The 95,046-nt window shown below is 32.7% G+C and carries 83 protein-coding genes, 1 tRNA gene, 2 other RNA genes, 1 pseudogene, 1 riboswitch and 1 other annotated feature; of the genes and pseudogenes, 14 read left to right on the forward strand and 73 right to left on the reverse strand.

Annotation, left to right across the window (positions count from 1 at the left end; translation table 11 throughout):
- From RWO76_RS01775 to mnmA, 23 genes are all read right to left on the reverse strand, one after another.
- A partial coding sequence (locus RWO76_RS01775) for a DeoR family transcriptional regulator (RefSeq protein WP_314353909.1) occupies positions 1–257 on the reverse strand: 257 nt, incomplete at its 3' end.
- A 76-nt stretch (positions 258–333) separates the two neighbouring features.
- Positions 334–2,091: an aspartate--tRNA ligase gene (gene aspS / locus RWO76_RS01780; RefSeq protein ID WP_314353911.1), complete on the reverse strand. Its 1,758-nt coding sequence runs from the start codon at positions 2,089–2,091 to the stop codon at positions 334–336.
- Positions 2,092–2,106: 15 nt separating this feature from the next.
- A complete protein-coding gene (gene hisS, locus RWO76_RS01785) occupies positions 2,107–3,423 on the reverse strand; it encodes a histidine--tRNA ligase (RefSeq protein WP_314353912.1) in 1,317 nt (438 codons plus the stop codon).
- A 59-nt stretch (positions 3,424–3,482) separates the two neighbouring features.
- Positions 3,483–3,690: a binding site (T-box leader), on the reverse strand.
- A gap of 83 nt (positions 3,691–3,773) precedes the next feature.
- Positions 3,774–4,766: a glycosyltransferase family 2 protein gene (locus RWO76_RS01790; protein ID WP_314353913.1), complete on the reverse strand. Its 993-nt coding sequence runs from the start codon at positions 4,764–4,766 to the stop codon at positions 3,774–3,776.
- Between the two features lie 9 nt (positions 4,767–4,775).
- Positions 4,776–6,215: a hypothetical protein gene (locus RWO76_RS01795; RefSeq protein WP_314353914.1), complete on the reverse strand. Its 1,440-nt coding sequence runs from the start codon at positions 6,213–6,215 to the stop codon at positions 4,776–4,778.
- 138 nt (positions 6,216–6,353) lie between these two features.
- Positions 6,354–7,772: an ATP-binding cassette domain-containing protein gene (locus RWO76_RS01800; protein ID WP_314353916.1), complete on the reverse strand. Its 1,419-nt coding sequence runs from the start codon at positions 7,770–7,772 to the stop codon at positions 6,354–6,356.
- Positions 7,772–9,286: an ABC transporter substrate-binding protein gene (locus RWO76_RS01805; RefSeq protein ID WP_314353918.1), complete on the reverse strand. Its 1,515-nt coding sequence runs from the start codon at positions 9,284–9,286 to the stop codon at positions 7,772–7,774. The genes RWO76_RS01800 and RWO76_RS01805 overlap by 1 nt, the downstream gene beginning before the upstream one ends.
- A complete protein-coding gene (locus RWO76_RS01810) occupies positions 9,283–10,071 on the reverse strand; it encodes an ABC transporter permease (protein WP_314353919.1) in 789 nt (262 codons plus the stop codon). Before RWO76_RS01810 ends, RWO76_RS01805 begins: the two co-directional genes overlap by 4 nt.
- Entirely contained in the window at positions 10,068–11,003 is a 936-nt protein-coding gene (locus RWO76_RS01815; protein WP_314353920.1) for an ABC transporter permease, read from the reverse strand. The genes RWO76_RS01810 and RWO76_RS01815 overlap by 4 nt, the downstream gene beginning before the upstream one ends.
- Before the next feature lie 13 nt (positions 11,004–11,016).
- Positions 11,017–11,748 (reverse strand): class I SAM-dependent methyltransferase, encoded by a 732-nt coding sequence (locus RWO76_RS01820; protein WP_314353922.1) that lies wholly within the window; start codon positions 11,746–11,748, stop codon positions 11,017–11,019.
- Positions 11,748–12,524, reverse strand: coding sequence for a class I SAM-dependent methyltransferase (locus RWO76_RS01825; protein ID WP_314353923.1), 777 nt, complete (start codon positions 12,522–12,524; stop codon positions 11,748–11,750). The genes RWO76_RS01820 and RWO76_RS01825 overlap by 1 nt, the downstream gene beginning before the upstream one ends.
- Positions 12,525–12,681: 157 nt before the next feature.
- Positions 12,682–13,809, reverse strand: a complete 1,128-nt coding sequence (locus RWO76_RS01830) for a 3D domain-containing protein (protein WP_314353925.1) — start codon at positions 13,807–13,809, stop codon at positions 12,682–12,684.
- Between the two features lie 75 nt (positions 13,810–13,884).
- The gene (locus RWO76_RS01835; protein WP_006702719.1) at positions 13,885–14,367 is read right to left on the reverse strand and encodes a nucleoside 2-deoxyribosyltransferase; all 483 of its coding nucleotides are present in this window, start codon (positions 14,365–14,367) and stop codon (positions 13,885–13,887) included.
- Between the two features lie 34 nt (positions 14,368–14,401).
- Positions 14,402–16,027, reverse strand: coding sequence for an ATP-binding cassette domain-containing protein (locus RWO76_RS01840; RefSeq protein ID WP_314353927.1), 1,626 nt, complete (start codon positions 16,025–16,027; stop codon positions 14,402–14,404).
- A 113-nt stretch (positions 16,028–16,140) separates the two neighbouring features.
- Positions 16,141–17,784 (reverse strand): Na/Pi cotransporter family protein, encoded by a 1,644-nt coding sequence (locus RWO76_RS01845; RefSeq protein WP_314353928.1) that lies wholly within the window; start codon positions 17,782–17,784, stop codon positions 16,141–16,143.
- A 319-nt stretch (positions 17,785–18,103) separates the two neighbouring features.
- Positions 18,104–19,321 carry a DUF438 domain-containing protein gene (locus RWO76_RS01850; protein ID WP_314353930.1) on the reverse strand — a complete coding sequence of 406 codons (1,218 nt, stop codon included), beginning with the start codon at positions 19,319–19,321 and terminating at the stop codon, positions 18,104–18,106.
- A complete protein-coding gene (locus RWO76_RS01855; RefSeq protein ID WP_006702729.1) occupies positions 19,314–19,556 on the reverse strand; it encodes a DUF1858 domain-containing protein in 243 nt (80 codons plus the stop codon). The genes RWO76_RS01850 and RWO76_RS01855 overlap by 8 nt, the downstream gene beginning before the upstream one ends.
- A 15-nt stretch (positions 19,557–19,571) precedes the next feature.
- Positions 19,572–20,573: a CPBP family intramembrane glutamic endopeptidase gene (locus tag RWO76_RS01860; protein ID WP_314353931.1), complete on the reverse strand. Its 1,002-nt coding sequence runs from the start codon at positions 20,571–20,573 to the stop codon at positions 19,572–19,574.
- Complete coding sequence (locus tag RWO76_RS01865) at positions 20,563–21,927, reverse strand: MATE family efflux transporter (protein ID WP_314353933.1); 1,365 nt, start codon at positions 21,925–21,927, stop codon at positions 20,563–20,565. The genes RWO76_RS01860 and RWO76_RS01865 overlap by 11 nt, the downstream gene beginning before the upstream one ends.
- Before the next feature lie 2 nt (positions 21,928–21,929).
- A complete protein-coding gene (locus RWO76_RS01870) occupies positions 21,930–22,667 on the reverse strand; it encodes an HAD family hydrolase (protein WP_314353935.1) in 738 nt (245 codons plus the stop codon).
- Between the two features lie 8 nt (positions 22,668–22,675).
- Positions 22,676–23,116 carry an ACT domain-containing protein gene (locus RWO76_RS01875; RefSeq protein WP_314353937.1) on the reverse strand — a complete coding sequence of 147 codons (441 nt, stop codon included), beginning with the start codon at positions 23,114–23,116 and terminating at the stop codon, positions 22,676–22,678.
- 185 nt (positions 23,117–23,301) lie between these two features.
- Complete coding sequence (locus RWO76_RS01880; protein WP_314353938.1) at positions 23,302–25,839, reverse strand: ATP-dependent RecD-like DNA helicase; 2,538 nt, start codon at positions 25,837–25,839, stop codon at positions 23,302–23,304.
- Positions 25,840–25,863: 24 nt separating this feature from the next.
- A complete protein-coding gene (gene mnmA, locus RWO76_RS01885) occupies positions 25,864–26,988 on the reverse strand; it encodes a tRNA 2-thiouridine(34) synthase MnmA (RefSeq protein ID WP_314353939.1) in 1,125 nt (374 codons plus the stop codon).
- Positions 26,989–27,196: 208 nt separating this feature from the next.
- On the opposite strand from mnmA, the gene RWO76_RS01890 reads away from it, so the two are divergent.
- The gene (locus tag RWO76_RS01890; protein ID WP_314111000.1) at positions 27,197–27,442 is read left to right on the forward strand and encodes a helix-turn-helix transcriptional regulator; all 246 of its coding nucleotides are present in this window, start codon (positions 27,197–27,199) and stop codon (positions 27,440–27,442) included.
- 63 nt (positions 27,443–27,505) lie between these two features.
- On the opposite strand, the gene RWO76_RS01895 is transcribed toward RWO76_RS01890, so the two are convergent.
- Complete coding sequence (locus tag RWO76_RS01895) at positions 27,506–27,847, reverse strand: cysteine desulfurase (RefSeq protein ID WP_314353941.1); 342 nt, start codon at positions 27,845–27,847, stop codon at positions 27,506–27,508.
- Positions 27,848–27,887: 40 nt separating this feature from the next.
- Positions 27,888–29,015, reverse strand: coding sequence for a cysteine desulfurase family protein (locus RWO76_RS01900; protein WP_314353942.1), 1,128 nt, complete (start codon positions 29,013–29,015; stop codon positions 27,888–27,890).
- 151 nt (positions 29,016–29,166) lie between these two features.
- Between RWO76_RS01900 and RWO76_RS01905 the strand changes: the two genes are divergently transcribed.
- Entirely contained in the window at positions 29,167–30,429 is a 1,263-nt protein-coding gene (locus RWO76_RS01905) for a replication-associated recombination protein A (protein WP_314353944.1), read from the forward strand.
- Between the two features lie 311 nt (positions 30,430–30,740).
- Here RWO76_RS01905 and RWO76_RS01910 read toward each other — a convergent pair whose 3' ends face one another.
- The 9 genes from RWO76_RS01910 to RWO76_RS01950 form a co-directional block, all read right to left on the reverse strand.
- On the reverse strand, positions 30,741–31,505 hold the full coding sequence (locus RWO76_RS01910; RefSeq protein WP_314353946.1) for a class I SAM-dependent methyltransferase: 765 nt from the start codon (positions 31,503–31,505) through the stop codon (positions 30,741–30,743).
- 647 nt (positions 31,506–32,152) lie between these two features.
- Entirely contained in the window at positions 32,153–32,977 is an 825-nt protein-coding gene (gene thiD / locus RWO76_RS01915; RefSeq protein WP_314353947.1) for a bifunctional hydroxymethylpyrimidine kinase/phosphomethylpyrimidine kinase, read from the reverse strand.
- On the reverse strand, positions 32,970–33,623 hold the full coding sequence (gene thiE / locus RWO76_RS01920) for a thiamine phosphate synthase (protein ID WP_314353948.1): 654 nt from the start codon (positions 33,621–33,623) through the stop codon (positions 32,970–32,972). The genes thiD and thiE overlap by 8 nt, the downstream gene beginning before the upstream one ends.
- A complete protein-coding gene (locus tag RWO76_RS01925; protein WP_314353949.1) occupies positions 33,607–34,434 on the reverse strand; it encodes a hydroxyethylthiazole kinase in 828 nt (275 codons plus the stop codon). The genes thiE and RWO76_RS01925 overlap by 17 nt, the downstream gene beginning before the upstream one ends.
- Positions 34,419–34,949 (reverse strand): energy coupling factor transporter S component ThiW, encoded by a 531-nt coding sequence (gene thiW, locus RWO76_RS01930; RefSeq protein ID WP_314353951.1) that lies wholly within the window; start codon positions 34,947–34,949, stop codon positions 34,419–34,421. Before thiW ends, RWO76_RS01925 begins: the two co-directional genes overlap by 16 nt.
- A gap of 13 nt (positions 34,950–34,962) precedes the next feature.
- On the reverse strand, positions 34,963–35,631 hold the full coding sequence (tenA, locus tag RWO76_RS01935; RefSeq protein ID WP_314353953.1) for a thiaminase II: 669 nt from the start codon (positions 35,629–35,631) through the stop codon (positions 34,963–34,965).
- A 4-nt stretch (positions 35,632–35,635) separates the two neighbouring features.
- The gene (locus tag RWO76_RS01940; RefSeq protein ID WP_314353954.1) at positions 35,636–36,289 is read right to left on the reverse strand and encodes an energy-coupling factor transporter transmembrane component T; all 654 of its coding nucleotides are present in this window, start codon (positions 36,287–36,289) and stop codon (positions 35,636–35,638) included.
- Positions 36,273–37,628, reverse strand: coding sequence for an ABC transporter ATP-binding protein (locus RWO76_RS01945; protein ID WP_314353956.1), 1,356 nt, complete (start codon positions 37,626–37,628; stop codon positions 36,273–36,275). The genes RWO76_RS01940 and RWO76_RS01945 overlap by 17 nt, the downstream gene beginning before the upstream one ends.
- Positions 37,629–37,631: 3 nt before the next feature.
- The gene (locus RWO76_RS01950; protein WP_314353957.1) at positions 37,632–38,189 is read right to left on the reverse strand and encodes an ECF transporter S component; all 558 of its coding nucleotides are present in this window, start codon (positions 38,187–38,189) and stop codon (positions 37,632–37,634) included.
- 155 nt (positions 38,190–38,344) lie between these two features.
- Positions 38,345–38,434, reverse strand: a riboswitch (TPP riboswitch).
- 143 nt (positions 38,435–38,577) lie between these two features.
- On the opposite strand from RWO76_RS01950, the gene ssrS reads away from it, so the two are divergent.
- Together ssrS and RWO76_RS01960 are read left to right on the forward strand one after the other, a co-directional pair.
- A non-coding RNA gene (ssrS, locus tag RWO76_RS01955) (6S RNA) lies at positions 38,578–38,768 on the forward strand.
- Between the two features lie 134 nt (positions 38,769–38,902).
- A complete protein-coding gene (locus tag RWO76_RS01960) occupies positions 38,903–39,361 on the forward strand; it encodes a universal stress protein (protein ID WP_314353959.1) in 459 nt (152 codons plus the stop codon).
- A gap of 353 nt (positions 39,362–39,714) precedes the next feature.
- On the opposite strand, the gene dtd is transcribed toward RWO76_RS01960, so the two are convergent.
- From dtd to prmA, 4 genes are all read right to left on the reverse strand, one after another.
- Positions 39,715–40,161 carry a D-aminoacyl-tRNA deacylase gene (gene dtd / locus RWO76_RS01965; RefSeq protein ID WP_314353960.1) on the reverse strand — a complete coding sequence of 149 codons (447 nt, stop codon included), beginning with the start codon at positions 40,159–40,161 and terminating at the stop codon, positions 39,715–39,717.
- A 25-nt stretch (positions 40,162–40,186) separates the two neighbouring features.
- Positions 40,187–42,403, reverse strand: coding sequence for a bifunctional (p)ppGpp synthetase/guanosine-3',5'-bis(diphosphate) 3'-pyrophosphohydrolase (locus tag RWO76_RS01970; protein ID WP_314353962.1), 2,217 nt, complete (start codon positions 42,401–42,403; stop codon positions 40,187–40,189).
- A gap of 116 nt (positions 42,404–42,519) precedes the next feature.
- The gene (locus RWO76_RS01975; RefSeq protein ID WP_314353963.1) at positions 42,520–43,272 is read right to left on the reverse strand and encodes a 16S rRNA (uracil(1498)-N(3))-methyltransferase; all 753 of its coding nucleotides are present in this window, start codon (positions 43,270–43,272) and stop codon (positions 42,520–42,522) included.
- 10 nt (positions 43,273–43,282) lie between these two features.
- Positions 43,283–44,227, reverse strand: coding sequence for a 50S ribosomal protein L11 methyltransferase (prmA, locus tag RWO76_RS01980; protein WP_314353964.1), 945 nt, complete (start codon positions 44,225–44,227; stop codon positions 43,283–43,285).
- A 235-nt stretch (positions 44,228–44,462) separates the two neighbouring features.
- On the opposite strand from prmA, the gene gpsB reads away from it, so the two are divergent.
- The 3 genes from gpsB to RWO76_RS01995 all read left to right on the forward strand — a co-directional run bounded on the left by gpsB (position 44,463) and on the right by RWO76_RS01995 (position 46,427).
- Positions 44,463–44,831, forward strand: coding sequence for a cell division regulator GpsB (gene gpsB / locus RWO76_RS01985; RefSeq protein WP_314353966.1), 369 nt, complete (start codon positions 44,463–44,465; stop codon positions 44,829–44,831).
- Between the two features lie 11 nt (positions 44,832–44,842).
- Positions 44,843–45,204: RNase P RNA component class B (gene rnpB / locus RWO76_RS01990), an RNA gene on the forward strand.
- 77 nt (positions 45,205–45,281) lie between these two features.
- Entirely contained in the window at positions 45,282–46,427 is a 1,146-nt protein-coding gene (locus RWO76_RS01995; protein WP_314353967.1) for a class I SAM-dependent RNA methyltransferase, read from the forward strand.
- Between the two features lie 180 nt (positions 46,428–46,607).
- Here the strand turns inward: RWO76_RS01995 and clpB are convergent, their stop codons facing one another.
- The gene (clpB, locus tag RWO76_RS02000) at positions 46,608–49,205 is read right to left on the reverse strand and encodes an ATP-dependent chaperone ClpB (RefSeq protein WP_314353968.1); all 2,598 of its coding nucleotides are present in this window, start codon (positions 49,203–49,205) and stop codon (positions 46,608–46,610) included.
- A gap of 270 nt (positions 49,206–49,475) precedes the next feature.
- Complete coding sequence (locus RWO76_RS02005) at positions 49,476–50,585, reverse strand: hypothetical protein (RefSeq protein ID WP_314353969.1); 1,110 nt, start codon at positions 50,583–50,585, stop codon at positions 49,476–49,478.
- 100 nt (positions 50,586–50,685) lie between these two features.
- Here RWO76_RS02005 and RWO76_RS02010 point away from each other — a divergent pair, with 100 nt between their 5' ends.
- Positions 50,686–51,618 carry a diacylglycerol kinase family protein gene (locus tag RWO76_RS02010; RefSeq protein ID WP_314353970.1) on the forward strand — a complete coding sequence of 311 codons (933 nt, stop codon included), beginning with the start codon at positions 50,686–50,688 and terminating at the stop codon, positions 51,616–51,618.
- A gap of 31 nt (positions 51,619–51,649) precedes the next feature.
- On the opposite strand, the gene RWO76_RS02015 is transcribed toward RWO76_RS02010, so the two are convergent.
- The 8 genes from RWO76_RS02015 to RWO76_RS02050 form a co-directional block, all read right to left on the reverse strand.
- On the reverse strand, positions 51,650–52,393 hold the full coding sequence (locus RWO76_RS02015; protein WP_314353971.1) for a MerR family transcriptional regulator: 744 nt from the start codon (positions 52,391–52,393) through the stop codon (positions 51,650–51,652).
- A 99-nt stretch (positions 52,394–52,492) separates the two neighbouring features.
- On the reverse strand, positions 52,493–53,350 hold the full coding sequence (locus tag RWO76_RS02020; protein ID WP_314353972.1) for a YitT family protein: 858 nt from the start codon (positions 53,348–53,350) through the stop codon (positions 52,493–52,495).
- A gap of 18 nt (positions 53,351–53,368) precedes the next feature.
- A complete protein-coding gene (locus tag RWO76_RS02025; protein ID WP_314353973.1) occupies positions 53,369–54,259 on the reverse strand; it encodes a YitT family protein in 891 nt (296 codons plus the stop codon).
- Complete coding sequence (locus RWO76_RS02030; protein ID WP_314353974.1) at positions 54,256–55,146, reverse strand: VOC family protein; 891 nt, start codon at positions 55,144–55,146, stop codon at positions 54,256–54,258. Before RWO76_RS02030 ends, RWO76_RS02025 begins: the two co-directional genes overlap by 4 nt.
- 99 nt (positions 55,147–55,245) lie before the next feature.
- Positions 55,246–56,175 carry a manganese-dependent inorganic pyrophosphatase gene (locus tag RWO76_RS02035; RefSeq protein WP_314353976.1) on the reverse strand — a complete coding sequence of 310 codons (930 nt, stop codon included), beginning with the start codon at positions 56,173–56,175 and terminating at the stop codon, positions 55,246–55,248.
- Between the two features lie 65 nt (positions 56,176–56,240).
- On the reverse strand, positions 56,241–57,002 hold the full coding sequence (gene pflA, locus RWO76_RS02040) for a pyruvate formate-lyase-activating protein (protein WP_314353977.1): 762 nt from the start codon (positions 57,000–57,002) through the stop codon (positions 56,241–56,243).
- A 147-nt stretch (positions 57,003–57,149) separates the two neighbouring features.
- Positions 57,150–57,223 (reverse strand) — tRNA-Arg (locus RWO76_RS02045).
- A 93-nt stretch (positions 57,224–57,316) separates the two neighbouring features.
- The gene (locus tag RWO76_RS02050) at positions 57,317–57,661 is read right to left on the reverse strand and encodes a hypothetical protein (RefSeq protein WP_314353978.1); all 345 of its coding nucleotides are present in this window, start codon (positions 57,659–57,661) and stop codon (positions 57,317–57,319) included.
- Between the two features lie 102 nt (positions 57,662–57,763).
- On the opposite strand from RWO76_RS02050, the gene RWO76_RS02055 reads away from it, so the two are divergent.
- Entirely contained in the window at positions 57,764–58,504 is a 741-nt protein-coding gene (locus RWO76_RS02055) for an N-formylglutamate amidohydrolase (protein WP_314353979.1), read from the forward strand.
- Positions 58,505–58,546: 42 nt separating this feature from the next.
- Here the strand turns inward: RWO76_RS02055 and RWO76_RS02060 are convergent, their stop codons facing one another.
- From RWO76_RS02060 to RWO76_RS02075, 4 genes are all read right to left on the reverse strand, one after another.
- Positions 58,547–62,872: a PolC-type DNA polymerase III gene (locus RWO76_RS02060; protein ID WP_314353982.1), complete on the reverse strand. Its 4,326-nt coding sequence runs from the start codon at positions 62,870–62,872 to the stop codon at positions 58,547–58,549.
- 88 nt (positions 62,873–62,960) lie between these two features.
- Entirely contained in the window at positions 62,961–64,223 is a 1,263-nt protein-coding gene (gene rseP / locus RWO76_RS02065) for an RIP metalloprotease RseP (RefSeq protein ID WP_314353983.1), read from the reverse strand.
- Positions 64,224–64,232: 9 nt separating this feature from the next.
- Entirely contained in the window at positions 64,233–65,033 is an 801-nt protein-coding gene (locus tag RWO76_RS02070; RefSeq protein WP_314353984.1) for a phosphatidate cytidylyltransferase, read from the reverse strand.
- Positions 65,030–65,797 carry an isoprenyl transferase gene (locus tag RWO76_RS02075; RefSeq protein ID WP_314353986.1) on the reverse strand — a complete coding sequence of 256 codons (768 nt, stop codon included), beginning with the start codon at positions 65,795–65,797 and terminating at the stop codon, positions 65,030–65,032. Before RWO76_RS02075 ends, RWO76_RS02070 begins: the two co-directional genes overlap by 4 nt.
- 197 nt (positions 65,798–65,994) lie before the next feature.
- On the opposite strand from RWO76_RS02075, the gene def reads away from it, so the two are divergent.
- The 4 genes from def to rnjA all read left to right on the forward strand — a co-directional run bounded on the left by def (position 65,995) and on the right by rnjA (position 69,227).
- On the forward strand, positions 65,995–66,552 hold the full coding sequence (def, locus tag RWO76_RS02080; protein WP_314353987.1) for a peptide deformylase: 558 nt from the start codon (positions 65,995–65,997) through the stop codon (positions 66,550–66,552).
- Positions 66,545–67,243: an HAD family hydrolase gene (locus RWO76_RS02085; RefSeq protein WP_314353988.1), complete on the forward strand. Its 699-nt coding sequence runs from the start codon at positions 66,545–66,547 to the stop codon at positions 67,241–67,243. Before def ends, RWO76_RS02085 begins: the two co-directional genes overlap by 8 nt.
- 71 nt (positions 67,244–67,314) lie before the next feature.
- Entirely contained in the window at positions 67,315–67,530 is a 216-nt protein-coding gene (locus RWO76_RS02090) for a DNA-directed RNA polymerase subunit epsilon (RefSeq protein ID WP_006702773.1), read from the forward strand.
- Positions 67,530–69,227, forward strand: coding sequence for a ribonuclease J1 (gene rnjA / locus RWO76_RS02095; RefSeq protein ID WP_314353989.1), 1,698 nt, complete (start codon positions 67,530–67,532; stop codon positions 69,225–69,227). The genes RWO76_RS02090 and rnjA overlap by 1 nt, the downstream gene beginning before the upstream one ends.
- A 26-nt stretch (positions 69,228–69,253) precedes the next feature.
- Here the strand turns inward: rnjA and abc-f are convergent, their stop codons facing one another.
- From abc-f to RWO76_RS02155, 12 genes are all read right to left on the reverse strand, one after another.
- Entirely contained in the window at positions 69,254–70,732 is a 1,479-nt protein-coding gene (abc-f, locus tag RWO76_RS02100; RefSeq protein ID WP_314353990.1) for a ribosomal protection-like ABC-F family protein, read from the reverse strand.
- A gap of 112 nt (positions 70,733–70,844) precedes the next feature.
- Positions 70,845–71,798 (reverse strand): ABC transporter substrate-binding protein, encoded by a 954-nt coding sequence (locus tag RWO76_RS02105; RefSeq protein WP_314353991.1) that lies wholly within the window; start codon positions 71,796–71,798, stop codon positions 70,845–70,847.
- A 9-nt stretch (positions 71,799–71,807) separates the two neighbouring features.
- The gene (locus tag RWO76_RS02110; RefSeq protein WP_314353992.1) at positions 71,808–72,557 is read right to left on the reverse strand and encodes an ATP-binding cassette domain-containing protein; all 750 of its coding nucleotides are present in this window, start codon (positions 72,555–72,557) and stop codon (positions 71,808–71,810) included.
- Entirely contained in the window at positions 72,535–73,524 is a 990-nt protein-coding gene (locus tag RWO76_RS02115; protein WP_314353994.1) for an iron chelate uptake ABC transporter family permease subunit, read from the reverse strand. Before RWO76_RS02115 ends, RWO76_RS02110 begins: the two co-directional genes overlap by 23 nt.
- On the reverse strand, positions 73,521–74,486 hold the full coding sequence (locus RWO76_RS02120; protein WP_314353996.1) for an iron chelate uptake ABC transporter family permease subunit: 966 nt from the start codon (positions 74,484–74,486) through the stop codon (positions 73,521–73,523). The genes RWO76_RS02115 and RWO76_RS02120 overlap by 4 nt, the downstream gene beginning before the upstream one ends.
- 817 nt (positions 74,487–75,303) lie before the next feature.
- Positions 75,304–75,825: a phosphatase PAP2 family protein gene (locus RWO76_RS02125; protein ID WP_314353998.1), complete on the reverse strand. Its 522-nt coding sequence runs from the start codon at positions 75,823–75,825 to the stop codon at positions 75,304–75,306.
- Complete coding sequence (locus tag RWO76_RS02130) at positions 75,826–76,698, reverse strand: DUF368 domain-containing protein (RefSeq protein WP_314353999.1); 873 nt, start codon at positions 76,696–76,698, stop codon at positions 75,826–75,828.
- Positions 76,699–76,757: 59 nt separating this feature from the next.
- Positions 76,758–77,882 (reverse strand): RNA polymerase sigma factor RpoD, encoded by a 1,125-nt coding sequence (gene rpoD / locus RWO76_RS02135; protein WP_314354000.1) that lies wholly within the window; start codon positions 77,880–77,882, stop codon positions 76,758–76,760.
- A gap of 15 nt (positions 77,883–77,897) precedes the next feature.
- A complete protein-coding gene (dnaG, locus tag RWO76_RS02140; RefSeq protein ID WP_314354001.1) occupies positions 77,898–79,727 on the reverse strand; it encodes a DNA primase in 1,830 nt (609 codons plus the stop codon).
- Positions 79,728–79,950: 223 nt separating this feature from the next.
- The gene (rpsD, locus tag RWO76_RS02145) at positions 79,951–80,562 is read right to left on the reverse strand and encodes a 30S ribosomal protein S4 (protein WP_006702788.1); all 612 of its coding nucleotides are present in this window, start codon (positions 80,560–80,562) and stop codon (positions 79,951–79,953) included.
- Between the two features lie 210 nt (positions 80,563–80,772).
- Entirely contained in the window at positions 80,773–81,534 is a 762-nt protein-coding gene (locus tag RWO76_RS02150) for an acyl-ACP thioesterase domain-containing protein (protein ID WP_314354003.1), read from the reverse strand.
- 12 nt (positions 81,535–81,546) lie between these two features.
- Positions 81,547–82,137, reverse strand: a complete 591-nt coding sequence (locus RWO76_RS02155) for a hypothetical protein (RefSeq protein ID WP_314354004.1) — start codon at positions 82,135–82,137, stop codon at positions 81,547–81,549.
- Positions 82,138–82,243: 106 nt separating this feature from the next.
- Here RWO76_RS02155 and RWO76_RS02160 point away from each other — a divergent pair, with 106 nt between their 5' ends.
- On the forward strand, positions 82,244–83,521 hold the full coding sequence (locus tag RWO76_RS02160; protein WP_314354005.1) for a hydroxymethylglutaryl-CoA reductase, degradative: 1,278 nt from the start codon (positions 82,244–82,246) through the stop codon (positions 83,519–83,521).
- A gap of 71 nt (positions 83,522–83,592) precedes the next feature.
- On the opposite strand, the gene RWO76_RS02165 is transcribed toward RWO76_RS02160, so the two are convergent.
- The 9 genes and pseudogenes from RWO76_RS02165 to RWO76_RS02205 all read right to left on the reverse strand — a co-directional run.
- Positions 83,593–84,120, reverse strand: a complete 528-nt coding sequence (locus RWO76_RS02165) for an adenine phosphoribosyltransferase (RefSeq protein ID WP_314354006.1) — start codon at positions 84,118–84,120, stop codon at positions 83,593–83,595.
- A gap of 2 nt (positions 84,121–84,122) precedes the next feature.
- A complete protein-coding gene (gene recJ, locus RWO76_RS02170) occupies positions 84,123–86,438 on the reverse strand; it encodes a single-stranded-DNA-specific exonuclease RecJ (protein ID WP_314354007.1) in 2,316 nt (771 codons plus the stop codon).
- A gap of 17 nt (positions 86,439–86,455) precedes the next feature.
- Positions 86,456–87,256 (reverse strand): SDR family oxidoreductase, encoded by an 801-nt coding sequence (locus RWO76_RS02175; protein WP_314354008.1) that lies wholly within the window; start codon positions 87,254–87,256, stop codon positions 86,456–86,458.
- A gap of 1 nt (position 87,257) precedes the next feature.
- On the reverse strand, positions 87,258–88,184 hold the full coding sequence (rnz, locus tag RWO76_RS02180) for a ribonuclease Z (RefSeq protein ID WP_314256327.1): 927 nt from the start codon (positions 88,182–88,184) through the stop codon (positions 87,258–87,260).
- A gap of 8 nt (positions 88,185–88,192) precedes the next feature.
- Positions 88,193–90,013 carry an acyltransferase family protein gene (locus RWO76_RS02185; protein WP_314354009.1) on the reverse strand — a complete coding sequence of 607 codons (1,821 nt, stop codon included), beginning with the start codon at positions 90,011–90,013 and terminating at the stop codon, positions 88,193–88,195.
- An 8-nt stretch (positions 90,014–90,021) separates the two neighbouring features.
- Positions 90,022–91,332, reverse strand: coding sequence for a GTPase ObgE (gene obgE, locus RWO76_RS02190; RefSeq protein WP_006702797.1), 1,311 nt, complete (start codon positions 91,330–91,332; stop codon positions 90,022–90,024).
- A gap of 29 nt (positions 91,333–91,361) precedes the next feature.
- Positions 91,362–93,437: a glycine--tRNA ligase subunit beta gene (gene glyS / locus RWO76_RS02195; RefSeq protein WP_314354010.1), complete on the reverse strand. Its 2,076-nt coding sequence runs from the start codon at positions 93,435–93,437 to the stop codon at positions 91,362–91,364.
- 32 nt (positions 93,438–93,469) lie between these two features.
- Positions 93,470–94,351, reverse strand: coding sequence for a glycine--tRNA ligase subunit alpha (gene glyQ, locus RWO76_RS02200; protein WP_040507500.1), 882 nt, complete (start codon positions 94,349–94,351; stop codon positions 93,470–93,472).
- A gap of 383 nt (positions 94,352–94,734) precedes the next feature.
- Positions 94,735–95,046, reverse strand: a pseudogene (locus tag RWO76_RS02205) (N-acetylmuramoyl-L-alanine amidase family protein); the annotation flags it as partial.

A 95,046-nucleotide genomic window follows, 5' to 3' on the forward strand; every position in this document is an offset into this window, starting at 1 on the left:
GCAATATTTTTTTTAGTGGAATTGTATTGTTTTTGTTCAATATTTTCTTTTTCAATTTTACCTGAAATATATTTTGCTCCACCATAAAAACGTTCAATCAGTCCTTGATCTTCAAAACGTTGTAAATCTCTACGGATTGTAATTTCAGAAACTTCTAATCTGGCAGATAATTCTTCCACAGATAATTGCCTATGTTCCTGTAATAATTTCAAAATTTCTTGTTGTCTTTTAAACACAACACCTTTGCTATTTTTCATTAGTATTCGTTCCTTTTTTCTCTATGAAGAACAGAGGAGAAGCCTTCATTGACGACTTCTCCATTGTTCATTGATTTTAGCGAATTTTTAATGATAATTCTTGTAATTGTTGTTCAGATACTGGACTTGGTGCTTGTGTCATAGTATCCATTGCTGAACCGTTTTTAGGGAATGCAATCACTTCACGGATGTTGTCTTCTCCAGCTAATAACATAACTAAACGGTCTAATCCTAATGCAATTCCTCCATGTGGTGGGAATCCATAATCTAATGCATCCATTAAGAATCCAAATTGTTCTTGTGCAGATTCTTTTGTGAATCCTAATACATTAAACATTGCTTCTTGCATATCTCTTCTATAAATTCTTAATGAACCTCCGCCTAATTCATATCCATTTAATACAATATCATAGGCTTGAGCTTTAGCTGCTGCTGGATCTTCTAATAACGCATTAAAATCTTCATTCACTGGACGAGTAAATGGATGGTGCATTGCTACATAACGATTTGCATCTTCATCATATTCTAATAATGGCCAATCAACAACCCATAAGAAGTTGAATTTAGATTGATCAATTAATTCATGTTTTCTACCAAAATGTAAACGTAATTCAGATAATGATTGAGCAACAACACTTGGTTTATCCGCACAGAAGAAAATAATATCTCCAACTTCTGCATCTAAACGTTCTCTTAATGCTGTTTCTTGGTTTACTAAGAATTTAGCAATTGGTCCTTTTAGACCATCTTCTTCCACTTTCAACCAAGCTAATCCTTTTGCACCATATTTAGCAACAAATTGCGCTAAGCTATCTGCATCTTTACGTGAATATTCATCTGCTAATCCTTTTAAGTTTAAGGCTTTTACATGTCCACCGTTTTCAACAACTGTACTGAACACTTTTAAATCAGAATCTTTCACAATATCTGCCACATCGATTAATTCTAATGCAAAACGAGTATCTGGTTTATCATTACCATAACGGCTCATTGCTTCAGCAAATGATAAACGAGGGAATGGAGTTGTTACCTCTACTCCTAATGTATCTTTCATGACTTTTTTCAATAAGCCTTCCATCATTTCTTGAATTTCTTCAGCTGATAAGAAGCTTGTTTCAATATCGACTTGTGTAAATTCAGGTTGACGGTCTCCACGTAAATCTTCGTCACGGAAACAACGAACGATTTGGTAGTAACGATCTAAGCCCCCACCCATTAATAATTGTTTAAATGTTTGAGGTGATTGTGGTAATGCGTAGAAACTTCCTTCATGTACACGAGAAGGTACTAAGTAGTCACGAGCTCCTTCTGGTGTTGATTTTGCTAAGTATGGTGTTTCTACATCAATAAATCCTTCAGTATCTAAATATTCACGAATCGCACGAGTTGTTTTATGACGTAAACGTAAGTTTTCTAATACAGGTTTACGACGCATATCTAAATAACGATATTTCATACGTAATTCGTCTGAAGCTACTTTATCATCTTCAATGTAAATTGGTGGAGTTTTAGCTTTTGCTAATAATTCAACATGGTGAACTTCTAATTCCATTGAACCTGTTTTTAAGTTTGGATTTGTTAATCCTTCACCACGTAAAGCAACAGTACCTGTTACTTCAATAACGTATTCAGGACGTAATGTGTCTGCAATTTCAAAAGCTGCTTGGTTATGTTGTGGGTTAAATACAACTTGCATCACACCTTCACGGTCACGTAAGTCGATAAAAATAACCCCACCATGGTCACGACGTTTTTGTACCCAACCATGTAATGTAATTTCTTTTCCTACTAATTCTTCTGTAACTAATCCACAGTAAATTGATCTCTTTTTCATACAAATCCCTACTTTCTATTTTCCAAAATATTCATCGATTGCTGTTGTATCCATTGTTGCTTGGCGGAATAGACTATCAAAATCTTCATATACATCTGCTAAGTCAACTTTTACTTCTTTACCAGTGCTCATTACTTTTAGTGGAACTTGACGACTTGCCAATTCTTCTTCTCCTAAAGTAATCACAACTTTTGCTCCATATTTTTGAGCATTTTTAAATTGAGGTTTTGCTTTTCTACCGAAGAAATCACGGTCCACAGAATAACCTTGTTGCCGTAGTGAGATAGAAAGTTTTAATACTTCTTCTTCTGTTTCTTCTCCTAAACCAACAATATATGCATCTAATTCTTGTAGGTCAGGAATTTCTACTTGTTCATCTTTCATTAATAACACAAGTCTTTCCATTCCTAATCCAAATCCAAACCCTGGTGTTTCTGGACCATCTAATTCTTGAACAAGACCATCATAACGTCCACCACCACAAATCGTTGTTTTAGCACCAAATGATTTTGAATCTGTCATAATTTCAAAAATCGTATCTTGATAATAATCTAATCCACGAACCATTGTTTCATCAATTTCAAATGGAATTTCTAAGGCAGTTAGATATTGTTGCACTTTTTCAAAGTGAGTACGTGCTTCATCTGATAAAAATTCTAAAATACGTGGTGCATTTTTTACGATTTCAATATCACGTTTATCTTTACTATCTAATACACGTAATGGATTTTTATGAAGACGATTTTTAGAATCTTCACTTAATTCTTCAGTAAATGGTTCTAAATAATTAATTAAAGCTTGACGATATGCGATACGGTCTGCAGTTTTTCCAAGTGAATTAATCACTAAACGCATATTAGATAAGCCAAGTTCTTTTAATAAATCCCATGCCATTGCAATTGTCTCAACATCTGTTGCTGGATTTGTTGAACCAAATACTTCCACACCTAATTGGTGGAATTGTCTTAAACGTCCTGATTGTGGACGTTCATAACGGAACATTGGAGCCATGTAATAAACTTTATAAGGTTTCTTATGTTCTGGTCCAAATAATTTATTTTCTACATACGCACGAACGATGGCTGCAGTTCCTTCTGGACGTAATGTAATATGACGGTCTCCCTTGTCATAAAAATCATACATTTCTTTAGAAACGATATCCGAAGTATCACCCACACCTCTACTAAATAATTCATAGCTTTCAAACATTGGTGTACGCATTTCTTCAAATTGATAATCGCCTAAAATAATGCGAGCTGTTTCTTCAATGTAATGCCAAATTTTTATTTCCTCTGGTAATAAATCGGCTGTTCCTTTTGGTTTTTGAATCATTTTATCCCTACTTTCTATGTATAAAAAATATGTAAAAAAAATCCTGACTCAAATGAATGAGTCAGGACGATTAATTTCGTGGTACCACCTAAATTTGAATAGAGTCACCCTCTATTCCTCTACTAAATAACGGCTCTTTTGCCGGAATAACTTTGCATTATTCTCCTCCAGAGTGTCTTTCGATTCTTTCAGTCTTATGAGAAACTTTCAGCCACGATTTCTCTCTCTAATTGCTGTGAATCTACTTGGCTCCTTCATTGGATTTCCTATGAAATTGATACTAATTTACTAAAAAGTTGACTTTTTGTCAAGTAATGTGAATAGAAATGTTAAATTTTGATGATAAAACTTTATTCAATCAATAAACCATGATCGTCTTCACTATTAGTATTTTCTTCATATGTTCTTTTAGAAATAATATATCTTGGTCTATTTTTAGTTTCTAAATAAATTTTTCCTATATATTCTCCAATAACTCCTAAACTAATAAGTTGAACTCCACCTAATAAGCTAACAATAGCATACGTACTAGCCCATCCTGCAACACTTTCTCCTGTAAATTTAGTCCATAAAACCCAAACAATTAGTAGAAAACTAAAGAATGATGTACAAACTCCTAAAATAGTAATCATACGTATAGGTTTTACAGATAAACTTGTAATACCATCAACTGCTAATTTAACCATTTTGTTAAGTGGATAATGACTCTCACCGGCAATTCGCTCTTCTCTTTTATAAGTTACAATCGAATATTGAAAACCAACCAGAGGAACAATTCCTCTTAAAAATAAGTTTACTTCTTTATATTTCCCTAATTCTTCAATAAATCGTTTACTCATCAAACGATAATCTGCATGATTAAATATAATTTCTGCGCCAAAAAAATTCATTAAACGATAAAAACTTTCCGCTGTAAATCTTTTAAAAAAAGTATCTGTTTCTCTATTTTCTCTTACACCATATACAATATCAGAACCTTTTTCATAAGCTTCTAGCATTTTATTTATACAATGAATATCATCCTGTCCATCTGCATCAATGGTAATAACTACATCTGCATATTTTTTTGCCTCGAAAATCCCTGCTAGAATACTACTTTGGTGTCCACGATTTCTACTTTGGCTAATTCCAACAACAAATTCATTTTTTGAATATTCTTCTATTAAACTCCAGGTATCATCAGTACTTCCATCATTCACAAACATCACTCTTGATTGTTGCGAAATAATTTCTTTTTCTACCAATTCTTGAATTTTATCTTTAAAAATTACATTAGTAAAAGGTAAAACTTTTTCTTCATTAAAACATGGAATAACTATATATAAGATTGGCTTTTTCTTCATTGAAACTCCTTAATTATTCTTTAATTTATAAATACTCATACTTTCAACTTCTTTTTCAAAATCATAGAATTCTTTTATATATTCTTTAATAAATTCATCTGTTAATCTATGATAGTCCCATCTCGAATCAAAAACAATATATTTCGGTGGATTGTTTAGAATAGAATTTTTAAAATCATCCATTAAAGGTGTTTCATCCTTTAGCGAGGGAATAAAGAAGAATTTAGTACTAGATAATCGATCGCTTTCTAAATAAATAATCCCATTCATTCTATGAGAATATATTCTATCATCCTTATTTGTATGAGTACGAATATAGTTAGCTACTTCTCTTTCATTAACAGACAAATCTTCATAATGATGGGATATATTATCTTTTATTTCCATTAAAGGATGATAATAAATGATACTCATTCCAATTAGTAAAATTACAAGTCCATATTTTGATAAATAACTGTTGAAATGATCCATAAAAATACTGATAAAAGGTACATATAATGGAATAAGTACCAATAAATAATGGAAATATGTTCTCTTAGAGACTAATGCAACCACAATACAAAAAATCACTAATATATTATAAGCAATGACTTTCCAATGATATTTTTTTAATGCTAGTAAACTAGATAACACTATTAATAGGTTAATTTGTAATTGATTTGTTTGTAATAAATACCATTCAATTACTTCCTTTAGTGAATACTCACTCGGCTGTTTCGAATAAATCATATTTACAATAAAGGATTGATAAAACATATCAGTCAATGCACCATTCATCATTAAATATAGGAATAATGGTACAAGAATTAGAAGAATGCCACTTAAAAATAATCCTATTAATTGAAATAGTTCTTTCACCTTTTTCTGATAGAGTAAACATAAAGTAATATATAAACTGAAAAATAACCACATTCCTACCATATTAGCTTTCGTAAAAAATACGATAGAAAAAAATACACCATTTAGAATGACTTCAATCGGTTTAATTTTACTAGTTAATGCATAGTTTAAAAAGACAAATAAAGAATAGCTAATACAAGGTAAAACATACCCTTCTAATCCCCAACCACCTTCAAAAAAATTCTCAAAAATAATGAACACGATAGCATTAACCAATATAGAGATTGTTTTACTCGAAAATAATCGTGAAATATGATAAGTCCAATAAAAAAATAAATAAATACTAAGTAAATATAAAGCTTTTATCCCCAAAGGACCGGCAATAAAGTATCCTAAAGCATTAAAAATAAAAATAAACGGTCCTTTATGATCAAATAAATTAGTATACATCATTTGACCATGATTCATAGCATAACCAAAATATTCAAAAATACTAGCATCATAAAGTGCTAAGCCTTTTCGAACACTTGTTGTCATTGATAACCAAACTAAAATCGTAAAAACAAAGGAAACAAAATGACTAATAATAAAATCCTTTTTTAATTTCACAAACATCCTCCTAAAGATATAAAACTATATCCATATTATATCATAATCTCATAAAAATCGTTTAATATCTTTTATACTTAGGAAAGCTAAAAATCCCCTACTATCTTATTAGTAAGGGATTCTCAAATTGTATTGTTCTTAGTCTTCTGTAATAACATTCTCCATCAATTGACCCTCATTTAAAACAATAATATTTGAACAAATCGCTTCAATCAACGACTGATTATGGCTAATCAATACTATGGTCATATTAGTTTCTTCTTGAACTTTTTGTAACACTTTTATAACTTTTTCCTGATTCGCATCATCTAGTGAACTTGTTATTTCATCACAAATTAAGCATTCTGGTTGTGCTAAAATAGCCCTTGCAATCGCACAGCGTTGACATTGTCCTCCAGATAATTGATGAGGATATTTTTCTAACCAATCGAATTCTAACTCTAGTTTTATAAATAAATCCTGTATCATTTGAATCCGTTCTGGACGTTTTTTTATTTTTCGCATAAATTTTAACGGTTCTTCTAAGCTTTTCACTATCGTTTGATTCGGATTAAAAGCTAATAAACTATTTTGGAATAAATATTGAACTCTTCGGTAATAGCTTTGTTTTTCATGAGTCAATACTTCTCTTAATTCTTTTTCTTCAATTTTGATATTACCTTCATATGGAATAAAGCCAGATAAAATCTTTGCAAGAGTTGTCTTCCCTGCTCCTGAATGTCCGATGATTCCTGTTACTTCATATTTTGGAATATCAAGTGTAAGATTTTGAAGAATTACATCCTCAACTGTATAATTATTTGTTACATTTTTCAATTGGAAGAATATTTCTTTTTTCTTATTAGATAAATGATTAAAATTGAAATTCTTAAGAGATTTATTCTTTTGTACTACTAATTCGCCCTCTTCTAAAGTTAACACTTTTGTACAAAATTGATATGCTAACTCTCGTTGATGCGTCACCATAATCGTTGCGGTGTGATATTCCTTTGCAAGATTAAGAATTAATTGCATCATCTCCATTTGCAATGGAACATCTAAAGCACTAAAAGGTTCATCAGCAATGATTAATTTCGGCTGATTGATAAACGCCATTGCAATCATCACTCTTTGTAACATTCCTCCAGATAATTCATGAGGATATAATTGTAATACTTTTTCTTCTAATTGAACCATTTTCAGAATTCCCACAATTTTTTGTGGATTTTCTTGTAATATTAATTCTTCCAACTGTTGTCCAATTGTAAATAAAGGATCTAAACTGTGTTGTCCATTTTGAAAAATGATGCCAATATCCTGCCTTAAATATTCTCTTCTCTGTTTACTAGATAATGTCAGCCAGTTTTCTTCTAAAAACTTCATTTCACTTGCATTCATCATTACCTTTTGATGAACATTTCCAAGTAAACATTCTAAAAAAGTCGATTTTCCAATCCCAGACTCACCAATAATCCCGATGACTTCCCCTTCTTTAATTGAAAAGTCTAAATTTTTAAGGACTACTTCCTGTCCATATGAAGCATTTAATTGTTTGACTTTAAAAATTGTCTGTTTCATTAATCTTTTACCAATTTATTCGTAATATGATAGAAATCAGATGGAGAAAGTTCAAAATTGTGAATATAATTGTTCATCGCCCCATGTAAGTTGACAAATCCAATGTAATCTACAACTGCTTCTTCTCTTGCATAGTCTTGAATTTCTGCCACTTCACTACGTGTTTTATCAGCATCTACTTCATGACCTAAGGTAGAAATTTTTTCATCTAACCATTGGTCTGAATTTTTTACATAATTCAAGGCTCCTTCACTAGATAAAGTTGCATTTAGGAAGTAATGAGGATCTCCCGTTGGTAATGTTAATGCTGAAGCTAATGCGATGTCATAATCTAATTGATTTAATCCATCGACTTTTTCTTGAATATCAATTTTTAAATCAATTCCCACTTGTTTCAATTGTTGTTGTAGTGCCGTAGCAATTTTTTCATTAGCTAATCTCTTATATGTTTTTAGAACAATTTGTAACGGTTCATTTTGTGCATTCAGCAAAATACCATCTGCATTTTTAGCTTTATAGCCGGCTTCTTCTAATAATTTTGTCGTCATTTCTGGTTGGTATTGTTTATTAGCAAATGTACCACTTGAATAAATACTTGAATCTAAAAAGGCTCCATCTGCAGGTGTTACATGACCTTTTAAGAAATCTTGTGTTAATTCTTGTTTATTAATCGCATGTAAAATCGCTTGACGAACTTTTTTATCTTGTAATCTTGCTTTATTCAATTCTAAATGGTACGTTCTCGTACTTGGTTGATTATACACTTGAACTGAAGAATCTTTCATTAATGAATCTGCCACATCATTATTTAAATCTAATCCACCATCAACTTCTTTTGATTTAATCGCTAATTCCAATGTTTTTTGATCTGGAATTAATTGATAATGAACTTCTTTAATCGATGCATTACCATCCCAATAATGAGTGGAAGCCATTAATGAAATAGAATCATTTGGTTTAAATTCAGTCACTTCATAAGGACCTGTTCCTATAATTTTATCAGTACTTGTTACATCTATAATAGCTGTTTTAGCATCCACTAATTCATGAATAAATTGAGGACTTGGTTTTTCAGTATGAACTGTAAAAGTGAGAGAATCATTAGCTGTATAAGTAGCTGTTTTAAAAATTTTTCCTGATTTATGATTTTCTCCTACTCTTTGAAGGCTAGCAATAACTGCATCACTATTAACAGGATTTCCATTAGAAAAAGTGATATTTTCCTTTAAATGAATTTCCCATGTTTGATCATCAATCTTCTTATAAGAGGATGCTAACCATGGTTCTACATCAAAGTCCTTTGTTAAACGGAATAATGTTTCACCAATTCCAAAACGAATCGTATACCAGCCTTCCCAATCTTTTGCTGGGTCAATTCCTGCTGTAAATTGAGAATACCCAATTTTAAACGTTGAATTTTGGTTACTTTCTTGTTGTTGTGATGTTGGTTGTACAGGTGCACATCCAACTAATACTGCTGTTGCGACTGTTAAAAATAAATTTCTTAATTTCATAAATTTCTCCCTTTCTTCTGTAGAATCCAATAATGAATTCTGTTAAAAATAATAATCGTTATCGTAATCGCAAGTCCTGGTGCAATCATTAACCATGGCGCTTGTTCAAATGATAATCTTCCCTCATTTAACATTGCTCCCCATTCTGGTTGAGGAACTTTTACACCGATCCCTAAAAAAGATAATGTTGCTAAACTTAAAATAGTACTTGAAATATTGACGAGCATATACGTCACTAATGGTCGTTGAATATTTTTAAAAATCGTCATCATCCGATACCATAATGGAGCTCCTTGCATATACATTACGGTCACATATTCTCGAACTTTGATTTTACGAATTTCTCCTCTTGTTAATTTGGCATAATACGGTAAATAACTAATAACAAGAGCAATAACTCCATTTCTTAACCCTCCACCTAATACTCCAGCTACCGTAATAGCTATTAGTAAACTAGGAATGGCTAATAAAATATCTACCATACTCGTTACTATTCTGTCGATCCAACCACCAAAAATCCCTGCTAATCCTCCTAATAGCATGCCTCCTAAATATGATAATGCTACAATTAATAGAGAAGCTCCAATAGAATATCTAGCTCCTACTATCACTCGAATAAAAACATCTCGACCAAAATCATCCGTACCAAACCAATGGTTAGAATTTGGTGGACTTAACAATTCATTGGCATTCATTGTTTCGTAGTTTAAAAATAATGTACTCCACAATAGTAATGCAACTACTAAAACAATCGTTCCAATTCTCCATTTTCTTATATCTATCATGACAACTCACCGCCTTTTATACGGGTATCTGTCCTATTTTGTAATCCATCGGAAATTTGAGTGAGCACTAAATATAAAAAGCTAATACAAACTACAATCATTTGTACGAGTGGATAATCTCTTGAACTAATACTATCCATTAATAACTTCCCAATTCCTGGCCAATAAAAAATAGTTTCTACTACAACGACACCAGCCATTAAGGAACCAAACGATAATAAAATAATGGTTATCATCGTAGGAAAGATATTTTTCAATAAATGCCGTTGAAAGATTTTTGATTCTTCCATTCCACGGTAATAAAGCACTTTAACATATTCCTGTTGTAATTCATGTTCTAACAACGCTGAAAATTGTTGAATAAATTTTGCACTCATGGGAATAACAATCGTAATAATCGGTAATATTAATCCACTACCACCTTGTTTAGCTAGTAATGGAACCCATTTTAATTGAACACTAAATACATACATTAAGAAATAACCAATCACGAAAGACGGTAATGACATTTTGAAAAATAAAATCAATTGAAAGATTGATTTTAAAATCCGGTTTTGACATCGTACAAAAAATATAGACAAGGGAATCGAGATTCCTAATGAAATCACTAATGTTATGACTGCCAATTGAATCGTATTTATAGCTGCTGGAATCAATAATTTCTCAGTTGGAATATCTGACATTAAACTCTTTCCAAAATCTCCTTGAAGAAATCTAAAGAGCCAATTTCCATATTGTACAAGTAAAGGTTGATTCAATCCCATTTCCTCACGCATGAGCGCAAGTGCCTCAGTTGAAACTCTCCCTGTTCCTGCTGACATTTTGACAGAAGCTGGATCACTAGGTGCTATATGAATGAGTAAAAATACAAAAAATGAAATGCCAATAAAAAGTATAAATACGCTTAAAAGTCTCTTCATTACTTTAAACATTTACTTCCACTCCTTACTTTTTAGCACATAGTAAGAATAAAGGTGTTGGATTATAAAATTCATCTTTTTCCAAATAAATCCTTTGGCTAATCGATCGATCAATTTGCAGAGAGTCCACTTCTTGATTTAATAAATATTGCACATCCCATTGAGGTCGTACTTCACTAGAAATAGATAAGCTTCTTTGAATCATTTCGCATTCTGTTAAAGTATCTTGACTTAAATGATGATGTGCATGATGCTGTGGTAAATGACTCGTATCCGTCATACTCGTAGCACCGTAATTTCCATCAATATTAATAAGGTTTCCACCTTTTTTCAACACTCGAAGCCATTCACGATAAGCTCTCGGAACATCTGGTAATGTCCAAGTAACATTTCTTGCAATGACAATATCAAAACTTTCATCAGCAAATGCTAGATTCTGAGCATCCATGACTAAAAATTGCGCATCAAACTTTTCCTGTTTAGCAAAAACAGTCGCTAAATGAATCATTTCCTTTGTTAAGTCAATTCCAATAACTTCATGTCCCATTTGACTTAAAATTCCTGTAAAAAATCCTGTTCCACAACCAATATCTAAAATTTTTAATGATTTTTCTTGTGGTAAATATTTTTTAAATTCTGTAATCCATCTATTCTTTAATGGACTATGAAATTCTCTTGTTCGTTGTTCTAAAAAAGAAGAACTTCGATTTGTCCAATAATTTTCAACTCGTTCATGTATAGTTTGTTCCACTGTCATCATACATCTCCCTTTACGACTTTGATACAAAACATTGGTGTTGCACCATAATTTAATTGTTCTTCATAATCCCACACTAAATCTCCAAAGTTTTCTTCTGTTTCTACTGAAATACCTTCCAGTGAGGAAAAATACTCCATATCCCATTGAGGTCTTTGTTGATAAGTTAAAGGCAATTGTTGAACAATCCAATCCATTTTTTTCTCATCAACACCTTCGCCTTGCCAATAATCTTCTAACTTTTCTTCTATAGCTTTTTTCCGTTTTGCTTCAAATTCTTTTTCTAATGTTTCATTCTGAAGAAATGCATACCAATTCGCATCAAAAATAAATAAAGCTCCATTGGGTTTCAAAACTCTTAACCATTCTGAATAAGCTTGTTGAGGTTTTTCTAAATTCCAAGTTAAATTTCGACTAACAATGATATCAAAACTTTCTGAGTCAAACTCTAACTTTTGAGCATCCATTTGAATGAGTTGTATACTTGAATGTTCTTTGCCATATTGTTGAATATTCTCTTTGGCAACTTCTAGCATTTTATTGGAAACATCAATAGCTGTTATAGTTGTATAACCTAATTCTTCTAAAATAATAGAAAAAAATCCAGGCCCTGTTCCTATATCTAATACTCTAAGATCTTGATTAGCTGGTAACAATCGTTTCAATTGTTCTTTCCATCTTTCTCTTTGAATTCCTTCTAATTCTTTTTGATTTACTTTGGAATATCCTGTATAACGATGATTCCAATAGTTTTGTATTTCTTCTAATAGGTTCACATTTGTTACTCCCTTTTCACCTTATTTTTGTAAATTCTGTTACAAGTTTATCAAAGAGTTTTTAAATTAATGTTAACAAATCATCACATCAAAATTATATTTTTTAATAAAACGTATGTTAACAAAAAAGAATTCCAGATTAAATCTGAAATTCTTCTTAATTCATCACTTTTATCGTAATTTTTCTTCTTCCAAAATCCATTGCTTGTTGTACTTCAGGATAATGTACATCAATTCGATTTCCTTTAATATCTCCACCTGTATCACCAGCAATCGCAATTCCATACCCTGGAACTTCTACTAAAGTTCCTAAAGGAATTTGAGTAGGATCTACTGCAATCACATTAGGATTCGATCTTAAATCAATTCCCATCGCAGTATAATAACTTAGGCCTGCTTCTTTATAAGAATAGGCAGTTGCTTCTGCTGCAAATTCTTTGCCGCTCGATGTAGATTTTACTTCATTTGAAACTGTCTGAGCCTTAGTAGAAGTCTCAGCACTTCCTTTAGATTCAATATTTTTTTCAACAGTTGAAGCTTTGACTTCAGTTGCATGAACTTGTTTTGTTTCCTGAACTACTGCATCTGTTTTCTTTTCCTCAGAAGCATGGTGCGTCGTTGGTTCAGTATTTTCACTTAATTGTTGAACTTTACTTTCCTGTTCATGTATCGCAAACAATGCTTCTTTATTTTTCGCAAGATTTTGTTTTAACACTTGAATGCTATTCGCATAAAGTGTAGATTCTGTTTGTAAATCATCTTGTTTTTTTAATAAAGTATCTTCAGTATCTTTTAATTCCTTTTGCGAATTTACTAATGTTTGAACATCTTTATGATAATTTTGAATCGTTAAAATATCCGATTTGAATAACTCTTGAATAACAATTAATCGATGAAAGAAATCAGAAATACTTGTTGCTTGCAACAGTTGAACAACTCGTTGATAAATCACACCACTTGATTGTAAAGCTACCATTCTTTCTTTTACGACCGTTTCTTTTTCTTCTAATTTATCTTGTTGTTCATTTATTTGTAGTTCTAATTCTTTCTGATTAGATTTCAATTCATCTAAGTCCTGTTTCAATCTTTCAACTTGTCGGTATTTCTCATTAACATCATTTAATTTTTGAGAAATTTCTTGTTCTAATTGTTGAATCGATTCTTGAGAAATTTCCTGCGCATGAATGGACATTGGATAACTAGTCATTAATAGACATACTAATCCACTAAAAATGAAACTTTTTCTTAATCGTTTATCCAGTACAATACACCACACTTTCTCCATCGTATTCTTCATTATACAATTTACATATAAAAAAAACGTAACAACCTTATTACATTGTTGTTACGTTTTTAGAATTTAAGCCATAATATAAGCAGGTAAAGCTTCTAATAATTCTTGCGTGCTTGAGAATACTTCCCCTCTTAATTTAATGAGACCTACTGTATATAAATTTGCATATGGGAATTGAGATTCAGCAACTTCTTGTAAGGCTACTAATTTTTCTGCATTTTCAGCCCCATATTGACGACTATCACTATATAAAGCCAAAATTGGAATACCAGCTTGATACGCAATTCCAATCTCACTAGCAACACCTGCATCAATAATCGCACCATCTAAAATGGCAATCACTAAGTCAGCATCTAGCAAAGCATCTGTATCATATCTAGCAATCATCGTTGAATCTGCAAAAGAATTTTTATCATTAATCGCCATTTGTTCTTGAGGAAGGTAAACTTCCAATTGCGGATATTCTTCTCGAATTCGTTTAACAAAACTTTCGTTAAAAGCTAATTCCATTTCTGAAAATAATGGACTGGCAAAATAAATTTTTTTCATAGCACTTCTCTCCTATAGCAAATTAAAGTCAATCTTATTGATATAAAGCATCTACACGTGCTTGAACTTCGTCATTTTCTAAGAATTCATCATATGTTGATTCTAGACGATCCACTACACCTTTTGGTCCAATTTCAATAATACGGTTTGCTGTTGTTTGAATAAACTCATGGTCATGACTTGAGAATAACAATGAACCTTTGAAGGCAATTAAACCATCATTTAATGCTGTAATAGATTCTAAGTCTAAATGGTTTGTTGGGTCATCTAATAATAAGACATTCGCTTTTGATAACATTAATTTAGATAACATACAACGTACTTTTTCTCCCCCTGAAAGAACTGTTACTTGTTTCATTACATCGTCTCCAGAGAATAACATACGACCTAAGAAGCTACGTAAGAATGTATTATCTTGTTCTTCAACCGGTGCATATTGACGTAACCATTCTAAAATATTTAATTGTGGATTTGAGAATTCTTCCGTCATATCTTTTGGTAAGTAAGCTTGACTAGTTGTTACTCCCCATTTGAATGTACCGCTATCTGCTTCCATTTCCCCTGTTAAAATTTTGAATAATGTTGTAATCGCAATATCTGAACGACTTAAGAAAGCAACTTTATCATCTTTTTTCAATTGGAAGCTTACATTTTCAAAAATAACTTCGCCATCAATAGTTTTTGATAATCCTTCAACCATTAATAAATCATTTCCGATTTCTCTTGCAGGAGTAAATCCAACGAATGGATATTTACGGCTTGATGGTTGAATATCGTCTAATGTAATTTTATCTAACATTTTCTTACGAGATGTCGCTTGTTTTGATTTAGAAGCGTTCGCAGAGAAACGAGCAATAAATTCTTGTAATTCTTTAATTTTTTCTTCTTTTTTAGCATTTTGGTCTGCCATTAATTTAGCAGCTAATTGACTTGAATGTAACCAGAAATCATAGTTCCCTACGAATAATTTAATTTTACCAAAGTCAACGTCAGCCATATGTGTACATACTTTATTTAAGAAGTGACGGTCATGGGAAACAACGATAACCGTATTTTCAAAAGTAATTAAAAATTCTTCTAACCATGCGATTGATTTAGCATCTAAACCGTTTGTCGGCTCGTCTAGTAATAGTACATCTGGTTTACCAAATAAGGCCTGAGCTAATAATACTTTTACTTTTTCAGCTTCCACTAATTCACTCATTAATTTATAGTGTAAGTCTTCTGTAATTCCTAAACCTTGTAATAATTGTGAAGCATCACTTTCCGCTTCCCAACCATTTAATTCTGCAAACTCCCCTTCAAGTTCTGCAGCGCGAATACCATCTTCTTCTGTAAATTCTTCTTTCATATAGATGGCATCTTTTTCTTTCATAATATCAAATAATTGTTTATGCCCCATAATAACAGTATCAATAACACGTTCATCTTCAAAAGCAAAGTGATCTTGTTTTAAGACAGTTAAACGTTCATGGGGATCTAAAATAACTTCCCCTGTTGTTGGTTGTAATTCACCAGACAAGATTTTTAAAAATGTAGATTTACCCGCACCATTTGCACCAATAACTCCGTAACAGTTACCAGGTGTGAATGTAATATTTACTTCATCAAATAATTTACGATCTGAAAATAATAAACTTACGTTTGAAACTTTTAACATGAAATTCTCCTTTTATAACATTTTTATCCTTACTGATTGTACTATAATTGTCTATAAATAACAAATAATCACTAAAAAAGATGACACCAAAATGGCATCATCTTCTCATCAGTTTATTCTGTTACGACTACTGGACGTCCTAATCTTTGAACAGTCTCACCAATATTTCTAAAGTGGTCACTAATACGTTCTAAGTTACTCAATAAATCCATGACGAAAATACCTGAATCGGCACTCGCAATACCCTTGTTCATACGTTTCATATATTTATCACGAATTTCAATTTTCAATCGGTCAATTTCTCGCTCAATAGTAATGACTTCTTTAACTTTTTCAATATTACCAGTCGATAAAGTATCAATCGACATTGCAAATCCTTTTTGAACTAAACCAAATACATGTTCTAATTCTGATAATGTCTTTTCATCCAATACAATATCACGTTCCAATACAGCTTTTGCAAAATCCGCAATATTTTCTGCATGGTCACTTATACGTTCCACATCATTTACAGTACTAAATAATTCATCAATCGTTTCTTGGTCATTGATTGAAACATTTTGTTGAGAAATTTCTACTAAATACTCAATAATTGCTTTTTGGAACTGATTCACTTTTTGTTCTGAGGCAAATGCTTTTTCGATTTTTTCTTGGCTACGCAAGCGAATGGCATCAATCGCATACGTTAAAGTTTTGTCTGCAGCATGAGACATCGCTGCAAATTCATACATTGTATTTTGTAACGCAATCGATGGTGTTACTAAAATACGTTTATCTAAATAAGATACTAGTTTTTCTTCATCATCCATTGTTTCAGCTTGTGGTTCTGGAATAATGAAGTCCGCTAATTTCACTAATAGATTTGCAAATGGGAATAATACAATTACGTTCACAATATTAAAAATAGTATGAGCATTTGCAATTTGTCTTGCTATATCAGTAGCATTCATAGAAGTAACAATATTTGTTAAAATTCCTGTTAAAAACAACATGAAATAGATAGTACCAATAATATTAATACTTAAATGAATTACTGCGACTTGTTTTCCACGTCTTGAAGTGCCTAAACTACTAATTAACGCTGTTGTACATGTACCGATATTGTCTCCAAAGATAATATAAAGAGCTGTAGCAAATGGTAAAACGCCTTGTGAAGCTAAGGCAATTAATACCCCAATCGTTGCGGATGAACTTTGTAGAGCTAATGTCATAATAAATCCAAGAGCTACTCCAAATAGTGGATTATGTCCATAATTAACAATCCATTCTGTAAAGGCTGGTAAATCTTTTAGTGGCGCTAAAGCGTCTTTTAAATAGTTCATACCGATGAACAAAATTCCGAACCCTATTAAGATTTCAGCTAATTCTTTCATCTTAGGATTCTTCACAATTGCTCCCATTAAAATTCCTGTACCAATTGCAATAGGTGCCCATTGGGAAAGATTAAAAGAAACCAATTGGCCTGTAATTGTTGTACCAATATTGGCTCCAAAAATTACTCCCACTGCTTGTTCAATCGTCATAATACTTGCATTCACAAATCCGACTACCATTACTGATGTAGCACTTGAACTTTGAATCACCATTGTGACGAACATCCCAACTAAAACAGCCATCAAACGATTTTTTGTTAGCGTACGAACGATACTTTTTAGCTTATCTCCTGCAAACTTTTGCAATCCATCTGCCATTAATTTCATTCCGTACAAGAACAAACTTAAACCTGCAACTGCACCTAAAAACATCTCTAAATACATGGTGTTTTTAACTCCTTTGTTGTCTATTAAATTTTAAACAGTTTATGTTCTATAAACAACACGATTGTAACATAGCCACTATCACTTGAAAAGAGAATTTTATGCAAAACATACAAATAACTCTCTTATAAAACTATACATTTATTCTCATATATCTATAAATGAATTTCTAAACACTTAATGTTTTTCATCTCAATAACTATAAGAGGTTAATGTATAAAATAAAAAGCCTTCCGAATCATTCGGAAGGTTCTGTTCAGCGTTTCTAGTTGCAGAAAAGTTTGTTTTTCAATAACTAATTCTAAAAGTTAGTTTAACCTTAAGACAACTCTCGCTTAAGAGGTTGACTTTCAAAATTCTTCACGTATGGTGCAATATTTTGAACATATTCTAACACGCCCATATACTCTCCTTGAGCATTTCGTACGGCATGATACGTGACATGAATCATTTTATCTTCTTTTTTAAACCACATTTCTTCTTTTTCTTTTTGACCAGATCGTAATTGTTCAAATAATTGTGTCACAATGGCATGGCTTTTTGGTGGATGACAATTAATGACATCTCGACCAATCGCACTCTTTGTGCGTTGGAAGATTTTTTCTTCTCCGTTGCCTTCGTTGTAATATTTGACAATATTATCCTTATCCACAAATGACAGTTCCATTGGAAGTAGATTTAATAATAAGTCTAATTGTTCTAAGGATAAGGAACCAGTCGATAATGGGATATCTCCTGTTTCTTGAATTTCTTCTTTAGACTGAATGGTAGATGGTTTCTTTTCTACTTTCCATTCTGCTTCAGGAGTGACAATGCAATAGCCGTATTGTGGGGTATCTTGTGCCATTTTCTCCCAATCATCCACATGAAAAGCTTGCGCAACCATTGGAATCAAAATATTTTCCTCTTTAAAAATCATTTCTAGCAATTCTTCTTTAGCTACTAGAAACTGTTCCATGACATCATCTGCTTGTTCATCAAAAGCTTGTTTGAAATTTTTATAAATTTCTCTAATTTCATCATGAACTCCCCACATCACTTTCGGCGGAGCTGTAATTCCTTTTGATTCCATAATCGGAAATAGGGCATATTCTTTTCTTAAATAATGATTTTCAAACTGATCGAGTAAACCAATTTGACGTTTTAGTCCTTTTAATAGTTCTTCATCTTTTGAAGATACATAAGCCTGTAACAAACGTTCAATTCGGTCAAGCGCTCCTCTGAGAGCTAAATTTTCCTTTTTTAGAACCATTACTGGATGTCCTTCTTTTTCAAAATCAGGCATTCCTTCTCCAGCTTCTACTTTTGCACTCATTAATGAAGCATGAATTTTACAAAGACGCATAATTTCTTCATAAGTAATTCCCTCTTGCATCAAGTTTCGTTCCATTACTTGAATTTCATAAGGGGAAACGGAATCAAAATGTTTGTTAAATTCTTCCTGAATAACTTCTTCTTTTTCCCCTTGATGTAATCGGAGCATTAACTCTTTTAATTTTTCTTGACGTTCTAATGGTGACATCGCATCATTACTCATTGCTCTCCCTACTTTCTTTTACAATATATCCATTCAATTCTAATTGACGAATAATTGTATCCAGTGGGATTTTAGCAATTTTTGAACCTTTTTTTAAGCTTGTAATTCTTCCTACTGTTTGAACCATTTGTGGTTGAGATAAAGGCGTGAATCCTAATTCAATAAGTAGCTCTTTTACCTCAGGATGATTTTGTAGAGTTGTATATACTGAATCTTCTAAATAAATCGTATTCATCGAATCTCTCCCATCTTATAATCGTTGTAAGCCTAATAAACCAACTAATAAACAAATCACAACATAAATCCAAAATCTCAATGTTGTAAAGACAACAGGATAAGTACCTTTTGGAGTTCTGTTTGCTCTAATATATGAAATGATTTCTTTACGATAAAGGATTAAGAAAATCACTGATGCACTACCAGTAATCACTAAAAGCATAGTTGTAACAGTATCTGCTAATTCCGGTCCTAAAAGTAAAGGTAATCCACTTTCTACTAAAAAACTAAATCCAAAATTATTTAAAATATGGAAAAATACTGCCCATAAAAAACTATATTCAAGCGCAATATAGGCAAATAGTATTCCGACAAAGAAAGCAAAAAATCCTTGAATTAAGTTCATATGAAATAATCCGAAGATTACTGCTGATAATAATATACTGAAAATTTTTCCATAATGTTTTAAGCGATAAACAACACCGCCTCGAACTAATAATTCTTCTACAAATGGCCCAACAAACGCTGCATAAATGACTAACATAAAGGAATCATCTCCACTTGTGGCAGCTTCAATTGCACCTTTAGTACTTAAACCAATTTGATTTAAGAAAAATTCAAATAAATTAGCACTTTGCGTAAAAATAAACTGACATCCAAATAGTATGATTGCAAACACTGCAAAATATTCTAATGTCATCTTCTTTTGACGATAAAATACGGTCTCGAAAAAATTAATTTTTTGAGTTTTATAAAAAATCGTAATACCAATAATGACCGCAACAATATAACCAGAATCTGTAAAATTTTGAAGTTGTTCAACCGTTAAACCTGGCATAAAACTTGGACTAAGATGTTTAATCATTTTTACAATTTCACTAGCTACTACAAAGACTAAGATAATTCCTATAAAAACACCGAGATAAATTAACAAATGTTTAAATATATCTTTTATGGACTGTTTTAAAGGTGACTCCGGTTTATTCAAACTCATTACTTCAGGTACATCCATTATTTCAATAGTTTCATTTTCCATGTACTAATCCCCTTTTATCATATTTTTTTTGGACAGTTCTTAATCGCAACATTAATAAGAAACAGTTTGACATTAATCCTGCAATTAATGCGATCCAATAAGCATACGGTCCTAAATCTGTCATCCAATCTAACATAATCCCTACTGGAAGACCAATGACCCAAAATCCTAATAAACATAAAATAAACGGCATTTTTGCATCTTTATACCCACGCAATATTCCTTGAATCGGTGCTGCAATAGCATCAAACATTTGGAATAATAAGCTATAGGATAAGAACACCATTGTTAATTGAATAAAACTTTCTGAAGTTCCATATAGTCCAGCAATCATTGGACGATTGAAATATAACCACACTAATGTTAAAAAGGCAATGATGACAGATGTAGATATCCCTAAACGAATATATTCTTTTGCAGACTTTTGATTTTTCTGTCCAATCTCATACGATACAATAATCGTCAATGCGTTAGAAATGCTCATTGGAAAAGCATATGCTAAATAAGAAAAATTCATAGCAGCTTGGTGCGATGCAATAACTTGTGAACCAAATTTTGCCATTAATAAACCAACCAGTGCAAAAATCGCTACTTCCCCAAAAACATTAAATCCAATTGGCAAACCTAATGCAAAAGGCTCTTTCCACAATAGTAAATGAGGTTTTTCAAAACTTAATACATTAAAAGCTTTTAATTTTGGATGTTTTTTAAGAACAACAATCGCCACGATTAATAACACCCAATAAGCCATTGCTGTCCCAAGACCTGCCCCTGGACCTCCTAATTCAGGAAGTCCAAATTTTCCATAAATTAATGAATAATTGAAGAATATATTTAATGGAACTAATAAAATCATTAAAAACATAGAGACTCTTGTTAATCCTAATGCATCAATGAAAGAGCGAATCACACTAAATAGTAAAAATGGAATAAATCCAATCGATAAGAGTAATAAATATTCTCTTGCAATCCTAGATACTTCAGTTTCTAAATGCATTTGATTTAATGCTGGATTCAATCCAATTAAGCCAATACAAAATAAAATAATCGCTAATAAAATTCCAATATACATAAATTGGAATACAATTTTTTGAATTCCTTCTTTATCTTTCTTTCCAAGTAATTGCCCTACAATTGGAATAAGTGCTGCTACAATCCCATTTAACAATGTAAAAAATGGATTATATAAACTTCCTGCTATGGAAACACCTGCTAAGTGCATTTCATGATATTGTCCCGTCATAACCGTATCAATGAATTGAGCCGAAAAGTTCGCTAATTGATAAATTAAGACTGGAATTAAAATTTTAAATAATAATTTCAAACGTTCACTTGTATGATTTGTTTCGTACATATTCACTCTCCTATTAGAAAATCTAGTAATTGTTCTACAGAATCTAACACTAACACAGATTGTTCTTTCATGATTTGAACATCACTCCCGCTTGATAAAACAGCAATTCCTCCACCACAATGTTTGGCATAATCCATATCTAAATAAGAATCTCCAACATAAAAAATTTCATTCAATGGTACTCCTAATTGCTGACTCGCACCAATGAGGGAATCTGCAACCGGTTTAGCTGCATAATCATCTGGAGTAGCTACATAATCAAATAAATGCCAAACCTTTAAGATTTCAAAAATTGTTTTTGTAAGAATATAACTATCATTTGTGACAACTCCAACTTGGATTCCTTTATTTTTTAATTCAGAAATTAAAAAAGCTACATCACCAATTGGAACAATCATATCTGGATGTGCTAATAAATACTTTCTGAAATCCTGTAATACTTCATCATATAAAGCTATTTTATCAATTGGGAAATATTTTCCAATCTCGTCTAACATATCTTCAACTGTACCTGAAGCAATGACACTATTTGGAACAATCTCTCCTCGAACAATCCCTAATAACTCTATCATTTGCTCAATCGTTATCGGTGAGTCTTCTTTGATATGTTGCTTTAAAATTTTACGGATGACCATTTCTGTTGGCTCGATCCACAAATTATCTATATTAGTTAAAGTGCCATCCTTATCAAAAAGAATGGCCTTTACTTCGAGATTTCCTTTATTCGTTTGTAATTTCATTTTATTTCCTATTCTACATTTTGTAATTCAACACCAATAATATTATCCATTTTTTCTAATTGTTTTAAAATCACAGATAAATCAGTTGTTGATTCAGAAATGTCTAACATTAATTGAACGATTGCTACACTATGGATTGCTAATCCTTGGAATATTGTTAATACATTCATATTATAACTAGCAAACAAATCTAATGTTTTGGATAATGTTCCTTTTTCATTTTTCATATGAATATTTAACGAAGCTTTCCGTCCATAAGTCACTGACGAGAATCCTTGAACTTTTCTATAATATTTATAATACACACTGCGTGAAATTCCTACTAATTTCACTGCTTCTGTAACGTCCTTTGCTTGGTTAGTTGCTAATAATTCTTTTGCTTTTAGTACTTTAGAAAACACAGGAGGTACAGCATCTGCTGATACTAAAAAATGTTTTTGGTTTTCCATATTTTTCACCTCGAAACTATTGTATACAATATAAAGACAAAATACTAGGTTATCGCTTCATTTTTTATAAAAATTGTTATAAAAAACACTTATTTCAGTTACACATAACCAATAGTTATTACGTGAAATAAGTGTTTGTTATATTAGTCTATAATCTTTTTACAAAGTTAAGTTTTAACGCCTTATTATTTTGACATAAAGTCATATGGAGTCACATCTTCCATCCCAATCATTGGGTCGATACGGTAAGAATGAATGGCATCCATTGTTAAAATAAACGGTTTATTCTCTCTTAAAGTTTCGATTTCAGAATGTACAGAAAATACTTCAACAGTTTCTTCTACTTTTAATTCTCGTTGGTTCTCTTCAGAGTACTCTCTTTTATTGATAGTTGTATGAGAAACTTTTTCTGTAGTATCTTGAATCTTGTCGTCAGTCTTCTGTTTCGATTCAAGTCTCGTTTGATGTTCTTCTTCAATGGATAAGCTATCAAAGCTATTTCCTTGTAATAAATCTTTTAAGCAGGTTTGACGTCTTGAACTTTGACGGTTCGCTGCTTCTTGAAACGCTTCATATTGTCCACACATAATTAGGAATTTTTTACTTCTTGTTACAGCTGTATACAATAAGTTACGTTCTAACATTCGCTGATATTGACCTACCATTGGTAAAATAACCATTTGGAATTCACTACCTTGAGATTTATGAATCGAACAACAATAAGCATGCGTCAATTGAATAAAGTCATTTCGTTTATATTCCACTTCTACGTTATCAAATGAAACATACAATTTATCAACTTGATCTTCATTTTCTTTTGCAAATATAATCGCAGTAACTTCTCCAATGTCTCCATTATAAATATTTTCCTCTGCTACATTCACTAACTGCAAAACTTTATCGCCTACACGGAATACACGGTCAAATGACTCAATTTCTCGAACAGAATTTCCGATTTTTGGATTTAAAATATTTTGCATCATTTTATTAATTTCATGAATACCAGCTTCTCCTTTATACATTGGAGCAAGTACTTGAATATCTTTCTTCTGATATCCTTTTTTAATAGCTTTCACCACAATTTGTTCAATCACATCTAAAATTTGAGTTGAACGGCATGGAATAAAGGTACGATCTGGTTGATTTTGAGTAAAATCCATCGGTAAATGCCCATCTTTAATGGAGTGCGCTAATGTGACAATACTTGAAGAATCTTTTTGTCGATGAATTTGAGTTAATTCAATCGAAGGAATTTTATTTGATAATAGAAAATCCGTTAATACTTGACCTGGTCCAACAGATGGTAATTGATTTTTATCCCCTACAAATAAAATCTTTGTTTTCCCGGGAGTTGCACGAAGCAGACGATTCATGAGCCAAGTATCGACCATCGACATCTCATCAATAATTAAAAAGTCACAATATAATGAACGACTTTCATCATAATCATCCTGTTCTAATTCAGAATTTTCTTCTGCAGAAATTCCTAACATTCGATGAATCGTAGAAGCAGATATTCCTGTTAATTCATTCATCCGTTTCGCAGCTCTTCCTGTTGGAGCTGCTAATTGAATGGCATCAGAATCTAAATCAATCTCTTCTAAATAACGATACATTTCTACAACACCATTAATAATCGTTGTTTTCCCTGTTCCAGGTCCCCCTGTTAAAATAAACAAAGATTCTTGCATAATTTTAATAAGTGCTTGTTTTTGAGAATCATCATAAATAATGCCAAATTTCTTTTGAACATGCTGGATGGCTTCTTCAATTTCTTCATCTGAATACAGAGATTTCTTAGAAACTTCCAAACGATGATGAATCGCATTGACAATTCCAATTTCCGCATAATATAAAGAAGCTAATGATAAATGATTTTCTTCAGAAATAATGATTCCTTCTCGGATTAATTCATTTAAGGCATTCACGATTTGATCCGGTTCAATTAAAAATGAGCGAGTTTGCTCCAATAATTTTTGAGCTGCAAGAACAACTTCTTTATCGATTAAATACGTATGCCCTTCTTGATAAGATAAATCTCTTACTACTACATAAACAGCACCTTTAATACGGTATAAATTATCTGGTGCTATTTCTAATTTTTGAGCGATCGCATCAATTCTTCTAAAACCAAGTCCTTCAATAGATTGCAATAAGACATATGGATCTTCTTTAACGATTTCCATTGTTTTCTCTTTATAGAGAACCATAATTTTTTGAGCCATTAATGGAGTAAAGCCCATATTGGTTAACTCAAATAAAATACGTTCTGTTCCTTGATTTTCGATAATAATGCTACGAATACTCTCGCATTTCTTTGTCGATAATCCTGGTACATTTTTTAAACAATCCTCGTCTTGAATAATTTGCTCAATCGCATTTTCACCTAAGCAATCCACAATTTTTTCAGCGGTTTTTTCTCCAATTCCTGGAAACCGTCCACTAGAAAAATAAGCAATGAGACCTTTTTTCCCAGTAGGTTGATGTTGTTGATAACTTAAGACGGAAAACTGTTGCCCATATTTTGGATGAGAAACGATTTTCCCATTAAAACGATAGGGGGAATTATCATGAATGGTGCCAATAATTCCCGTCACAACAATCTCATCTGAGTCTAGTTGAACACTACTTTCTTGCACTCGAATTAATAATACTTTGTAAAAATTTTGCGGATTTTCAAAAAATGTCGCTAAAACTTCTCCTACAATGTATTCTTCACTCATGACTTCCCTCTTTTCTATCTATTTTTAAACGTATTGACGTTCATTTCCTTCCATATAAGCTTTATCAATAATGCCTCCACCTAAGCAGATGTCTCCATCATAAAATACAACTGCTTGTCCAGGTGTAATCGCACGTACTGGCTCTTCAAAGTATACCATAGCTTTTGTCTTGTCATCTTCTTGGAATACAACACGCACTTTAGTATCTTGTTGACGATATCTGAATTTGGCAGTACATTCAAATTCATTTGGCTTTTCTTCATCTGTATTAAATTGCAAATCTGTCGCAAATAATGAATCAGAATAAAGGTTAGGATGATGGAATCCTTGTCCAACATAAAGTGTATTGGTGCTTAAATCTTTTCCTATAACAAACCATGGATCATTGGTTTTACCTCCGCCACCGATTCCTAGTCCTTGACGTTGACCAATTGTGTAATACATTAAACCAGCATGGTCTCCTTTAACCTCGCCATCTAATGTTACCATTTTACCAGGTTTAGCTGGTAAATAATGAGACAAGAATTCATTGAAGTTTCTCTCTCCAATAAAACATACACCAGTTGAATCTTTTTTCTTAGCGGTTGCTAAGTCAAATTCTTCTGCAATTTTACGAACTTCTTTTTTCTCTAAATGTCCAATTGGAAACATTGCTTTTGATAATTGTTGTTGATTTAATTGACTTAAGAAATACGTTTGATCTTTATTATTATCCACTCCACGTAATAAACGAACTACTCCATTCTCGTCTTTTTCCACACGAGCATAATGCCCCATTGCTACATAGTCTGCTCCTAATTGTAGCGCATATTCTAAGAACGCTTGGAATTTTACTTCCTTATTACACATGACATCTGGATTAGGAGTTCTACCTAATCGATATTCTTTTAAGAAATATTCAAATACACGATCCCAGTATTCTTTTTCAAAATTAACAGAATAATACGGAATCCCAATTTGTTCAGCTACTGCCGCCACATCTTTATAATCTTCTGTTGCTGTACATACACCATTTTCATCTGTATCATCCCAGTTTTTCATGAAGATACCAATTACATCGTATCCAGCTTGTTTTAATAAAAGAGCTGTTACTGAAGAATCAACTCCACCGCTCATTCCGACGATTACTCGGATATTTTCCTTATTCATTCATTCACCATCATTTCTAATTTTTTTCTGTTTTAACGATTTGAAGGTCGCTGTATCAATTTTATATCACTTTCTAAAAATTTTTTCAAAAAATTTTTCTCAAAATCTTCTTAAATACGATAACGATAGGAATTATAGCCCTATGCGCATTTGACAAATAATTTTATTTTCACTACAATTAATATTGGTAAAAGGGGGGCATAAGTGTATGATAATATCTTTACGAGCAGCACGGGTTAATCGTAATTTGACACTCTTAGAAGCCGCCAAATACCTAAAAATTAATAAAGATACTTTAACGAAGTATGAAAAAGATTCTACGAATCTTCCATACTCTTTAAGTAAACGCATGCAGGAACTCTATGAGATTCCAGGCGAAAATCTTTATTTTGGCGATACTTTAAGCTTCGTGGCGCAGTTTAAGCCACTCCCTCACGAAGAAGATCAACAATAGTGATCGGAATACCTTCCCGTGCTATGTATAGAAACGAGACAGAGTAAACTCTGTCTCGTTTTTTTATACTTCTTCTAATACGCCACGTTCTACTAATCCTTCTAGAATAAATTCTAGTTTTTCAATCGCATATCCGTTTTTTTCATTTCCATATAATTGAACAGTTTGAAGTCCATCTTTTGTTGTTGTTGAAATTTTTAATAATTTCATTGCTTTATCTACAGAAACTTTTAATTTTAATCCACGATGTCCAACTACTAAATCATCTAAACTGCGAATTAATTGAAAATTCCCTGATTTTGTTTCAACAAATCCATTATCTCTTAATGTATATCCTTTTACGGTTGGAGATACACGATACACATGATTTGAATTTTTTAATGTTGCTGTTTGAGTAAATGCCATATGAACACTTCCTTTCATCACTTTCTTCTAGTTTAGCATACTATGGTCGTTTAATCGAGGATATTGAGGAAATAAATGCATCAATATCTTCCGTAGTCGTGTCACCGCCAAATGATAAACGAACGGATTCTACTACTCTACTTTTATTCTGAGGATACATAAGTGATAATACAGGACTAGGTTCTAAACTTCCTGCAGAACAAGCAGAACCCGCTGAAACAGCTACTTGATGTAAATCACACATAATTAATGTTTGACTAGCAGGAATCCCTTTTAACCACACATTACAAATATGAGGACTCTTTCTCAATTCATCCCCATTTATTTCAAAAGGAATTTGACGAGCCGTTAATTGGTCTTGTAAATACTTTGATACTTCAAGGTATCTGTTCTTCTTCTCATTTCTAGTTTGAATGGCTAATGCAAGAGCTTTTTGGAGACCAACAATGTATGGAACATTTTCAGTACCTGCTCTCCACCCTTGTTCTTGTCCACCACCTTTAATCAGTGCATGAATCGGAGCAGATTTTTTCTTATATAAAAATCCAATTCCTTTTGGGGCATGAATTTTATGCCCTGAAGCAGATAAGTAATCAATATGAGAAGCCGTTACATCAATTTCTTCTTGAGCGAATGCCTGCACAGCATCTGTATGGAAATAGGCAGGATGGTCGACTAATAACTCGCCGATTTCATGAATCGGTTGATATGCTCCAGTTTCATTATTAATCGTCATAATCGATACTAAACGTGTCTTTTCCGTTAAAGCTTCTTCCACTTGTTTAACACAAATAGAACCTGATTCATCAGGAACTAACGCAATAATCGTGAATCCTAATTGCTCAGCATAAGCTGCTGATTTTTTAACCGATGGATGCTCGATTCCAGAAATAATGATTTCTCCTTTTTCTTCTGCAAATTGCTGACAAATCGATTCAAACACTAAATTATTCGCTTCTGAACCTGAACCTGTAAAAATAATGGAATCATTCATAGCAGCATGTAATTCTTGTAATATATCTTTTTTAGCAGCCTGAATCTTTTGTTTTTGACTACGACCAATTTGGTAAACACTAGAAGGATTACCAAAATAAGCCAGTTCTTCAAAAATTGCTTTCTTTACTTCCTCTACAACCGGTGTAGTGGCAGCATAATCTAAATAATGCAAAGATATCGTCCTTTCTATTAGATAAAAATTTACATCTATCATTTTCTACTCTTACTAGTATAGTATATTTTTCAAAATAAGGTAAATATTTTTGACTCACGTCAGTATTTAAACTATGCTAGAATAGAATTGACAGAAAGTGAGGAGAATTATGAAAAATCAACCATTAGCATACCGAATGAGACCCACTTGCTTAGAAGAAGTTGTCGGACAACAACATTTAGTAGCACCTGGAAAAATTATTGCTCGAATGATTGCTGCCAAGCAACTCTCTTCGATGATTTTATATGGCCCTCCTGGAATTGGAAAAACAAGTATTGCCAGTGCCATTGCAGGAACAACAAAGTATGCCTTTCGAACATTAAATGCCGCCACTGATACAAAAAAAGAATTACAAATTGTCATTGAAGAAGCAAAGATGAGCGGAACAGTCATTTTATTACTAGATGAAATTCACCGCTTGGATAAACCAAAACAAGATTTCCTGCTTCCACACTTAGAAAATGGACGTGTTATTTTAATAGGAGCCACTACTGAAAATCCATACATTGCCATTAATCCAGCCATTCGCAGTCGAACACAAATTTTCGAACTCATCCCACTGACACCAGAAGAAATTCATCAAGCACTCAAACGTGCATTAACTGATGAAACAAAGGGACTTGGACATTATAATGTAGAAGTCGAAGACGGAGCGATGCATACATTGACGCATTTTTCAAATGGAGATGTTAGAAGTTCACTAAACGCTTTAGAATTAGCTGTGAAATCTACCCCAGAAAATGAAGACGGAAAAATTATCATCACAGAAGAAATCGCAGGAAACTGTCTACAAAGAAAAGTGTTCGCACACGATAAAAACGGAGATCAACATTATGATGTCATCTCCGCTTTCCAAAAATCGATTCGAGGAAGTGACGTAGATGCAGCACTTCACTATATGGCAAGACTTATTGAAGCAGGCGAACTCATTACATTAATTAGACGATTATTAGTCATCGCTTATGAAGATATCGGATTAGCAAACCCAGCAGGAGCCAGTCGAGCCGTATTAGCTGTACAAGCTGCCGAAAAACTAGGTTTACCCGAAGCAAGAATTCCACTTGCCAATGCAGTCATTGAATTAGCCCTCTCCCCTAAATCTAATACAGCAATTTCCTCCATTGATGCAGCACTCTCAGATGTTAGACAAGGGAAATCAGGAAAAATCCCTTCCCACTTACAAGATGCACACTATCAAGGAGCCCAAAAACTAGGACGAGGAATGAATTATCAATACCCACATAATTATCCAAATCACTGGGTAAAACAACAATACTTACCAGATACACTGAAACATACACAATACTTCCACCCAGACCCAACTTCGAAATTCGAAGAAGCGTTGAAGGAACAGTATAAAAAGTTTCAATAAATGGAAATATCCCCCGACAAGAAATTCTTGCGGGGGATTTTGTGAAGAATGATATACAATTAATAAAGATTACTACTCAATTTTGGTTTACATATCTTATCATTTTAAACTGGTCATTCATATGAGGGTTAGAATCCCTCCTAGAACGTCATTTATTCTTAAAATAAATCTTATACTTAACTATAATTCAAATCATTAATCATAGTCCATTTCTTTTTAAAACTATCAAACTTTCTTTTTACAGTTTCATCAGTAAGATATTCTTTTGCACAAAGTAAGATAAGTTATCTCCTGAAATATGTTCTATACTACTATAGTTTAACACAAAGTGTAGCAATATAATCATTTCCATAACGTGATAATCTATTTCTTTTATCACATGATTCATAAAAATCGATCATGGCAAGACCATTTTTAAGTTGTCCTCTAATCTGAGTTTCTAAGGTATGGCTAAATTCATATCCATATTCTGGATTTATGGTTATCTTGCCTTCCTCTTCAAGCTCTTTTGAATTAAAAGGTATTGAAAACTTTAAAAGTAATTCCTCATCGGGTTTGTCCCATACAATATCAGCATCATACATGTATATCCAAGGATTCATAAATCCGACCATTAACAGTCCCCCCTTTTTCAATACTCGTGAAGCTTCTTTATACATGTTTTCTAGGTCTTCTATATATACATTAGAAACCGGATTGAAAATAATATCAAAAGTCTCATCATCAAATGGAAATTGTTTTGTCATATCTCCTTGAACAGTTTTGATTTTTAACCCTTCTCTTTTAGCAACCCTTTCATCTCTTTCTAATTGTGATGTAGAGAAATCCATTATGGTTACATCATAACCTTTTAACGCAAAAACTGGACCCTGCTGTCCACCACCACAAGCTAATCCTAATATCTTTTTTCCATTGGCTTTTTCAAACCATTCTTCCGGAACTTTTTTCCCAATCGTTAATGCAACAGAAATAGGCTTATTTTTAAGTTCTTCTAATTGTTCATGTGTTAATGGCTCAGTATAGTCATTATTTACATTATTCCATCTATCTTCATTAAATTTTATATAATTACTCATCTGATAATCTCCTCGTTATTTTACATCATTTTAATTGATGTTAGATGTGTTGTCATTACATTTTTCTCATCTCTACAAATGATGAGTAGATTTTAATTAATTTCCGTATTTTAATAATGGTCTCTTTCAAAGTTTATCCTTTCGAAATACAAGCGTAAAGTATCTCCTATTATGTTTTAGTATCTTGTTATTATTTTTCTCGACTTAAATACCAAAACGAAACATACACTATGATTGCAATGAGAATATTATGGAGCAGACCTAATTGCATTTGATTGAAAACAAAATGATATATCATAAAAACTAACGCAATCACAATATTACTTTTAATAATTTTTTTCAGACCAAACTGTTCTTTTCCAATCAATATAATGAATATATGACCTAACAGTATTATTATAATTGACAGTATTAAAGAAAATTCTGTTGACCTTAACAAAAGTGTGTTCCCTAAAAAGAGTAAAATAAATCCGTAAAACCATTTTTTATTGTGTACCATACTACTCACTCCTTTACATTTTATATTGTAAGTCTAGAAGTCTGGTATGTCACCTGTTTTCACTAAAAAAAGAATACAACTCTCCACTAGTAAATTCAGACAACATATTGTCATCCTCTCCTACATCGAAAAGTCATATTCCTATTTCTTACGCTTCAATTACTCGAATACTCTCATCTAACTTCGCCCAGTGGTTTGTTGGGCCGTGTCCATTTCCTACATAGATTGGTTGAGCAATCGCTCCTTGAATAAATTTGCGAGCTGTAATAATACTTTCTTTCAAAGGTTGTCCTTTTGCTAATTCAGCGGTAATACAAGCGGAGAAAGTGTCTCCTGTTCCATGGGTAGAAGCTGTCTGAATTCGTTTGGCTTCTGTCCAAAATGCTGTTCCATCTTCTAGTAAGATAAAGTCTTTTACAATATCCAGTGTTCCATGTCCGCCTTTAATAATGACATTTTTTACTCCAATATTTTGTAAAATAGCTGCAGCTTCTATCATATCTTTTTCTGTTATGATTTTCTTGCCAATTAATTCTTCCGCTTCTGGTAAATTTGGTGTACACACTGTGGCAATTGGTAATAATTCTTTTTTAATCGTTTCAATCGCTTCTGGTTGTAATAATGGGTGTCCGCCTTTAGCAATCATAACAGGATCTACAATTAATGGTCCAAAATTTACTTTTTTATAATTTTCTACTACGGTGCGAACAACTCGACTATCTGCTAACATTCCTGTTTTTGCAGCACGAATATGAAAATCACTCGCTAATGATTGAAATTGCGCATCAATAAATGCACTAGGTACTTCATGAACTGCTTGTACTCCTAAAGTATTTTGTGCTGTTAAAGCTACAAAAATACTCATTCCGAAAACTTGCCGAGCTTGAAATGTTTTTAAATCGGCTTGAGCCCCTGCTCCTCCTCCTGAATCAGATCCAGCAATGGTCACTACTTGAATCGTTTCATTACTCATTGACTTCCCCTCCTAAAATTTCCGCTACTTTTTTTCTTAAACAGTAACATTTTTCTTGAATATTTTCAGCTTTCATAATCTCACTAACTATGGCTACTCCTGCAATACCCGTTCCTTTTAAAGGTTCCATATTATCTTCTTTAATACCACCAATGGCTACGATAGGAATCGATACGGTTGTCGCAATTTCCTTAAGAGTTTCAATAGAGGTTGGTTGAGTAATTACTTTTGTCGTAGTTGGATAAATAGCTCCTACGCCTAAATAATCTGCTCCATTGTGTTCTGCTTCTAATGCACGTTCAACTGTTTTAGCTGTAACTCCTAATATTTTATCTTTTCCAATCAGTTTTCGAACTACTTCAACAGGTAATTCATCCGCTCCAATATGCACTCCACTAGCATCAACTGCTAAACAAATATCTACTCGATCGTCAATAATAAGAGGAATTTGGTACTGGTCAGTTATAGTCTTCACCTTTTTTGCTAATTCATAATATTCTATTGTAGTGCATTCTTTTTCTCTTAATTGTACAAGAGTCACACCAGACCTACAAGCTTCTTCTACTTTTTTCAAAAAATTTTCCTCTTTCCAATCATAACGTGCCGTTACTAAATAAAGGGCTAATGTTTTATCTAAGTTCTTCATTTGTCCAGTCCTCCATTTTTAGCATTTCTTGCCAATTTTCTTCGTATAGTTTGGATAATTGATTACATGTTTCGATTCGAAAACTTTCCATTCCTTGCTGGAGTACCTTGCTTGCTTTTTCTCCACATATATTAAAATAACTAATTGCTCCAATCGTCGCTTCTAGTGGTTCAATTCCACTTCCTAGAACACCCGCAATGAGAGCTCCTACTACATCTCCAGTACCTGTAAATAATTCTAAAGAATCTACCCCATTTTTTAGGCAAAAAGTGTTTGAAGCAGTAACGACTAAGTCTTGTTCTCCCGTTGCTAGAAAAACTGTTTGAGGATAAGTTTTAGCCAACTTTCTTAATGCATGAGCTAATTCCTTTAATTCCATCATACTTTGGTCTTCCTTAGCACTATCGACTCCTTTGGCACTACTAGTTAGTCCAGCTAATCGTCTCATTTCGGAGATATTTCCCTTAACAACGGTAACGCCCATGTCTAATAAACTTTGTACTAAAGCAAGGCGATTAGATAGCCCCACTATTCCAACAGCATCTACAACAAGTGGTTTTTGATAAGTATTTGCTAGTTTCGCTGCTTTGATGATGCAAGCTTCTTTTTGATCTGTTAAGTGTCCAATATTCAGTAATACGGCAGATGAAACTTGAATAACTGATTCAATTTCTCGTTCATCTTCAGCCATAATTGGTTTTGCCCCAACATATAATAATGCATTTGCCACTAGTTCCTTTGTAATCCCATTGGTAATGCAATGAATCAGAGGTCGTTGTAATGGAAATACTTTTTCTAAAACATTTTGCATAATGGACATTCCTTAGATGGTGCAAATAATTTTTGAATCCGTTGAATAGTTGATACATTTTTTAATTTTACCCAAACTAACCAAGCAATCGTTGAACCGATAATTGCTCCTCCACAAAAACGTGGTGTGTAAACAAACCAGAATAGCCCAGTTGTAGTTCCAGTAAACCAAACCATTACAGGATAAGATAATAAGGAACCAATTAATCCTGTTCCAATAAATTCACCAATCATCGCTCCATAGATGTTTTTAGTCATTCTTGCTCCAATCCCTGCTAATAACGCTCCAAATACTGCACCTGTTAACGCTAAAGGGGGAATCGCTAATAAAGTCATACGAAGAATCGCTGTTAAAAATGCCATGGCAACTCCATATACTGGTCCCATTAACATTGCTGCAATGACATTAATCGTACTAGACATTGGTGCCATTCCTTCAATTCGCATTAATGGGGATAATACCACATCTAACGCTACCATCATTGCTAAAAACATAATTTTTTTATTTCTACTCATTTTTCTACCCTTCTTAACCTTCTAATTTCCATGTTTCTTGTGTAGTTGCCATTTCCCAAAATAGATACTCAAATTGGCAACTACGATAAAATGCTTCTATCATATCTTCTTTTGTTTCATCCGTTGCTTCTTCATATAAGCGTTCGATAACACCACATTCATACTGAACCGCTTCTTTGCTGTCTTCTCCCGCATACGTCATAATCCATCGTTGATACATTTCATGAGGAGAACCTTGTTTGATTAATTGTTCCCCAATAGCTTGATATAACCACGGACAAGGTAACATTCCTGCACAAGCTACAACTACATTTTTTTCTGCTAGTTGTCGATATAAATGTGATACATAATTATAAGCAGTTGGAGCAATCGGTGTATTTTTGATTTCTTCTTCATCAATGCCTAATTCTTGAAAAAATTCTTCTCGAATTAATTGTTCACCTTGTGCTAAATGTTCCGAATTTCTACGCATTAATTCTTTCACTTCTGGATCATCAGATGCATCAGAAATAATTTGATATAATTTACTAAAATGTTCTAAATAATAACGATCTTGTAATAAATAATAACGAAATATCGGTTCACTCAATGTCCCATCTTGTAAGCCTGTTACAAATGGATGTTCAAAACTTCCTTGCCAATAACGTTTAGAAACTTCCATTGCTTTTTCTGTAAATGTCATTTTCCTACCTCCATAACCATCCAATAGTATTTCCTACTACAAATATTACAATCATCCATCCTAAAGCTTTATAATCATTTTTCCAAATAATCGATGGTGTTCGTTTTCCTTTTTCATCAAATCCATGGCTAATCATTGCTTGTTCATATTGCTCTTGTAAGTGATAAGCTGTAAAAATGACTTTGATATAATATAAGCTTGACCAAAAATGTAAGGGACGACCTCTTAATTGACTCGCTTCCTTCATTTGAACAACTTCTCTTCGAATATATGGAAAAGCATGAATAATGACTAATAAGCCATAGACAAAATGAGGCGGCAGTCCTTTTTGTTCCAAGACTAATAATAATTCTTCCAAATCCACACTAAATGCCAATAAAAATCCTAATAAAGCAAATGCAAATGTTCTAGTAAACATCACTGTAGCTAGCTCTAAATGAATTCCTTGAACACGAATCGACCAATAACTACCAATCGCTGGAAATAATGGAACAATAATTGAAGCACCAATGACACCCCACTGATTCTTCCAAAGTAGATACAAGAATCCAACCACTAATACAAAAATATTCAAGACATTTGAAGGAACAAACGATAATTCAATCGTCACTAGTATTAGAAAAAGAGAAAAAGCTAAGCTTTTAGACTGTTTTTCCATATTGAATTCCCCCTTTTTGTAATGTCTGCTCACTGATTTGAATATGATGTTGACTCACACCTTCTAATGGGGCTAATCGATGTGAAACGACTAATAATTGTTGATCATGTGTTTGTTGATTCCACTTCATCCATTCTCCCATTAATTGGCAACTTTTTTTATCTAATCCAGTAAAAGGTTCATCCAATAATAATAATGGAATATCCAAACTTAACATACAGATTAGCTGAATCAGCTTTTGTTCTCCTCCACTTAAATACATTAGACTTGTATCTAGTTTAGAACCTAATGGTGTTTCGGTGAGTATTCGTTCTTGCCATTCTTGAGCATGAGCAAATCTCTTCATACCAAAATTCAATTCATCCCTTGGCATTAAAGTAACAAATTGATGCATCGCTTCTTGAACAGTCAATGTTAACAATTTGGAGCGATTTCTCTTAGTAATTTTTTGCCCCTCATATATAAAATTGCCTTTTACTTTTGACAATTGAACCATTGCTCTTAGTAAAGTTGATTTTCCAACACCATTATCTCCTGTTAAAGTCGTAATCCCTTTTTCTAAAGAAAACTCTGGAATCGACCATAAACCTTCTTTTATAACATTTTGAAACGTGAAAAACTTATCTTTAGAAGCTCCTTCTTGTTCTAATGGAATAACTGAATGATTCGATAAAGTGCTAATCGGAACTGTCTGCAAGCAACCTTGCTGAATATGTAATACACGACTAACATATTCACTGTAACCATTCGTATCATGATCACTAACAATAACTAATTTTCCTTTTTTTGAAAGCTCAAATAATAATTTCATTAAGGAACGTCTACTTTTTTCGTCAACACTAGCAAATGGCTCATCTAATAATAAAATCGGAACATCCATTGCTAATAAGACGGCAATAGCAGAACGTTGTTGCTCCCCACCAGACAATTGAACAAAAGGACGATCTAATAAATGTTGCGTTACTGTATCAACCGTAACATGATGAATTCGTTCTTGAATTTTTTCAAAATCATACCCTAAATTTTCAAGAGTAAACGTTAATTCACTCCGTAAATTTTTCATCGTAAATTGACGATAAGCTTTTTGAAATACAGTTCCCGTAATTGTTGCTCTTTGTACTGGTGTCATGGAAGAAATATCTTTTCCTAACAAGTAACACTGACCTTCAAAAGTCATCGGTTTAATTCCTGATAAAAATTGAAATAGAGTTGACTTCCCACTCCCCGTATCTCCAGTTAGTAAAATGAATTCGCCCATTTCTAATTGGCAATGAAGATGATGAAGAATTTTAGTGTTCCCTTGCCAAACACTGACACCTTCTAAAGTGATTCCATTCATTGATTAATTTCCTCTTGTAGCTTTTACTTTTTCTAATAAGTTCATCACTATTTTTACAAATACAACACCAAAAACAAAAACAGAAATAAAACGTACAACGATTAATGCAACTAAAAATCCTAAAGAATAAGCGCCATATCCTAATTTGAAATACTCATAAATAAAGCTAAAAACAACTGTACCAATTGCAGCTAATGTAAGAGAAAAAGTGTCATATCTCTTATAACCTGTTGCAAAAAATCCTGCTTCAGTTCCTAATCCTTGAACAAAACCAGAAACTAAAACTCCAACTCCGAAATGAGAACCCATTAACATTTCTGCTAAAGCAGCTAACATTTCTCCAAGAGTCGAACTTCCCTTCTTCTTCAACAGTACCCCAATCATTGGAGCAGCCATCGTCCATAGTCCAAATAAAATTTCATTCGCAAAAGGTTTATACCCTCCAGGTGTTAATGCCACTTCTAATGCGACATACAAAAATCCTGCTCCCATAAATACGCCCCCAAAAAGAAACGCTAATAATGCCATTAAAATGACATCCTTCAAACTCCATTTTTCCATAAAAAAAACTCCCTTCGTTTTCAAAACAAAAGGAGGCCCATTCACTAACATTATGTACATAAGCAATGAAAACTAATTTTTGATTTCTGATATAAATCCATCATAAAATAATATCTTTTTATATCAAGCAAACAAATCATTAGAAAACATTACTATCGTAACATTCCACATTTCCCTTCGCTGGTACTATCCAGATCAGGTTCAATGGGTATAATCTCAGCCAATTGGCACCCCAAATGTTTTGTAATTATTAAATTTTCTTTTATCATATCATATTTGAAATCATTTTCAACTTATCTGCTTAAAAAATATTTGTGCTTCAGTTATAAGTAAACGCTATCAATTCAAGTGTTGATTTTTTATAGCAGGAGTGATACTATAGTGACATAGAAATCTGAGATGTGCGCGGTATTTACTAAGTGTTGACCGAACAATTAATGACTTTTTAGGGATTCAGATTGTTGTTATGGATAACAAGCCATTGCACTTGGAAGTTAAGAAGTAACTCATAGAAGCCCACCTGCTTAGAATGCGGGTTCAAAACTATCAAATACATCAAACGGCATCACCGGAAATCTATCAATAAAGTTTTTACTTTGGACCACTCTTTGAGTGGTTTTTTCTTTTATAAATGGATTTTATCTTTATGAAACCCCTTTTAAAACTATTTCATAGTGGTATAATAAGGGTATAAAGATGAAGGAGTGATTGTTATGTTCCATGAATATTCAAAAATTTTAGTTCCGGTAGATGGGTCTAATGAAGCTAGATTAGCTTTTGAAAAAGCAATTGAGGTTGCTAAAAGAAATCGTGCTCAAGTTTTAATTGCTCACATTATTGATACACGAGTACTCCAAACTCCTACTGGTTTTGAAGGAAATTTTAATGAAGAAATTCAAAGACAATCAGAAAATTTATTCCAAGAATATCGACAATATGCCCAAGAACATGATTTTAATGACATCGATTTTGTTTTAGAATACGGTTCACCAAAAGTTTATATTTCTAAGAATATTCCAAAAGATTATCAAATTGATTTAATTATGATGGGCGCCACAGGACTAAACGCAGTAGAACGTTTATTTATCGGTTCTGTATCAGAATACGTCATCAGAAATGCAAGCTGCGACGTCTTAGTAGTCCGCACAGACCTAGAAAACCAACGCCAATAAAAGTCTTCAACGTATATGTTAGTGACACTAAAAAAGTATAGAAAAAGAGAAGTGGAAAGACTTCCCGTAGTAGCAAAGGTAAACATGAAATTCGCTCTGCTAAGCTCATGCAGTCCAAACAATAAGTTTTAAACGCACCTTACATGACTGACACTTACTAAGTATAGAAAAAGAGAACAAAAAAAAGACTTTCCGTAGTAGCTCACGTAATAGAAGCCAGAGTGGCTTCTATTACTGGAAAAATCGAGACCTAGGCTCGATTTTTAGCCATGAGATTCGCAACGCGAAGCTGCTGGCGTCCAAGCTACTACTAATATAAGTCTTTTTTTGTTCTCTTTTTCTATTACGCCCCATTAACGGTTCTTTGAATCCAACAGGATTGTCACTGGTCCGTCATTTAGTAACTCTACTTTCATATCCGCACCAAACTGACCCGTCTCAACAGAAATCCCCGTCTCTCTTAACAAACCATTAAACTGATCAAACATCTCAATCGCAACATCCCCAGGAGCAGCCTTTGAAAACGAAGGACGATTCCCCTTCTTCGTATCCGCATATAAAGTAAACTGCGAAACCGATAAAATCTCACCGCCAATATCTTGAATACTACGATTCAACTTCCCCTCTTCATCTTCAAAAATTCTCATCTGAACAATCTTACGAACAAGATATTCCATATCTTCCATTGCATCATCATGCGTTACACCCACTAATAAAAGAAAACCACGTTGAATCTTTCCAATGACTTTCTCCTCAACAGTAACACTCGCATGAGAAACACGCTGTAAAACAATTCTCATAACTCTTCCTCTTTCTCGTATTCGATTAAGAAATTACACGACGAACACTATAAACATCAGGAATTTGATTAATTTTCTTCACAATAAATTCTAATTGTTCCGTATTATGAATTCCAATATTGACCGTAATTGTAGCCATCTTATTAGAATCCACTTTACCATTTACAGAATTTAAAGACTTCGTAATACTATTGATGACATTTAATACCTCATTCAATAAACCATTACGATTATATCCTTCAACAACTAATTCCGTATCATATTGTTGCTTAGAATTACCTGTATCTTCCCAATCCACATCAATTAGACGAGTTTGTTGATCTTGTTGAACTTTAACATTCGGACAGTCATTACGATGGACAGAAATGCCACGCCCCTTTGTAATATAGCCAACAATTTCATCACCCGGTACTGGATTACAACAACGACTTAAGCGAATTAATAAGTTATTAACCCCTTCAATAATGACGCCATTTTCATGCTTAATACTCATCTTTTGAGTATCTTTTCGTTGAATTTTTTCAGTCGTTTGTTCAAAAGCTTCTTCTTGCATTTTTTGCTTTTCAATTTCTCGACGAGCTTTGTCTGTTAAACGATTGGCAACTGTTTGAACAGAAACTTCTCCAAAACCAATCGCTGCAAACAAATCATCCTCATTTGCAAAATTAAATCGCCCAGCAATTTCTTTTAATTGTGTTTTTGATAAAAAGTCTTTTGGAGAAAATTCTAAATCAACAATTTGTTTTTCTAATAATTCACGTCCACGAAGAATACTTTCTTCACGATTTTGTAATTTAAAGAATCGACGAATTTTATTTTTCGCACGAGTCGTAAAGACTAAATTAATCCAGTCTCTTGATGGACCAAATGAATTAGCAGAAGTTAATACTTCTACAATATCTCCTGTTTTTAACTGATAATTTAATGGTACAATTTTATTATTAACTTTTGCACCAACTGTTTTATTTCCAACTTCCGTATGAATATTGTAGGCAAAATCTAACGGCCCTGAACCTAATGGTAATTCAGAAACATCTCCTTTTGGAGTAAAGACATACACTTTATCCCCAAAAATATCTTCCTTCACACTATTCATAAAGTCATTCGCATCTTTTGAATCATCTTGTAATTCAATTAAATCTTTAAACCAATCTAATTGTTTTTGAAGTGGATCAGCCGATACTTTTTGAGTATTTCCTTCTTTATACGCCCAGTGAGCAGCAACCCCGTATTCTGCAACAGCATGCATTTCAAATGTACGAATTTGAATTTCTACCGGTTTACCACCTGGTCCAATAACTGTCGTATGAATGGATTGATACATATTTGCCTTCGGCATTGCAATATAATCTTTGAAACGACGAGGCATTGGTTTCCATTTTGTATGGATTGCCCCAACAACTGCGTAACAATCACGAATACTATTCACTAAAACACGAATCGCTAGTAAATCATAGATTTCATTAAAATCTTTCTTTTTATCTTTCATTTTTCGATAAATTGAATAAATATGTTTTGGTCTACCATATATTTCAGCTTCGATTTCTAATTCTTTTGTAGCTTCTTCGATATTCACCACTGTTTCATGGATATATGCTTCACGTTCATCACGTTTTGAATCCATTAATTGAACAATACGATAATATTGTTGTGGGTTTAGATATCTTAATGATGTATCTTCTAATTCCCACTTAATTTTATTCATCCCTAGTCGATGTGCTAAAGGTGCATAAATCTCTAATGTTTCATTCGCAATCATGCGTTGTTTTTCTGGTTTATGGAATTTTAGAGTTCTTAAATTATGTAAACGGTCAGCTAGTTTTACCATAATAACTCTTAAATCATTCGCCATTGCTAATAACATTTTACGATGATTTTCTGCTTGCTGTTCTTCATGAGATTTATATTTAATTTTTCCTAGTTTTGTAACACCATCTACTAAAAATGCAACATCTTTGCCAAATACATATTCGATATCCTCAATCGTAAATCCTGTATCTTCAACAACATCGTGCAAAAATCCAGTTGCAATTGTATCTGGATCTAATCGCAATTCTGCTAAAATTCCAGCTACTTGAATTGGGTGAACAATATATGCTTCTCCAGATTTTCTTACTTGATCTTTATGAGCGAACGTCGCATATTCAAGGGCTTTTTCAATGAACTGAATACTCTTTTCATTCATATATTCACGACAGAGTGAAATCACATCTTCAGCCGTATAATTTTTATTTTTTGACATATACGTTTTTCCCCTTAATTCATTACAGTAACCGTATTAAACTATTATTTGTTACTGCTTTCTTAACTTTAGATAATACTTATCCTATCTCTTTCTTAGCCTTCCGTCAACTATTTCTAACCTTTTAAAAGCTCGAAATGATAGGACACTGCAGTAAGTGCATACATGGGTGCTGTTTCAGCTCTTAAAATTCTTGGACCTAAGGCACAAGAATGTACTTCCTGGCTATTTAAATACTCAATTTCTTGTAGATCGAATCCACCTTCTGGACCAAAATAAAAGGCAATCGAATCTCCTTTTTGTAACGAAGTCAAAGTTTGAACAAATACTGCCGCTTCTCCTTCTTTAGCAACTTCTTCAAATGCAACTAATGCTTTTGTCGATTGCTTAGCTAAGACAACACTTTCTTTTAATGACATTAAGTCTAATACTTTTGGAACATGTAGTCGATGAGATTGTTCTGCAGCTTCTTGAGCAATTTTTTGTAGTCTTTCGATTTTCTTTTGTGATTTATCTTTTGTCCATTTCACCATATTCCGCTTCATTTCTACTGGAACAATTGTATGAACGCCTAATTCTGTTGCTTTTTGGACAATGGTTTCTAATTTATCTCCTTTAGAAAGTCCTACAAAAATCGTAACATTAATCGGTAATTCCACCTGTTGTTCTTTATGTTCTTCGATTGTTAACTCGAAAGGAGATAGTTGAGTAATTTTTGCGATATACAATTGTTCTTTTTCATCTACGACTTCACAACATTCCTCGATATTCATACGCATCACTTTTACCATATGATGTTCTTGATCTTTTAGAACAGAAATCTGTTCTCCGACTGATTGAATGACTTGATTAATAAAATAACGTTGCATCCTCTTTCACCTAGTCTTTCACTTTTGTCATGACAAATGTATTCCATTCACCCATTGTGAGTTGTTGTTTTAAAGTAAATCCTGCATTTTCATAAGCAGAACGTACTTCCTCTGCTTTTGATTGAATAATTCCTGATAAAATTAAAATACCATTTTCTTTTAAATTATGATAAGCGTCCACTGGCATCATTAATAAAATTTCAGCTAAAATATTTGCTACAATTAAATCAGAAGGTTGATGAATTCCTTGTAATAAATTATTTTCATAAACAGCAATTTCTCCAACTTCTGGATTTAAAGAAATATTTTCTTTAGAAACTCTTGTTGCCATCTCATCAATATCAAAAGCTGTGACATCACTTGTACCTAATAGTTTAGCTGCAATACTTAATACACCAGATCCTGTCCCAACATCTAGTACACTCTCTCCACCACGAACATATTGTTCCAAAGCTGCTAGTGATAATTGAGTCGTTGGATGTGTTCCTGTTCCGAATGCTAAACCTGGATCTAATCGAATTAAGAGTTCATCTTCTTGTTGTTTTTGATATTCTAACCAACTAGGAACAACTGTTAAATATCTTGTTACACGAACTGGGAAGTAATATTTTTTCCAGGCTTCAGCCCAATCTGCTTCTCCTACTGTTTGTAAAGTAACAATCCCTTTTCCAATTGTTAATCCAAAAGATTTTAGTTCTTGAACTCTATTCGTAACTATTTCAGTCATTTCATCATTCCATTGATTTGGTTGGAAATAAGCTTTGACAAAAACTTCATCTGTTTCATATAAAGACTTTCTTTCTACTGAAAGCCATTCTAATTGTTCTTGATTTAATTGATCATAATCGAGAGGATCTTCAATCGAAACTCCTTTTGCTCCAATTTCCATAAAAATTTCACTGACTGCCTCTACACTTTCTGTATGAGTTACTACTGTAACTTCTAACCAATCCATTTATTGACTCTCCTTTAACGTTTATCATTGTTCAAAAGATATTATAACAAAGAAAATAAAAATTACCTAAAAATATAATGTAACATATTTGTAATTTTTCCGATTTTTTAGTATGATATTGAAGATAGAAAAACAATAGATTTTTCACTGCTTGCAAAAGACATTTTGCATCGAGTAGCAAGCAACCTAACCAACAAAAGATAATTGATTATAGATATTAAGGAGTAATGAAACCATGGCAAGACATTTATCAACAAAAGATATTTTAAATAAACAATTTAAACGCTCATTTAGAGGATTTGACATTGAAGAAGTAGATGCATTTTTAGATTTAATTATTCGTGATTATGATACATTCCAAAAAGAAATTAGCTTTTTACAAAGTGAAAATGAACGTTTATTAAATAAAGTGGATGAATTATCTAAACAAGCAACTGTCACAAAAGGAACTCGCTCAGCTAGCATTCCTTCTGCTGGAGTTACAAACTTTGATATTTTAAAACGTTTAGCCAATTTAGAGAAACATGTATTTGATGAAAAATTAGAAGAAGATGACGAAGACGATTTAGACAAAACTCGTGTCATTACCCCAATCAAAGATTAATTATACTTGTAAACTTTGAGTAATCGCGGTAGTGTATTCACTGCTGAGGAAAGTCCATGCTCGCACAGTCTGAGATGTCTGTAGTGTTCGTGCTTAGCGAAACCATAAGCTAAGGCAACGATTAGTTGACGGCAGAAAAAATGGCTAAGGAATTTCTATGCCAAAGTATTCTTGAAAGTGCCACAGTGACGAAGCATTTCTGGAAACGGAAATGGTGGAACGCGGTAAACCCCTCGAGCGAGCAACCCAAACTTATGGTAGGGGCACTCTTTATTAGGAAATGAACGAAAAAAGAGGCACATTTGTGTAGACAGATGATTACTGAAATCAATTAGAACCTGCTAATTGATGGAACAGAACATGGCTTATAGAAGTTTGCATTCAGGTTATTTACCGGGGTCTCCCGGTATTTTTTTTGAAAAACTATCATTTTATAGAAAGGAAATTATTATGACAACTTATAAATTAGTCGCCACTGCTGCGGCTGGCATTGAAGCTCTTGTTGGAAAAGAATTAAGAACTCTTGGGTATGATTGCCAAGTAGAAAATGGAAAAGCTTATTTTACTGGAAATGATTATGATATTGCGAAAACAAACATTTATTTACGCACCGCAGATCGGATTAAAATAGTTTTTGGTCAATTTACAGCTAAAACATTTGATTCATTATTTGAACAAACAAAGGCACTCCCTTGGGAACAAATTTTACCAGTTGATGCAGAATTCCCCGTATCAGGAAAATCTGTTAAATCAACTTTACATAGTGTACCAAACTGCCAATCTATCGTAAAAAAAGCAATTGTTAATCGTCTAAGTGCAGCTTACGCTCGTAGAACCCATTTACCAGAAACAGGAGCACTCTATCCTATCGAAGTTTCTATCCTAAAAGATGTGGTAACATTAACCATTGATACAAGTGGAACAAGCTTATTTAAACGTGGCTACCGTACAGAAAAAGGTGGCGCACCATTAAAAGAAAATATGGCTGCTGCTCTTGTTATGTTAACGAATTGGTTCCCAGATAAACCATTTTACGATCCATGTTGTGGTTCAGGTACCATTCCAATCGAAGCTGCTTTAATTGGATTAAATATCGCTCCAGGATTAAACCGTTCATTTGCAGCTGAAAAATGGACATTCTTTGATCCAAAAGCATTTGACACTGTTCGTCAAGAAGCAAGAAAAGAAATTCGTACAGATGTAACATTAGACATTCTTGGAGCTGATATTGATGGTTCTATGATTGAGATTGCAAAACAAAATGCAATTAAAGCGGGCGTTAGCAAGCATATTGAATTTAAACAAATGCAATTAAAAGATTTCCGTACGAAGAAAGAAAATGGTGTATTAGTAGCTAATCCACCATATGGTGATCGTTTATTATCTGAAGAACAAGCTCAAAATATTTACCGTCAAATGGGACAAACGTATGAACCATTAGAAACTTGGAGTAAGTATATTTTAACGAGTGATTTAAGTTTTGAGGAACATTACGGAAAACAAGCCACTAAGAAACGTAAACTATATAATGGTGCCATTCGTACCGACTACTTCCAATTCTGGGGTGTACGTAAACGTAAACCTACATCTGAATAAATAAAAAAAGAAAAACTTTTCTATGTAGTAAGGACGCCAGCAGCTTCGCAAAGCGAATCTCATGGCTAAAATTTGAGCCTAGGTCTCAAATTTTCCTGTACTATAAGCCACAAATATGTGGCTTATAGTACTACTACTTAGAAAAGTTTTCTTTTTGTATTTATTTGTTAAATTTCCATATTATTCTTCAACTACATGAAATGTAACATGGTCTGCTACTACATCACATTGTACGGTATTTCCTGGTAAAATACTTGAACGAATTAATTCTTTTGCTAATGGTGTTTCAATTTCACGTTGAATATAACGAGCAATTGGACGAGCACCATAAACAGGATTATAAGCATTTTCAGAAATCCAATCTTTCAATTCATCCGTAAACACTAATTGAATCTCTTGCTCTTGTAAACGAAGATTTAAATCTTTCAACATCTTATCAATGATGCCATAAATATGATCTTTTGATAATGGTGTGAAGAAGATTGTTTCATCAATACGGTTTAAAAATTCAGGTTTAAATGTACCCTTCAAGACGCCTTCCACTGCTTGTCTCGTTTCAGCATCAATTGTTTCCCCTTGAATTTCTAATAAGAATTGAGAACCAATATTACTTGTCATAATAAAGACTGTATTTTTAAAGTCAACGACTCTACCTTTTGAATCTGTTAGACGACCATCATCTAATACTTGTAATAGGATATTGAAGACATCTGGATGTGCTTTTTCAATTTCATCTAATAATACAATCGTATATGGATTACGACGAACAGCTTCTGTTAATTGACCGCCTTCTTCATAACCAACATATCCTGGAGGTGCTCCGACTAAACGACTCACAGAGAATTTCTCCATATATTCACTCATATCAATTCTGACCATATGGTCTTGACTATCAAATAAGTTTTCTGCCAATGTTTTCGCTAATTCTGTTTTACCAACACCAGTTGGTCCTAAGAATAAGAAGCTACCAATTGGTCTATTTGGATTTTGTAATCCTGCGCGAGAACGTAAGACTGCATCTGCCACTTTTTGAACAGCTTCATCTTGTCCAATCACACGTTCATGTAAAGTATCTTCTAATTGAAGAAGTTTTTCTCTTTCTCCTTCTACTAATTTAGTTACTGGAATACCTGTTAATCGTCCTACAACACGAGCGATTTCTTCATCTGTTACAGCTTCTTGCACTAATCGATTATCTTCTTGAGCATGAAGTTTTGCTTGAGCTTCTAATTCTTGAATTTCTTTTTCTAATTTAGGAATACGACCATGACGAAGTTCAGCAGCTTTTTCTAAATTATATTCAGCTTCAGCTTCTTCTAATTCATGTTTTAAGCGATCAATTTCTTCACGTTTATCACGAATTTTATTCACTTCTTCTTTTTCGATTTCCCATTTCATTTTTAAGCTATTGGCTTCTTCACGTAATGTCGCTAATTCTTCTTGAAGAATTGATAAGCGTTTTTTACTTGCTTCATCTTTTTCCATTTTTAATGCTTGTTCTTCAATTTCTAATTGCATTAAACGACGAGTGACTGTATCCAATTGTGTTGGCATTGAATTCATTTCTACACGTATCGTTGCACATGCCTCATCGACTAAATCAATCGCTTTATCTGGTAAATATCGATCTGTAATATAACGATTTGATAAAGTTGCCGCTGCTACTAAAGCATTATCATGAATATTAACACTATGGTGAATTTCAAAACGTTCTTTTAATCCACGTAAAATAGAAATTGTATCTTCTACAGTTGGTTCATGAACTAATACTTTTTGGAAACGTCTTTCTAAAGCTTTATCTTTCTCCATATTTTCACGATATTCATCTAATGTTGTTGCTCCAATACAGTGTAATTCTCCACGAGCTAACATTGGTTTTAATAAATTACCGGCATCCATTGAACCTTCTGTTTTACCAGCTCCAACAATTGTATGAATCTCATCAATAAATAAAATGATTTGCCCTTCTGATTTTGTCACTTCTGATAAAACTGCTTTTAGACGTTCTTCAAATTCCCCACGGAATTTTGCACCAGCGATTAAAGCTCCCATATCTAATGAGTAAATGACTTTATCTTTTAAATTTTCAGGAACATCTTTACGCACAATTCTTTGTGCAAGACCTTCTACGATAGCTGTTTTACCTACACCAGGTTCTCCAATTAATACAGGATTATTTTTTGTTTTTCTAGATAAAATACGAATAACATCACGAATTTCTTCATCACGACCGATAACTGGATCTTGTTTACCAGATTTTACGGCTTCATTTAAATTTTGTGCATATTGTTTTAATGCTTCATATTGATTTTCTTGATTTTGACTAGTCACACGACTTCCTCCTCTCAATTTTTCAATTCTTTCTTGTAATATTTGTTTGGTTACTTGATGTTTCACTAAAAATTCTTTAATCGGATGATTCGTTTCCATTAAAGCTAGTACAATCACTTCAGTAGCTAAATATTCATCTTGAAATTGTTGTCTAATTTCATCTGCTTTCGTTAGTAATTGATAGAAAGATTGACTTAAGCTTTGACCATATTGGACTTGGCTTCCTTCTACGACTGGTAATTGATCAATCTTTTCATCCACAAATTTTTCTAATTCTGAAATTGGAACATGGACATCTTCATATAGATTTCTCACAAAATGATTTGGCGTTAAAAATACTTTCCACAAATGTGAGACATCGATTTCTTGATGTTTTCTATTTTGTGCAATTTCTTGTGCCTGAGCAAGTGATTGTTGCATCATCGTTGTCATTTTTTCAATATTCATCTTGCTTCCCCCATTCTTTTACTTCCATTTCTAGTATCAAATTCCTTTGATGTTTATAGTATACATCATTAGTCAATAAAGGTCAAACATTTTCTTTGACTTTTTTTGACTTTTTGACAAAAAAGAATAGAAATTCCATAGTAGCTAAAATAACATAAGCCAAAAATGGCTTATGTTATAGGAAAATTCGAGACCAAGGCTCGAATTTTAGCAATGAAACCGTCAGGTTTGCTTGCGTCCTAGCTACTATAAAATTTCTATTCAAAAAATCTATCCATTTGAATCGATACGAATTACTCTTCTTACACAATAATATCCTGGGGTTAACTCTTTCTCCTTATCCTCAATCCCCTCTCCACGATAATACGAAGATAAAGGCAATAAATTAATAATCGGTGCTTTATGAGTCTCCTCTAACCAGCCACCTTTCGTATAATGCTCATCATCAATAATTTCTGGACCAAATTCTGCATTTGCAATCATCAATCCGAACATATTCTCTTTCCATAAAGGAGAAATATTTTTATGGAATAATTGACGTTTCAACTGAGTTCCCCATTTAAACAATCGACGACAACTTGCACCACAACAATATTCCCATTCATCTTCCGTTAACAATCCAAAACCATGACGCTCTATATCTCTTTTCAACTCTACGAAAGACACAGCATCATCTATATAACAATCAAACAAATCAGAATTCAGTTGATTTTGTTGAATAAACAAAGGTGATTTTCTTCCTACAGTAGGATACTCTCTTAAAAAATGATTCCCTTGTCCTTCTGGCAGTAATAATTCTTGAATATTTTGAATGATTTCCTCTGTTTGATTTGCTGCTATTGATAATTGTCCTGAAATGACATTATAATGCCCAATAAATTTTAAACCTACAAACGTTGGCTTTTTCTCAACTAATAAAGCAGGAATATCAACTTCTCTTAAAGGTGAAGTCGAAGCATTAATTTTTTCATCGATATATTCAGTAGTTAAGTGAATATGAGAAAAATCTTGATCCAAAAATCCTTCTTCCATTAAAAGTGAACTTATCAATTGTTGATTGCAATATCTTTTTAACTCATATCTTAATTCTTGTCTTTCTTCACTGCAGTCAAGACCTGATAAACCTGATAAACCACTGTCCCATCCTAAAATACATTTCTTTTGACCTGGTATGAAGACATACTCTACACCATCAATAACTATTTCAAATGTATCAGTTTTAATACCTCCAAATTGATAACTGACAGGAGTAATTTTCATAACCTCTAATATAGGATCAACAAAATGTCTGAGAATATTTTGTATGACGACTACTTTCATTTCATTCGTTAATGTTTTCCATGTTGGATTAGAAACTGCATCCAAAAAATTATTAGACATCTATATCACCTCAATCTTATTCTAAAACAATCTTAACACTTCACCATTTAAAAAATCAACTTGATTTGTTATAATACATTGTACATTAAAGGAGAACGCTATGCATTTAATTATTATCGCAAATCCATATTCCGGTGGAGGAAATGGAAAAAAACAATTCGACTGCTTAGTCAATTATTGTTTAAAAAATAATATTACATTTTCAACTTATTTAACACAATATGCTGGAGAAATGATTGAAATTATTCCACGTATCATTCAAAACTTAACATCAGAACATAAAATCATCATAATTGGTGGAGATGGTACGTTGAATGAAGCTATTTCTGCATTGATTCAATTCAATCAAGATATTCCAGTAGCTTACTTACCAGCAGGAACAGGAAATGATTTCGCAAGAGAAATGACATTAACATATGATATTCCAACTTTTATCAAACATCTTTATAATGAAACCATTAAGAATCTTGAAATCATTTCATATCATGAAAAATTGAGTCATAAAAAAGGAATTGCAATTAATTCACTAGGATTCGGAATTGACGCTGCGATTTGTCAACTGAATACTATCCAAGTAAAATCGCAAAAAAAACGATTTGGTTTAAATAAATTATCTTATTTAACTCCTATAATTGATGCCTTTAAAAAACACCAAGAATTTCAAGCCGCTATTCAAGTGGATGATGAACCTATTCAAATTGCAGATAAAAATTTATTAGTAGGGCTTTTTAATCATTCTTATTTTGGTGGTGGTATTCAATTTGTACCCACTGCAAAACAAAATTCGCATCATTTTGAAGTAGTTGTTGCTAGAGATGTGACTACTAAAGTCATTCTTAAAGCATTTCCGTTTATTTTATGGAATAAACAACATTTTGAACGATTTCCAAATCACTTAATGAAACAGACTGCTACTAAAGCTTGTGTCAAAATACAACAACCCATTCTCATGCAAACGGATGGTGAAGTCACTTCATTTGAAGCAGTTGATTTAGAAGCTGAATTAATGACCTATCCAATCTATTTAACCTAAAAAAACTGGAGCCAATAACGACTCCAGTTTTCTAATATCCTCTCACTTGTGCTACATATTGTTGAATGGCGTCACAGGCATACTGTCCAACACCTTTTCCATAGTTATCTAAATTAGTTCTAAATTCTTCATTATGTGCATACCCAAGCCCAATACTTGAAAATACATCAATCGAACAATCAAATGCATATTGACACATATGCTGATGTAATTCTTTAGCAAGAGTTACGTTTACTTCATCAGTTGCTGGAATTCCTTTTTGAATATTATCTGCATAAGCAAAGAAAATACGATTGAATCCTTCAGCTACAATGTCCTCTTTCCCTTTTTGCTTTTCTTCAGCTTCGTTAATCACTTCTTCACCATATTCTTTTATGGCTTCATTTTTATATTTTTTATTATCTGAAACACTAAATCCTTTAAATTTTTCTTCTGATGACATCCTAATTTTCCTTTCTGTAGACAGAATTGTCTTTTCTAATGTATCAATTAATGTTAGAAGTTTTTCCTTTTCATTTTGCATTAACATTAATTGTTTTTGTAAGTGTGGTAATAAGTCCTCTTCCTTCTGTTGCAAAAGTGACTGAATTTCTTTTAGAGAAAATCCTAAATATTTATAATAAAGAATCGTTTGTAGATAAGATAAGTCTCCCTCACTATAATATCGATAACCATTTTCATCTTTTTGTGGCGAAAGTAAACCTATATTGTCATAATGATGTAAAGTGCGCACCGAAACACCACTAAGTTCACTTACTTGTTTAATGAAATACATCTTTATTCCTCCTAACAATTACAGTATAAGGTATAACGTTAGGTTATAGTCAAGATTTTTTTCAAAAAAATACACCTCCAAAATGGAAGTGTATCTAATTTATGATTTTGGTTGATAGGTAAATCCTTCACCAATAACATGTGTTACTTCTGTAATAATTGTAAATGCTTCTGGGTCCACATCATGAATAATTCTTTGTAATGTCATCACTTGTAGACGGTTCACTGCAACAAATAATACTTTTCGCTCTTCACGAGAATAAAAGCCATGTCCATCTAGAATTGTTGTCCCACGACCAATTTTTTCTTGAATTTGAGCACCAATCTCTTCATATTTTTTAGAAATAATCATAAATGATTTTTTAGAGTTAAATCCTTCTAATACAAGGTTAATCATTCTACTTGCTGTAAACAAATAAATTAACGTAATGACTACCTTTTCTAAATCAGAAATAATGGATAATGGACTTACAACCAAAATATCTAATAGTAATAATGAAACTGATACATTCCATCCTAAATATTTTTTTAACATCATCGCAATAATATCGGTACCAGCAGTCGTTCCATTTCCTAGCATCACAACACCTAATGCTGCACCACCAACAACTCCGCCACCAATAGCCGCTAATAATGAATTTTGTGGAACAAATTGATATGATCCTCTAGTAATATCTAAAAATACGGACATCAAAATAACCGCATAAATAGTATAAAACATCGTTCTTCTCTCTAAAAATTGATAGCCTATTAATAGTAAAACAATATTAATGACTAAGTTAGAAGTCCCTGGATTAATACCAAATATATAATATAGTAACAAAGTAATCCCCGTTACCCCACCACTCCCGAACTGATTCGGAATTACAACTGCATTAATCGTAAACGAAAAAATAAACGAACCAATGGTTACCATTAGTATTGACGTGAGCGTTTCTTGATTAATATATTTTTTCATAAAGACTTCTCCTTTCTCTTACTCTGGATCTCGGTGGAATCTTCCATAGAAGTTTTCTGTTGCAAATTGATTAATGATAACTCGAGGATCTGCCTCTTTTAAAACAGAAATTGCATCAATCAATTCATAAGAAGACAAGACGGTATGTAATAAATACATCTTTTCATGACTAAATCCCCCAATGGCTTCTACACAAGAAATACCATGGCGAATATTTTTTAAATAAGCTTGCATCACTTCCTCACCGTATCGTGTTGTAATTTGTAATGTTACACGATGATAACGTTGATGGAAAGTACTAATAACTTTTGTAGAAATAAATTGGAAAATAATTGAATAACCAGCATATTTCCAGCCAAAAATAGCGCCGAATATTAATAATAATAATGTATTAAAGAAAAACACTTCTTGCCAAATAGTTTTTCCGTTTCTATTTGAGAAGTACAATGCAACAAAGTCAGTTCCTCCTGTTGAAGCATTTCCTTTTAATGCAATCGAAATATAAATTCCATTTAATACTCCACCAAAAATTACATTTAATAAAACATCATCAAAGATCGGTTCGAAATTTAATACTCGAATAAAGAAACTACCAAAAAATACTTGTAAAATTGAATAAAATGTAAATCTTGGACTAATTCCTCGATAGCAAATAATAGCTACAGGAATATTTAATGCTAACATCATTAAAGAAATTGAAATATCCAACCCAAATAATTCAGCAATTTGATGAATTAAAATAGATACCCCTAAAAATCCACTAGAAAGTAAATTTGAAGGTTGAATAAATACTTTTAGAGTAAATGCTTGTAAAAAACCAGACAAAATAATAGTTAATAAACTTACTAAATGACGAACTTTAGGATCTTTACGATATTTACGATACATTGCGGGATTTAATAAACTCATAATCGTTCCCCCACTTTAAAATGATAACGAATATGATCAGGCGTTAATACTTTTAATTCAGATTCTTGATATAAATATGGCCATTCAATCTCTTCTAAACGTTCTACAATCGCTTCTATTACTTTGATTTCTGGGACAAAAAACATAATTTCTCTTACTCCATACATTGTATGACTAGCATCAATTGCCTGCCACTCATTAACTGCAATAGAATAATAATGTTCATTTATTTGAAAATTAATACGCTCTGCAACATAATCATAAGTTGTTTTAAATTGAAAATTCTTTGTTAAAAAATCCGATGTTTTTTGAATATCATCTACAATATAATGTACTTGATTTAATCGTGTTTTTGCTGGTAAGCCATGGACTCCCGTATCTCCTAATTGAATAAAATCTTGGATAGGAATCGTCACTTCGTTACCTTCTAAATATTGCATTTCATGATTTACATCTTCTAATAATAAATCTTTTTTCACACAGTAAAATTTCAAGCGATTCTGCTCGGGATCCATAATATAAAATCCTTCACTATAACCATCATCACAAGTTGCCATTATCATTTGTTCTTCTAATAAAAAATGATTACTCAAATCTCCCAATAATTGTTTTTTTGGAATTTCAAATCCTAAATAATATGTCAAATTAGTCTTGCGTGTACCAGTATTTTCAGCAGTCATCAGACGAATCATTGGAATACTTCCTTGAGGTAATCCTAACAAAACTTCCGTTTCAAAGTCTTGTAAAATGGTTAAACCAAGAACTTGTGTATAAAACCTTTTCATGCTATGAATATTTTCTACAAATAATGTTACTTGGGCTATATCCCATTCTTTTTTTGAACCAGAAGGCAATAAATTTTTTAAATACTCAAATAAATTTTTCACTGCACTTCATCCTTTATTGTTTCTATTTAAAAATAAAATAATCCGAACATGATATCAGATTTGTAGTCATCAATAGTTCGGATTCAACATTCATTCATTCTAGTTTTCGAATGCAACTGTTAAAGGTGGTACCACTTGTTTTTTACGAGATACGACACCTGGTAAAATCAATAGGCCATTTTCATATTCTGTATTAAATGCTTTTGCAACAGTATCTAATGCTTCTCCGACAACTAATCCAGTAGAAACACTTGTTAAAATATTTGTTACAACTAATAAGAATGTATCATAGCCATGAGTTGCGTTTGCTTCTTTCATACTAAATTCTAATGCTTCTCTACGAGCTAATAATTCTTGTTCATCTACAACATTCACTTGGGCAATACGCATATTGTATGAACCCATTGGGAATGATTTTGCATCTAAATCAATTAACTCAGCTTCAGATTTAGTAGATAAATTTGTACCTGCTTTTAACATTTCTAATCCATAAGAATTTACATCAATTTCAGCAATACGAGCTAATTCAGTTGCTGCTTCGATATCTTGTTGTGTACATGTTGGTGATTTAAATAATAATGTATCAGAAACAATTGCTGAAACCATTAATCCTGCAATTTCTTTTGGAATTTCGATTCCATATTCTTTATACATTTTAAATAAAATCGTATTTGTACATCCTACTGGTTCACAACGATAGAATAGAGGATTTGCAGTTTGAAAATTCGCAATTCGGTGGTGATCAACAACATATTGTACTTCAACTTTTTCAACATCAGAAGCACTTTGTTGAACTTCATTATGGTCTACTAATGCTACACGATCTGTATCTTCACTAACTGAAGATACAACACGTGGAGCTGTTCGATTAAAATAATTTAATGCATATTGAGTTTCTTCATTAGGTTCTCCTAATGCAACTGCTTCTGCCTCTTCACCTAATTGTTTTAATAAATAAGCATACGAAATTGCTGATGTAATAGCATCTGTATCTGGATTTTGGTGTCCAAAGACTAATAATTTACTCATCTTTAATCCTCACTTTTATAAATTTTATAATGACTATTTTACCACACAATGTTTAGAAAACCAAACTAAACTTCTAAATACCCTTTGTATTCTTGTGTTCTTAAAATACGGTTTGCATTTGCAACACGTTCTTTTGTTGGTGGTTCAATATGTTCTAATTTGTATGGAATCCCTAAATTTTTCCATTTATAAACACCTAAACGATGATATGGTAAAACTTCGAATTTTAATACATTTTTCAACCCTGCTACAAAATCACTTAATCTTTGTAAATATTCATCATAATCTGAACGTTCAGGAACTAGTACGTGACGAATCCAAACCGGTTGACCTTTTTCTGATAAATATTCTGCTAATTGTAAAATATTTTTATTAGTCCAAGCTGTTAATTTTTTATGTTGTTCATCATCAATATGTTTAATATCTAATAAAATTAAATCTGTATATTCTAATAATTCCTCAAATTTACTAAAGAATGGTTCATCATATGTAAATGGCATTCCACAACTATCTAATGTAGTATGAATTCCCATTGCTTTACAACGTTTGAAGAAATCAATTAAAAAATCAACTTGTAGTAAAGGTTCCCCCCCACTTACTGTTACGCCACCTTTTTTACCCCAAAAAGCACGATAACGCAAAGCTTCTTCTAATAATTCTTGACTTGTAATCTTTTGTCCTCCACCAATATTCCAAGTATCCGGATTATGGCAAAATTCACATCTCATACGACATCCTTGCATGAATGTCACGAATCGAACTCCTGGTCCATCAACAGAACCAAAACTTTCTGTAGAATGAATATATCCAACAACTGGCTCACTCATTCATTATCCCTCCATTTTGTCAAAATAATTGACACTATTTGTTACTATTATAACACATTTTTATAGAAAACGGTTGAAGCATTCTTCAAACTCTTCTAATTTTATAGAAAAAAAAGAACGTTGATTAAACAACGTTCTCATTCTTAGCGTTCTAGGAGGGATTCGAACCCCCGACCGTTCGCTTAGAAGGCGAATGCTCTATCCTGCTGAGCTACTAGAACAGTACAAAAGTTATTATAACAATATGTATAATAACTGTCAATACTTGAAAAATAAATTCTACTTTTATAAAATGTACTTTTTATAGACAATAATTATAAAATAAATGAACTTGTTTTAACTTGCTTTTGATAATATTTTTTTCGAAATTCTAATAATTGACTCAATACGATATCAACCATTTCACCATAAGTCATTGAAATTTCCGTTGTTTTGTATTCTAATTCATCTTCAGAAATAACATTACCATTATCGTCTACATATTCTACTGTATCATTTTCATTACGATACGATAATAAAAATTTTTGTTGAAATTCTGGATAATACGTATATGAGGCGTATATTTTATTCTTTTCTCTGAAATCTGATGCACAAGCTAATACTTCTGAAGTAAATTCCTTTAAATAATTATGCATTTCATCAATTTCACGTTGATTCATCTCATTCACTCCTTTACAACATTATACTAAATACACTATCTATTTCAACAGAAACTTTCATTATGGCAAAAACTATACTACAATAAAAAAAGGAGGTATTTTATGAACGTTTATTTATCAATTTCTCATGCTACAACTTGTTCTCCCCTTCTAATTTCAATTCCACATTCAGGTGTTGAAATTCCTAAATCGATTCAAAATAGAATCAATCAACAAGCAAAAAGAATTCATACCGATTGGCAATTAGATTTATTAGTAAGAGATTTTCCATTTACAATAATTGATTCAAAATTGTCTAGATATGTTGTAGATGTTAATCGTTCAAAATATAGTTCCAAAAGTTCTACACTCCCAATCATTCCAAGATACGATGAGTCTGGAAGTCCATTATTTAAACAATATCCTTCTAAATCTTTACAACAACAATGGATTAAGGATTATTATACTCCTTATTACAATACGATATTGGAACAAATAACATTAAAGAAACAAAATAATTCAAAGATTTGTTTACTTGATTTACATAGTTATGATGATCAATACTTTAATACAGATAAAATTATTATTAGCACTAGAGAACGTACAACAATATCCAAAGAGTCCTTAAATTATATTTTAAATTGTTTTAAAAAAGTAGCTTTAACTACTCAACTAGATAAGCCTTTTAAAGGTGGAAATATTATTCATGAAGTATCCAAACAATCGAATGTAGAAGCAATTCAAATTGAAATTCCATATTCACTCTATCTTCATAACAATACATTAGATTCTCAAAAAGCTAAAAGTTTACAAGAAAAATTACAACAAATTTTCTTACAAATTGAAAAATATTATAAAAAATAGACGACCAAAGTCGTCTATTTTACTTTTATGAATTTTTACTTATTAAAAATCAAATAAGGATAATTGGTTCTCATCTGGTAAGTCATCTAATACTTTATTTTCAGTCAAATAATCAATTAACGTTTTAGAAACTTTCCCACGTGTTGCTAAGTCTTTTTTAGAAATAAATGGTTGTTCTTGTCTTGCTTCAACAATTTTATTCGCTACGTTTAATCCTAATCCTGGAATTGATCTAAATGGAGCAATTAAACTATCTCCTTCAATCACAAAATTCACAGAATCGGACTTTTCAATATCAACCATTTTAAAGCTAAATCCACGTTCACACATTTCATTTGCTAATTCAAGTACGGTTAATAAGTTTGCTTCTTTTGTACTTGCATCATTTCCTTTATCTCGAATTTCCTTCATTCTTTGTTTAATCATTTCTTTTCCTTGTGACATTGCCACAATATCAAAGTCTTGAGCACGAACTGAGAAATAAGCACAATAATATAATAAAGGTTTATGAACTTTGAACCACGCTACACGTAAAGCCATTAATACATAGGCTGCAGCATGGGCTTTCGGGAACATGTACTTAATCTTCAAGCACGAATCGATATACCATTCTGGAACATTATTTTCTCGCATCATTGCTTGATAATCTTCTGGTATTCCCTTTCCTTTACGTACGCCTTCCATGATTTTAAAAGCAGCACCATTTTCAACACCTTTATGAATTAAGTACACCATAATGTCATCACGACATCCAATAACTTCAGAAAGTGGGATACCATGTAGTCGAATTAATTCTTCTGCATTTCCAAGATATACGTCTGTACCATGAGATAATCCAGAGATTTGTAGTAACTCTGTAAATGTAGTTGGTTTTGTTTGTTCTAACATTCCACGTACAAATTTTGTACCAAACTCAGGAATTCCTAGTGTCCCCGTATTCGAATCAATTTGTTCAGGCGTAACGCCTAATACTTCTGTTCCACCGAAAATTTTCATCACTTCTGGATCATCAGGTGGAATATCCTTTGGTTCAATTCCTGATAAATCTTGTAGCATACGGATCACTGTAGGATCATCGTGTCCAAGTATGTCGAGTTTTAACACATTATCATGGATAGAGTGGAAATCAAAGTGAGTTGTTTTCCACTCTGCATTTTGATCATCAGCTGGGAATTGGATTGGAGTAAAGTCATAGACATCCATATAATCTGGAATTACAATAATCCCCCCTGGGTGTTGTCCGGTACTTCTTTTTACTCCTGTACACCCTTTTGCTAAACGATCAATTTCTGCTTGCCTAAATTCTAATCCTAAATCTCGTTCATATCCTTTTACATACCCAAAGGCCGTTTTGTCTGCAACCGTACCAATGGTTCCTGCACGATACACATAATCTTCTCCGAATAACACTTTCGTATAGTTATGCGCTTGTGGCTGATATTCCCCTGAGAAGTTTAAATCGATATCGGGTACTTTATCCCCATAAAAACCTAAGAACGTTTCAAATGGAATATCATGTCCATCTTTTGCAAGGCGTGTTCCACATTTAGGACAATCTTTTTCTGGTAAATCAAATCCTGAACCGACAGAACCATCATCAAAAAATTCTGAATAACAACAGTTTGGACAGCGATAATGTGGCGCTAATGGATTTACTTCGGTAATACCTGTTAATGTCGCTACTAATGAGGAACCAACGGATCCACGAGAGCCTACTAAATAGCCATCTTCATTACTTTTATGCACTAATTTTTGAGAGATTAAGTAAATAACTGAGAATCCATTCCCAATAATACTCTTTAATTCTTTATCAATACGTTTCTCAACAATTTCTGGTAATTCTTCTCCATACCATTCATGAGCTTTGTCATAACTTAATTTTGTGATTTCATCTTCTGCCCCTTCAATTTTAGGCGTATATAAATCATCTTTAATTGGAATAATCACTTCTAACTGATCATTAACCCAATGAGTATTTGTCACAACGACTTCAAAAGCTTTTTCCTCTCCTAAAAAGGCAAATTCATCAAGCATTTCATTTGTCGTTCTAAAATGAACATCTGGATAGTTTAATTTTTGCCCATTATTCACAGATGTTAGTAAGATTTCTCGATAAATTTTATCTTCCGGATTTAAGTAATGAACATTTCCTGTTGCAACAACTGGAATATCTAGTTCTTCACCTAATTTCACGAGATTTTTAATAATTTCTTCTAGATGATGTTCATTTCGAATTAATTCTTTATCAATTAATGGGCGATAAACCGCTTTTGGCATAATTTCAATATAATCATAAAACTTAGCCTTTTCTTTAGCTTCTTCATAGCCTTTTTGCATCATTGCTTCAAAGACTTCCCCTTCACTACATCCAGACCCAATTAAAAATAAATCTCTATTTTCAATTAACATACTACGTAAAATTCGAGGAACTCTGTAAAAATATTGTACATTTGAAGCTGAGACTACTTTAAAGAGTTCTTTTAATCCTGCTTGATGTTTCGCAAAAATCGTTGCATGGAATGGACGACCATTTTTGAATACTTCTTCTGGGTGTAAGTTCGTATTCAATTGGTCATGATAAATCAATCCATGATCATTCGCTGCTTCTTTTAAGAAAATATGACATAAATGTCCGGTTGTTTCTGAGTCAAATACTGCACGGTGATGTTGTTCTAAGGCAACATTATAACGTTTCGCTAATGTATTTAAACGGTGAGATTTTAATTGTGGATGTAATAATCTGGATAATTCTAATGTATCAATAACTGGTTGAGTTGTTTTCTCTAATCCTTCTTTTTCATATCCAGTATTTAAGAATCCCATATCAAAACTAGCATTGTGCGCTACTAAAATGGTATCTTTTGTAAATGCTGCAAATTCTTTCAATACTTGAGCTTGTGATTTAGAACCACGAACCATATCATCTGTAATACCTGTTAATTGAATCGTTGTCGCAGATAAAGGATGTCCTGGGTCAATAAATTCTTCAAACTTATCGATGACATTTCCTTTATGCATTTTAACAGCAGCTAATTCAATAATGGAATCATAAATAGCTGATAAACCAGTTGTTTCCACGTCGAACACGACATAAGTCGCATCTTCTAATAAAATATGTTGTGGATTATAGGCAACATTCACTTGGTCATCGACAATATTTCCTTCTAATCCGTAAAGGATTTTAATATTATTTCCTTTTCCTGCACCATGAGCTTCTGGATACGATTGCAAGTTTGCATGGTCTGTAATGGCTACAGCAGGATGTCCCCATTTAGCTGCTTGTTTCACTAAATCACTAGCAGAATTCGTTGCATCCATGACCGACATATTTGTATGCAAATGCAATTCAATTCGTTTTTGGTCTTCTGGGGCACGATCGATTCGCCCAATATGATCCACTTTATTCATATCTCGAACAATCATGTTTAATTCTTGAGAAAATTTATTAATCTCAATATTTCCGTACGCTTTGACCCATGTTCCTTTTTTTAAGGCTGCTAAACGTTCTTCATCTTCAGCGGTTGAAGGGAATAAAGTTGCCCCAATCGATGAAGTATAGTCCGTCATCTTAATATTCGCAAAAGATTTTCCACTTGCTTTTCTAGTGCGAATTTCAATATCAAAAATTTGCGCTTCGACTAATACATTTCGCTCTTCTTCGTAAATATCTGCAATATCTTTTGTTTCTAAATTACTACGAATCACTTTCCCATATAAAATGGATGAATCTGTATTAACTGCAGCAGGTTTAGACGCTGCTGTTTCTTGAACTTCTTTTTGTTGAACAGCTTTTTCTTGATATTCTTGTTCAATCGTTTCGTGTTTAATCCGTAACTCTTCTTCTAATTGACTCCCTAGTTCGTCATTGACAATAATCTCCACACCTATTTTTGGGAATCCAAAATTCTCAAAGTATTGTTGAATTTTTTTGATGTAATTTTCGTTGACATGAGATTTGGTAATTTCATTTGGACAATGAAATTGTATTTTTTTCTGATTCCAAGTAGGGATTTGTCCTGATAGCAACTGAACTACAAGAGGAGATTCTTGTTGTAATTGGAAGAGAACCATTTCCCAATACGCTTGAATTTGTTCTTGAGTAATTGGAGATTCTTCTCTTGTATTCACTATTAATCTCACTTGAGCAATTTTTTCATAAGTTTGTTTTAATTTTTCATAGAAACGTTTGAATTTTTCATACTGAATCACTTGATTCGTCTCAATATTAAAACACCATTCTGGTATACTTTTTGTGATATCAATTTTTGTTAATAAGGCTTGATCAAAATCTGGTTGTAAAAACTCTTCATTGTCTAGCTGTAATTGATTCATTAACGTTAAAAATAATTGTTGTTGATGTTCTGACACTTAATCACTCCTCTCTAAAACTGAAAAAATAAGTGTGGTTTTCTATTCTGTTACTATCAGAAAACCATCACTTACCTCCTGTTACTTGTTAAAATAATTTACTAATATCATTCCATGTCACTAAAATCATTAAAATGATTAAAAATACTGCCCCGGCAATTGTAATATAAGATTCATATTCCGGTTTTAGAGGTTTCTTACGAATCCCTTCGATAATATTTAATACTAATTTACCTCCATCTAAAGCTGGAATTGGTAATAAATTCATAATCCCTATATTCGCACTAATTAATCCTAAAAAATTCAAAACTGAAATAACACCGCTTTGAGCAACTTGAGAAGTTAGTGAGAACATGGCTACTGGTCCCCCTAAATGATTAATAGAAAATCCTTTTGTAAAGAAGGATGCAATCGTTAAGAAGACTGAGCTAATGACAAACCAAGTTTGAGTAAAACCATAGAGTACTTTAGACAACACATCTGTTTTCTTCGCAGATTCAATTCCTAAAACACCGACTTTAGATCCATCTGATAAATCATACGCTTTAGGAGTCACCACAACTGTTTGTTGAGTTCCATTTCGTTCAATGACAAGTTTTGTTTCAAGGCCAGCACGTGGAGAAATTTGTTTACTAATATCTCCCCATTTTTGTACTGCTTGTCCTTCAATTTCAATAATTTTATCGCCAACTTGTAATCCGGCTGTTTGAGCAGCAGATTCACTTGAAAAGTTTCCGACAACTGCTTCCTGAGAAGGAACTCCACCTGCTAGAAATGCCACTATTATAAACGTAATAATCGATAAAATAAAATTATTCATCGGACCCGCAAAATTAGTTAACATACGGTCTTTTAAGCTAGCAGAATTAAACTGACGTTCAATTGGAGCAACGACCACTTCAGTTCCATCGGATTCAATAATGGTTGCTGTTTTTGAAACCTTTAATTTTTCTAATTTTTCTTTTTGAGGTTTATATCCTTTGATTACCATCTTTTCTTCTAAATCACAAGATTCAATTTGGAAAGGAATACCTTGTTCTAATTCAGTTGATGGATCAAATGAAATTTGCTGAACTACTCCATCTTCTAATCGAAGTGTCACCATCATCCCAGGTTTAATCTCTTGCTCACTTTCCTCATGACCTGCCATACGAACATATCCACCAACGGGTAATAATCGTAACGTATAAACTGTTTCACCCTTACGCACTTGGAATACTTTTGGTCCCATGCCAATGGCAAATTCTTTTACTAAAATACCTGCACGTTTTGCAAAATAAAAGTGTCCAAATTCATGAATAATCACAATGACACCAAATACAAATAAAAATGCAATAATTGTTTTAATCATATGTCCTCCTTAATGAGTACCAATAAATTTCAAGACAATTTGAAACATAAACATTGCAAAAAATGTTGAATCAAATCGGTCTAATACTCCTCCATGACCTGGAAAAATTTTCCCAGAATCTTTTACATTAAATCTACGTTTATAAGCAGATTCTACTAGATCTCCTAATTGTCCAAATACGGATAAAGCAATCATTAAAATGGTCATTTCAATAAAATGAAATCCTAGAGGGTTAAATAATTTTAAAGCAATCGTCCCTAAACCAATCGCTCCAATCACTCCACCAATGGACCCTTCAATTGTTTTGTTCGGGCTAATAGCAGGTGCTAATTTATGTTTTCCAAAAGCTCTTCCTGTAAAATAAGCAAAGGTATCTGTTCCCCAAATAATACAAAAAACAAAAACGACCATTCCAAAACCATATTCACGTACAAATAAAATTCCGGAAAATCCTCCGCCAACATATAAAGCTATAAGAGATAAGAAACTCACATCTTCAATGGACAGAGTCTCACTTTTATAAACGGTTAACGACATTAATAACATCACACATAGGAAGAAAATATAAAAGAAATCCACACCTACGGGTAATTCAATAATTGGCGCTCTTGCAAAAATAATCGATAGTGTAGCAATAAGCGTTAAGATTCCTTCAACCGAAACAATCGATAATTTCTTCATCTGAAAAAATTCAAAAATAGCTACAAATGATAAAAATGCAATAACTACTTTTAACAAATGTCCACCAATAACTAACGCTGGAATAAACAACATCAAGGAAACAATGGCAGTGATGATACGTGTCTTCATGAAATTAATCCTCCATATCGTCTCTGACGTTTCTGATACGTTAAAATTGCTTCTTCTAAATCTTCTTTGCTAAAATCCGGCCAAAAAATATCTGTAAAATAATATTCGCTATATGCTAATTGCCATAAAAGAAAATTACTTAAACGTTGTTCTCCGCTTGTACGAATCATTAAATCTGGTTCTGATAAATCCCCTAAAAAATTCGTTTGTAAATGATTGGCAAATACGTCTTCATTGATTGAATCGGCATCATACTCACCATTTGAAACATCTACTGCAATTTCTTTTACTGCTTGAAGAATTTCTGCCCTAGAACCATAATTTAAAGCAAAACATAATGTCATTCCTGTATTGTTTTTTGTATCTTCTACAGCTTTTTCAACAACTCTTCGCGTTGCTTCTGGTAATTGATCGGTAAAGCCAATTAAACGAATACGCATATTTCGCTCTTGCAATTCAGGCATGAATGAACTGAAAAAATCTCCAGGAAGTTTCATTAAAAAACTTACTTCTTCTGTCGGTCTCTTCCAATTTTCAGTACTAAAAGCATACATCGTCATCACTTTTACTCCTAATTCATCAGCAGCAATCGCAATTCTTTTAACTGTACTCATTCCCTCTTTATGACCAGCAATTCGAGGTAATTTTCTACTTTTCGCCCAACGACCATTACCATCCATAATGACAGCAATATGCTGAGGAATATTTGTTTTATCTAATTCAATAATTTTTGTTTCTTTTTTCTTTTTCCAAAAAAGCATCATTTCAAATCCTTTACTTATGAAATACTCTTTCATTGTATCAGAAAAAAACCTTATTGGGTAGTTATCCCCACTTCTTTTAACCCATTCTTAGACTTTGCTAGGCAAAGTCGTTAATGAAGGTTTCTACCATGGTGTTCTTAGGAAAAAAATGATATAATGCTAAAGGATAAAAGCATATTAGGAGGTAGAAAAACAAAATGATTACAATGAAAGATATTGTATTAGAAGGTCACCCTGCTTTAAGAAAACGTGCAGAAAAAATCAGTTTTCCATTGTCAGATGACTTGCAACATTTAGCAAAAGAAATGTTAGAATTCTTACATAATAGTCAAGACGAAGAAATTGCTGCAAAATATGAATTACGTGCTGGAGTTGGTTTAGCAGCTCCACAATTAGGAAAAGAAATTCAAATGATTGCTCTATTAATTCCGGGATATGAAGATGAACCCGCTCTACTTGATGAAGTATGGATTAATCCTCGCATTTTAAGAGAATCTGTTAAAAAAACTTGTTTAAAAGAAGGAGAAGGATGTTTATCCGTTAATCGAGAAGTTCCTGGTGTCGTATTAAGACCTCAAAGAATTACTGTAAAATATTTCACACCAGATGGTGAAGAAAAAGTTAAAACTTTGACTGATTATGAAGCGATCGTTGTTCAGCACGAAATCGATCACTTAAACGGAGTTATGTTCTATGATCATATTAACCAAGCTCAACCACAATATATTCCTGAAGGAGCTGTCGTAATTGGATAAAAAAATTGCAGTGGTATTTGATTTAGATGATACCCTTTATTCTAAGAGTGAAGTATTTTTTAATGCGTTTTGTCAATTTGCAGCACCTACTATTGATGCTAAAAGTCTCTATTTAACTTATCAAAAAAGAAGTGATGAGGCTTTTGAAAAATTTTCTTCAGGAAAAATAACACTTTCTCAATCGTATCAGGAACGAGTTGCCAATACTTTTAAAGATGTAGGAATTGAATTATCCTCTGAAAAAATTCTAGCATTTATAAAAGCTTACCAAGACACTTTAAATGCCATTACCCTTTCTGAAGAATGGATTAAGGTATTTCAACAATGTAATAAAGAATCTTATCAAATCGCTATTTTAACGAATGGTCCAACAAACCATCAGAAAAATAAACTGTATCAATTAAATTTATTCAATTGGATTCCTGAAGATTTTTGGTTTATTTCAGAATCTATTCAAGCGAAAAAACCAAATATTCAAGCTTTTCATCATGTTGAATCAAAAATTTCTGCTGATGAATATTTTATGATTGGAGACGATGTCCAAACAGATATTACTGGAGCTCTTCAAGCGAACTGGCACCCGATTCAATTTACAAAATATCATCAAATGAATGCAGAAAATCTATCGTGTTACGAAGCTAAAGAACCAAAGGAAATCTTTCCTTTAATCCAACAAATACTACACAGATAATTGTACTTAAAGTGCACTTTTGTGTTAAAATAATTTTTGAAAACTATATTGAACAAATAAGGAGTTATAAAATGATTTTTAAAATTACTTACCAACCATCAAAAACTGAAGCACCTCGTCGTGAAAATACTTTATCACTATACGTAGAAGCTCAAGATAAAGTTGAAGCTCGTCGTTTAGTGGACGAAAACACTGAATACAATGTGGAGTTCATTCAAGAACTAGATGAAAAACATCTAGCTTATGAACAAAAAAATCCTGATTTCAAAGTTACGGTGTTTAACTAATGAAACCAACAATCAAAAATAATGAAACGGGCGTATTCGCTTTTGGTGGTTTAGGTGAAATCGGAAAGAATACCTATGGCGTCCAATTCCAGGATGAATTAATTATTCTAGATGCTGGAATTAAGTTCCCTGAAGATGATTTATTAGGAATTGACTATGTTATTCCTGACTATAGCTATATTATTCAAAACCAAAGTAAAGTCAAAGGTCTCTTCATCTCTCATGGGCACGAAGACCATATTGGAGGTATTCCTTTCTTAATTAAACAAGTCAATATTCCAATTTATGCAACTAAATTGGCAATGTCTCTTATTCGAAACAAACTCGAAGAACATGGCTTACTTCGTGATGCTATCTTACATGAAATAGATGAAGATTCAGTTATTAAATTTAGAAAAACTCAAGTAAGTTTTTACCGCACTACTCACTCTATTCCAGATGCATTCGGTATTGTTATTAAAACTCCTCCTGGAAATATTGTTTTTACAGGAGACTATAAATTCGACTTTACACCAGTAGGACAACCGGCTAATTTACACAAAATGGCTCAAATTGGTGAAGAAGGTGTTCTAGTTCTTTTAGGGGATAGTACTAACTCAGAAGTTCCAGGATTCACAAAATCAGAACAAGTCGTTGGACAATCCATTAAAGAAATTATTCAACGTGTCGAAGGTCGTATTATTTTTGCTACATTTGCATCCAATGTTTCTCGTTTAAAACAAGTAACAGATGTTGCGGTAGCAACTGGACGTAAAATTGCTGTATTTGGACGCAGTATGGAAGCTAGCTTTGCTACTTCTCGTGAATTAGGATATATTTCTGCGCCAGATGATACATTTATCGATGGTCGTGATATTAACCAATATCCTGCTGAAGAAGTAATTATTTTATGTACAGGATCTCAAGGTGAACCAATGGCTGCCTTAAGTCGTATTGCCAATGGAAATCACCGTCAAATTTCTGTACAACCTGGAGATACGGTCATCTTCTCAAGCTCTCCTATTCCAGGAAATACAGCTGCAGTAAATCGTGTGATTAACTTACTATCTGAAGCTGGAGCTGAAGTTATTCATGGTAAATTAAATAATATTCACACTTCAGGACATGGTTCTCAAGAAGAACAAAAACTAATGTTACGATTAATGAAACCGAAGTATTTCATGCCAGTTCATGGTGAATATAGAATGCAAAAAATCCAAGCTAACTTAGCAAGTCAAGTTGGAATTCCAAAAGAAAATTCATTCATTTTAAGTAATGGAGATATTTTAGCAGTAACAAGTGACTCTGCTCGTCGTGCTGGACATTTCTATGCTGGAGATGTTTATGTAGACGGAAATGGTATTGGAGATATCGGAAATATCGTTTTACGAGACCGTAAAACTTTATCTCAAGACGGTTTAGTCATTGTCGTTGCAACGGTTGATTATGATGAACGCGAATTAGTAACAGGACCTGAGATTTTATCTCGTGGATTCATTTATATGCGTGAGTCCGGTGAATTATTAAACCAAGCTCAACAAATGTTAAAAGAAGAAATTTTAGCATTCTTAAGTGAAGCTGATGAACCTTTAAATGAGCGATCACTACGTAATCTCATTATTGATACGTTAAATCCATATTTATATAAACAAACTGCTCGCCGCCCAATGATTTTACCAGTCTTAATGGGTGTTAGCGCAGAAGATGTTGAAGACTAAAAAAAGACGACGCAAGTCGTCTTTTTTTATAACTGTATCATTTTATTTGCAATATGATTTACAAACCGCTGATCGTGTTCAATTAAAATCAACGTTGGTTTCACTTCTTTTATGAGTTCTTCAATTTGTATTCTTGAAATGACATCAATATAATTTAGAGGTTCGTCCCAAATATATAAATGTGCAGGTTTAGAAAGACTAATAGAAATTAGCACTTTCTTTTTTTGACCATCACTATAGTTTTTCATATTTGTATCAAATAATTCTTTTGGAAAATCTAATTTACTTAAAATGGTTCGACAAGTCGTTTCATCTACTCCTTGACTATGAATATAATTTATTAAATTTCCTTCTAAAAATGACGTATCTTGTTTAATATATGAAATATCTAAATGATTCGCCATTTTTAACTCACCAGTATAGTCAATATATTGCCCTAATAAGATTTTAACAAGTGTTGATTTCCCACTACCATTTGCTCCATTGATAGCAATTACATCGCCTTGATGAATTTCAAAATTGATATCAGAAAATAGTTTTCTTTCTCCAAACTGATAGCTCAACTGACTAGCAGATACGAGCAAAGATTTATAATGTTGTAACGGACGAAGGAATAAACTATCTTTTTTTTCAATATCTTTTAATAAATTTTCTTTTTCTTCTATTGCTTTTTGCTGACGCTTTTCCAAGTTCTTTGTCTTTTGCATCATTTTTGCTGACAACCGTCCAATATGTCCTTTATCTGGCTTTATACCAGAAATTTTCACACCATTCTTCGTATTTTCAACTTTATTCGACCAAACTTTTGTCTGCCTTGCTGCCTTGTTTAATCGCTCTATGTCCTGTTTAATCTTTTCATTTTGATTGAACTCATACTGATCTTTCAATAATTTGTTTTCATACCATGACGTAAAATTACCCGATTGTACATCAATTGAGTTTCGATTAAAAGAAATGACATGATTAATACATCCATCTAAAAAATCTCTATCATGAGAAATCAATAAAAATCCTTTTTTACTCTTCAAATAATCACTTACAATTTTTCTTCCATTCACATCCAGATGATTTGTTGGTTCATCAATCAATAAAAATCCATTATCTTTCGTAAATAAGATCGCCAATAGTATTTTAGTTTGTTCCCCATTAGAAAGAGTTTCAAATTTTCTATCCATCAGACTTTCATCTAATTTCAACTGATGAAGCTCACGATACACTTTCCACTCATCTTCCTGCGGTGTCCACTCTTCCAGTAATTCTAGCCCAGTCTTTGAAACATCCAGATGAACTGGTGGAAATTGAACAAACTCAACACTTTTATGAATCTTTCCTTGATAAGATTCTTGATCTAATAATAGTTTAAACAAAGTTGATTTTCCGATTCCATTTCTACCAATTAAACCTGTTTTCCAATTGGTATCTAAAGAAAAACTCACGTTATCAAACACAGGTTTTGTAGATGAAAAATACGAAAACGTTAAATTTTCAATTTTAATCAATGACATAGTATCACCCAGCTTTCAACTAATCTTTACTATTAGTATAACAAAATTGTATTACATTAAAAATGTTTAAATTTAAAATAAGCAAAAAAGACGACCGAAGTCGTCTCATTCATTATTGAAATACATGTTGTAAGTCTTGTAACATTAATTTAGTAGATTCTAATCCTCCGCCACTTAAATACCATAAGTCAGAAGTTAAGTTTACTACTTTATTATTTTTTACCGCATTTGTAGCCTGAATTAATTCATTTTTCATTAAAGCATCTGCTTTAGAATTATCTCCACCAATGGCTAATGTACGATTTAATACAAATAAAACATCAGGGTTTAATTCACTAACACCTTCAAAACTAATTTCTTGTCCGTGTCTGCTTTCTTCAATTTTAGCATCTGTTGGACGGAATTTTAAATCTTGATATAAGAATCCAAAACGTGATTGTGCGCCAAATGCAGACATTTTACCTTCATTTAACATAATCGCTAAACTCTTTTCGCTATGTTTTTCATTTTGAGATGCAATTGTATCAATCACTGATTGTAATTCTTTTACTTGAGCACTTGCTTTTTGTTGAGTTTCTTCGTTAAATAAGCTCGCTAAGCTTTTTACATTTTTTTGGACTGATCCCCAATAATCTTTGCTATCAACATTAAAAATTACTGTTGGAGCAATTTCTTTTAATTGAGGGATAAAATCTTTTGTACGTGCAGAAGCAATAATTAAGTCAGGTTGCATTGCTGCAATGGCTTCAATATCCGGTTCTTTCATGCTACCTACATTTTGAACTTTTTCTCCTAAATCTTTAATATACGTTGGTAATGGTTTTGTTGGCATTCCAACGATTGTTTCACCTTGTCCAATTGCACGTAATGTATCTGCTGAACCTAAGTCAAATGTCACAATTTTCTTTGGATTTGACTTCACTTCAACAGTTTCTGATCCATCTGTTAATTGTACTTGTTTCACTGAATTTTCTTGAGTAGTTGGTGTCACACTTGTTGTTTTTGTACCACAAGAAGCTAATAAAAATGTTGCTCCCATAACTACGGTTGTTAATAATTTTTTCATATGTTTCTCCTACTTTACTGTAATATATTTTTTTCCTGAAACTTCTATCACTTCGATATCAATTTCATATAATTCTGATAAGGTTTGATTCGTAACCACATCCATGGTTTTTCCACGAAACTCACATTTTCCTTCTTTAAAGGCTACTAAATAATCAGAAAAGTTAATCGCCATATTTAAATCATGCATAACAATGACGACTGTTTTATCCAGATTTTCTACCATATAACGTAGTAATTTCATAATTTCTACCGCTTGTTTTAAATCTAAATGATTTAAGGGTTCATCTAATAAAACTATCTCAGTATCTTGAGCTAATACCATTGCAATAAACACTCTTTGCATTTGCCCACCTGATAAAGTTTGTATCGAACGCTCTCTTAACTCTAATAAATTCGTATGTTTTAACGCTTGATCAATCATTTGATAATCAAGTGTCGATAATTTTCCCTTTGAATAAGGATAGCGCCCAAAGCTGACTAACTCTTCTACTGTTAAAGATACTTGAAAAGATTGATTTTGTTTTAATACAGATAATTCTTTTGCGAGTTCTTTGGAATTCCAAGCTTCAATTTCTTTACCTTTAATCCATAATTGACCAGAATCTTTCTGTAATAATCGACTCATAATGGAAACTAAAGTCGATTTTCCTGCTCCATTTGGTCCGATAAAAGATGTTAACTGATTTTTTGGAATCGTTAATGAAACGGAATCGACAACTACCGTATCATATGCTTTATGAATATTTTTTAATTCCACTACGGTACCTTCCTTTCAATAACAATACAAAGTATAATAATCCTCCAAACCATTCAATAACGACACTAATTGGAATATTTAAATGGAAGAGCTTCTCGATAACAAGTTGTCCTCCTAGTAATAAAATACTTCCTAATAAAAATGCGATAGTCCACATCTGTAAGTGACGGTAATCTTTAATCCATTGATAGGTGACATTGGCAATCATAAATCCTAAAAATTGCATTGGACCTACTAAAACTGTGGACAGACTAGTTAGTAAAACAATTACTAATAAAATCCACTTTTCTTCTTTTACTACATCTACACCTAATATTTGTGCTTGAACTTTTCCAAGGTGAAATACATTTAACACCATATGTTTTCTAATTAAATAGATTACTGAGATAGCTGTTAGGATAACGACTACAATAACTAATTCACTTTGATGATGCATTCTTTGGAAAGAAGGAAATAATTTTCCTTGCAATTTATCAAATTCATTTGGATCCATTAATACTTGAACAAATGTACTTAAACTTCTAAACAATGTTCCAAAGGCTAAACAAATAAATAATAGCATTGAAAACGGAATCGATAATAAATCATTAAATGCTCGATAAATGAAGAAGAAAAAGATCATCTGCAACACAATCGTGAACATTGAAATCCATAAATTTGGCGCAGTTTCCATTCCTAGACTTAATTGGCCCCAATAAACCAACGTTTGAAACAATACAAAGACACTCTCAATTCCAAGAACACCCGGCGTTAAAAATCGATTTTGTACAATCGTTTGGAAACTAATGGTCGATATTGAAACACATAAACTAACAAGTAAAATAACTACCCATTTTAAAACTCTCTTTTTAAATAAGAGAACAGAGAATTTTCCCATATTTCCAATTGGAAAAAATAAGAAAATAGCACTAATAATGAGTAATAAAGTTACTAATGTAATTGTTAATAGAAGGGTTCTTTTCTTCATCGAATACTCCCCCTTCTTTGAGAGCTAATTCTTAAGATTTGACTAATTAAAAGTCCTGCACCGACAATACCTAAAATCAGACTAACCGATACTTCATAAGGCGGAATAACTAATCGAGCAACAATATCACATGCTAGGACTAGTACTGCACCTAATAGAGCTGTTTGTGGAATAGTCTTTTTTAAATCATCTCCCGATAAATAGCGTACTAAGTTTGGAATAATAATTCCTATGAAAGGAAGTGCGCCTACCGTTATCATCGTAACACTCGTTGTAAGTGACACTAATAATAAGGTTAACCATTCTAACTTCTTATACGAAATCCCCAGATTCAAACTGATTGACTCTCCTAAATTAGCAATCGTATAAACATGAGCTAATCTGCTAGAAATAACAATAATGATTAAACCAAAGAATAACCATTCGTATTGGTGAGTTTGAATCATGGAGAAGGATCCTTGTGTCCATGATGTTAAACTTTGTACGAGATGAAATTGATACGATATCATATTGGTAAAGGCTGAAATCATTCCACTAAAAATTAATCCTACTAAAGGAATCATCCACTTCTCTTTCAATTGTAAGGTTTGCTGAATCATAATAAAAACAATTGTAAGTGCAAATGAACAAATAAAGGCACATAGCATTTTCTGAAATAAGCTAGGTCCATTAAAAAAGAATAAACTTAATAATAGTCCTAATTTTGCTGCTTCAGTAGTACCAATTGTACTAGGTGCTGCAAATTCATTTTGCGTCATTGTCTGCATTAATAATCCTGCAATACTCATGGAACTTCCTGCTAAGATTACACTCAACAGTCTTGGAACTCGAGATAACCAAAATACTTGTTGCATTTTTACATCTTGTTGGATTAATAATTCCCAAGAAAATGTTTGTGCTCCAACTGATAAAGAAATTAACGATAAGATGAGCAAAAGGATACATAAATTTTTAAATTTCATAATCTCTCCTTTTCTAATTGATAATCATTCTCAATTACATAATTATTAGTTTACCAAAAATTTCTGTGATTGCAATGGGTTTGGGGAAGATTGGACTTATTCTAAAATAGTACATCTTATTTATAGACTTCTTGGGTACAGTAGTATTTGGACGCCAGTAGCCACCTTTGGTGTCTCTTGGCTAAAATTTGAGCCTTGGTCTCAAATTTTCCAGTAATAGAATCTGCTTCTGCAGATTCTATTGCTCATACTACTGTAAGAAGTCTATTGGGAAGGTATTCTTAGTTGTATTTCGTTTTGATTTATTTTCGTTTCTTAACTTCTATTCTTATAGTATGAACGAAAGCCGAGGACGCAATTGGTAAAGCTACTGTAAAATGTCTATGGTGAGGGTATTCTTTTATCTTTTTCTCAATTCATTTTTTCATATCTACTTTATTATTAAAAATAAATAAGCTATAATATTCACAAGAAAACGTTATCAAATTATAGGTAGTATTTTGGTTCATTTATTGGAGGTATAGTTATGAAATATATAAATCCCCAAAGGTATAAAAATGGAGATTCTTTTTATCATTTTAAGATGGAATTCTATTATATAAACTATTTAAACTCATAATAGTAATAGTTCACTTTCTATAAAGGAGGAATTTATATGAACGGTGTTTTAATTTTTACAGTTGTATTTGCGTTAATTGTTATTGGATTGATTATGAATTTCAAAAAGATAGTTAGATGGATTAAAAATATTTAATATTTAGTTTCAAAGTAAAAAGGTATAAAAGCTTTGCTGTTGCTCTGCTTTTATACCTTCTTCTTATACAAATCTTCTATGTTTTGATTGGCTCCATTTTACGGTGATCCAGCCGCTGAATGTTCCTACGATTGCTCCTGCTAGTACATCTGTTGGGTAATGAACGTATAAGTACATTCTTGAAAAAGCAATAAGGATTGCTAAAGCGAAAGCCATAATCCAGTGCTTTTTCATACGAAGGAAATACAATACACTAACTACTGTAAATGAAATAGCTGTATGCCCTGATGGGAATGAATAATCTAATGGTTTTGAAATTAATAAAGAAACCGCTGAATTAACCTCATATGGACGTGCTCTAGCTATAATTGGTTTAATAAGACCATTACATAAAATCGTATTAACTACTACCGCAATAGCTAACAGAATCCCTAAAGTTCTTGTTTTCTTATTCATTAACAAAACTGCAATTATCGCTAGCCAAATGAAACCAACATTTCCTAATGAAGTAATAAAAATCATGATAGAATCTAATATTGGATTGTGTAATTTTTGAAATCCATCAAGAATTTGTAATTCTGTCATCTATTTAGAATCCTTTTCTTTTAATTTTTGTAATCCTAATACTAATAACAGACCTACTAAAGCTGCAATTGGTGAAAATGTTGAAAAATTCATTGCTTCTTGAGGAATTTTTAATGTCGTTGGGCCCATTACAATCGCATAAAATGAACCAATCATCATTCCAATGATGCCATAAATCATTTGACTACGATAATGTTCTAAACAATATTTAATGGCTTTAACTACAAATAAAGCTCCAGCTAACACTCCTAAACCAAAAATAGCTAAACTTGGAACATATGCTAATTGGAAAGTTAATACTGCTTTTACAGCAAAAACGACTGGAATATAAGCTCCAAAAATTAATAATAAAGTTGAACCAGAGATTCCTGGTAAAAACATTGCTGAAATAGCAATCATTCCAATAAAGAATAATTTAATGGAAGCTACAAGAGAAAACTGGCTTAAATCAAAACTACCTTTACCTGTACGAGAATTCATCCAAGTAATTCCTGCAACAATAGCCACCCCTACTAAAATATAAAAAATTCCCATTAATGGTTTTTTCAAAGATTCTTTTTCTTCCATCATCATTAAAGGAATGGCTCCTGCAATAAATCCAATAAACAAAGAACTTACTCCATAAATATGTGATTCAAATAATGAAGATAATACTAAAATGGCACTGACCATTCCAATAACCCAACCAATTCCTAATTTTACTAAATAAGTAAAAGCTTCTTTCTTCTCCTTTTTACTTCCAAATGCCATATCATGAATGGAACCAATAAATTGGTCATAAAACCCCATAATAAAAGCTACTGTTCCTCCAGAAACTCCAGGAACACTATCGGCTAATGCCATACAAAAACCATTTAAAATTTGACGAAACATAAGTTTCTCCTTTCATTTATAAATAAAGAGACTAGGCTACTGCCCAGTCTCCATCAATATTAGTCTAAGAAATCTTTCAATTGTTTTGAACGACTTGGATGACGTAATTTGCGAAGTGCTTTCGCTTCAATTTGACGGATTCTTTCACGAGTAACTCCAAATACTTGGCCTACTTGTTCTAATGTACGGATTTCTCCATTTTTGTCTAGACCAAAACGTAAACGTAATACATTTTCTTCACGATCCGTTAATTGTTCTAATACTTCATCTAATTGTTCTTTTAATAATGCATAAGCTGTATGTTCAGCTGGACTTGTTGCATTATCATCTTCAATAAAGTCTCCTAAATGTGAATCATCTTCTTCCCCAATTGGAGTTTCTAACGACACTGGTTCTTGAGCAATTTTTAGAATTTCTCTTACTTTTTCAGTTGGTAAATCCATTTCTGCTCCAATTTCTTCAGGAGTAGGTTCGCGTCCTAAATCTTGTAATAGTTGTCTTTGGATACGAACTAATTTATTGATTGTTTCTACCATATGAACTGGAATACGAATAGTACGTGCTTGGTCAGCAATCGCACGAGTAATTGCTTGACGAATCCACCATGTAGCATAAGTTGAAAACTTAAATCCTTTTGTATGGTCAAATTTTTCAACAGCTTTCATTAAGCCCATATTTCCTTCTTGAATTAAATCTAAAAATTGCATTCCACGTCCTACATAACGTTTTGCAATCGAAACTACTAAACGTAAGTTAGCTTCTGCTAATTCTTGTTTCGCTTCTTGATCTCCTTGTTGAATACGTAAAGCAAGGTTTACTTCTTCATCCGCACTTAATAATGGAACACGTCCAATTTCTTTTAAATACATACGAACAGAGTCATTAATTTTTACATTTGACGATAAAGCTGTTTCGTCTTCTGTCATTTCTACTTCAGGTTCTTTTGAAGATTCTGAAGATAATTGACGACTAGTTGGTCCACCATCTGCATCTACTACACTCACACCAGCATCTTCGAATTGTTGGATTAACTTATCCATTCCTTCTGCATCTAATTCATATGGAATCGCAATTTGCGCTGATAAATCATCATATAAAATTTGCCCAAACAATTTTCGTTCTGCTAGCAATTTACTTGTAGCTTCTTTTAGCGTTTGACCATTCTTATTGTTTTCAACTGTCATCCACTATTCCTCCATTCATGATTTTTTTAATTGTTTCTGAATATTAACTAACTCCATCATCAATTGATTTGCTCTAGTAGCATCATTTGATAATTGAGCTTCTTTCATTTCTTGCATACATCTTTGATATTGTTGTTTTAAATCTTCTTTTTTTGATAAAAAGTACATTAAGTCATGAATTTCTTTTTCCGTACATTCTTCAGGCATTTCTAGCCATTCAATCATCGATAATAAATTACGATTCACTGCATCGGATTCATCTAAAAAATTCATAAATTCTTGTACAAGTAATTCTTCAAGATGCTGCTCACGATAACTTCTCAACAAAATATAAAATTGTTGATAATCTACATATGGAAATTCAAACTCTTCATTTTCTCTTGATAAATAACTCCACGCCTCCGGAGAATGTAATAGACGATACAGAAGTTGCTTTTGAGAAACTTCCATTGGACTATCCTGTGAAATTTTCATAGGACTTGCCGTCCACTCCCCTGTTGAGTGAGAAGATTGTTGCTTGAATTTTCTCTGAACAAAATTGACTTGACTAGAAAGTAATTCTCCCGAAATTCCGAACTCATCTGCTAATGATTTAATCGCAAATTCACGTTCAATAGGTTTAGAAATTTTTACTAATTCAATCGTCATTTGTTCTAAAAATTGTACTTTTTCTCGTTCAATTTCTAACCGATATTGTTTTGAAAAATATCTCTTTTTAAACTGGAAAACAGATTCTGTATGATGAGCTAATTGTTCAAGATAAGCTTCTGCACCTCTTTGTTGAATAAATTCATCTGGGTCCTTTCCAGCATCTAAAGATAAGATTGAAATCGTTAAAGCTGAATTTTCCTGTAATAATTCAATTGCCCGATTCGTTGCATCTAATCCTGCCCTATCACTGTCGTAAGCAATAATGATTTCATTTGCTACACGTGATAATATTTGGATTTGTTCTTTTGTTAAAGAAGTCCCCATCGATGCTACACCGTTTTTAGCACCAGCTTGCCAAGAAGCAATGACATCCATATATCCTTCATATAAGACAACTTGTCCGGATTTACGAATCGCTGATTTTGCTAAATCATAATTAAATAAGAACTGTCGCTTATTAAAAATAGGTGTTTCAGAACTATTTAAATATTTCGCTTCTTGTTCATCGACCATTTCCTCATCATTAGGTAAAATCCGACCAGAAAAAGCAATCACTTTTCCTTGCTCATTACGAAGCGGGATCATAATTCTATGATAAAAACGATCGATAAAATCATCATTTCTTGCAATGAATAGTCCTGATTCTTCCATTTGTTGAGGTGTTAATGGGATTTGTTTAATCAAATTCGTCACATAAGTGCGATCTTTTAATGCTAGTCCCATTTTAAAGGTTTGAATCGTCTCTAGTGTATATCCTCTATGTTGAAGATACTCTAAAGCTTTTTCACCGCCACGTGTTTGTAATAACACATGTTGATAAAACTCAGCAGCTTTTTCATGAGCTGTTATTAGCGGTTGATGAGTATCTTGAACCGATGGTCGAGAACTCAAATATTTATTTTCAAATGGGATTTGAGCTAATTCTGCAACTTTTGCTACGGATTCAACAAAAGAAAGTCCTTCAATTTCCGAAATAAATGAAAAAACAGTTCCTCCTCTACCACAACTAAAGCAATGATAGATTTGTTTTTCCTCAGTTACTGAAAATGAAGGTGTCCGTTCATCATGAAAAGGACAATGGCCAAAATAGTTCTTCCCTCGTTTTTTCAAAGAAACATACTGACTTACAATATCGACAATATTTACTTGCGATTGAATCTGATTCAGCGTTTCTTCAGGAATGACTTGACTCATAAACTGCCTCCTTTTCCCGAAATATTAAGGAACTTTTCCTTTTACACCTAATATCCCTAATGATACAGGATATATATTATCATCAATTGAAAATTGTTTCAACTAATTTAGCTTTTCTATTATAAAAAATTTCATTCTATTTTAACTGAAATTTAAAATATAAAAAACTCAAGAATCGCTACTATTTTAACGATTCTTGAGTTCGATAAATCTAGGAATAATCCTAGCCTAATTTGTTATAATATTCAACGATTAATGATTCGTCAACATCAGATGTTAACTCATCACGTAATGGTAGACGGTTTAATGAACCTTCTAATTTTTCTTCATCAAATGTAACAAATTCTGGACGTCCATATAAAGATTCTAAAGATTCTTTAATGATTGTTAAGTTACGTGATTTTTCACGAACACCAACAACATCTCCAACTTGTACTTGGAATGAAGGGATATCTACACGTTTACCATTTACAGTAACGTGACCGTGGTTTACTAATTGACGAGCTTGACGACGAGTTGAAGCTAATCCTAAACGGTAAACTACGTTATCTAAACGTTGTTCTAGAAGGATCATGAAGTTTTCACCATGTTTACCTTCTTTAATTTTGCCAGCTTTTTTGAATAAAGTAGCAAATTGACGTTCGTTCATACCATACATATGACGTAATTTTTGTTTTTCTTGTAATTGTTGACCATACTCAGATAATTTACTACGGTTATTTGGTCCGTGTTGACCTGGTGCGTATGGACGACGAGCGATTTCTTTTCCTGTTCCTGAAAGTGAAATGCCTAAACGACGAGATAACTTCCAGCTTGGTCCAGTGTAACGTGACATTGAACATTCCTCCAATAATAAAAAATTTTTTTTGGAGTAAAATAATTGCGAAACAGTAGATTCGTGCAGTCTCTACTAGGGTTCACCTTTGCAGCCGTGGTTACTACCTTCCTCTTAATGGATAGGACTGTTGACGAGCTTCTCTTATTTCTGCTGCATATTTTACACAAAAATTATTGTATCAGATGTTTGAATAAAATGCAAACTATTTTATACGATTTCTTCCCATTTCATTTGAATATTCGCACATCGATTTCCATCCTGCGAAATTAAATGATACGTTTGTCTTCTCTCTTGACTTTCTAATGTATTTTCTTCCCATAAAGTCGAACATGAAATCGTTGATTCTGGTAATACTTCTTTTTCATATTTAATCACAACTTGTTTCAACTGATGATCCTCTAAAAACTCCATTCCTAATTCACTAAAAGCAAAATCAAAGTAACGAGCATTATTGACGTGGAGATTAGCATCAATATCATTAATTCGTATTTTGTATTCTCCCGTTGTAGCATCTGAAAAATCTTTTTTAGGAATTCGAGTTGCTTTTCTCATTTCTTTTCCAATAGATAGTGGATATTCCAACACAATTTCTTCATCTATTGAAACAATTTTGCGTGCCTTCATATCAAGCATTGCAAATGTCGTGATACATTTAAACAACTCTTCTCTTTCTTTTGAAAGAATACGATATTCACGGTAAGTAAAAAATTTATTATAGCTAATCGCTTGTGTTTCAATGATAACTTCTTCATCTACTTTTGGCATACGCTGAATCTCAATTTCGTGTTGAATCACGATCCATGTATAGCCTTTTTCATAAATTAAGTTTGGATTTTGTAATTGTTGTTGTTGCTTTCTAGAAGCTAACATCATCATTCCTAGAGCTTGGCTTAATAACAAATTTCCTTTCCAATCACATTCATAAGGAAGAATTGTACGCTCTATTTGGCAAATTACGTCAACCGTCATAGCAGCCTCCTATTAATTCCAAATATCTTCACTATTTTCATTTAATACCGATACAATTTCTCCTTTATGGAAAATCACAATTGTATCTGTTGGTAAATGCATCATATCATAAAAACTAGGATAATCCGGGAAAATTTCATAAGCTTTTGCTCCTGATAATGGTTGAGATTCAATTTCTTGATCCACAGGTGCTACATACCATGTTTCATCATCAAAACGATGCGCATAAAAATCTTCCACTTCAAATGTATGATTTGCAATAATAACAGGACTATCAAAACGGAATGGAACTAACTTTCCTAATGTTTTCGTACGTTTCCCTGCTTTAAATGTTTTTTGAACAATTTCTAAGAAATAACTACAATCTGTAATCCATTCCTCTAATTGTTTTTGTTCATAATTTGGAACGCAAACATGATACTCATTTTTAATGGACACCACTTTAATATTTCCATAATGAATTGGAATCAATTGATTTAATTCTTCTAAATTTTCTTCAAAATACTCTTCTACAATCGTTAATAAATCTTCTGCTTCTTTTTGGTAAGCCTCTTTGGCTTCTACAATAAATAAACGTTCTTGAATTGTTCTTGTAAATTTCATTTCATCACTCCTTGTATTCTAGTATACAGTATTTGAAACATTTTTTCTTGTATCTTCCCCTCATACTAATAAATTTGTTATACTAGAGTCACTAAGGGGGCTTATTATGAACGAGCATTTATTTTATAAATTTTATCAAAAAACACCGCTAGAAAGAAAAAATATTTTAACAAACGTATCTCATTTATCAGATGAAAAAAAATCAAACTTATTAACTGGATTTAACTTACCAGAATCTGTAGCAAATCAAATGATTGAAAATCAAATCGGACTATATGACTTACCACTTGGAATTGTTCCTGAAGTTACCGTAAATGGTAAAACTTATACTGTTCCTATGGTAACAGAGGAACCTTCCGTCATCGCTGCAGCAAGTAATGGTTGTAAAATCATTCATCGTTCTGAGGGATTTACTACTACTCAAGAAAAGAGAGAAATGATTGGTGAAATTGCAGTCTATGATTCCCCATATTCTATAGAACAAATAGAGAAAAAACTTTCAAAGGAAATCGAATATTTATTTACTATTGCTCATGAAGCTCACCCTTCTATTGTCAAACGTGGTGGTGGAATCCAAAAGATTTGGGTAGAAGAAAAACAACATCCAAATCATACGTTTTATGTATTTTATATTTCTGTAGATACAAAAGAAGCAATGGGGGCAAATATTTTAAATACGATTTTAGAAGCCTTAGTTTCTCCTATCGAAACTTTTACGAATGGAACTTGTATTATGGCAATTTTATCGAATTTAGCAACTCATTCTGTTGTCACGACTACTTGTCGAATTCCATTCGAACAATTAGAAACAAAGACAATCTCAGGTGAAGAAATTGCCCGTAGAATTGAAATTGCTAGTGAACTATCCCAAGTCGATCCTTATCGAGCTGCTACTCATAATAAAGGAATTATGAATGGAATTGATGCAGTTGTTATTGCAACTGGAAATGATTGGCGAGCGATTGAAGCTGGGGTACATGCATATGCAAGCTTATCAGGAGCTTATCAACCTTTTAGTGAATGGTTCATCCGTGATGATAAGGAATTAGTAGGAACATTAAGTATTCCAATGCCTATCGGAACAGTTGGTGGTTCTATAGCGATTCATCCTGCTGCTCAATTTGCTCATGAATTATTAATGAATCCATCCGCTAAAGAATTAGCCGCAATTATTGCTTCTATTGGTTTAGCACAAAATTTTGCCGCATTAAAAGCATTAGTAACCGATGGGATTCAAAAAGGACATATGAATTTACAAGTAAAATCTCTAGCTTTAACGGCTGGAGCAACAGAAGAAGAAATTCCACAAATTATCCAATTACTGAAAGAACAAAAACATTTAAATTTAGAAACCGTACAAAAAATATTAGAAAGCATTAGATAAGTATAAAAGCCATGAGATTCGCAAATGCGAATATCATGGCTTTCGTTACTACTTCAGAAAAATCTATTTCTTTATCTTTCGTCTTCAGTGTATTCCATCAATGTAAAGATGTCATATTCTTCGATTTTTTCACGGCCTTTTAAGTCTGTTAATTCCACTAAAAATGCTAAACCAACAACTTCTCCGCCTAATTTTTCAACTAATTTAGCACATGCATCCATTGTTCCACCTGTTGCTAATAAGTCATCACAAATTAATACTTTTTGTCCTGGTTTTACTGCGTCTTTATGTAAATGCAATTCTGCAGTACCATATTCTAAATCATATTCTACAGAAACTGTTTCACGAGGTAATTTTCCTTTTTTACGTGCTGGTGCAAAACCAATTCCTAATTCATATGCAACAGGACATCCAACGATAAATCCACGAGCTTCAGGACCAACAATCATGTCAGCTCCTCTACTTTTCGCATAGTCTACAATTTGTTGTGTCGCATATTGATATGCTTTCCCATCTGCCATTAAAGGTGAAATATCTCTAAAAATAATACCTTCTTTAGGGTAGTTTGGTACACTTGCAATGTAATTTTTTAAATTCATTTTTATTCCTCCATATTTGTCAGCCAATTTGTTAATTCGGAAAATTGACTATAGATAAATACTCTTTCGAGCCAAAGTTCTTCTTGCAATTGTTTCATTAAAGATGACTGCATTAAATCCATAGATGTGGAATCTGGATTTAAACTTAAACAGCCGTTTTCTATTATAACAAATTTTAATTCAAAAAACACTTTTAAAATTACTTTAAATTGATCTAATGGAATTTTTAAATAATTTGCTAATTCTCCAGTTTTTTCATTATAGGGGACATTTGAATGTGTTTTTAAATATTGATAAACTGCCACAAATCTTTCCCTTGTCGGAATCCCCATTGTCATAATAGATTTTTGAGTATATGCTATAATATACATTTTTTGCGTATACGAATGTTTACGAAATTCTTGAATGACTTCTTTAGATTGCGGACAATCAAATAATACAATCGATTCAAAATCCTCTTGTTTTTCTTCTTTTATCCATTCTTCCATTGAAAAGACTTTAGAACTTGTATCAATTCTTTCACTCACTAATGGTTTTAGAGCATCTCTTTCAACTAAATAAACTGCCTTCTTCACTGATAAATGTTCTGGTCGAATTTTATTTGTACGCCAATCAAAAATTAACGCATCTTTAACAGCAATATCTTTTAACATTAATTGAGGTAAACGGTTTTGTTGCCATTCATTAATTTCTAAAGTTCCAATGACTTCAATCTCTGCTTGAAGATTTAAGCTATCTGCCCATTCTCCTTTATTAAAAATTAAAGCCTGTAACTGATTCTGTTCAGAATTCAACGTTAATTTTAAATGCTGCTGTTGAGCTCCAATCTTTTGTTTTTGACCTACTAATATATTACTAATTTTAAAAATCGGTTCAGCATTATTCGTTCCATATGGTTTTAATGCTTGAAGAGAATCGATAAACTCAACATTTACTTGTGAAAGTGATAATGCTTCTTCGATAGGAATTACTTTTTCATCTTCCAACAATTCGGGATGCTGTTTCGCATAAGTTTCAATAGCTTCCATAAACCCTGGTAACATCACTGTTTCGACACTTAGTCCAGCAGCCATATGATGGCCTCCAAATTTAGCTAAAGACTCTTGGCAATAAGATAGTGCATCATAGAGATTAAACTGAGCGCAAGATCTTGCAGAACCTTTTGCCATTAATCCATCTGATTGAATTCCTAAAATAATCGTCGGTTTTTGTAATTGTTCGACGATTCGACTCGCAACAATTCCTAATACACCTTCATGCCAATTAGATTGAGCTAATACTAACACTTTGTGATCTATTTGAGCTTTGGCCAATTCCAATGCTTCAGCTGTAATATCATCTACAATTTGTTTTCTCTTAGCATTTTCTTGTTGCATTAAAGTCACAACTTCTTGAGCGACTTCATCATCAAAAGTTGTAAATAAAGCAACTCCTGGAGTCGCATCTCCAAGTCTTCCAAGAGCATTTAAACAAGGACCTACTTGAAACCCTATTGTTTTTTCATCTATTGAACCAGGAGTTAATTGTAATTCTTGAAATAAATAACTTAACCCAATTCGCTCCGTTTGATTTAATTGTTGCAAGCCTAATTTTACTAAACTACGATTTTCATCCGTTAAGCTAACTAGATCTGCAATTGTTCCAATACAGGCAATTTCTGCTAATTCAACAGGAAGTTCTCCTAATAATGCATGTGCTAATTTAAAAGCAACTCCTGCTCCAGATAAATCTCCAAATGGATACTCACCATCTGGATGGCGAGGATGAATCACTGCATAAGCTTTAGGGAGAACAGGAGGAATCTCATGGTGATCTGTTACAATAACATCACATTGTTGACTCATTGCCCATTCAACACTTTCATGAGCAGCAATTCCACAGTCAACCGTTATAATTAAAGATACTCCTTTTTCAAGATACTCTTCAAAAATACGGATATTCGGACCATATCCATCTATAAAACGATTTGGCAAATAATATTCTACTTGTGCACCCATCATTTCTAATGTTTCGTATAATACTGCAGTACTAGTAATACCATCAGCATCATAGTCCCCGAATATTAAAATACTTTCATCCGTTTCAATCGCTTGTTGAATACGTTGAATCGCTTTTTCCATATCATACATTAAATATGGATCATGCCATAATGTCGGTGAAGATGATAGAAATTCTTGAATTTGTTCCTCAGTTTGATATCCTCTTCTCCTACAAATTTGAATCAATAAAGGAGAAAGTCCTAATACTTTCGCAATTTCTTTTGAACTTTCCTCTATTTCATTATTGACTAAATCCCATTTAGCATTTGCAAAAGACATCCTATCACCTCCAGAACTTATTTTTTATTAAATAATTTTAAAATACTCATGTCTCCAATTTTTGGGAAACAGAAGTTTAATTTTGCTGCCAGATTCATACTATACGGTACATTCACTTCTCTTTTTTGAAATTTCATTCCTCGAACAATTTTTCTTGCAACTTCCTCACTTGTTAAAACATACCTAGACACACTTGCTAAATATTTTCCTGTTGGTTCTGCTTTTTCAAAAAATTGAGTAGCAATTGGTCCAGGATTGACCGTCATTACATGAATGCCTTGTTCTTTTAATTCTAATCGTAAAGCATTGGAATAACCTAACACTCCAAATTTTGAAGCTGAATAAACCGAAGTTTTTGGAGTTGCTGTTTTTCCAGCTTGAGAAGCAATTTGTACGAACATTCCTGATTTTTTCTGAATAAATTTAGGAAGATATTTCTGAGTGATTTGAATTAAAGTATATAAATTCAATTGTAACATTTCTTCAATTTCTTCTTTTGATAAATCAACGGCTTGTTTTAAATAGCCTCTACCTGCATTATTAATGACAATATCGACATCAATGGATTGAATTTTTTCTAATAGTAATTCTACTTCAACTGCATTCGATAAATCACAAGCATAATAATAGACGGGTTGATTTGTCCATTGTTGACAAGTGTTGGCTACTTGCTTTAAGACTTCCTCACGTCTTGCCACTAATATTAAACCGGCTTGTTGTTTGGCACATTCATAAGCTAATTGTTCGCCTAAGCCTCCACTAGCTCCTGTAATCAATACCATTTTCCCATTTATTGAAAACTGTTCACGTTTTACCATATTAATTTCTTCCAATCGTAAATGTATCAAAATCTTTAACTACTTTTGTTTGTGGGAATACTTTACGAGCTTCCTGTTCTAATTGACTCACTTGATGCCCTAAATAACGCGCACTAATATGAGTTAAATACAATTGTTGAACATTCGCTTCTAAAGCAATCGTTGCCGCTTGTTTACTTGTTGAATGGAAATGTTGACGAGCAGTTTTTTCTTTATCCGCTTCATAAGTAGCTTCATGAACAAGAACATTAGCATTTTGCGCTAAAGTAATACTTTTTGGAGTAAATCTTGTATCTCCACAGATTACAACAACACGTCCCTTAATATCCTCGCTCACATAGTCTTTTCCATCAATGACACGACCATCCTCTAAAGTAACAACTTCCCCACGTTTTAATCGACCAAAGACAGGACCAAATGGGACTCCTATAGCTCTTAATTCTTCTGCCTTTAACTCACCAATTTGGTCAGATTCTGTAATTCGAAATCCATAAGAAGGAATTCCATGTTCTAACTTCATCGCTTCTACTCTGAATTGTTGATCAGAAAATAATACTCCATCCTCTTCAAATTCCACAACTTTCAATGGATAGCCCAATTTCGAATAAGAAACAGAAATACTCGCATCAATAAAACGTTTAATGCCTTTTGGCCCATAAACGATTAATTCATCTTCTCCACCTTGGAATGATCGACTAGTTAATAAGCCTGGCAACCCAAAAATATGATCTCCATGAAGATGGGTAATAAATATTTTTTTAATTTTTCCTGGTCGAATGGTTGTATTTAAAATTTGTTGTTGCGTTGCTTCTCCACAATCAAATAACCAAATTTCATTTCTTTCATCTAATAGTTTCAAAGCGATTGACGAAACATTTCTCATTTTTGCTGGAACCCCAGCACCTGTACCTAAAAATTGTAATTCCATAATGGCTCCTAACTACCTCTTAATGTTTGATAAATCATTTTTGCAATCCACAAACCTTGTTGATGTGCCCCAGTTGTATTTACGATAGACGCTTTTTCATAAAACCAATCTGGATGTGTACTTGATTCAGATTTCCAATCAATATAATGAACATTTGAATATTTTTGTGCCAAACTTTCAGAAATATGATTAATTTCTTGTTGCCAAGTGCGATTAATCGTATTTGACACTAAGAAGATTTGTTTGTCCATACCAATATTTTTTAAAACAGCATCTAATTGTCCTTTAGTATATGCTCCATTACTTCCTACCATTAATACAATGATATCCCCTAATTGTTTTTGTTCTTTCAATTGGTCAATCATTGCTCCTAATTCAAATACTTGAAGATCTCTATTTGCACTAATTACTGCATTTGGATATAATGTCGGAATTTCTTGTGCCATTGCTAATAACATCGTATCTCCAATAAATGTAATAGAAGTATTTGAACTAAAGACTGTTTCTTCTCTACTAAGTCCTTGAATATTATTAATCGTTTTAACAACTTTCTTATCAGTATTACGTGTGTTTTGTGACAAGGATTCACTTGCCAATATTACTTCTTGTAAAGCTGATTCTTGAGCTGATAATCTCGGACTTGCTTGAATAAATCCAATCAATAAAATCAATACAACTGCAGCACTATAAACCATTTTTACAGTTCTACGAGTCGAATGAGTCCATCGTGCAGATAATTGATTCATCACTTCAGAGAATTTCCCTTTTTCAAACAATTGATACCAAAGTTCCCCTAAAATAACTAATAACACAATTTCTACAATTCTATGTAAAACAGGCGTAGAACTTGTATCACCAATTTTTGCTTGGTATAAAACCGATAAAGGTAAATACCATAAGTAATAAGAAAGACTTCTTCTTCCAATAACTGTTAAAGGCTTTAAACGGAAAAATAATGATGTTACTGATTTAGGATGCAATGAAATCATTATTAAAGTAGCCACAATTACATCAAAGATAAACATTCCACCTCTAAATGTTAAATGACTATGCTCTTTCATTATAAATAAGCTTAGAACTAATAATACAATTGGTACAAAACGAATGACTGACTCATAACGATATTTTTGAATATATTCCCCATAAAATCTTTGAATTGGAAATAATAAGGCTACAACTGCTCCTGTTAAAACAGAAAAAGCTCGTGTGTCTGTACCATAGAAAATTCTTAAAAAGTGAACATTTGAAAAATCTTTTGTAATCATTAATAAAACAGAAGCTACTAAAAGAGCTAGCACTACCTTTTGTAACACTTGATGTTTTTTAATCATCACACTTAAAAATACAAATAAAATTGGCCACAATAAATAATATTGAACTGCTAATGACATATACCATAAATGAGAAAATGGCGATTGCGTTAATACCGTTATCGCATGATCATTTTCCTGAATAATTTGCCACCAGTTATTCATAAAAAATAAATTGGAAACCATCGTACTTCTTAAATTCACTAAGAGTTCCCTTTGAAATAGCAATAAATAAAAAATTACTGCTACTATCATCGCAAAAGTTGGAATAATAATTCGTTTTAATCTTTTCGTTAAAAATGACTTTAATGGTACTTTTCCATTTTTCATTAAAGAATCCATTAGACTAGCAGTCATAAAATAACCTGATAATAGTAAAAAGATATTTAATCCTAGAAATCCACCTGGAATACGGTAAGCCATCATTTGATGGCCTACTATACTCATAATCGCAATGGCTCTTAAACCATCAAAAGCTGCGATATAATCTCGTTTTTCAATTTCAGTTCTATCAATCATGACATCACCTAATCGACAAACTCAAAGACAAATTTACGAATTCTAACCATATCTCCATTTTCCGCACCTTGACTACGTAAGGCAGCGTCGACACCCATTCCACGTAATTGACGTGAAAAACGCATCACAGATTCATCATGTTCCATATTCGTCATTAAGAATAATTTTTCTAGTTTTTCTCCATATAATACCCATGTACCATCAGGATCTCTTGTAATATCAAATGGACGTTCTTCTTCTTCCAATCCATAAACCATATGAGTTTGAGCTTCTTGTACTTCATCTAATGGGAAGAATTCTGTTTCTTCTAATATTTCTGCTGTTCTTGCTAGTAGTGCTTGTAACCCATCTTTACGATAAGCAGAAATCGGGAAAATTTCAGGCATTTCTTGACCATCTGGTAAGTTTTCTTGTAAATCTTTTTTAAATTGTTCTAATAATTCTTCAGACTGTGGCTGATCCATTTTATTTGCAACAATAATCATTGGACGTTCTAGTAATCTTAAATGATAAGAACCTAATTCTTGCATAATCACTTGATAATCTTCGTAAGGATTTCTTCCTTCCATTGAAGCCATATCAATGACATGTAGTAATACTTTTGTACGTTCAATATGTTTTAAGAAATGGATTCCTAAACCAACACCCATATGAGCTCCTTCGATTAATCCAGGAAGGTCGGCTACAACAAATTGCTCACCGTTTGGAGCTTGTGTCATCCCTAATTGTGGATTTAAAGTTGTAAAATGATAATCTGCAATTTTTGGTTTTGCGCTAGAAATTACCGATAATAAAGTTGATTTTCCTACAGATGGAAATCCAACTAACCCAACATCTGCTAATACTTTTAATTCTAATTCAATTTCAAATTCTTCTCCTGGTTCTCCATTTTCAGCAATATCTGGAGCTGGATTTTTATGAGTAGCAAAGCGAATATTTCCACGGCCTCCACGACCACCCTTAGCTACTACTACTTCTTGATCTACTTCGACTAAGTCTGCAATCAATTCTTTTGTTTGAGCATTACGAACAATCGTTCCAGCAGGTACTTTAACAATTAAGTCATCTGCTCCACGACCATACATACTTTTACTCATCCCATTTTCACCAGGTTTTGCCTTAAAATGACGTTTGTGACGGAAATCTAATAAAGTTCTAAGTCCTGAATCGACTTTAAAAATGACACTACCGCCTCGTCCGCCATCTCCACCAGCAGGACCTCCATCTGGGACGTATTTTTCTCTTCTAAATGCTACCATACCGTTACCACCGTCTCCGGCTTTCACCCATATCGTCGCACGATCATAAAAAACTGCCATTAGGATTTACTCCTTTCTTATTTTAGTGACTATTTAACAATTAACTCTGTGAAGTCAGCAAACTCTAAAATCATTAGTGCTAATTCACGTAAGAAACGTAAACGATTTGTACGAATTTCTTCATTATCGACCATGACCATATTTTCATTAAAGAATTCATGAATTTTTGGAGTAATCGATGCAAATGCTGAAAATTTTTCTTGAGCTGAATAGTTCTCGAAGTCTTTTCTTAAAGTAGCAATTGATTCTACTAATTGACGTTCACTTTCTGTCTCAACTTTATCTAATGAGTATTCTGAAGAATGACGAGCTTCTGCAAATCCTTTTGAACTAATATTAATCACTCGGTTTAATGCTTCAGTAATATCTTTGATTGCCGCTTTAGATACTTCTTTTTCTAACACAGCTACAGCTTTCATTTGTTCTGGTACACTCTTAGAGTTAGAATTCAATACCGCTTCAATAATATCATGACGTTTTGTTACTGTAGTCATTCTTTGAGCAAGTCTTTCAAGAATAAATCCTAAAACGAATGCTTGTACATCTTCTTTTTTATCTTCTAAAAATTCAACATAATCTAAACCTAATAATAATTTTGCAAATTCTTCAATTTCTAAATGCCAATCAAAAGCTTCAACAATTTGCACTAATCCCATTACTTGACGACGTAATGCATAAGGGTCGTTTGAACCTGTTGGTAACATACCAGCAGCTGTAAAGCTTAAAAATGTATCTAATTTATCTGCAATCGCTAATAATGCTCCTGGTACTGATGAAGGTAATTCACCATCAGCACTAATTGGCATGTAATGTTCACGAATTGCTCTAGCTACTTCTGGAGTTTCTCCATAATTTTTCGCATAAATTTCACCCATAATTCCTTGTAATTCAGGGAATTCACCAACCATATTCGTTACTAAGTCAAATTTATAAATTTCAGCTGCACGTTGAGCTGTTTCAACATCTTGTGCATCTAAGTTTAATTCATTTGCAATACGCCCTACTAATAATTGAACACGATTCATTTTTTCAGTCATTGAACCAATTTTCGCATGGAAGTTTAATGTTTCTAATTTCTTCAAGAAAGCTGTCATTGGAACTTTTTTATCTTCTTCATAGAAGAATAAAGCATCTTCTAGACGAGCTGTTAATACTTTTTGATTTCCTTTTGCCACATTTTCAATCATGTAGTCATTTCCATTACGTGCAGAAATGAAATAAGGTTGTAATTCACCTTGTGCATTGTATACTACAAAATAACGTTGATGTTCTTTCATAGAAGTTACTAATACTGGTTCTGGAACGACTAAATATTTTTCATCAAATGTTCCAGCAAAAGCTGTTGGATATTCTAAAATAGAGCTTACTTCTTCTAATAATTCTTCATCAATTGGAACTATCCAAGCATTTTTAGCCGCTAACTCTTCAATTTGTTTACGAACTAATGCTTTTCTTTCATCTTGATTTACAATTACAAATTGTTCAGCTAAAGCTTGTTCATATTGCTCTGGAGTTGCAATCTCAGTATCTTTTCCTAAGAAACGATGTCCTCTTGAAACTCGTCCAGCTTTTACATCTAATACTTGAATTTCTTCAATGACTTCTTCTCCATATAAAGCAACAATCCAGTGAATTGGACGTAAATATTCAAACGTATGATCAGCCCAACGCATTGTAACTGGGAATTTCATATCGGTAATAACTGAAGATAATTTCTTAACAACTTCTTTTGTTGATTTACCTTGTAATAATTGTTTAACGTGGATATATTCTACATCTTTAATGGTTTCTACGTAAATATCGTCTGTTGTTAAACCTTTTCCACGAACAAATCCTTCAGCAGCTTTTGTCCATGCGCCATCTTTTTTTGCAATTGCTAGAGATGGACCTTTGAAAATTTCAACACGGTCTTCTTGCTCTTCTTCTAATCCATTTACACGAACTGCTAATCTTCTTGGTGTTGCAAAAGCTTCTACAGATTCAAATGATAAGTTTTCTTGTTTGAAAAATTCTTCCACACGAGTCGCTAATTGTTCTGAACTTGTACGAACATATTGCGCTGGTAATTCTTCTAAACCAATTTCTAATAATAATGATTTTGTCATAATTGTCCTCCTAATGTTACTAGCCTATCCTATTAGTCTTTCAATAATGGGAATCCTAAAGATTCTCTTTCAGCTACGAATGTTTTAGCAATGGTACGTGCCATTTTACGAATACGACCTAAAAATCCTGCACGGTCTGTCGCAGAAATAATGCCACGTGCATCCATTAAGTTAAAGGCATGAGAGCATTTTAATACACAGTCATAAGCTGGGTGAACAAGACCTTTTTCCATTAGGATTGTTGCTTCTTTTTCATATTCAGTAAATAATTGCATTAATAATTCAGGATTACTTTCTTCAAATGCATATTTAGAATGTTCAAATTCTGGTTGTTTGAAAATATCTCCATATTTTACATCGCCAGTCCACACTAAATCATATACACTTTCTACTTCTTGGATGTAAGAAGCTAAACGTTCTAAACCATAAGTAATTTCACTTGTTACTGGGTGACATTCTAATCCCCCTACTTGTTGGAAGTATGTAAATTGAGTGACTTCCATTCCATCTAACCATACTTCCCATCCAAGACCAGCACAGCCTAATGATGGATTTTCCCAGTTATCTTCAACGAAACGAATATCATGTTCTAATGGGTCAATCCCTAATGCAATTAAACTTCCGATATATAACTCTTGAATGTTTTCAGGAGATGGTTTCATCACAACTTGGAATTGATGATGTTGGAATAAACGGTTTGGATTTTCACCATAACGACCATCAGCTGGACGGCGAGATGGTTCTACATAAGCAGCATTCCATGGTTCTGGTCCAATCGCACGTAAAAAAGTATATGGACTCATTGTTCCAGCACCTTTTTCAGTATCATAAGCTTGTAATAATAAACAGCCTTGATTTGACCAATAATTTTGTAATGTTAAAATAATTTCTTGTACTGTTAATTTTTTTGACATAGTATTCCTACTTTCTATAATTTTTATGACAGGATAAAATTCATCTAGAATCTCTTATTGTAAAACGAAGTCTTTCCTCCTTTTTCCTATAAAAAAATCCCTATGTACACTAAAAAAGCATACATAGGGACGATTCATCGCGGTTCCACCCTAATTTCTTAGAAAACTCTAAGCTTCATTGTTGATTGACTCCAATGCGCCACTATTAATTCTCTATCAAACGGATTCCACCTAGCCCGCTCTCTCTATACATATCTAGAATTAAAGTCTCATTTTCAACATCATATTTACTGCATTAATATTACTGATTTTTCCTTCAAAAGTCAAGTTTCACCTTATTTATACGTATTAAATAGTTCATTAGCACATTGGATTTTTCATTTCTATTTTTTAGGGATGTTTATTAACCACACTCCATTACTATCTACAGTATAACCATCTGGAGTTACAGTATTTATTAATAGTTCACCATTTGAATTAGAGTAATACCATTGATTACCATCTTTAATCCATCCGATTTTCATTTCTCCAGAGGTAGCTAAATAATACCATTTATTATTTTCTCTCAACCAACCAGTTCTCATTTCTCCAGACTGGGATAGATAATACCATTGATTACTATCTTTTAACCAACCCGTTTTCATTTCTCCAGATTGAGATAGATAATACCATTGATTATTATCTTTTAACCAACC

It is taken from the genome of uncultured Granulicatella sp. (assembly GCF_963521425.1).
Lineage (GTDB): Bacteria > Bacillota > Bacilli > Lactobacillales > Aerococcaceae > Granulicatella.

Bases quoted from the DNA above. Each gene is read 5' to 3' on its own strand.
- aspS (WP_314353911.1), bottom strand. From the start codon at position 2,091: ATGAAAAAGAGATCAATTTACTGTGGATTAGTTACAGAAGAATTAGTA.
- hisS (WP_314353912.1), bottom strand. From the start codon at position 3,423: ATGATTCAAAAACCAAAAGGAACAGCCGATTTATTACCAGAGGAAATA.
- RWO76_RS01790 (WP_314353913.1), bottom strand. From the start codon at position 4,766: ATGAAGAAAAAGCCAATCTTATATATAGTTATTCCATGTTTTAATGAA.
- RWO76_RS01800 (WP_314353916.1), bottom strand. From the start codon at position 7,772: ATGAAACAGACAATTTTTAAAGTCAAACAATTAAATGCTTCATATGGA.
- RWO76_RS01805 (WP_314353918.1), bottom strand. From the start codon at position 9,286: ATGAAATTAAGAAATTTATTTTTAACAGTCGCAACAGCAGTATTAGTT.
- RWO76_RS01810 (WP_314353919.1), bottom strand. From the start codon at position 10,071: ATGATAGATATAAGAAAATGGAGAATTGGAACGATTGTTTTAGTAGTT.
- RWO76_RS01815 (WP_314353920.1), bottom strand. From the start codon at position 11,003: ATGTTTAAAGTAATGAAGAGACTTTTAAGCGTATTTATACTTTTTATT.
- RWO76_RS01820 (WP_314353922.1), bottom strand. From the start codon at position 11,748: ATGACAGTGGAACAAACTATACATGAACGAGTTGAAAATTATTGGACA.
- RWO76_RS01830 (WP_314353925.1), bottom strand. From the start codon at position 13,809: ATGGAGAAAGTGTGGTGTATTGTACTGGATAAACGATTAAGAAAAAGT.
- RWO76_RS01835 (WP_006702719.1), bottom strand. From the start codon at position 14,367: ATGAAAAAAATTTATTTTGCCAGTCCATTATTTTCAGAAATGGAATTA.
- RWO76_RS01840 (WP_314353927.1), bottom strand. From the start codon at position 16,027: ATGTTAAAAGTTTCAAACGTAAGTTTATTATTTTCAGATCGTAAATTA.
- RWO76_RS01845 (WP_314353928.1), bottom strand. From the start codon at position 17,784: ATGTATTTAGAGATGTTTTTAGGTGCAGTTGCAGGTTTAAGTTTGTTC.
- RWO76_RS01850 (WP_314353930.1), bottom strand. From the start codon at position 19,321: ATGAGTAATGATGCGATGTCACCATTAGAACGTCAAGAAAAATTAAAA.
- RWO76_RS01855 (WP_006702729.1), bottom strand. From the start codon at position 19,556: ATGAATACGATTTATTTAGAAGATTCAGTATATACAACTCTACAAAAT.
- RWO76_RS01860 (WP_314353931.1), bottom strand. From the start codon at position 20,573: ATGGAAAATGAAACTATTGAAATAATGGATGTACCTGAAGTAATGAGT.
- RWO76_RS01865 (WP_314353933.1), bottom strand. From the start codon at position 21,927: ATGTACGAAACAAATCATACAAGTGAACGTTTGAAATTATTATTTAAA.
- RWO76_RS01870 (WP_314353935.1), bottom strand. From the start codon at position 22,667: ATGAAATTACAAACGAATAAAGGAAATCTCGAAGTAAAGGCCATTCTT.
- RWO76_RS01875 (WP_314353937.1), bottom strand. From the start codon at position 23,116: ATGGAAAACCAAAAACATTTTTTAGTATCAGCAGATGCTGTACCTCCT.
- RWO76_RS01880 (WP_314353938.1), bottom strand. From the start codon at position 25,839: ATGAGTGAAGAATACATTGTAGGAGAAGTTTTAGCGACATTTTTTGAA.
- mnmA (WP_314353939.1), bottom strand. From the start codon at position 26,988: ATGAATAAGGAAAATATCCGAGTAATCGTCGGAATGAGCGGTGGAGTT.
- RWO76_RS01890 (WP_314111000.1), top strand. From the start codon at position 27,197: ATGATAATATCTTTACGAGCAGCACGGGTTAATCGTAATTTGACACTC.
- RWO76_RS01895 (WP_314353941.1), bottom strand. From the start codon at position 27,847: ATGGCATTTACTCAAACAGCAACATTAAAAAATTCAAATCATGTGTAT.
- RWO76_RS01905 (WP_314353944.1), top strand. From the start codon at position 29,167: ATGAAAAATCAACCATTAGCATACCGAATGAGACCCACTTGCTTAGAA.
- RWO76_RS01910 (WP_314353946.1), bottom strand. From the start codon at position 31,505: ATGAGTAATTATATAAAATTTAATGAAGATAGATGGAATAATGTAAAT.
- thiD (WP_314353947.1), bottom strand. From the start codon at position 32,977: ATGAGTAATGAAACGATTCAAGTAGTGACCATTGCTGGATCTGATTCA.
- thiE (WP_314353948.1), bottom strand. From the start codon at position 33,623: ATGAAGAACTTAGATAAAACATTAGCCCTTTATTTAGTAACGGCACGT.
- RWO76_RS01925 (WP_314353949.1), bottom strand. From the start codon at position 34,434: ATGCAAAATGTTTTAGAAAAAGTATTTCCATTACAACGACCTCTGATT.
- thiW (WP_314353951.1), bottom strand. From the start codon at position 34,949: ATGAGTAGAAATAAAAAAATTATGTTTTTAGCAATGATGGTAGCGTTA.
- tenA (WP_314353953.1), bottom strand. From the start codon at position 35,631: ATGACATTTACAGAAAAAGCAATGGAAGTTTCTAAACGTTATTGGCAA.
- RWO76_RS01940 (WP_314353954.1), bottom strand. From the start codon at position 36,289: ATGGAAAAACAGTCTAAAAGCTTAGCTTTTTCTCTTTTTCTAATACTA.
- RWO76_RS01945 (WP_314353956.1), bottom strand. From the start codon at position 37,628: ATGAATGGAATCACTTTAGAAGGTGTCAGTGTTTGGCAAGGGAACACT.
- RWO76_RS01950 (WP_314353957.1), bottom strand. From the start codon at position 38,189: ATGGAAAAATGGAGTTTGAAGGATGTCATTTTAATGGCATTATTAGCG.
- RWO76_RS01960 (WP_314353959.1), top strand. From the start codon at position 38,903: ATGTTCCATGAATATTCAAAAATTTTAGTTCCGGTAGATGGGTCTAAT.
- dtd (WP_314353960.1), bottom strand. From the start codon at position 40,161: ATGAGAATTGTTTTACAGCGTGTTTCTCATGCGAGTGTTACTGTTGAG.
- RWO76_RS01970 (WP_314353962.1), bottom strand. From the start codon at position 42,403: ATGTCAAAAAATAAAAATTATACGGCTGAAGATGTGATTTCACTCTGT.
- RWO76_RS01975 (WP_314353963.1), bottom strand. From the start codon at position 43,272: ATGCAACGTTATTTTATTAATCAAGTCATTCAATCAGTCGGAGAACAG.
- prmA (WP_314353964.1), bottom strand. From the start codon at position 44,227: ATGGATTGGTTAGAAGTTACAGTAGTAACTCATACAGAAAGTGTAGAG.
- gpsB (WP_314353966.1), top strand. From the start codon at position 44,463: ATGGCAAGACATTTATCAACAAAAGATATTTTAAATAAACAATTTAAA.
- RWO76_RS01995 (WP_314353967.1), top strand. From the start codon at position 45,282: ATGACAACTTATAAATTAGTCGCCACTGCTGCGGCTGGCATTGAAGCT.
- clpB (WP_314353968.1), bottom strand. From the start codon at position 49,205: ATGAATATTGAAAAAATGACAACGATGATGCAACAATCACTTGCTCAG.
- RWO76_RS02005 (WP_314353969.1), bottom strand. From the start codon at position 50,585: ATGTCTAATAATTTTTTGGATGCAGTTTCTAATCCAACATGGAAAACA.
- RWO76_RS02010 (WP_314353970.1), top strand. From the start codon at position 50,686: ATGCATTTAATTATTATCGCAAATCCATATTCCGGTGGAGGAAATGGA.
- RWO76_RS02015 (WP_314353971.1), bottom strand. From the start codon at position 52,393: ATGTATTTCATTAAACAAGTAAGTGAACTTAGTGGTGTTTCGGTGCGC.
- RWO76_RS02020 (WP_314353972.1), bottom strand. From the start codon at position 53,350: ATGAAAAAATATATTAATCAAGAAACGCTCACGTCAATACTAATGGTA.
- RWO76_RS02025 (WP_314353973.1), bottom strand. From the start codon at position 54,259: ATGAGTTTATTAAATCCCGCAATGTATCGTAAATATCGTAAAGATCCT.
- RWO76_RS02035 (WP_314353976.1), bottom strand. From the start codon at position 56,175: ATGAGTAAATTATTAGTCTTTGGACACCAAAATCCAGATACAGATGCT.
- pflA (WP_314353977.1), bottom strand. From the start codon at position 57,002: ATGAGTGAGCCAGTTGTTGGATATATTCATTCTACAGAAAGTTTTGGT.
- RWO76_RS02050 (WP_314353978.1), bottom strand. From the start codon at position 57,661: ATGAATCAACGTGAAATTGATGAAATGCATAATTATTTAAAGGAATTT.
- RWO76_RS02055 (WP_314353979.1), top strand. From the start codon at position 57,764: ATGAACGTTTATTTATCAATTTCTCATGCTACAACTTGTTCTCCCCTT.
- rseP (WP_314353983.1), bottom strand. From the start codon at position 64,223: ATGATTAAAACAATTATTGCATTTTTATTTGTATTTGGTGTCATTGTG.
- RWO76_RS02070 (WP_314353984.1), bottom strand. From the start codon at position 65,033: ATGAAGACACGTATCATCACTGCCATTGTTTCCTTGATGTTGTTTATT.
- RWO76_RS02075 (WP_314353986.1), bottom strand. From the start codon at position 65,797: ATGATGCTTTTTTGGAAAAAGAAAAAAGAAACAAAAATTATTGAATTA.
- def (WP_314353987.1), top strand. From the start codon at position 65,995: ATGATTACAATGAAAGATATTGTATTAGAAGGTCACCCTGCTTTAAGA.
- RWO76_RS02090 (WP_006702773.1), top strand. From the start codon at position 67,315: ATGATTTTTAAAATTACTTACCAACCATCAAAAACTGAAGCACCTCGT.
- rnjA (WP_314353989.1), top strand. From the start codon at position 67,530: ATGAAACCAACAATCAAAAATAATGAAACGGGCGTATTCGCTTTTGGT.
- abc-f (WP_314353990.1), bottom strand. From the start codon at position 70,732: ATGTCATTGATTAAAATTGAAAATTTAACGTTTTCGTATTTTTCATCT.
- RWO76_RS02105 (WP_314353991.1), bottom strand. From the start codon at position 71,798: ATGAAAAAATTATTAACAACCGTAGTTATGGGAGCAACATTTTTATTA.
- RWO76_RS02115 (WP_314353994.1), bottom strand. From the start codon at position 73,524: ATGAAGAAAAGAACCCTTCTATTAACAATTACATTAGTAACTTTATTA.
- RWO76_RS02120 (WP_314353996.1), bottom strand. From the start codon at position 74,486: ATGAAATTTAAAAATTTATGTATCCTTTTGCTCATCTTATCGTTAATT.
- RWO76_RS02125 (WP_314353998.1), bottom strand. From the start codon at position 75,825: ATGACAGAATTACAAATTCTTGATGGATTTCAAAAATTACACAATCCA.
- RWO76_RS02130 (WP_314353999.1), bottom strand. From the start codon at position 76,698: ATGTTTCGTCAAATTTTAAATGGTTTTTGTATGGCATTAGCCGATAGT.
- rpoD (WP_314354000.1), bottom strand. From the start codon at position 77,882: ATGACAGTTGAAAACAATAAGAATGGTCAAACGCTAAAAGAAGCTACA.
- dnaG (WP_314354001.1), bottom strand. From the start codon at position 79,727: ATGAGTCAAGTCATTCCTGAAGAAACGCTGAATCAGATTCAATCGCAA.
- rpsD (WP_006702788.1), bottom strand. From the start codon at position 80,562: ATGTCACGTTACACTGGACCAAGCTGGAAGTTATCTCGTCGTTTAGGC.
- RWO76_RS02150 (WP_314354003.1), bottom strand. From the start codon at position 81,534: ATGACGGTTGACGTAATTTGCCAAATAGAGCGTACAATTCTTCCTTAT.
- RWO76_RS02155 (WP_314354004.1), bottom strand. From the start codon at position 82,137: ATGAAATTTACAAGAACAATTCAAGAACGTTTATTTATTGTAGAAGCC.
- RWO76_RS02160 (WP_314354005.1), top strand. From the start codon at position 82,244: ATGAACGAGCATTTATTTTATAAATTTTATCAAAAAACACCGCTAGAA.
- RWO76_RS02165 (WP_314354006.1), bottom strand. From the start codon at position 84,120: ATGAATTTAAAAAATTACATTGCAAGTGTACCAAACTACCCTAAAGAA.
- recJ (WP_314354007.1), bottom strand. From the start codon at position 86,438: ATGTCTTTTGCAAATGCTAAATGGGATTTAGTCAATAATGAAATAGAG.
- RWO76_RS02175 (WP_314354008.1), bottom strand. From the start codon at position 87,256: ATGGTAAAACGTGAACAGTTTTCAATAAATGGGAAAATGGTATTGATT.
- rnz (WP_314256327.1), bottom strand. From the start codon at position 88,184: ATGGAATTACAATTTTTAGGTACAGGTGCTGGGGTTCCAGCAAAAATG.
- RWO76_RS02185 (WP_314354009.1), bottom strand. From the start codon at position 90,013: ATGATTGATAGAACTGAAATTGAAAAACGAGATTATATCGCAGCTTTT.
- obgE (WP_006702797.1), bottom strand. From the start codon at position 91,332: ATGGCAGTTTTTTATGATCGTGCGACGATATGGGTGAAAGCCGGAGAC.
- glyS (WP_314354010.1), bottom strand. From the start codon at position 93,437: ATGACAAAATCATTATTATTAGAAATTGGTTTAGAAGAATTACCAGCG.
- glyQ (WP_040507500.1), bottom strand. From the start codon at position 94,351: ATGTCAAAAAAATTAACAGTACAAGAAATTATTTTAACATTACAAAAT.